106 protein-coding genes, 1 tRNA gene and 1 pseudogene (2 of these 108 only partly in view) are annotated in these 112,464 nt (G+C 67.3%); 63 read left to right on the top strand and 45 right to left on the bottom strand.

The window, feature by feature from the left end; all coding sequences use genetic code 11:
* From cckA to ACP7AU_RS04520, 5 genes are all read right to left on the bottom strand, one after another.
* A protein-coding gene (cckA, locus tag ACP7AU_RS04540; protein ID WP_426036638.1) for a cell cycle histidine kinase CckA crosses the window boundary here: on the bottom strand, positions 1-1,911 show its 5' portion. 153 nt of this gene lie to the left of the window's left edge; the window shows 1,911 of its 2,064 coding nt (coding positions 1-1,911); it begins with the start codon at positions 1,909-1,911; the stop codon falls past the left edge of the window.
* Positions 1,912-1,953: 42 nt separating this feature from the next.
* Positions 1,954-3,024, bottom strand: coding sequence for a flagellar biosynthesis protein FlhB (gene flhB / locus ACP7AU_RS04535; protein ID WP_426036636.1), 1,071 nt, complete (start codon positions 3,022-3,024; stop codon positions 1,954-1,956).
* Positions 3,017-3,790: a flagellar biosynthetic protein FliR gene (gene fliR / locus ACP7AU_RS04530; RefSeq protein WP_426036634.1), complete on the bottom strand. Its 774-nt coding sequence runs from the start codon at positions 3,788-3,790 to the stop codon at positions 3,017-3,019. The genes flhB and fliR overlap by 8 nt, the downstream gene beginning before the upstream one ends.
* Positions 3,791-3,799: 9 nt before the next feature.
* Positions 3,800-4,063, bottom strand: a complete 264-nt coding sequence (gene fliQ, locus ACP7AU_RS04525) for a flagellar biosynthesis protein FliQ (protein WP_425987983.1) — start codon at positions 4,061-4,063, stop codon at positions 3,800-3,802.
* A 247-nt stretch (positions 4,064-4,310) separates the two neighbouring features.
* Positions 4,311-6,119 carry a hypothetical protein gene (locus ACP7AU_RS04520; RefSeq protein WP_426050645.1) on the bottom strand — a complete coding sequence of 603 codons (1,809 nt, stop codon included), beginning with the start codon at positions 6,117-6,119 and terminating at the stop codon, positions 4,311-4,313.
* A 92-nt stretch (positions 6,120-6,211) separates the two neighbouring features.
* Here ACP7AU_RS04520 and ACP7AU_RS04515 point away from each other — a divergent pair, with 92 nt between their 5' ends.
* A complete protein-coding gene (locus tag ACP7AU_RS04515; RefSeq protein WP_426036630.1) occupies positions 6,212-7,363 on the top strand; it encodes an acyltransferase family protein in 1,152 nt (383 codons plus the stop codon).
* A 132-nt stretch (positions 7,364-7,495) separates the two neighbouring features.
* Here ACP7AU_RS04515 and ACP7AU_RS04510 read toward each other — a convergent pair whose 3' ends face one another.
* Positions 7,496-7,876 (bottom strand): VOC family protein, encoded by a 381-nt coding sequence (locus ACP7AU_RS04510; RefSeq protein WP_426050644.1) that lies wholly within the window; start codon positions 7,874-7,876, stop codon positions 7,496-7,498.
* A gap of 106 nt (positions 7,877-7,982) precedes the next feature.
* Here ACP7AU_RS04510 and ACP7AU_RS04505 point away from each other — a divergent pair, with 106 nt between their 5' ends.
* Genes ACP7AU_RS04505 through ACP7AU_RS04495 form a run of 3 tightly spaced genes read left to right on the top strand, consistent with a single transcriptional unit; the run spans position 7,983 to position 10,776 of the window.
* On the top strand, positions 7,983-9,125 hold the full coding sequence (locus ACP7AU_RS04505) for a beta-ketoacyl-ACP synthase III (protein ID WP_426036626.1): 1,143 nt from the start codon (positions 7,983-7,985) through the stop codon (positions 9,123-9,125).
* On the top strand, positions 9,125-9,820 hold the full coding sequence (locus tag ACP7AU_RS04500) for an iron-containing redox enzyme family protein (RefSeq protein WP_426050643.1): 696 nt from the start codon (positions 9,125-9,127) through the stop codon (positions 9,818-9,820). The genes ACP7AU_RS04505 and ACP7AU_RS04500 overlap by 1 nt, the downstream gene beginning before the upstream one ends.
* 2 nt (positions 9,821-9,822) lie before the next feature.
* Positions 9,823-10,776 carry a DUF6999 family protein gene (locus ACP7AU_RS04495; protein WP_426036906.1) on the top strand — a complete coding sequence of 318 codons (954 nt, stop codon included), beginning with the start codon at positions 9,823-9,825 and terminating at the stop codon, positions 10,774-10,776.
* A 145-nt stretch (positions 10,777-10,921) separates the two neighbouring features.
* On the opposite strand, the gene ACP7AU_RS04490 is transcribed toward ACP7AU_RS04495, so the two are convergent.
* Positions 10,922-12,757: an AMP-binding protein gene (locus ACP7AU_RS04490; protein WP_426050642.1), complete on the bottom strand. Its 1,836-nt coding sequence runs from the start codon at positions 12,755-12,757 to the stop codon at positions 10,922-10,924.
* A gap of 128 nt (positions 12,758-12,885) precedes the next feature.
* Here ACP7AU_RS04490 and ACP7AU_RS04485 point away from each other — a divergent pair, with 128 nt between their 5' ends.
* Complete coding sequence (locus ACP7AU_RS04485) at positions 12,886-13,842, top strand: winged helix-turn-helix transcriptional regulator (RefSeq protein ID WP_426050641.1); 957 nt, start codon at positions 12,886-12,888, stop codon at positions 13,840-13,842.
* Positions 13,843-13,848: 6 nt separating this feature from the next.
* Here the strand turns inward: ACP7AU_RS04485 and ACP7AU_RS04480 are convergent, their stop codons facing one another.
* Positions 13,849-16,062 carry a TonB-dependent receptor gene (locus ACP7AU_RS04480; RefSeq protein WP_426050640.1) on the bottom strand — a complete coding sequence of 738 codons (2,214 nt, stop codon included), beginning with the start codon at positions 16,060-16,062 and terminating at the stop codon, positions 13,849-13,851.
* A gap of 116 nt (positions 16,063-16,178) precedes the next feature.
* Between ACP7AU_RS04480 and ACP7AU_RS04475 the strand changes: the two genes are divergently transcribed.
* From ACP7AU_RS04475 to ACP7AU_RS04435, 9 genes are all read left to right on the top strand, one after another.
* Complete coding sequence (locus ACP7AU_RS04475; protein WP_426036616.1) at positions 16,179-17,081, top strand: SDR family NAD(P)-dependent oxidoreductase; 903 nt, start codon at positions 16,179-16,181, stop codon at positions 17,079-17,081.
* Between the two features lie 65 nt (positions 17,082-17,146).
* The gene (locus tag ACP7AU_RS04470; RefSeq protein WP_426050639.1) at positions 17,147-18,613 is read left to right on the top strand and encodes a carotenoid oxygenase family protein; all 1,467 of its coding nucleotides are present in this window, start codon (positions 17,147-17,149) and stop codon (positions 18,611-18,613) included.
* Positions 18,614-18,635: 22 nt separating this feature from the next.
* Positions 18,636-19,784 (top strand): acetyl-CoA C-acyltransferase, encoded by a 1,149-nt coding sequence (locus ACP7AU_RS04465; RefSeq protein WP_426036612.1) that lies wholly within the window; start codon positions 18,636-18,638, stop codon positions 19,782-19,784.
* Positions 19,784-21,472 carry an aldehyde dehydrogenase family protein gene (locus ACP7AU_RS04460; RefSeq protein WP_426050638.1) on the top strand — a complete coding sequence of 563 codons (1,689 nt, stop codon included), beginning with the start codon at positions 19,784-19,786 and terminating at the stop codon, positions 21,470-21,472. Before ACP7AU_RS04465 ends, ACP7AU_RS04460 begins: the two co-directional genes overlap by 1 nt.
* Positions 21,469-22,695 (top strand): thiolase family protein, encoded by a 1,227-nt coding sequence (locus tag ACP7AU_RS04455; RefSeq protein WP_426036608.1) that lies wholly within the window; start codon positions 21,469-21,471, stop codon positions 22,693-22,695. Before ACP7AU_RS04460 ends, ACP7AU_RS04455 begins: the two co-directional genes overlap by 4 nt.
* The gene (locus ACP7AU_RS04450; RefSeq protein WP_426050637.1) at positions 22,692-24,179 is read left to right on the top strand and encodes a class I adenylate-forming enzyme family protein; all 1,488 of its coding nucleotides are present in this window, start codon (positions 22,692-22,694) and stop codon (positions 24,177-24,179) included. The genes ACP7AU_RS04455 and ACP7AU_RS04450 overlap by 4 nt, the downstream gene beginning before the upstream one ends.
* Entirely contained in the window at positions 24,176-25,891 is a 1,716-nt protein-coding gene (locus tag ACP7AU_RS04445) for a class I adenylate-forming enzyme family protein (protein WP_426050636.1), read from the top strand. Before ACP7AU_RS04450 ends, ACP7AU_RS04445 begins: the two co-directional genes overlap by 4 nt.
* The gene (locus ACP7AU_RS04440) at positions 25,888-26,841 is read left to right on the top strand and encodes an NAD(P)H-dependent flavin oxidoreductase (protein ID WP_426036602.1); all 954 of its coding nucleotides are present in this window, start codon (positions 25,888-25,890) and stop codon (positions 26,839-26,841) included. The genes ACP7AU_RS04445 and ACP7AU_RS04440 overlap by 4 nt, the downstream gene beginning before the upstream one ends.
* A complete protein-coding gene (locus tag ACP7AU_RS04435) occupies positions 26,838-27,299 on the top strand; it encodes a PaaI family thioesterase (RefSeq protein WP_426036600.1) in 462 nt (153 codons plus the stop codon). The genes ACP7AU_RS04440 and ACP7AU_RS04435 overlap by 4 nt, the downstream gene beginning before the upstream one ends.
* 144 nt (positions 27,300-27,443) lie before the next feature.
* Here ACP7AU_RS04435 and ACP7AU_RS04430 read toward each other — a convergent pair whose 3' ends face one another.
* Complete coding sequence (locus ACP7AU_RS04430) at positions 27,444-28,661, bottom strand: acetyl-CoA acetyltransferase (protein ID WP_426036598.1); 1,218 nt, start codon at positions 28,659-28,661, stop codon at positions 27,444-27,446.
* Between the two features lie 12 nt (positions 28,662-28,673).
* Positions 28,674-30,203: a carotenoid oxygenase family protein gene (locus tag ACP7AU_RS04425; RefSeq protein WP_426050635.1), complete on the bottom strand. Its 1,530-nt coding sequence runs from the start codon at positions 30,201-30,203 to the stop codon at positions 28,674-28,676.
* Positions 30,204-30,337: 134 nt separating this feature from the next.
* On the opposite strand from ACP7AU_RS04425, the gene ACP7AU_RS04420 reads away from it, so the two are divergent.
* Positions 30,338-31,525: an acyl-CoA dehydrogenase family protein gene (locus ACP7AU_RS04420; protein ID WP_426050634.1), complete on the top strand. Its 1,188-nt coding sequence runs from the start codon at positions 30,338-30,340 to the stop codon at positions 31,523-31,525.
* 134 nt (positions 31,526-31,659) lie between these two features.
* On the opposite strand, the gene ACP7AU_RS04415 is transcribed toward ACP7AU_RS04420, so the two are convergent.
* Positions 31,660-33,987, bottom strand: coding sequence for a TonB-dependent receptor (locus tag ACP7AU_RS04415; protein WP_426050633.1), 2,328 nt, complete (start codon positions 33,985-33,987; stop codon positions 31,660-31,662).
* Between the two features lie 356 nt (positions 33,988-34,343).
* Between ACP7AU_RS04415 and ACP7AU_RS04410 the strand changes: the two genes are divergently transcribed.
* The 5 genes from ACP7AU_RS04410 (at position 34,344) to ACP7AU_RS04390 (ending at position 39,173) form a co-directional block, all read left to right on the top strand.
* A complete protein-coding gene (locus tag ACP7AU_RS04410) occupies positions 34,344-35,702 on the top strand; it encodes a spinster family MFS transporter (protein ID WP_426050632.1) in 1,359 nt (452 codons plus the stop codon).
* A complete protein-coding gene (locus ACP7AU_RS04405; RefSeq protein WP_426050631.1) occupies positions 35,699-37,342 on the top strand; it encodes an AMP-binding protein in 1,644 nt (547 codons plus the stop codon). The genes ACP7AU_RS04410 and ACP7AU_RS04405 overlap by 4 nt, the downstream gene beginning before the upstream one ends.
* A gap of 31 nt (positions 37,343-37,373) precedes the next feature.
* Entirely contained in the window at positions 37,374-38,312 is a 939-nt protein-coding gene (locus ACP7AU_RS04400) for a winged helix-turn-helix transcriptional regulator (RefSeq protein ID WP_426036586.1), read from the top strand.
* Between the two features lie 94 nt (positions 38,313-38,406).
* Complete coding sequence (locus ACP7AU_RS04395; protein ID WP_426036584.1) at positions 38,407-38,808, top strand: nuclear transport factor 2 family protein; 402 nt, start codon at positions 38,407-38,409, stop codon at positions 38,806-38,808.
* The gene (locus ACP7AU_RS04390; protein ID WP_426036582.1) at positions 38,805-39,173 is read left to right on the top strand and encodes a nuclear transport factor 2 family protein; all 369 of its coding nucleotides are present in this window, start codon (positions 38,805-38,807) and stop codon (positions 39,171-39,173) included. Before ACP7AU_RS04395 ends, ACP7AU_RS04390 begins: the two co-directional genes overlap by 4 nt.
* Before the next feature lie 114 nt (positions 39,174-39,287).
* On the opposite strand, the gene ACP7AU_RS04385 is transcribed toward ACP7AU_RS04390, so the two are convergent.
* The 5 genes from ACP7AU_RS04385 to ACP7AU_RS04365 all read right to left on the bottom strand — a co-directional run bounded on the left by ACP7AU_RS04385 (position 39,288) and on the right by ACP7AU_RS04365 (position 44,081).
* Entirely contained in the window at positions 39,288-40,793 is a 1,506-nt protein-coding gene (locus ACP7AU_RS04385; protein WP_426036580.1) for an AMP-binding protein, read from the bottom strand.
* Between the two features lie 11 nt (positions 40,794-40,804).
* Positions 40,805-41,641, bottom strand: coding sequence for a DUF1295 domain-containing protein (locus tag ACP7AU_RS04380; protein ID WP_426036578.1), 837 nt, complete (start codon positions 41,639-41,641; stop codon positions 40,805-40,807).
* A 30-nt stretch (positions 41,642-41,671) separates the two neighbouring features.
* Positions 41,672-42,430 (bottom strand): SDR family oxidoreductase, encoded by a 759-nt coding sequence (locus tag ACP7AU_RS04375; RefSeq protein ID WP_426050630.1) that lies wholly within the window; start codon positions 42,428-42,430, stop codon positions 41,672-41,674.
* An 11-nt stretch (positions 42,431-42,441) separates the two neighbouring features.
* Positions 42,442-42,975, bottom strand: a complete 534-nt coding sequence (locus tag ACP7AU_RS04370; protein WP_426036574.1) for a nuclear transport factor 2 family protein — start codon at positions 42,973-42,975, stop codon at positions 42,442-42,444.
* An 83-nt stretch (positions 42,976-43,058) separates the two neighbouring features.
* On the bottom strand, positions 43,059-44,081 hold the full coding sequence (locus tag ACP7AU_RS04365; protein WP_426050629.1) for a hypothetical protein: 1,023 nt from the start codon (positions 44,079-44,081) through the stop codon (positions 43,059-43,061).
* 138 nt (positions 44,082-44,219) lie between these two features.
* Here ACP7AU_RS04365 and ACP7AU_RS04360 point away from each other — a divergent pair, with 138 nt between their 5' ends.
* The 5 genes from ACP7AU_RS04360 to ACP7AU_RS04340 all read left to right on the top strand — a co-directional run bounded on the left by ACP7AU_RS04360 (position 44,220) and on the right by ACP7AU_RS04340 (position 51,769).
* Entirely contained in the window at positions 44,220-45,182 is a 963-nt protein-coding gene (locus ACP7AU_RS04360) for an SDR family NAD(P)-dependent oxidoreductase (RefSeq protein ID WP_426050628.1), read from the top strand.
* Positions 45,183-45,221: 39 nt separating this feature from the next.
* The gene (locus ACP7AU_RS04355) at positions 45,222-48,902 is read left to right on the top strand and encodes a hydantoinase B/oxoprolinase family protein (protein ID WP_426050627.1); all 3,681 of its coding nucleotides are present in this window, start codon (positions 45,222-45,224) and stop codon (positions 48,900-48,902) included.
* Between the two features lie 158 nt (positions 48,903-49,060).
* A complete protein-coding gene (locus tag ACP7AU_RS04350) occupies positions 49,061-49,786 on the top strand; it encodes a DUF969 domain-containing protein (protein WP_426050626.1) in 726 nt (241 codons plus the stop codon).
* On the top strand, positions 49,783-50,748 hold the full coding sequence (locus ACP7AU_RS04345) for a DUF979 domain-containing protein (RefSeq protein WP_426036564.1): 966 nt from the start codon (positions 49,783-49,785) through the stop codon (positions 50,746-50,748). The genes ACP7AU_RS04350 and ACP7AU_RS04345 overlap by 4 nt, the downstream gene beginning before the upstream one ends.
* 1 nt (position 50,749) lies before the next feature.
* Entirely contained in the window at positions 50,750-51,769 is a 1,020-nt protein-coding gene (locus ACP7AU_RS04340) for a DUF2891 domain-containing protein (protein ID WP_426050625.1), read from the top strand.
* A gap of 84 nt (positions 51,770-51,853) precedes the next feature.
* Here ACP7AU_RS04340 and ACP7AU_RS04335 read toward each other — a convergent pair whose 3' ends face one another.
* Positions 51,854-54,856 carry a TonB-dependent receptor domain-containing protein gene (locus tag ACP7AU_RS04335; RefSeq protein ID WP_426050624.1) on the bottom strand — a complete coding sequence of 1,001 codons (3,003 nt, stop codon included), beginning with the start codon at positions 54,854-54,856 and terminating at the stop codon, positions 51,854-51,856.
* A gap of 249 nt (positions 54,857-55,105) precedes the next feature.
* Here ACP7AU_RS04335 and ACP7AU_RS04330 point away from each other — a divergent pair, with 249 nt between their 5' ends.
* Positions 55,106-55,651 (top strand): hypothetical protein, encoded by a 546-nt coding sequence (locus ACP7AU_RS04330; protein WP_426036558.1) that lies wholly within the window; start codon positions 55,106-55,108, stop codon positions 55,649-55,651.
* 16 nt (positions 55,652-55,667) lie between these two features.
* On the top strand, positions 55,668-57,017 hold the full coding sequence (locus tag ACP7AU_RS04325; protein WP_426050623.1) for a putative 2OG-Fe(II) oxygenase: 1,350 nt from the start codon (positions 55,668-55,670) through the stop codon (positions 57,015-57,017).
* 64 nt (positions 57,018-57,081) lie between these two features.
* Here ACP7AU_RS04325 and ACP7AU_RS04320 read toward each other — a convergent pair whose 3' ends face one another.
* From ACP7AU_RS04320 to ACP7AU_RS04310, 3 genes are read right to left on the bottom strand one after another with little or no spacing between them, the layout of a single operon-like run.
* Positions 57,082-57,381, bottom strand: a complete 300-nt coding sequence (locus ACP7AU_RS04320; protein ID WP_426036904.1) for a flagellar hook-basal body complex protein FliE — start codon at positions 57,379-57,381, stop codon at positions 57,082-57,084.
* A gap of 16 nt (positions 57,382-57,397) precedes the next feature.
* Entirely contained in the window at positions 57,398-57,832 is a 435-nt protein-coding gene (flgC, locus tag ACP7AU_RS04315) for a flagellar basal body rod protein FlgC (RefSeq protein WP_303695124.1), read from the bottom strand.
* A gap of 19 nt (positions 57,833-57,851) precedes the next feature.
* Positions 57,852-58,268 carry a flagellar basal body rod protein FlgB gene (locus ACP7AU_RS04310; protein WP_426050622.1) on the bottom strand — a complete coding sequence of 139 codons (417 nt, stop codon included), beginning with the start codon at positions 58,266-58,268 and terminating at the stop codon, positions 57,852-57,854.
* A gap of 120 nt (positions 58,269-58,388) precedes the next feature.
* Between ACP7AU_RS04310 and ACP7AU_RS04305 the strand changes: the two genes are divergently transcribed.
* From ACP7AU_RS04305 to ACP7AU_RS04295, 3 genes are all read left to right on the top strand, one after another.
* Positions 58,389-58,658 carry a flagellar biosynthetic protein FliO gene (locus ACP7AU_RS04305; protein WP_303695122.1) on the top strand — a complete coding sequence of 90 codons (270 nt, stop codon included), beginning with the start codon at positions 58,389-58,391 and terminating at the stop codon, positions 58,656-58,658.
* A 239-nt stretch (positions 58,659-58,897) separates the two neighbouring features.
* On the top strand, positions 58,898-59,632 hold the full coding sequence (gene fliP / locus ACP7AU_RS04300) for a flagellar type III secretion system pore protein FliP (protein WP_426050666.1): 735 nt from the start codon (positions 58,898-58,900) through the stop codon (positions 59,630-59,632).
* A 117-nt stretch (positions 59,633-59,749) separates the two neighbouring features.
* A complete protein-coding gene (locus tag ACP7AU_RS04295) occupies positions 59,750-60,028 on the top strand; it encodes an HU family DNA-binding protein (protein WP_303695120.1) in 279 nt (92 codons plus the stop codon).
* A gap of 9 nt (positions 60,029-60,037) precedes the next feature.
* Here ACP7AU_RS04295 and ACP7AU_RS04290 read toward each other — a convergent pair whose 3' ends face one another.
* On the bottom strand, positions 60,038-62,953 hold the full coding sequence (locus ACP7AU_RS04290) for a tetratricopeptide repeat protein (RefSeq protein WP_426050621.1): 2,916 nt from the start codon (positions 62,951-62,953) through the stop codon (positions 60,038-60,040).
* A gap of 111 nt (positions 62,954-63,064) precedes the next feature.
* Here ACP7AU_RS04290 and ACP7AU_RS04285 point away from each other — a divergent pair, with 111 nt between their 5' ends.
* Together ACP7AU_RS04285 and ACP7AU_RS04280 are read left to right on the top strand one after the other, a co-directional pair.
* Positions 63,065-63,481, top strand: a complete 417-nt coding sequence (locus ACP7AU_RS04285) for a DUF983 domain-containing protein (RefSeq protein ID WP_426036549.1) — start codon at positions 63,065-63,067, stop codon at positions 63,479-63,481.
* Between the two features lie 193 nt (positions 63,482-63,674).
* The gene (locus tag ACP7AU_RS04280) at positions 63,675-64,880 is read left to right on the top strand and encodes a tyrosine-type recombinase/integrase (protein ID WP_426050620.1); all 1,206 of its coding nucleotides are present in this window, start codon (positions 63,675-63,677) and stop codon (positions 64,878-64,880) included.
* On the opposite strand, the gene ACP7AU_RS04275 is transcribed toward ACP7AU_RS04280, so the two are convergent.
* Positions 64,837-65,028, bottom strand: coding sequence for an excisionase family DNA-binding protein (locus ACP7AU_RS04275; protein ID WP_426050619.1), 192 nt, complete (start codon positions 65,026-65,028; stop codon positions 64,837-64,839). The two genes, ACP7AU_RS04280 and ACP7AU_RS04275, sit on opposite strands and share 44 nt — an antisense overlap.
* A gap of 146 nt (positions 65,029-65,174) precedes the next feature.
* Between ACP7AU_RS04275 and ACP7AU_RS04270 the strand changes: the two genes are divergently transcribed.
* From ACP7AU_RS04270 to ACP7AU_RS04220, 11 genes are all read left to right on the top strand, one after another.
* On the top strand, positions 65,175-65,492 hold the full coding sequence (locus ACP7AU_RS04270) for a hypothetical protein (RefSeq protein WP_426050618.1): 318 nt from the start codon (positions 65,175-65,177) through the stop codon (positions 65,490-65,492).
* Between the two features lie 56 nt (positions 65,493-65,548).
* Complete coding sequence (locus ACP7AU_RS04265; protein ID WP_426050617.1) at positions 65,549-65,923, top strand: hypothetical protein; 375 nt, start codon at positions 65,549-65,551, stop codon at positions 65,921-65,923.
* A gap of 4 nt (positions 65,924-65,927) precedes the next feature.
* Positions 65,928-67,955: a hypothetical protein gene (locus ACP7AU_RS04260; RefSeq protein ID WP_426050616.1), complete on the top strand. Its 2,028-nt coding sequence runs from the start codon at positions 65,928-65,930 to the stop codon at positions 67,953-67,955.
* Positions 67,955-68,638, top strand: coding sequence for a hypothetical protein (locus tag ACP7AU_RS04255; protein ID WP_426050615.1), 684 nt, complete (start codon positions 67,955-67,957; stop codon positions 68,636-68,638). The genes ACP7AU_RS04260 and ACP7AU_RS04255 overlap by 1 nt, the downstream gene beginning before the upstream one ends.
* The gene (locus tag ACP7AU_RS04250) at positions 68,638-68,955 is read left to right on the top strand and encodes a hypothetical protein (protein WP_426050614.1); all 318 of its coding nucleotides are present in this window, start codon (positions 68,638-68,640) and stop codon (positions 68,953-68,955) included. The genes ACP7AU_RS04255 and ACP7AU_RS04250 overlap by 1 nt, the downstream gene beginning before the upstream one ends.
* 423 nt (positions 68,956-69,378) lie before the next feature.
* A complete protein-coding gene (locus ACP7AU_RS04245; protein WP_426050613.1) occupies positions 69,379-69,852 on the top strand; it encodes a hypothetical protein in 474 nt (157 codons plus the stop codon).
* Entirely contained in the window at positions 69,849-70,286 is a 438-nt protein-coding gene (locus ACP7AU_RS04240; RefSeq protein ID WP_426050612.1) for a hypothetical protein, read from the top strand. Before ACP7AU_RS04245 ends, ACP7AU_RS04240 begins: the two co-directional genes overlap by 4 nt.
* 572 nt (positions 70,287-70,858) lie before the next feature.
* Entirely contained in the window at positions 70,859-71,536 is a 678-nt protein-coding gene (locus ACP7AU_RS04235) for an N-acetylmuramidase domain-containing protein (RefSeq protein WP_426050611.1), read from the top strand.
* Positions 71,533-71,901, top strand: coding sequence for a hypothetical protein (locus tag ACP7AU_RS04230; RefSeq protein WP_426050610.1), 369 nt, complete (start codon positions 71,533-71,535; stop codon positions 71,899-71,901). Before ACP7AU_RS04235 ends, ACP7AU_RS04230 begins: the two co-directional genes overlap by 4 nt.
* Entirely contained in the window at positions 71,876-72,088 is a 213-nt protein-coding gene (locus ACP7AU_RS04225; protein ID WP_426050609.1) for a hypothetical protein, read from the top strand. The genes ACP7AU_RS04230 and ACP7AU_RS04225 overlap by 26 nt, the downstream gene beginning before the upstream one ends.
* 114 nt (positions 72,089-72,202) lie before the next feature.
* Positions 72,203-72,460 carry a hypothetical protein gene (locus ACP7AU_RS04220; protein ID WP_426050608.1) on the top strand — a complete coding sequence of 86 codons (258 nt, stop codon included), beginning with the start codon at positions 72,203-72,205 and terminating at the stop codon, positions 72,458-72,460.
* 417 nt (positions 72,461-72,877) lie between these two features.
* Here the strand turns inward: ACP7AU_RS04220 and ACP7AU_RS04215 are convergent, their stop codons facing one another.
* From ACP7AU_RS04215 to ACP7AU_RS04205, 3 genes are all read right to left on the bottom strand, one after another.
* Positions 72,878-73,375, bottom strand: a complete 498-nt coding sequence (locus ACP7AU_RS04215) for a hypothetical protein (protein ID WP_426050607.1) — start codon at positions 73,373-73,375, stop codon at positions 72,878-72,880.
* Between the two features lie 173 nt (positions 73,376-73,548).
* Positions 73,549-73,848, bottom strand: a complete 300-nt coding sequence (locus ACP7AU_RS04210) for a hypothetical protein (protein WP_426050606.1) — start codon at positions 73,846-73,848, stop codon at positions 73,549-73,551.
* Between the two features lie 174 nt (positions 73,849-74,022).
* A tRNA-Arg gene (locus ACP7AU_RS04205) sits at positions 74,023-74,099 on the bottom strand.
* 284 nt (positions 74,100-74,383) lie between these two features.
* On the opposite strand from ACP7AU_RS04205, the gene ACP7AU_RS04200 reads away from it, so the two are divergent.
* From ACP7AU_RS04200 to ACP7AU_RS04185, 4 genes are all read left to right on the top strand, one after another.
* Positions 74,384-75,118 carry an SDR family NAD(P)-dependent oxidoreductase gene (locus ACP7AU_RS04200; protein WP_426050605.1) on the top strand — a complete coding sequence of 245 codons (735 nt, stop codon included), beginning with the start codon at positions 74,384-74,386 and terminating at the stop codon, positions 75,116-75,118.
* On the top strand, positions 75,115-75,714 hold the full coding sequence (locus tag ACP7AU_RS04195; protein WP_426036435.1) for a 2-hydroxychromene-2-carboxylate isomerase: 600 nt from the start codon (positions 75,115-75,117) through the stop codon (positions 75,712-75,714). Before ACP7AU_RS04200 ends, ACP7AU_RS04195 begins: the two co-directional genes overlap by 4 nt.
* A 251-nt stretch (positions 75,715-75,965) precedes the next feature.
* Positions 75,966-78,449 (top strand): helicase-related protein, encoded by a 2,484-nt coding sequence (locus ACP7AU_RS04190; RefSeq protein ID WP_426050604.1) that lies wholly within the window; start codon positions 75,966-75,968, stop codon positions 78,447-78,449.
* A 36-nt stretch (positions 78,450-78,485) separates the two neighbouring features.
* Positions 78,486-78,788, top strand: coding sequence for an RNA-binding S4 domain-containing protein (locus tag ACP7AU_RS04185; protein ID WP_426036431.1), 303 nt, complete (start codon positions 78,486-78,488; stop codon positions 78,786-78,788).
* On the opposite strand, the gene ACP7AU_RS04180 is transcribed toward ACP7AU_RS04185, so the two are convergent.
* Positions 78,778-79,407 (bottom strand): YceI family protein, encoded by a 630-nt coding sequence (locus ACP7AU_RS04180; protein ID WP_426036429.1) that lies wholly within the window; start codon positions 79,405-79,407, stop codon positions 78,778-78,780. The genes ACP7AU_RS04185 and ACP7AU_RS04180 overlap by 11 nt on opposite strands.
* Positions 79,408-79,597: 190 nt before the next feature.
* On the opposite strand from ACP7AU_RS04180, the gene fdxA reads away from it, so the two are divergent.
* Both fdxA and ACP7AU_RS04170 read left to right on the top strand, forming a co-directional pair.
* Positions 79,598-79,939, top strand: a complete 342-nt coding sequence (gene fdxA, locus ACP7AU_RS04175) for a ferredoxin FdxA (RefSeq protein WP_303695112.1) — start codon at positions 79,598-79,600, stop codon at positions 79,937-79,939.
* Between the two features lie 312 nt (positions 79,940-80,251).
* Positions 80,252-80,812, top strand: a complete 561-nt coding sequence (locus ACP7AU_RS04170) for a CarD family transcriptional regulator (protein ID WP_303695111.1) — start codon at positions 80,252-80,254, stop codon at positions 80,810-80,812.
* A 104-nt stretch (positions 80,813-80,916) separates the two neighbouring features.
* Here the strand turns inward: ACP7AU_RS04170 and ACP7AU_RS04165 are convergent, their stop codons facing one another.
* On the bottom strand, positions 80,917-81,384 hold the full coding sequence (locus tag ACP7AU_RS04165) for a DUF3617 domain-containing protein (RefSeq protein ID WP_426050603.1): 468 nt from the start codon (positions 81,382-81,384) through the stop codon (positions 80,917-80,919).
* A gap of 240 nt (positions 81,385-81,624) precedes the next feature.
* Between ACP7AU_RS04165 and rpmB the strand changes: the two genes are divergently transcribed.
* The 3 genes from rpmB to ACP7AU_RS04150 all read left to right on the top strand — a co-directional run bounded on the left by rpmB (position 81,625) and on the right by ACP7AU_RS04150 (position 85,622).
* On the top strand, positions 81,625-81,921 hold the full coding sequence (rpmB, locus tag ACP7AU_RS04160) for a 50S ribosomal protein L28 (protein ID WP_303695109.1): 297 nt from the start codon (positions 81,625-81,627) through the stop codon (positions 81,919-81,921).
* Between the two features lie 222 nt (positions 81,922-82,143).
* A complete protein-coding gene (locus ACP7AU_RS04155; RefSeq protein ID WP_426050602.1) occupies positions 82,144-83,901 on the top strand; it encodes a M1 family metallopeptidase in 1,758 nt (585 codons plus the stop codon).
* An 8-nt stretch (positions 83,902-83,909) separates the two neighbouring features.
* Complete coding sequence (locus ACP7AU_RS04150) at positions 83,910-85,622, top strand: M1 family metallopeptidase (protein WP_426050601.1); 1,713 nt, start codon at positions 83,910-83,912, stop codon at positions 85,620-85,622.
* Here the strand turns inward: ACP7AU_RS04150 and ACP7AU_RS04145 are convergent.
* The 4 genes from ACP7AU_RS04145 to ACP7AU_RS04130 form a co-directional block, all read right to left on the bottom strand.
* A complete protein-coding gene (locus ACP7AU_RS04145; RefSeq protein ID WP_426050600.1) occupies positions 85,583-86,401 on the bottom strand; it encodes a transglutaminase-like domain-containing protein in 819 nt (272 codons plus the stop codon). The genes ACP7AU_RS04150 and ACP7AU_RS04145 overlap by 40 nt on opposite strands.
* Positions 86,402-86,505: 104 nt before the next feature.
* A complete protein-coding gene (locus tag ACP7AU_RS04140) occupies positions 86,506-87,066 on the bottom strand; it encodes an HNH endonuclease (RefSeq protein WP_303695104.1) in 561 nt (186 codons plus the stop codon).
* Between the two features lie 120 nt (positions 87,067-87,186).
* Positions 87,187-87,861, bottom strand: a complete 675-nt coding sequence (locus ACP7AU_RS04135) for a trimeric intracellular cation channel family protein (RefSeq protein ID WP_426036419.1) — start codon at positions 87,859-87,861, stop codon at positions 87,187-87,189.
* Complete coding sequence (locus tag ACP7AU_RS04130; protein WP_426050599.1) at positions 87,858-88,547, bottom strand: DNA-3-methyladenine glycosylase family protein; 690 nt, start codon at positions 88,545-88,547, stop codon at positions 87,858-87,860. Before ACP7AU_RS04130 ends, ACP7AU_RS04135 begins: the two co-directional genes overlap by 4 nt.
* Positions 88,548-88,592: 45 nt before the next feature.
* Between ACP7AU_RS04130 and ACP7AU_RS04125 the strand changes: the two genes are divergently transcribed.
* The 3 genes from ACP7AU_RS04125 to ACP7AU_RS04115 are packed head-to-tail and all read left to right on the top strand — an operon-like array spanning position 88,593 to position 91,508.
* Positions 88,593-89,717, top strand: a complete 1,125-nt coding sequence (locus ACP7AU_RS04125) for a JmjC domain-containing protein (RefSeq protein WP_426050598.1) — start codon at positions 88,593-88,595, stop codon at positions 89,715-89,717.
* On the top strand, positions 89,714-90,559 hold the full coding sequence (gene gluQRS, locus ACP7AU_RS04120; RefSeq protein ID WP_426050597.1) for a tRNA glutamyl-Q(34) synthetase GluQRS: 846 nt from the start codon (positions 89,714-89,716) through the stop codon (positions 90,557-90,559). Before ACP7AU_RS04125 ends, gluQRS begins: the two co-directional genes overlap by 4 nt.
* A gap of 40 nt (positions 90,560-90,599) precedes the next feature.
* Positions 90,600-91,508 carry a DMT family transporter gene (locus ACP7AU_RS04115; RefSeq protein WP_426050596.1) on the top strand — a complete coding sequence of 303 codons (909 nt, stop codon included), beginning with the start codon at positions 90,600-90,602 and terminating at the stop codon, positions 91,506-91,508.
* A 30-nt stretch (positions 91,509-91,538) separates the two neighbouring features.
* On the opposite strand, the gene ACP7AU_RS04110 is transcribed toward ACP7AU_RS04115, so the two are convergent.
* The gene (locus ACP7AU_RS04110; RefSeq protein WP_303695099.1) at positions 91,539-91,742 is read right to left on the bottom strand and encodes a cold-shock protein; all 204 of its coding nucleotides are present in this window, start codon (positions 91,740-91,742) and stop codon (positions 91,539-91,541) included.
* 207 nt (positions 91,743-91,949) lie between these two features.
* Positions 91,950-92,711 carry an extensin family protein gene (locus ACP7AU_RS04105; RefSeq protein ID WP_426036409.1) on the bottom strand — a complete coding sequence of 254 codons (762 nt, stop codon included), beginning with the start codon at positions 92,709-92,711 and terminating at the stop codon, positions 91,950-91,952.
* A gap of 121 nt (positions 92,712-92,832) precedes the next feature.
* Between ACP7AU_RS04105 and ppk2 the strand changes: the two genes are divergently transcribed.
* The 4 genes from ppk2 (at position 92,833) to ACP7AU_RS04085 (ending at position 96,488) form a co-directional block, all read left to right on the top strand.
* A complete protein-coding gene (ppk2, locus tag ACP7AU_RS04100; protein ID WP_426036407.1) occupies positions 92,833-93,579 on the top strand; it encodes a polyphosphate kinase 2 in 747 nt (248 codons plus the stop codon).
* Between the two features lie 131 nt (positions 93,580-93,710).
* Positions 93,711-94,085, top strand: coding sequence for a DUF1428 domain-containing protein (locus ACP7AU_RS04095; RefSeq protein WP_426036405.1), 375 nt, complete (start codon positions 93,711-93,713; stop codon positions 94,083-94,085).
* Between the two features lie 134 nt (positions 94,086-94,219).
* The gene (locus tag ACP7AU_RS04090) at positions 94,220-96,022 is read left to right on the top strand and encodes a methyl-accepting chemotaxis protein (protein WP_426050595.1); all 1,803 of its coding nucleotides are present in this window, start codon (positions 94,220-94,222) and stop codon (positions 96,020-96,022) included.
* A 1-nt stretch (position 96,023) separates the two neighbouring features.
* Positions 96,024-96,488: a chemotaxis protein CheW gene (locus ACP7AU_RS04085; protein WP_426050594.1), complete on the top strand. Its 465-nt coding sequence runs from the start codon at positions 96,024-96,026 to the stop codon at positions 96,486-96,488.
* Positions 96,489-96,558: 70 nt separating this feature from the next.
* Here the strand turns inward: ACP7AU_RS04085 and ACP7AU_RS04080 are convergent.
* Positions 96,559-96,672 (bottom strand): annotated as a pseudogene (locus ACP7AU_RS04080) (sigma factor-like helix-turn-helix DNA-binding protein); the annotation flags it as partial.
* A 5-nt stretch (positions 96,673-96,677) separates the two neighbouring features.
* On the opposite strand from ACP7AU_RS04080, the gene ACP7AU_RS04075 reads away from it, so the two are divergent.
* Positions 96,678-96,824 (top strand): hypothetical protein, encoded by a 147-nt coding sequence (locus tag ACP7AU_RS04075; protein WP_426036399.1) that lies wholly within the window; start codon positions 96,678-96,680, stop codon positions 96,822-96,824.
* 55 nt (positions 96,825-96,879) lie between these two features.
* Here ACP7AU_RS04075 and ACP7AU_RS04070 read toward each other — a convergent pair whose 3' ends face one another.
* From ACP7AU_RS04070 to dnaG, 3 genes are all read right to left on the bottom strand, one after another.
* Positions 96,880-97,692: a hypothetical protein gene (locus ACP7AU_RS04070; RefSeq protein ID WP_426050593.1), complete on the bottom strand. Its 813-nt coding sequence runs from the start codon at positions 97,690-97,692 to the stop codon at positions 96,880-96,882.
* Between the two features lie 213 nt (positions 97,693-97,905).
* Entirely contained in the window at positions 97,906-99,873 is a 1,968-nt protein-coding gene (gene rpoD / locus ACP7AU_RS04065) for an RNA polymerase sigma factor RpoD (protein WP_426036396.1), read from the bottom strand.
* A gap of 93 nt (positions 99,874-99,966) precedes the next feature.
* Complete coding sequence (gene dnaG / locus ACP7AU_RS04060) at positions 99,967-101,838, bottom strand: DNA primase (protein WP_426050592.1); 1,872 nt, start codon at positions 101,836-101,838, stop codon at positions 99,967-99,969.
* Positions 101,839-102,037: 199 nt separating this feature from the next.
* On the opposite strand from dnaG, the gene ACP7AU_RS04055 reads away from it, so the two are divergent.
* Positions 102,038-102,304 (top strand): hypothetical protein, encoded by a 267-nt coding sequence (locus ACP7AU_RS04055; RefSeq protein ID WP_426036392.1) that lies wholly within the window; start codon positions 102,038-102,040, stop codon positions 102,302-102,304.
* A 3-nt stretch (positions 102,305-102,307) separates the two neighbouring features.
* Here ACP7AU_RS04055 and ACP7AU_RS04050 read toward each other — a convergent pair whose 3' ends face one another.
* From ACP7AU_RS04050 to ACP7AU_RS04025, 6 genes are all read right to left on the bottom strand, one after another.
* Positions 102,308-103,441 (bottom strand): patatin-like phospholipase family protein, encoded by a 1,134-nt coding sequence (locus ACP7AU_RS04050; protein WP_426050591.1) that lies wholly within the window; start codon positions 103,439-103,441, stop codon positions 102,308-102,310.
* A gap of 17 nt (positions 103,442-103,458) precedes the next feature.
* Positions 103,459-104,415 (bottom strand): hypothetical protein, encoded by a 957-nt coding sequence (locus tag ACP7AU_RS04045; protein WP_426036388.1) that lies wholly within the window; start codon positions 104,413-104,415, stop codon positions 103,459-103,461.
* A gap of 1 nt (position 104,416) precedes the next feature.
* Positions 104,417-105,574 (bottom strand): glutamine-hydrolyzing carbamoyl-phosphate synthase small subunit, encoded by a 1,158-nt coding sequence (gene carA, locus ACP7AU_RS04040; protein WP_426050590.1) that lies wholly within the window; start codon positions 105,572-105,574, stop codon positions 104,417-104,419.
* An 89-nt stretch (positions 105,575-105,663) separates the two neighbouring features.
* Entirely contained in the window at positions 105,664-106,965 is a 1,302-nt protein-coding gene (locus tag ACP7AU_RS04035; protein WP_426050589.1) for an amino acid permease, read from the bottom strand.
* A gap of 25 nt (positions 106,966-106,990) precedes the next feature.
* Positions 106,991-107,989: an aromatic ring-hydroxylating oxygenase subunit alpha gene (locus ACP7AU_RS04030; RefSeq protein WP_426050588.1), complete on the bottom strand. Its 999-nt coding sequence runs from the start codon at positions 107,987-107,989 to the stop codon at positions 106,991-106,993.
* Positions 107,990-108,044: 55 nt separating this feature from the next.
* Positions 108,045-108,749 carry an SDR family NAD(P)-dependent oxidoreductase gene (locus tag ACP7AU_RS04025; protein WP_426036380.1) on the bottom strand — a complete coding sequence of 235 codons (705 nt, stop codon included), beginning with the start codon at positions 108,747-108,749 and terminating at the stop codon, positions 108,045-108,047.
* A 178-nt stretch (positions 108,750-108,927) separates the two neighbouring features.
* Between ACP7AU_RS04025 and ACP7AU_RS04020 the strand changes: the two genes are divergently transcribed.
* Together ACP7AU_RS04020 and ACP7AU_RS04015 are read left to right on the top strand one after the other, a co-directional pair.
* Positions 108,928-109,818: an acyl-CoA thioester hydrolase/BAAT C-terminal domain-containing protein gene (locus tag ACP7AU_RS04020; RefSeq protein ID WP_426036378.1), complete on the top strand. Its 891-nt coding sequence runs from the start codon at positions 108,928-108,930 to the stop codon at positions 109,816-109,818.
* Positions 109,819-109,872: 54 nt separating this feature from the next.
* A complete protein-coding gene (locus ACP7AU_RS04015; protein ID WP_426036376.1) occupies positions 109,873-110,571 on the top strand; it encodes an HAD family hydrolase in 699 nt (232 codons plus the stop codon).
* Here ACP7AU_RS04015 and ACP7AU_RS04010 read toward each other — a convergent pair.
* Together ACP7AU_RS04010 and ACP7AU_RS04005 are read right to left on the bottom strand one after the other, a co-directional pair.
* Entirely contained in the window at positions 110,562-111,356 is a 795-nt protein-coding gene (locus ACP7AU_RS04010; RefSeq protein WP_426050587.1) for a hypothetical protein, read from the bottom strand. The genes ACP7AU_RS04015 and ACP7AU_RS04010 overlap by 10 nt on opposite strands.
* A gap of 77 nt (positions 111,357-111,433) precedes the next feature.
* Positions 111,434-112,464, bottom strand: the end of a protein-coding gene (locus ACP7AU_RS04005) for a TonB-dependent receptor domain-containing protein (protein WP_426036372.1). 1,975 nt of this gene lie beyond the right edge of the window; the window shows 1,031 of its 3,006 coding nt (coding positions 1,976-3,006); its start codon lies beyond the right edge, outside the window; it ends in the stop codon at positions 111,434-111,436.

Raw genomic sequence — 112,464 nt, 5'->3', positions numbered from 1 at the left:
GTACTGGCGGGCCTTTTTCAGCAGGCTCGGTCCATCAAGGCCCGGCATGATCACGTCCGAGATCATCATATCGATCTGGCCGGCCCACTCCTCGGCGAGCAACAGGGCTTCCTCGCCGTCGGCCGCCTCGATGACCTCGTAGCCGCGCTGGCGCAGCAGGCGGGCGGCGATGCCGCGCACTGCGGCTTCGTCTTCAACGAACAGGATGCGGCCGTTGCCCGACAGGTCGCGGGGGGCGCTCTTGACCTTGGCCACGACCGGGCCGACCTCGATCAGCTCCTGTTCCGAGGCGGCGGGCAGGAAGATGCGGAAGGCCGCCCCCGCCCCCTCCAGATTGGTCACACCGATATGGCCTCCGGCCTGCTGGACGATGCCGTAGACGGTGGCCAGGCCCATGCCGGTCCCCTCATTGACCGCCTTGGTGGTGAAGAAGGGTTCGAAGATCTTGTCCAGCAGTTCGGGCGGGACGCCGGGGCCGGTGTCAGAGACCTCGATCAGGGCGCTCTCGCCGTCGGGTGCCTCAAGCCAGCCGAGAGTCCGCGCATCCGCCTGGGTCAGACGCAGGGTCTTGATGGTGACGACGCCTGCGCCGGGCTCGACCACGCCGCGCATGGCGTCGCGGGCGTTGACGGCAAGGTTCATGACCGCCGTCTCCAGCTGGGACTTGTCGGCCATGACCACCGGCAGGTCGCGCCCATAGTCCGTCTCCAGCCGCACGTCCTCCCGCAGCAGGCGGCGCAGCAGGACCGCAAACTCCCCGACCAGCTCGCCGAGATCGAGCCGCTCGCGACGCACGGTGGACTTGCGCGAGAAGGCCAGCAGCTTGCGCACCAGGTCGGCGGCGCGGATGCCGGTCTGACGGATCTGGTTCAGGCCATCATAGGACGGATCGCCGACCGGGTGGCGTTCAAGCAGCTCGGACAGCTGGAGCTGGATCGCGGTCAGCAGATTGTTGAAGTCGTGGGCCACGCCGCCGGCCAGCTGACCCACGGCCTGCATCTTCTGGGCCTGAGACAGCTGCAGCTCCATCGACTTCTGGGCCGAAACGTCGAACAGCCAGACGCGCCGCTTGTCGCCTTCCGGGGCGACATAGAGGTGCAGCATCCTGTCGGGATGGGCGCGAGCGACCAGCTCGATCGGGCCGGTCGATCCGGCGGCGATGCGGGCGCGGGCCTCGGTCACTCCGGCGGGATCGAACAGATGGCCGAAGGCGGCGTCACGGGCCGAGGCGGGGCCGGTCAGGGTCGCCAGCGCCGGATTGGGCTCCTCCGCGCGGCCGGCGAAGATGTCGTCCCCCGCGATGACAGCCGAGCCGAACGGAGCGCCGGCGGCCATGGCGCGCGCGTCTCCGTTCGAGGCGGCATAGGCGGGCGCGGGGACGGCGGTCGGGGTGTTGCTGAGCGTCGCCTCGGGCGCCTCACGGACCAGGAAACGCCCCTCCCCGGCCTGGCCGATCAGGACCTCGATCTCCCGGTCGCCGATCAGGACGATGGCGCGACCCTGCTCGCCTTTGCGGGCCTGGGCGAAGGCCATATAGAGGGCCTGGGCCGACTTGCCCTTGGGCAGATTGACAGTCGCGCCATTCTGGGAGGCCCAGGCGCCGTTATAGGCCAGCACGGCGCCGGAGGCCCAGACCAGGGCGGCGGGCTCGGCCATGGCGTCCAGCATCTCCACCGCCACGTCGCCGGCGGGCCGGTCGCTGCGGCTGTGGACATCGATCCGGTTGAAGGCGAACAGGCCCATCAGGGCGACCGCGGCCACCGTGACCAGCAGGATCATGTGCGGCGTCGTCAGGGGCCCAGCCTGGAAGGCGGGCCAGGCCAGGGCCGCGATGGCCACGGCGAAACCGACCGCCATCAGGATCACGGTGATGTCGAACTTCGGCGCCGACGGCGCGTTGGAAACGGTCATGGCAAGTCAGCCCCCGCGAATCAGTGGGCTGATCATACAGCGCTATCGCCGCTTCCGCTTCTGCATGACGAAGCCGATGATCCTGGCCGCCGCCTCGAAATGTTCGCGCGGGATGGTCTCGTCGATATCGACGGCGGCGTAGAGGGCGCGGGCCAGGGGCACGTTCTCGACGATCGGGACGTCGTGCTCGCGCGCAACCTCGCGGATGCGCAGGGCCAGGGCGTCGACGCCCTTGGCGACGCAGACGGGGGCGGCGTCGCCGGCCTCATAGCGCAGGGCCACCGAATAGTGGGTCGGGTTGGTGACGATGACCGTGGCTTTCGGGACGTTCTGCATCATCCGCTGGCGGCTGCGCTGCATGCGGATCTGCCTCAGCTTGGCCTTCACGTGGGGGTCGCCCTCGGTGTTCTTGTACTCTTCCTTGACCTCTTCCTTGGTCATGCGCTGACGCTTGGCGAACCGCATCCGCTGCCAGATGAAGTCCGCGCCGGCGCCGAGAACCAGGAAGACCAGGGTCGAGGCCATCAGAGCGATCATGAGGTCGCGTGTGAGCGGCAGGATCGCGGCGGGCGACATCGCCGCCATGTTCTCGAACTCGCGCATGTGCGGCTTCAGGACCATCCAGCAGATGACCGACACGGCGACCAGCTTGGCGAAGGTCTGGGCGAACTGCATCAGGCCATCGGGGCCGAAGATGCGTTTGAGCCCCCCCATCGGGCTGATCTTTTCCCATTTGGGCTTCATCTTCTCGGCCGAGAACAGGAAGCCGGACTGGAAGACGTTGCCGCCCACCCCGCCGATGATGGTGGCCAGCATGACCGCACCGAGGAAGGGCGCCACGGCCCAGACGGCGTTCATGCCGATCTCGACGCCCGCGCCCGCCTCCAGCCCGCCGATCAACAGGTGGGGCGAGGCAATGAAAGGCATGAAGGCCTCGCCGATCGAGGTGGCGAAATAGCCGCCGCCCATGACGATGACGGCGGTGGCGCCGAGGAGGCTGAGGGCCGGGGCGACGTCGGCGGATTTCGCGACGTCGCCCTTTTTTCGCGCTTCCTCGAGTTTCTGGGGTGTCGCCTCTTCTGTCTTCGAGTCGGGATCCTTGTCGTCAGCCACCGACCCCTCCCGAGACGAACAGGTTGGCCAGGTTGCGGTAGCGGTCGATGAAGACCGTTCCCAGCGCGCCGAGCGACAGGGCGAAGATCGACAGGCCCAGAATGATGCTGAGCGGGGCGGCGGCGAAGAAGATCTGGAACGCCGGCATCACCCGCCCGATCAGGCCCGCAGCGAGGTTGAAGATGAGGGCGAAGACGATCACCGGCGCCGACAACTGGACGCCCAGAATGAAGCTGTCGCCCACCGTGCGGATGGCCAGTTCGACGAAGTCGGCGGCGATCAGGGGACGCGCCGGGGCGATCAACTCGTAGGACCCCACCAGCCCGGCGATGAACAGGTGATGGGTGTTGGTGGCGAAGACCAGGACCGTGCCGAACAGCATCAGGAAGGCGGCGATGGTGGTGTTCTGGCCGCCCATGAGCGGGTTGGCGGTCTGGGCGAAGCTGAGCGTGGTTTGCAGCGAGACGATCTCGCCGGCGGTCGACAGGGCGCTGGTGAAGATCCGCAGGATGGAGCCGATCATCAGGCCGGTGATCACCTCGCGGATGACCCAACCGACCGTGGCGCCGAGGCTGTCGGGCAGGGCCGGAAGGGACCCGCCGATGACAGGCCACAGGCAAAGCGAGATGACGAGGGCCAGGGACAGGCGGATGCGCGGCGGGACGTAGGTCTCGCCGATGCCCGGCAGGGTCAGGATGATCGCGCCGATGCGGGCGAAGATCAGCCCGCCGGCCCAGACCTGATCGGCGGTGGCGTAGGGCTCCATTCAGCCCCGCTACATGCCCGAGATGCGCGCCGCGATGGTCCGCATGAAGGCGCCGAGAAGGCCGCCCATCAGCGGCAGGAACAGCAGCAGGGAGATAAAGATGGCGATGATCTTGGGGGCGTAGACCAGGGTCTGTTCCTGGATCTGGGTCAGGGCCTGGAACAGACCGATGCCGACGCCCACGACCAGACCGACGAGGAGCACGGGCGCGCACAGCTGGATCGTCAGCCACAGGGCGTCGCGGCCCACATCCAGAACTTCCGCGCCGCTCATTGTCCAACCCTGGTAACTACTGGGCAGAAAATGCCGGGAGCGTGGTTAACGGGGGGTTAGCGTGACGACGGAACCCCTGTCTTAGACGGGTATATTCCCGCCCGCGCCAGCCGTGGGCGCCGCCGCCGTCCTGTCGAACGACGGCGATCCCGGCGTCGAATGAAGCCCCGCGGTCTGAGACAGCGACGAACATGTCGACGCCCGAGGCCGACGACACCGGCGAGGTCGTCGGGCTCAAGGCCTGGTTCTAGGTCGCCGCCTTCTCGCGCTGCGCTTCGGCGTCCTGCCGTCGCCCCAGCCGGTCCAGCGCCACAGCGTGAGCCAGATGCAGCTCCCGCCATTCGGGAGCGAAGGGTTCCGCCTCGACGTATTTCGCGGCGGCCTCGGCCCAGCGGCCCTGGGCGGCCAAGGCATCGCCCCAGCCCTTGAGCGGATCAGCCCAACGCGGGCCGCGCTGGTGGGCGTCGCGGAAGCGGGTGACGGCGCGGGCCGCGTCGCCGCGCGCCAGCAGGGTCAGGGCGCGGCGCTGATAGGCGAACGGCAATGACGGAGCGAGGCGGATGGCGACGCCATACTGGCGGTCAGCCTCGGCGTGCAGGCCGCGCGCCTCCAGCACATCGGCGCGGAAGGCGGCGCAGGACATGTAGCGGTCGCCGCGCACGAAGGCGGCCTCGGCCTGGGCATACCGTCCGGACAGCCCCTCGGCGAGACCAAGAAAACAGGGCGCCTCATAGAAGGTGAAGGCGACATCCTCATCGGACTGCCAGATCGCATCCAGCGCCTCGGCGGCGGTGAGAGCCCCGGCGCGGTCGCCTGAGCCGAGAGCGCGGTAGGTCTCGATCATGCGCCGGGCCGCGAGGGTCAGGGGAGCGTCGGGAGCCGCGCCGGCGAGATGGCGGAATGCGCCGGCGTAGTCATGACGGCGGCCTTCGGAATCGGCGAGGCTGATTTCCTGACCGCCCAGGGCGCCCTCCCCGCCGGTCCTGTCGATGTCGGCCTCGGCGCGCTCGATGGCGCCGGTCCAGTCCTGGGTCAGCAAAAGGCCATTGGCGCTCAACATCGGCTCGCCGTCGGGGGTGGATCGCGCCGCCATCTGGCGCGCCGCGCGGGCGGCGGCTTCCTCGCCCTCCGCGTCGAACAGGGTGGTGACGAGCATCTCCCAGACATCCGGGTCGCCAGGCTCGATGTTGAGCGAGAGCCGGAGCTTGTCGGCCGCTTCCGCCGGGCGGCCGAGGGTCGCCAGCAGGATGCCCCAGTCATAGGCCAGCGCGGCCCGGGACGTCGGATGGGCCGCATAGGCGACGGGGATGAACCGCTCGGCATCCTCGTAGCGCCGGGTCTCGAGCAGGTAGCTGGCGAACAGCTGGGGCTCGAACCGGCCGTAGATGTATTCCGCCGCCTCGGTGATCAGGCGCGGCATCTCCGCTTCCGGGCCGGTGAAGGTGCGGCCGCGCACGCCGTCGGCGCGGATGGTCAGGGAGACCTCGCCGTCCTGGCTGACAGTCACGGCGCCGCCGATGTGGGTCTCCTTGCCGAACCAGCCGCGCAGCAGCTTGTCGATCTCGCCGAGCGAGACTCCGGTCGAAGGCACGACGACTGCGACGTCGCGGGTCCAGTTCAGGGCCACGGCGCGGTTCTCGGCGGAATTTCGAGCGTCCGTGCCGATGGTCGTGACCACGTCGGCGACGCCGCGGGCGATGACCTGGCCCGTGTGCCCCCTGCGGGTGAGGCCATAGGGGCTGTCGAACGGATCCACGACCACCGCGCGCGAGTTGGCGGCGGTCCAGACCATCATGGCCAGGCCCGCGACGAAGACGACTCCGACCAGGGCGGTCATCACGCGCAGGACGAATCCCATCCGCTCGTTTGAGACCTGGGCCTTGATCAGGCGGCGCTGTTCCTCGACCAGAAGCACGGCAGGGTCGGGCGGTCCCATGGCCTCTTCCGTGGCCTCCATGACGTTCTCGGCCATCTCGATGGCGTCGAGGCTCTCGGTCGCCTTGTCGCGACGCCGGCCCAGCCGGATGCGTCCCTCGCGCGGATCTTCGTCGGTCATCCAGCCCCCTGAAGGCGCCAGACTAGACCGATGTTCGCTGAGGGCAAAGCGGCCCGATCCTTGCGGATTTCGCCTCGGAAGAGAGATTTCCCATGGCATGGACCGCGAATTCGACCCGAAACGAGACACCGCCCATCGCGCGCGGCGGGTGGCTCGACGCCCTGCGTTTCATTGTGGCCTCGATGATCATCCTGCATCACTTCCAGGCGGCGGGCCCGGTTCCGCTGGCGGAAAGCCTGCATCCGGTGTTCGAGCGCGGCGGCTTTCTGCTGACCAACTTCTTCCTGATCGACAGCGGCTATGTGCTGATGCGCGTCTATGGCGGCGCCGTCGGACGCGGCGCGATGTCGCCGGGCGACTTCTTCATCAAGCGGTTCCTGCGCGTCTATCCGGCGCATCTGATGATGGGTCTGGCGCTGGTGGCGCTGGTGTTGCTGAGCGCCGCGTTCGGCATGTCGCCGCGCAATCCGGAATGGTTCGCCTGGGACCAGTTGCCGGCACAGCTGACCCTGACCCAGGCGTTCGGCATTCACGGCGGCCTGGGCTGGAACGCACCGAGCTGGTCGATCTCGGCCCTCGTCGGCTGCTATGTCCTGTTCCCCTATGTCCTGCGGACGCTGAAGAGCGTCGGGCCGTGGGGCGCGCTGGCGGGCGTCATCCTGCTGTATCTCGTCGCCAACGAAGCCTGCCACGCCTTCCTCGGCTATCCCGTCTATCAGATGCCCCTGAAGTTCGGCTTCCTGCGGGCCCTGCCGCTGTTCATTCTCGGCATGGGGCTGGCGGTGTTTTCGGAGAAGGTGTTCGTGGCGCCGCGCATGGCCCGGATCATCGGTGTCGCGGCGGCGGTGGGGCTGGCGATCGTGCAGTTCGACGGCAAGAACGCCTTGATCTCGTTGACCTTCATCTCCCTGATCATCCTGGCGGCAGGCGCGATCCCGGTGCTGCGACCCTCGAAGCTGATCGAGCGGGCCAGCGTCGTCTCCTTCTCGATGTTCATCACCAATGAGGTGGTGCGGATCGCCTGGTTCGGCGTCGCCAATGTCCTGATCGCCAAGTACGCCCTGTCCACTGACGCTCAGTGGGCCATCTGGGGTGCAGGCGTCCTGGCCGCCGTCGGCTTCGCCTTCGCCTTCCACGCCTTGATCGACGACCCGATGCAGACCTGGATCAAGCGCCGGCTAGCGCGCGGTCGGACCTCGCGCCGGCCGGTCGAACAGGGCGCGGTGGTCTCGATCGAGGGGTAGCCGCAATCCTCCCCATCGGGGGAGGCGGCTCGAAGCGCAGCGCAGAGAGGGATGGGGGCATCCGCGAACGCCGGCGTGAGCCATTGGCCCCCTCCACCGATTCGCGGTCCCCCTCCCCCATCGGGGGAGGATTTAGTCGCCCGAGTTCAGGTGCAGAATGTTGCCGTCCGGATCCTTGAACCAGACCATTCGGAAGTCGCCCATTTGGTGGACGCCGTTCTCGTAGGTCGCGCCCTCCATGTCATAATGCTCGAAGGTCACGCCCTTGCCGGCCAGTGCAGCGACGATGCTCTCGATCTCGTCGCCGACGCCCCAGACGACGGCGTTGGCCTTGTTGGTCCCGGCAAACTCAGAGACGTAGACGCAGATCACCGTCCCGCCGGTCTTGTACATGGCGACGTCGTCGCCGGATTTCGGCTCGAGTTTCAGGCCGAGCGTCTCGCCGTAGAAGGCCTTGGCGCGGTCCAGATCCTTCACGCCGACGATGGCGGCGGAGTCCTTGTCCTTCAGCATGTTCGTCTCCCTTGGCGGTTTATAGAACAGCGTCCGGACCCCGACCTGCGTTCCGTCAGGGATCGTCGGCTTGCGGGCGGACGCGCAATCGTGCGCATTGGGAGCCATGTCTCCGGGTCTGCTTCGCGACGTCTACATCACGGGAACCGGCGCGTTCCTGCCCGGCGACCCTGTCGGCGTCGAGGCGATGGAGGACTTCATCGGCCGCATCGGCGGGCGCAGTTCCGCCGTCGGTCGGCGGGCCCTGCGCTGGAACGGGGTCGAGACGCGCCACTATGCCCTGACGCCAGAGGGGCGCCCGCTGCATTCAAACGCCTCGATGACGGCGGAGGCGACGAAGGCGGCGCTGGAGGATGCGGGGTTGTCGATCGGCCAGCTGGGCCACCTCGCCACGGCCACGACCCAGGGCGACTATATCGTGCCCGGTCACGCCAGCGCGGTGCATGCGGAACTGGGGGCGGGCCCCATAGAGATCGCCAGCTATCAGTCGGTCTGCGCGTCCGCCCTGATGGCGGCCAAAGGGGCGTGGCTGCAGATCCGGGCCGGAGAAGCCGAGGTCGCGGCGGCGGCGGCGGGGGAGTTCTCGTCGCGCTGGTTCCGGCCGGAGTTCTATGAGGGCACATCGCTGCTGGACGCCAAGGGCAGGGTGCCGGTCGAGGCGGACTTCCTCAGGTTTACCCTGTCAGACGGCGCGGGCGCGGTGGTGATGGAGCGGAAACCCAGACCGGACGGCCTGTCGCTGAAGGTCGACTGGATCGACCTGACCTCCCTGGCCGGGCGGTTCGATCCCTGCATGTGGGCCGGCTCCACCTTCGCCGACCGCGCGGACATGAAGTCGGCCTGGAGCCATGCGGGGCCGGTCGCGGCCCATGCGTCGGGGTCGATCGCCCTGGTACAGGATTTCGAACTGCTGAAGATCGTCATCCGCGCCTGGATCGGGGTCTGGCTGAAGAAGGTCGATCAGGGGCGGATCGTGCCGGACGAGGTCGACCACCTGCTGTGTCACTATTCGGCCCGGTCGCTGCGGGAGGAGATCGTCTCGGTCCTGAAGAGCACTGCCGCCATGATTCCCGAGGAAAAGTGGTTTTCGAACCTGCCGACCGTGGGCAACATCGGCGCGGCCTCGATCTGGGTCATGCTGGATGCCTTCATGCGGTCGGGACGGGCGAAGCGAGGCGAGAAGGTCCTGCTGATCGTGCCCGAGAGCGGACGAGCCATGGTCGGTTTCATGATGTGCGAGGTGGTGTGATGGCGGACGGAGCGCGCATTGAGCAACGGGGGGACGACCAGGTCGCGGACACCCTTCGGAAGCTGGCGGTGGTCTTCGCCGATTTCGAACAGCGGCTGGAGGCGACGCCCCTGATCCGCAAGCTGACGCGCGGACGGTTCGAACTGACCGACTACCGGCTGTTCCTGATCAACCTGCGCCAGCAGGTGAAGGACGGCGCGCTGTGGATGTCGCGCGCGGCGTCGAACGTCGGCGAGAGCCACCTCGAACTGCGCTCGACCCTCATGCGCCATGCGGTGACCGAACATCGCGACTTCCGCCTGCTGGAGGCCGACTTCGTCTGTTCGGGCGGCGAGGTCGAGGAGATCCGCTCGGCGCCCAAGAACGTCGGCTCCGAGGCCATCTCGGCCTGGATGTTCCATGAGGCGTCGAAGCCCGATCCGTTCGGTCTGCTGGGGGCCATGTTCATCATCGAGGGACTGGGCTCGATCAAGGCCGCGCCCTGGGGCCGGCTGGTCAAGGAAAGGCTCAGCCTGCCCGACGAGGCGGTGCGCTTCCTGCTCTATCACGGCGAGAACGACGCGGAGCATATGCGCGAGTTCGAGGAGATGCTGCGCATGGTCCTGCCCGACGACGCCGTGGCCGAGCGAATCGTCATGACGGCCAAGGTGACCGCTCGCCTCTATGCGCTGCAGATCGAGGAGATCGCAGCGTGAGCCTGTCCGACGGCGGCGATACGGCCGGGTGGAAGACCGATCCGTTCGACGCGCGCCGCTATGACGCCAACGATCCCGACCCGTGGCTGGCGCTCTATCTCGACCACTCCCTGCCGATCGATCCGCAGGCCAAGCGGGCGCTGTTGCTCGGCGCGAGGTCATGGTCCCGGCGCTGGCTGTTCCCGGTCTCGCGGCCGCTGGTCTTCCTCTTCTTCGGCCTCGTGAAGGTGTTGCGGGCGATCTCGCCGAGGTATCCGAACCTGAACGGCCTGTTGCACAAGTCCATCCACTGGGGCCTGCGAACCTTCGGGTCTCCCGAGTGCAACACATTGATCCTGCGGCATTTCCACGTCGGGACGGAGCTGCTGGCCTTCATGAAGGCCAATGCGGGGATCGACCCGGCCATGGTCAAGACCGTGCCGCTGAAGCCGCTGACGCTGAAGGACCTGGAGGACAATGTCTTCCTCCAGCACGACCTGAACATCTTCAACTTCATCATCGAGCTGAACATGGCTCTGCGGGCCGCCGGCAAGGAGATCACGCCACCCGAGCGCGTCGACTTCTCCATGCTGTCGGACATCGAACCGGCGTTCGAGACCTTCCCGACCGGGTTGCTGAATCGGATCGACATCCAGACGGCGGTGGAGTTCTACACCCCCTTGTATGCCCTGATGCTGCCCCGCGCCGACTTCATGCGGGCCAGCCATTCGCTGCAGCTGGACGAAATCGTCGGCATCTATATCGGGCGGATTCTCGGGACCGACTACCACATGCATTTCGTCAAGAACGGCCACCCGCTGGTGACCCTGTCGACGCTGCAGGCGGGGTTCCGGCTGATGATGCACGGTCTGGACTGCGAGGCCATGCACGGCTGGCTGCGAGTGCTGAAGGCGAGACAGGCGGCGGGGCTGCCGCTGGATCCGAGGGACCCGACGGGCGGACCGGAGCTGGGGTAGGCCCTGTCAGTCCGTGCATCCCTGCGAAGGCGGGGACCCAGGGCTTTGGGCGATGACCTTCACCCGGCGCGCGCAAACCTCGATCCCGAGCACCGAGGTGCAGGTGAAACCTGGGTCCCCGCCTTCGCGGGGATGCACGGAAAATCTAGGGCGCTGGCGAGATGCAGACAGCCGCGTTGGCGAACAGCCGCGCCACATCCTCCGCCCGACGGTTCAGCACCATCCGCCGGTTGATCGAGCCCTTGTCGGAGACCTCGTGCGCCTCGGGGTCCGGCGGATCGGCGAGGAACAGCAGACGACCGATACGGCTGGACTGGCCGGGATTGTCGCGGTTGTGGGCGGCAAGCGCCCCGGCGACGGCCGACACGACGGCGGGGTGTCCGGTGTCCGCCCCGCCGGTCAGGCGACGGAGCCCCTCCGGATCAGCCCAGGCAAGGACGGCGACCTCGGCCTCGCCATCACCGCAGATGACGACCTCGCGCACCACGCCGGCGAGCCGGCCGAGCAGGGAATCCCTAAGGCGACCGGCGATGACGAAGGTGCCGTTCATAAGCTTGAACTGTTCCGCACGGCGGCCGGCGAAATACAGGCCGCCCTCCGGCCGGTCACGGTCGTGGAAATCGGCGAGGTCCTCCATGCGCAGGAACCCCTCCTCGTCGAAGGCCGCAGCGGTCTGGTCCGGGTCTGCGAAATAGCCGGGCGTGACGGACGGTGCCTTGACCCGCACCTCATAGACGCCGTCGCAGGGCGCCAGCTTGAACGCCGCACCCGGGACCGGCAGGCCGATGCCGACGCGGGTGTCCTCCCACCAGGTGTAGCTGATCGCCGAACCGGTCTCGGTCGAGCCGTAGCCGGAGACGAAGACGAACCGCCGTCCCGTGGCGCGCACCGCGATCCGTTGCAGCCGGTCATGCAGCGCCTGGGGCAGGCCCGCGCCGCCGAACAACATGGCGCGCAGCTCGGTAAAGAAGCGGCGGGCGAAGTCGCCATCGGCCTCCAACGCATCGGCCAGCATCGCATAGCCGTTCGGCATGGTCCCGTAGTAGCGAAGCGGAAGCTCCTTCAGGTTCCGGATCGTCTCGTCGAACTTGCCGGGCATCGGTCGCCCGTCGTCGATGTAGAGGGCGCCGCCGAGGCAGGTGATATTGGTCATCAGCGACGAGCCGGCGATGTGGCTCCAGGGCAGCCAGTCGAGCGCCTGACGGTCCCAGGCGAAGGCGTCACCCATGGCCTGGAAGCCCGAATGGGTGTTGCCCGTCGCCATGGCCATGGTGTGGATCACCGCCTTGGGCCGTCCGGTCGATCCGGAAGTCAGGAGGTAGCGGGCGGGTTTCGTCGGATCGAGGGCGGCGATGTGAGCGGACAGGTCCGGCGTCGGGAAGCCGACAGCCTCGCTGCAGTCGACGGCGCCCGGAATCCCGGACGCGGCGGTGACAATGATCGCGTCATCGGGTGCGACGGCGGCGATGGCTGCGGCGAAGAGCCCGCCCTGTTCCGCATAGACCAGGCCTGGCCGGATCAGGTCGACGACATGACGCAGCCGCTCGAAGTCGGTCGACAGCAACGAATAGTTGACGCTGACCGAGGTGACCGGGACGCCCGCCACCATTCCGGCGAAGATCAGGACCGCGTGGTTCAGCGAATTTTCCGACAGGACCAGGATCGGCCGGTCGGCGGTCACCCTGCGAACCATGAGCCAGGCGGCGACCGAAGCCACGCGCGCCCAACCTTCGCCGTAGGTCAACCGGGTCCAGTCCCGCTCCGGACCCTCTCGCCTCGCCAGCCACAGCCTGTCCGGCGTCGCATCGGCATGACGCCGGAAGGCAGCGGCCAAATTGGGGTCGTAGGGTTTCAGCGGTGCCCTGCCAGAGACGATGACCACCCCGTCGGGACGACGCTCGATCTCCACCCCCACCTCTCCGAACCGCACCGGGCGACAGGGCGCGGCGGTCAGGTCGATGGCGGAAAGCGTGTCGATCATGGGGCGATCCTAAGCCCGGCAAAGTCACTTGCAAATAAGGATTTATCGACGGGCGACGTGTGGCGCGATCTGATGCTAGGATCGACTCGGCCCAACGCAGATCGGGTTGAAGACAAAGACCAGTCCGCGTGACGCTTCCTTCCACCCGCAACCTGATCATGGGCAATCCCGTGGCCCGCGCCTTCGCCGTTACCGGCGACGCCTGGACCCAGTTGATCCTGCGCGAGGCCTTCTATGGCGCGCGGCGCTTCTCGCACTGGCGCGATCGGCTGGGTATGCCGCGCAGCGTCCTGACCGACCGGCTGAACCGGCTGACGGCGGCGGGCCTGCTGGAACAGCGCGAGGCCAAGGGGTCGGCGACGCGGATGGAATACCGGCTGACCGAGATGGGTCTCGACATGTTCGGGGTCGCCGTCATGCAGGGTCAGTGGGAGCGGAAATGGGCGCGTTCGCCGCTGCAGGAACGCTACGCCATGGCCTTCTTCGACAGGGAGACGGGCGCGCGGGTCACGCCTGCGGTCTTCGACCATGAGGGCGGTCGATCGATCGAACCGCATCACGTCCGCTGGGAGGCACGCGAGGGCCTGGTCCCCATCGCCCCGCCGACCTCGCGGCGGCGTCGTACCCAGCCGATCGAGACCGACCGGGCGATCATCGATCGCTCGACCGACATCATGGGCGATTACTGGAGCTGGGCCGTGCTGGCCGCCGCCTTCTTCCGCCTGCGCCGGTTCGACGAAATCCACGAAGCGCTGGGCGTGGCGACCAACATCCTCGCCGACCGGCTGAAAACCATGGTGTTGCAGGGGGTGCTGGAGAAGCGCCTCTATCAGCAGGCGCCGCCGCGGTTTGAATACCGGCTGACCGAGGCAGGCCGCGACCTCTATCCGATGATCATGGCCATGCACGGCTGGTCGGAGCGATGGCTGTGCCCGGACGGCTCGCCGCTGCGGCTGATCGAAACCGGGACGGGCGATCCGATCTCGGCAGTGGTCTGCGACATCGCGACCGGGCGGAAGATTGACCCGCGCAACATCCGCTGGGAGGTCGAGGCGGCGGCGCCGGTCGAGACCAGCGCCGCCTGAGTCCGATCAGAAGCTGCGGCTGATCGCGATGCCGTAGGAGCGTGGCGGACCGAAGACGCTGAAGCCCACCCCGACGTTCTTGATGATGTGCTGCTGGTATTCCTCGTCGCCCAGGTTTTTGCCGTAGACGGCGATCTTCACCCCGTTCGCGGCCTCCCATGACGCATAGGCGCCGACCAGGCTGTGGGCCGGCGAGCGGACCTCAGGATTGTTCGACGGGTCGAAGAAGAAGTCGTCCGTCCATTGATAGTCGATGCGGGCAGCCAGCTCGCCGCCCCACATGTCCCACTCGCCGTCGGCGTACAGGGTGTACTGGCTCTCGGGCGAACGCGGCAGGGTCAGGCCGTCGTAGCGGAGGATCGAAGCGCCCGAGACAGCGTTCGAGGTGAACTGGGCATCCAGCGAGGTGTAGGAACCGCCGATCGTCAGGTTGTTCGTGACCGCGAAGGCGCTCTCGATCTCATAGCCATTGACCTCGGCCTGGGCGTTGGACGTGACCAGGTTTAGACCCAGCAGTTCATAGACCTGCAGATCGTCGTACTCGAGCTTGAAGGCAGCGGCGTTGAAGCGCAGCCGGCCGTTCATCACAGTCGACTTGAGGCCGAGCTCGTAGTTGTCGAGCAGTTCCGAGCGCAGCGGCGTGCCGGCCTGGACGCCCGTCTGGGCGCCTGACGGGAAGGACCCGGCCTTGTAGCCCCGGTCGTAGGAGGCATAGAGGCGCACGTTGTCGAACAGCTCGACCGCAAGGGCGATCTTCCAGGTCGGCTCCTCGAAGCTGGCCTCAGCGCGGACGTTGTAGGGGGACCCGGTCGGCCCCAGGGGGATGCCGACGGGGGGGTTGAGACCAAGGTCATTGTCCAGGGCGACCTGATGAATCTCGCGCTCGTCATGGGTCCAGCGGGCGCCGAGAGTCAGTTCCCAGATATTGGCGAACGGAATGGTCGCCTGACCGAAGGCGGCGTAGCTCGAGTTCGCGGCCGTCTGGTTGAATGTGGTGTCACCGCCGAACGATGGCGGCGCGATCGGCAGGGCGGCCTGGACGATGAAGCGCTCCGAGCGGTCCACGTCCTCGCTGAAGTAGTAGACACCGGCGACCCAACTGACCGCTGAGTCCGGCTTGGAAACCAGGCGGACCTCCTGGCTGAACTGGCTGGCGTCCTCTGTGGCCCGGTCATCGACCATCAGCGGGAAGTTCGGGAACGGCAGCCCGCCCAGGTTATCGCGCCAGCTGTATTCGTTGTTGCGATAGGAGGTCAGGGAGACGACGTCGAAAGCCTCGGCAGCATACTCGGCCCGCACCGTGGCGCCCCAGTTGTCGCGGTCCTGATAGTTGTCGGGCGAGGAATAGCTCTGGCGAACATCCAGCCCGGTGCGAAGGCCGTTAATGAGGGCGACAAAGGCCGGAGCCGTGCTCGACGTCGTGACCGGAATACGGGCGTGACCGTCCATCCGGTCGCGAGAAACATCGACCGATCCGGTGAGGGTCCAGGGACCGGCCTCGGTCATCAGCGAGACTCGCGCGCCGAACTGGTCGCCGCCCTCCAGCCCTCGCTCTGAGGGTACGTTCTCGGCATAGCCGTCGTTGGAGTTGACGCGGACGGCCAGGCGGGCGGCCGAAGCCTCGCCCATCATGCGGTTGATCACTGCCTCGCCGCCCCATTCGTTGAAGCTGCCATAGCGCAGCAGCGCCATCGTCGTGTCTTCAAGCTGGGGCTTGCGGGTATAGACGTTCAGCGCGCCGCCCGAGGCGTTGCGGCCGTAGAGGGTGCCCTGGGGCCCGCGCAGGATCTCGACCCGCTCGATGTCGAGGAAGGCCAGGGAACTGGCTCCAGCTCGACCGATGGACACCTCGTCAATGGAGACCCCGATGGAGGGGTCGCTGGCGGCCGAGTCGCTCGTGGTGCCGACACCGCGGATGTAGAGCTGGGGCTCGCCGATATTGAACTGGGTCAGGGTCACGCCCGGCGCCTTGGACGCCACATCCTGGATGCCCTGTGCCGCCGTACGCTCCAACGTCTCGGCGTCGAAGGCGGTGATGGCGATCGGCACGTCCTGCAGCGACTGTGCGCGACGCTGGGCGGTGACGATGATGTCGTCCAGCGAGGCGGCCTCGTCCTGCGGTGCGGGCGTTCCAGTGCTTTGGGCGAAGGTCGGCGTAGCCAGGCCGGCGGCCAGAATCAGCACGGCGGCGGACGCGGTCTTCCCGATGATGGTCTTCATGTTGGCGGTCCCGTTCCCATGATTGGCCCCCTGTTGCCGGAAGCTCTACCGAGAGGCTTGCGCCAACAGACCAGATTTGCAAGTCCTTTTACGCAAGTGTTGAGCGAGGAGAGTTCATGGCCGACCGATCGCTGGAGAACCGTGTTGTCATCGTCACGGGCGCAGGGCGCGGCCTGGGTCTGGCCTATGCGCTGGATCTGGCGGCGCGGGGCGCGAGTGTGGTGGTCAACACCCGACCCAGGGCTCAAGGCCAACCGGCCTCAGCGGATGCGGTGGCCGCCCGAATCCGCGCGGAGGGCGGCAAGGCTGTGGCCTGCGCCCTGGCCGTCGAGCAGGACGGAGCCGGAGACCGGCTCCTTGCGGCGGCGCTGGACGGGTTCGGTCGCATCGACGGGCTGATCAACAACGCCGGGGTGCCCGAGGCGATGAGCCTGCACAAACAGAGCGTCGAACAGGTGCGGGGCGTCTTCGACATCAACTTTTTTGGAACCCTGACGGCGACCCTGCCGATCTATCGGCACATGCGCGAACAAGGGGCGGGCCGAATCGTGATGACCACCTCGGCGGCCGGGCTGCACGGGGTGCACGGCATGGCGGCCTATTCGGCGTCGAAGGCAGCAGTGATCGGCCTGATGCGGGTCATCGCCCTGGAGGGCGCGTCCAAAGGCGTCCACGCCAATGCCGTCGCGCCCTACGCCCTGACCGCCATGACCGAGAAATACGTCAATGACGCCACCGCCGCAGCCATGCCCGCCGAACTGGTCGCGCCCGTGGTCAGCTGGCTGGTCAGCGCAGGTTGTCAATTGAACGGCGAGACCCTGGTCGCCGGGGCCGGCAAGGTACGGCCCGCACATCGGATCGAGGGGCCGGGACTGGATTTCGGGCGGGATCCGGACATGCCGCTGGAACGGTTCAACGCGGGCCGCGAGGCGATGATGTCTGTCGAGAGCTGGACGCGTCCCTCTGACGGCAACACCGCTTTCGAGGAGTTCCTGGCCGCCACGCCTCCCGGGGCGTGAGACCTGACTTGCGTTAAGATACCGCCGCGCGTAACTTGCCTTTCTGGATGGATGGAGCTTGAGCCATGGCCGACGACGCCGCCGTAGCCCGCAGGATCTCGACCGGCGAATTGACCGGCCTTAACACCCTGAATCCCTATCTGCAGGGCCTGTACGAGCCCGTCGCGGCCGAGACGACGGCGCTGGAACTGCCGGTCATCGGCGAGATCCCGAAGGATCTGCACGGGTCCTTCGTCCGCAATGGCCCGAATCCACATGAGGCGGCCGAGGGGATGCACCACTGGTTCGACGGCGACGGCATGATCCACGCCGTCTATTTCGAGAACGGCAAGGCGGAGTACCGCAACCGCTATATCGGCACCGACGACTATCGCGCCGAGAAGGCTGGCAAGGCGATCGGCGCCGGCGGTGTCCTGATGCCGTCGTCGAAGTCGCGGCCGGATTCGACGCGGGGCGAGCTTGTCTACAAGGACACGGCCAACACCGACCTGGTCTTCCACAACGGCTCGCTGATGGCCCTGTGGTACATCTCCGGAAAGCCGGTGCGGGTCGATGCGCGCACCCTTGAGACGCTCGGCAACGAGACCTTCGGCGGCGGCCTGTCACGCCACGTCTCGGCCCATGGAAAGGTCGATCCGAGGACCGGTGAGTTCTGCTTCTTCGACTATTCCCTGACAGAGCCTTGGATGACCTGGGGCGTCGTGTCGAAGGACGATGTCCTGACCAACTTCCAGCGCGTCGACCTGCCCGGTCCGCGCCTGCCGCATGACATGGGGCTGACCGAGAACTACGTCATCCTGCACGACCTGCCGGTGGTCTTCACCGAGGGCGGGCTGCGCAACCACATGTGGCAGATCAAGGTCGCCGATCAGCCGGCCCGGTTCGGCGTCGCGCCCAAGAACGGCAGGGGCGACCAGATCAAATGGTTCGAGACCGACACCTGCTACATCTATCACGTCGTCAATGCCTGGGAAGACGGCGACGAGGTCGTCATGACCGCCTGTATGATGCAGCCGAACGGCTTCCCGCCGAACCCGGCCTATGGCCCCTACGCCTCGATGGTCAACGTTCTGGCGCTGAACGCCGTGCCGGTCGAGTGGCGGATGAACATGGTCACGGGCGAGGTGAAGAAACGCCAGCTCGACGACCGCATCGGCGAGTTCCCGGTGATCAACCTCGACCACACCGGCGCCAAGACGCAATGGTCCTACCATGTGTCGATGGCGCCCGAGGAACTGCAGCGGTTCGATGGTCTGCTGAAATACGATCTCGGCACCGGTCAGGCGCAGGAATACAAGTTCGGCGGCGGCATCGGCGGGTCCGAGCCCGTGTTCGCACCCCGCGTCGGATCGACCTCCGAAGACGAAGGCTATGTTGTGGTCTTCGCCACGGCGCCGGACGGAACCTCCGAGGTTCAGGTCCTGAACGCCCAGGACTTCGACAAGGGCCCGATCGCACGGATCCCCCTGCCCGTCCGCGTTCCAGCCGGATTCCACGGAACCTGGGCGCCCGGCGACCAGATCGCGTCCTGATCCGAACCTCGGGGAGTAGCTTGTGACCGCATACATTCTGGACGCCGTGCGCACGCCGCGCGCCAAGGCCCGCCCCGACGGAGGCCTGGCCTCGATGAAGCCGCATGAGCTGATCGGCGGTTTGATCGACGCCCTCGACGCCCGCAACGGCGGCGCGGCGCGGAAGGTCGACGCCCTGATTCTGGGAGCCGTCGGCCAGGTCGGGGCGCAGGGCGCGAACGTCGCCCTGGTGTCCAAGATGTACGCCGGCCTGCCGGACGAGGCCTATGCCTATTCGATCAACAACTACTGCGTCTCGGGTCTGACCGCGATCGGGCAGGCCGCGCAGATGGTCGAGGCGGGCGGGGCGAAAACCGCTCTGGCCGGCGGGGTCGAGATGATGTCGCGCGTGCCTTTCATGGGTGACAAGGCCGACTACTACGAGGACGCCAGCTTCCCGCCGCGCACCCGCTACATCCCCGTCGTCATCGCCGCAGACCGGTTGGCAGAGGACCTCGGCGTCAGCCGCGAGGAGATGGACGCCGCGGCCCTCACCTCGCAGCAAAGGACGGCCGCCGCCGAGGGCACGCCGCTGGTCAAATCCCGAATCCCGCTCAACGGCCTCGACAAGGAGGAACCGGCCCGGGGCTCGACCACCGCCGAGAGCCTGGCCGCCATGCCCGCCGCCTTTGGCGCGCTGGGCGAACAGTATGCCGAGGCTCTAGAAGGCAGGGTCATCGACCACCGACACACCGTCGCCCACGCCCCGCCGATGTGCGACGGCGCCGGCCTCGCCATCGTCACCGGCGAGGCGGCCGGGGCGCGCGCGAAGATCGTCGCCTATGCCGAGGCGGGCGGCGACCCGGCCGCGTCCCTGACCGCCGGGTTCACGGCCATGGACCGGGCGCTGGCCAGGGCGAACCTGAGCCTCGACGACATGGACCGGATCGAGTTCATGGAGGCCTTCGCCGTCACCATCGTCAAGTTCATGCGCGAGCGAAAGGTCGACCCCGACAAGGTCAATGTCGGCGGCGGCCACATGGCCAAGGGCCACCCGATGGGGGCGACCGGCGCCATCCTGCTGTCGTCGCTGCTGGATGCGCTCGACGCCTGCGAAGGACGCTACGGCATCGTCGTGGCGCACGGAGCTCAGGGCGTCGGCTCGGCGATGATTGTCGAGCGACTGGGCTGATGGACGGGTCCGCGACCAGCCTGGACGACCGCCGCAGTGCGCTGATCGCGCGCCATGCCCCGACGCTGGCGTGCGCCATCGACGCGGTCGAGACCCGCAAGAGCTGGAGCCCCTACAGCGACAGTCCGTCCACGAAGATCCACGGCCCCGACAAGCCGGGCGCCGGCAAGGCGGCGTTCGAGGCGCGTCTGGGCACGGCCTTCGACCTGGGCCAGCCCGGCGGCGTCGGCGAGGTCGGCGAGGAGGTCTCGCCCTTTACCCAGAAGCCGCTCGGCATCCGCTATCCGCAGAGCGATCCGGAGGCCCTGGTCGCTTCGGCCGTCAGCGCCATGGGCGACTGGCGCGAGGCCGATTTCGAACTGCGCATCGCCCTGTGCCTGGAGATCGCAGCCCGTCTCTACGACCGAAATTTCGAGATGGCCCACGCGGTCATGCATGTCGCCGGCCAGAGCTATACCCAGGCGTTCAGCGGCTCCGGCCCCAATGCGCTGGACCGGGGCGTCGAGGCGCTCGCCTATGCTGCCAAGGCGATGCGCGATGTGGCCCCGTCGGCGACCTGGCGCCGCACCTTCGCCGGTGAACAGGTCACCCTGGGGAAGACCTATGTGCTGGTCCCGCGCGGCGTGGGGCTGGTGATCTGCTGCGCCTCCTTCCCGACGTGGAACGCCTATCCGGCGATGTTCGCCAGCCTGGCCACCGGCAATCCGGTCATCGTCAAGCCGCACCCCATCGCCATCCTGCCCATGGCCATCGTGGTCGAGACCAGCCGCGCGGTCCTGGCCGAGTTCGGCTTCGACCCCAACCTGGTGACGCTCGCCGCCGATACCCTCACAGAGCCGGTCGCGCAGACGCTGGTCGACGACCCGCGCGTGCAGATCATCGATTTCACCGGCAGCCCCCGCTACGGCGGCTATCTGGAACGCACCGTCGTCGGCAAGCAGCTGTTCACCGAGACGGCCGGGGTCAACACGGTGGTCATCGAGAGTGTCGCCGATCTCAACGCCGTCGCGCGCGCCGTCGCCCGTTCGTCCAGCCTGTTCTCGGCCCAGATGTGCACCAGCCCGCAGGTGATCTACATCGCGCCCGATCTGTTCGAGCCCATGTCCGCCGCCATCGTCGAAGAGATCGACGCCATCGCCTCCGACCCCGCGCAGGCGGCCGGCATCATGGGCGCGATCCAGGGCGAGGTGTCCCTGACGGTCGTGGCCGAGGCGCGCGCCGCCGTCACGGACCTGGCCGGGGTGCGGACGCTCCGCGAACCCGCACCCTACGCCCATCCGCAGTTCCCGGCCGCCCGCACCCTGACCCCGCTGGTCATCGCCGTGGAGGACGGCCAACACGGCGATCTGTATGCGGAGGAACGGTTCGGTCCGGTCCTGTTCCTGGTAAGGAAGGACGCCGGCGAGGCGGTCATGGAGGCGACCTGGCTGGCGAAGACGAAGGGGTCGATCTCGTCCTACCTCTATTCGACCGACGAGGATTTCATCGACAGCGCCACGCCCGCCTACGAGGCCGCCGGAGCGAACCTGTCGATCAACCTGACCGGCGCGATGTGGATCAACTTCGCCGCCGCCTACAGCGACTATCACGTCACGGGGCTGAACCCGGCGGGCAACGCCTGCCTCGCGGACCTCGCCTTCGTCGCTTCGCGTTTCCGCATAGTCCAACGAAGACGGCCCGGGGCGTGAGCGGCGACGTCTTCATCGCCGGGATTTCGATGACCCGCTTCGGCAAGCGGCCGGACGACAGCGTCAAGTCGCTGACCGCCGAGGCCGTGAAGGCGGCCCTTGCCGACGCGGGCGCCGCCGTCAGCGACATCGAGGCGGCCTGGTTCTCCAACACGCGCCAGCCGATGCTGGAGGGCCAGAACACGGTACGGGGCCAGATCGCCCTGCGGCCGCTGGGCCTGACCGGTATTCCGGTCGTGAACGTCGAGAACGCCTGCGCCTCCGGCTCTACGGCGCTCCTCTCGGCAATCCACTGGATCAAGGCCGGCGCGGGCGATATCGCCCTGATCGTCGGGGTCGAGAAGATGGTCTGGCCGGACCGCCCCGAGCGCGTCGCTGCGGCCTTCGCCGGCGGCACGGACATCCACGACCGCGAGGGGGTCGTCGCCTATATCCGGTCGATGGGCGGCGAGGACCCCGGGCCCGATCGCAGCCTGTTCATGGACCTCTATGCCGCCCAGGCCCGCGCCCATATGGCTCGCCACGGCACGACCCAGGAAGACTTCGCCCGTATCGCGTCCAAGAACCACACCGTCGGCGCCCTGAACGAGCGCGCCCAGTACCGCACGCCCATGACGGTCGACCAGGTCCTGGCCGACAAGCCCGTGGTCTTCCCCTTCACCCGCGCCATGTGCGCCCCTGTCAGCGACGGTGCGGCGGCGGCGGTGGTCTGTTCGGCGGCCGGTCTGGCGCGCCTGTGCGGGCCGGGCCGGGCTGTCCGCGTGCGCGCCTGCGTCCTCGTCAGCGCCAGCGACCGGGCGGCAAACGACCTCGAGAATCATATCGGCCGCCGCGCGGCGGCGAAGGCCTACGAACAGGCCGGCATCGGGCCGGTCGCCGTCGATCTCGTTGAGGTCCATGACGCCACCTCCTATGCCGAGGTGCAGCAAATCGAGAACCTGGGTCTGGCCGAACCGGGCACCGTCGGCGCCCGCCTTCGCGCAGGCGACTTCGCCCTGGGCGGCCGGACGCCGGTCAATCCGTCGGGCGGTCTCGTGTCCAAGGGGCATCCGGTCGGGGCGACCGGGATCGCCCAGCTGTTCGAGTTGGCCACCCAGTTGCGCGGCGAGGCCGGGGCGCGGCAGGTCGAGGGGGCGCGCATCGCTGCGGCCGAGAACGGCGGCGGCTTCCTCGGCGTCGAGGAAGCCGCGACCGTCGTGACCATTCTGGAGCGGGCGGCATGATCCACCCGATCCGCGCCCTCTATGACAACCGGGCCGCCAAGGCCGATCGTCCCGCCCTGTTCGATGGCGATGTGACCCTGACCCACAGCGAATTGATCTCACAGGTCGAGGCGGCGGCCGGCGATCTGGCGGCGCGCGGCGTCGGACCGGGCCACCGTGTCGGACTGTGCGCGCGGAACAGCTGGCGCCACGTCGTGGCCTATCTGGCCATCCTCCGGGCCGGCGCGGTGTGGACGCCGCTCAATCCCCGCAACGGCGCCCGTTTGAACAGCGACTTCCAGGCGCGCGCGAATCTCGCCCTGACCCTGATCGACGCCGCATCGAGCGAGTCCGCCGGCGCCTCAGCCAACCCCCTGTCGCTGGAGACCTGGCTGGATGGCCTGGGCGCGGCGACGCCGCCTCCGATCACGGATGATCCCGACGCGCCGTTCGCCCTGAAGTTCACCGGCGGCTCCACCGGCGTGCCCAAGGGCGTTGTCCAGAGCCAGGCCAGCGGCGCGGCGGCGTTGCGCTCGCTGTCCGACTTCTACGGTTTCACTGCCGGCGACATGAACCTGGCCGTCGCGCCCCTGACCCACGGGTCATCGCACTACGTCCTGCCGGTGCTGGCGGCGGGCGGAGCGCACATCCTGCTGGCCGAACCCGACCGCGCGGCGATACTGACCGAGCTCAAGACGAGGGTGACCACCGTCTTCATGCCGCCGACCCTGATCGCCTTGCTGATGGGCGAGGCCGAGTTCCAGCCCGACGACTTCCCCCGCCTGCGCCACCTGACCTATTCCGCCGCGCCCATGTCGCCGGACCGGATCGCCCAGGCTATCGCCCGTTTCGGCCCCGTCGTCTCCACCCTGTACGGCCAGACCGAGGCGCCCATGACTATCGCCGGACTGTCGCCCGCGGAGATGGCCGATCCCGATAAGAGGGCCAGCGTCGGACGGCCATTCGCGGACACGCCCGTCCGCTTGCTGACGGCCAACGGAGATCTGATCGAGCGGGGCGAGGGCGAGATCGTGGTCGGCGGCGACCTGACCCGGACCCACTATCTGGACGCGCCCGAGTTGACGGCGGCTTTGCGCCTTGAGGGCTGGCTGAAGACAGGAGACATCGGCCGGATCGACGACAACGGTCTGCTGAATCTCATCGGCCGGTCCAAGGACCTGATCATTACCGGCGGCTACAATGTCTATCCGGGCGAGGTCGAGGCGGCGCTGAACCTGCATCCGATGGTGCGCGAGGCGTGCGCCTTTTCCGAGCCCGACGACGTCTGGGGCGAGCGTCTGGAGGCGGCGGTCTCTGTAGCCCCCGATGCGGACGCCGCCGCCATCACCGCCTTCGTCCGGGACCGGATGGGCCCGGTGCGCACGCCCAAGCGGCTGCACCTGCTGGACGCCCTGCCCCGCAATCCGGTCGGCAAGGTGGTGCGAGACGACGTCCGCGCCCTGTGCCGCCGAAGCCAATCCAAGACGCTGGAGACCGTCCCATGATCGTGATCCCGAAGGACCGCATCAAGGAGATGAAGTCGAAGGGCTGGTGGGGCGACCAGACCCTGGACGACCTGTTCCAGAAACATGTCGCCGCCCATCCTGACATCGAGGCTCTGGTCGATCCGTTGAACGCAGCCGATGTCGTCGGCGGCCAGCCCGACCGCCTGACCTGGCGCGAAACCGCCCATGCCGTCGATCGGCTGGCGGCCGTCCTGGTCGCGCATGGGATCACCAAGGACAAGGTCGTGGTCATCCAGCTGCCCAATATCGCCGAACTCAGCATCGCCTATCTGGCCTGTCTGCGTCTCGGCGTGATCGCCAGCCCGGCCCCGGTCCAGTACCGCCAGAGCGAGCTGGCCTACATCATCGACCGGACCGATGCCGTCGCCGCGATCACCGCCGACCGGATCGGGAAGCAGCAGCACGGCCAGATGATCGTCGCGCTCAAGGCCCGCTGCCCGACGCTGAAGACCGTTTTCGTCCTGGGCGAGACCTGTCCGGCCGGCGCGCTCGATCTCGAACCCCTGATGGACGGGGTCACCGGCAAACAGCACCGCGCGGCGCAGAAGGCGGCCAGGGACGCCCGCATCACCGCCGATGACATTGTCACCATCTGCTGGACGTCCGGCACCGAGGCCCAGCCGAAGGGCGTGCCCCGCAGCCATAACGAATGGATCATCATGGGCGCCGGCGTCATCGACGCAGCGGACCTGGAGCCGGGGGCGAGGCTTCTGAACCCGTTCCCCATGGTCAATATGGCCGGCATCTCGACGGCCTTCGTCGGCTGGCTTCTGCTGGGCGGCGTGCTGATCCAGCACCAGCCGTTCGACCTGCAGATCCTGCTGCGCCAGATCCGCGAGGAGAGGATCGACTACACCGTCGCCCCGCCCGCCGTGCTGAACCTGCTGCTGCAGAACGAGGCGCTGCTGGAGGGCATCGATTTCAAACGATTGAAGTCCATCGGCTCGGGCTCTGCGCCCCTGTCGGAATGGATGGTGCGGACCTTCCACGAGAAGCACGGCGTGCAGATCGTCAACTATTTCGGCTCCAACGAAGGGGCCTCCTTCCCCAGCGCTCTGAAGGACATTCCGGACCCGGCCGAGCGCGCCACCCTGTTTCCGCGCCTGGGCGACGGGTTCAAATGGAACTGCCTGCTCCATGACCGGATCTTCACCCGGCTGGTCGATCCGGAGACGGAGCGGGAGATCACTCAATCGGGCCAGCCCGGCGAGCTGCGGGTCAAGGGCGCGACCATCTTCTCGGGCTACTGGCGCGCTCCGGAGATCAATGCCCGGGCTTTCGAAAAGGATGGCTGGTTCCGCACCGGCGACCTGTTCGAACTGGCCGGCGACCGGCTGCAGTATCTGAAGTTCGTCGGCCGGCTGAAGGACATCGTCATCCGGGGCGGGATGAACATCTCTTCCGAGGAGATCGAGAACCATCTCGTCGCCCATCCGGCGATCGCCGAGGCCGCCGTGGTCGGTTCGCCCGACGCGAACCTGGGCGAGCGTCTGGCGGCCTTCGTCGTCTATCGGCCAGGCCAGACGGCGACGATGGAAGAGATCAATCGCTTCCTCACCGTCGAGCGTCAGGTCGCCGTCTACAAGCAGATCGAGCGGCTGGAAACGCTGGACGCCCTGCCCCGCAATCCGGTGGGCAAGGTGCTGAAACGCGACCTGCGCGCTGCCTTCAACCAGACCGAGACCGTATGACCCCCCCCTTCGACACGCTTCGCCTCCCCGTCTTCGCCGCGCCCATGTTCCTGGTCTCTGGACCAGAGATGGTCATCGCCGCCTGCAAGGCCGGGATCGGCGGGGCCTTCCCGACCACCAATTGCCGCACGGTCGAGGACCTTGATGGCTGGATGGCCCGGATCACCGGAGCCCTGAAGCCCGGCGACGCGCCCTGGATCGCCAACCTGATCACACATTCGACGAATGCGCGTCTGGCCGAGGATCTGCGCCTGGTGGCTCAGTACAAGCCGCCAGTCGTGATCACCGCCCTGGGGTCGCCGAAGCCGGTGATGGAGACGGTCAAGGCCTACGGCGGGCTGGTGTTCGCCGACGTCATCTCCATGACCTTGGCGAAGAAGGCTGCAGCTGCCGGGGTCGACGGTCTGACCTGTGTGAGCGCGGGCGCGGGCGGACACACCGGGCACCTGTCGCCCTTCGCCTTCATCTCGGCGGTGCGTGAGTTCTTTGACGGCTATATCGCGGTCGGCGGCGGCGTGGGCGACGGGGCCGGGATCGCAGGAGCGGTCGCGGCCGGGGCGGACTTCGTCTACATGGGCACCCGCTTCCTTGCGACGACCGAGAGCATGGCCCAGCCGGCCTACAAACAGATGGTCATCGACTCCGGGCCGGACGATCTGGTGGTGTCGGACTCGGTCACCGGCACTGCCGCCTCTTGGCTTAAGCCATCGCTGGCGGCCGCCGGTCACGACCCTGACAATCTGGGCGGCCCGGCCGAGCGCAACTATGCATCCGGCGGCGACAACAAGCGCTGGCGCGACATCTGGGCCGCCGGCCAGGGCGTCAAGTCGGTCAAGGCCGTGGAGCCGGTCGCCGACGTCGTCAGCCAGCTTGAGCGAGAGTACATCGCCGCAATCGAGCGCTTCGAACGCAAGACATCCAAGCGTCCGGCCCTGCGCGGGGCGGCGTGAGCGAACCTGTCCGGTTCCTGCTGGATCCGACCCTCGACGGACTGGACCTGCTGCGGCGCTGGATGGCGGCGGGCGACGGGGTCGGCGGCTTCCTGAAGCGACTGGGCGCGCATCCGGTAGAGGCGCGCGAAGGCTTCGTGCGGGTGGCGCTCGACATCGACCCGGGTCACGCCAACTTCATCGGCCTGGTCCATGGCGGAGTGACGGCGGCCCTGATCGACATGGCCGGCGGGGCGGCGGTGATGAGCATTCTGAAGCCCGGCCAGACCCTGGTGACGAGCGATCTGACAATGCGGTTCCTGAACGCCGCGCCCAGCGAGACAGCGCGGCTGGAGGCGACGGGGACGGTCATCTATCGGGACGACCGCAAGGCCGTGGTCGCGGCAGAGGTACGTTCTGATAAGGGCTTGGTGGTGGCTCAGGGGACCGTCGGCGTCGCGATCCGGGCGGTGCGCTAACATCCGTGCATCCCCGCGAAGGCGTGGACCCAGGTTTTAGCCAAGAGCACGGTGCGTGGTATCCGGGTCAACGCGCACGCGATGAGTCCCATCGCCCAAAGCACTTGGTCCCGCCTTCGCGGAGATACACGGAAACAGGGCGCCCTAAACCCCCACCACGAAACTGACCGTCGTCGTGGTCGATCCGCCGATGTTGAGGGTCTGGACGGTCTTCGCACCCTCGACCTGATAGTCGCCGGCCGTACCCGTGGTCTGCTTGAAGGCATCCAGCGCCATTCGCACGCCCGTGGCTCCCACCGGATGCCCGCAGCCGATCAGCCCGCCAGAGGCATTGATCGGCAGTTTCCCGCCCATCTCGATGTCGCCGGCCTCGATCGCCTTCCAGCTCTCGCCCGGGGCGGTCAGGCCCAGGTGGTCGATGGCCATATATTCGGTCATGGAGAAACAGTCGTGGGTCTCCACCGCGTCGATGCCCGACAGGTCGAGACCGGCCCGGGCGCGGGCGTCGTCGATGGCGCGCTTCACCTGCGGGAAGACATAGGGCTGGCCCTCGCTGGCCTTGATCTTGCGGCCGTAGTCGATCGGCGCGTTGCGGTGGCCCCAGCCCTTGATGCGGGGGATGCTCTCCAGCGGGATTCCGCGTTTCCGGGCATACTCAGCGGCGCGCTCGGGTGAGGCCAGGATGACCGCAGCGGCGCCGTCGGTGACCTGGCCGCAGTCGGTCTTGCGGACGCGGCCCTCAATGACCGGGTTGGCCTCGTCGTCGTCGGTGAAGCTGGCGTTCGAGAAGCTGTAGTTGCGGGTCTGGGCATTCGGATTGCGCCGGCCGTTCTCGAAATTGATTTGCGAGATGCGACGCAGGTGCGCCTCGTCGATGCCGTAGCGGCGGTCGTATTCCTCGGTCAGGTCCGAGAAGGCGCGTGGCCAGGCGTAGGTCGCGTCCAGATATTCGTGCCCGGCCCAGGCCGCAGCGCCCAGATGCTCGGCGGCCGTCACGCCGGGGACATTGCGCATCATCTCCAGACCCAGGACCATGGCCGTGCCGTAGCGGCCGGACTCGATATCGGCGGCGGCGGCCATGATGGCCAGACTGCCCGAGGCGCAGGCGGCCTCGTGGCGCGAGGCGGGCATGCCCGTGAACCGCTCGTCGGCCATGGCGAAGAAGCCGCCCAGCATCCCCTGCCCGGTGAACAGGTCGCCGACGAAGTTGCCGACGTGGCCCACGTCGATGTCCTCGGGCTCCAGACCGGTCTCGGCCAGGGCGCCGTGGACAGCCTCCGCGAAGCCGTCGCCGATCTCCAGCCCCTCGCGAGCATAGTTGCGCGCGAAGTCCGACTGCCAGCCGCCGAGGATATAGGTCATGTCAGGTTATCCTTACGCTGCCTTGGCCGCCAGCATCTCCTTCGAGGCCCGGATGGTCGCGCCCTGCTCCCAGGTCGCATGGGTGCCGCTGGAGATCCGCCCCGGCAGAATGATGCGCACCACCGGACCGTCGGCCAGTTTGCGCGCATCATAGATGACGCATTCGGACCGGTCCTCAATCATGTCGGTGACATAGGTGATCAGGTAGCCGTCGTCCTCCTCGGTCGCCCCGACACGCGGCGCGAAGCCGGGCTCCGAGCCATACCGTTCCGGCCCGAAGTCGATGGCCCAGCTCTCGAGCGAATCCATGTCGTGCTTGACCAGTCCGGTGAACAGGAACCAGCCGGGCCTGGACACCGCGGAATAGGCGTAGCGGTATTTCACGCCAGCGAACTGGTTGTTGATGATGCCGAACTCCAGCACCCGGTCGTCGAGCCGCTGTTCCGTCGTCTCGCCCGTCGTCAGGTTGAAGCGCCAGCGGTGCAGCTTGGGCTCCAGCATGTTCTGATCCAGGAAGGTCATGATCCGCTCATGCCCGGGCCAGGCGTCCGGACTGGTCTTGGGCACCGGATTGTCCTGGAAATAGCCGTCCAGAACGACAGTGTCGCCGTCCTCCCAGGCGTTCAGGAAGTGCAGGACGTAGGTGGCGTCGCCCTCGAACCAGCGGACGTCGTTCTCGCCGCCGAAGCGCGGAACCAGGCCGAAGCGGGACTTCAAGTCGGCGTGGAAGCGGGCGACGTGGAAGCCCTTTGGCAGCAGATCCTGCTCCCAGAACAGGGGGAAGTCGTTGAGGATCGACCAGTTCGTAGTGAAGGCCATGTCGTGCGGCAGGCGCGGCCCGGGCAGGGGCACGGGTGTGAGGTGCTTCAGCCGATTATCGGCGCCGACAACGCCGTAGTGCATGTAGGGCGCGGCCTTGGAATAGTTGAAGAACAGCAGTTCGCCCGTCTTCGGATCGACCTTGGGGTGGGCCGAGATACCCTCCGGCGGGCACCAGCCGTCCGTACCCATCGGCTCCAGCGTGTAGGGATCGATCCGATAGGCCTCGCCGCACTGGTAGAAGGTCGAGAGGATGGCGCCGGCGTGAATGATGACATCGGTCGAGGACGAGTCCTTCAGCCCCCCGTGAGCGCCCCAGCCGGGCTTCTCGGACAGCGACGGATGCTCGGCCAGACCGGCCCACAGGGCGCGACCCGCCTCCTGCTCCGCCTCGAAGCCCTTGGTGCGGACGAAGCGGTTGCGATAACTGGCCTTGCCGTCCCTGAACGAGATCGCATGCAGCATGCCGTCGCCGTCAAAAGGATGATAGCGGCCGAGAGGCTGATGCACCGGGTTTTCGGTGTTGCGCACATAGACGCCGTCGATATCGGTCGGGATCACCCCAATGACCTGCATGTCGTCGGCAGTGTGCTCATAGTGCTGAGGCGTCCAGGCGCCCTGCATATAGGGATGCTCGCGGTCGGTCAGTGTGACCTTCAACGGCGTCTGTGCGACGCCGTCCTTGAAGGATGTGCGGGCCTCGCCCGTCTGTTCCAGTCCCATCGGTCGCTCCTCAAGCCGCCGGGCCGTCGCCCAGTGGGTTGCGTTAGCATACCATGCTTGCGGCGGATGGCGAGGGGGGATTAGTATGAAAGTGAAAGCGATGCCGGACACGCCGGCAGTTGAGGGAAACGACCATGGCCGATCATACCCCGCCCGCGCTCGATTTTGACGGCCTAAGGCCGCCCAGCCCCTTCATGACGCCGGAGCATGACGCCTGGCGGAGCAAACTGCGCAGCTTCGTGAACGGCTATATCGCGCCGCATCTGGACGAATGGGACGCGGTCTCCGACTTCCCCGACAGCCTCTACAACGACGCCGCCCGGGAAGGGATCAGCGGCATGGGCTTCCGTGACGACCTGGGCGGCACCGGCGAGAACGTCGACCTGTGGCATCGGATCATCTTCGCCGAGGAGTTCTTCCGCATGGGCTCAGGCGTGGTTTTCGCCGACCTCGCCACGCCCTGGATCGCCCTGCCGCCCATCATCAATGGCGGAACGCCCGAAATGCTGGGCCGCGTCGCCCGGCCCGTGCTGGCCGGGGACAAGAAAATTGCCTTCGCTGTTACCGAACCCGGCGGCGGGTCCGACGTGTCGGGCTTCACGACGACCGCTGAGCGCAAGGGCGACGTCTTCGTTGTCAACGGCGGCAAGACCCTGATCTCCGGCGCCATGAAGGCCGACTTTCTGCTGACGGCGGTTCGCACCGGCGGCCCGGGCATGGGCGGCCTGTCGATGCTGCTGATCGAGACGGATCGGCCGGGCGTGACACGCGGCTCCCTGCCCGGCCTGCAATGGTACAACCGAAACAACGGCTGGCTGAACTTCGACAACGTCGAAGTGCCCGTGAGCAATCTGGTCGGCGTCGAGAACCGGGGATTCGCCGGCCTCGCCAGCCAGTTCAACATCGAGCGGTTCTCCGGCATCGCCGCCACCCTCGCCATGACCCGGACCTGCGTCGCCGAGGCCATCGCCTTCGCTCGCGAGCGCCAGACCTTTGGCAAACGGCTGATCGACCACCAGGTCATGCGCCACAAGATCGTGGACATGGTCCAGCGCATCAAGGTCGCCTACGCCATGCTCGATATCCTGGTCTGGCGCTTCGGCCGTGGAGAGGTTCCGGTCGCGGATCTGGCCCTGCTGAAGGTCCAGGCGACGATGACGCTGGAGCACTGCGCGCGTGAGAGCCTGCAGGTTCTCGGCGGCCGCGCCTACACCGGCGGCAACCGGGTCGAACGCATCTATCGCGAGGCCCGCATCTTCGTCATCGGCGGGGGTTCGGAAGAGATCCTGCGCGACCTGGCGGCGAAGCAGATGGGGTTCTGACGTCGCGCTGGTTCTCCCTCCGCCTGCAGGGGAGGGAAACCACCGCTTAGTGATCCGCACCCAAAAAACAGGCCCCGCTGCTCACACAGCGGGGCCCAGGTGTCTCAGGTCAGGAAAACCCGGGAAGAAGCGGCTCAGAAGTTGCGCCGCAGGGTGACCCCGTAGGTGCGGGGGTCGCCTAGGAAGGCCGAGTAGGATCCCGCCTGGAAGGTCGCGGGGATCACGCGGCGATAGTAGTCCTGGTCGAAGACGTTCCGGGCGAAGACGTCCAGCTGCCAGGCCTCGTTCGCGTCCCGCAGGGAGAAGCGGACGTTGGCGGTGGTGAAGCTGTCCTGTACGCGGTTCGGGTCGAACCCGCCGGTGAAGAACTCGGAAGAGTAGCGGGCGTCGGCATAGGCGACCCCGGTCAGGCTGTCGCCGATCGGGAACTCCCAGGTGACCGACGAGACGTTGACCCAGTCCGGCGACTGCTCCAGCTCCCGGCCGGAATACTGACGGTTCAGTACGTTCGTCGGATAGTAGGCGTCCGTATAGCTGAGACCGTTGGTCAGGGTCAGGCCGGGGGTCGGCTCCCAGGTGACTTCCAGCTCGGCGCCCTTGGTGATGACCTCGGCCAGCGAACGGACCACGAAGCTGACGCCCGTGAACTCGATCAGCTGGAAGCCTTCGAACGTCTGGTGGAAGGCGGCGAAGTTGGCGCGCAGCGAGCGATTGAAGAACTCGCCCTTGATGCCGATCTCATAGGCGTCGACCGTCTCCTCGACGAAAGCAAGGTCGGCGGCGTTGGGCGTCGCCGGGGTCGTGAAGGCGGCGCGGTCGAAGTTGTAGCCGCCAGACTTGTAGCCCCGCGAGTAGGACGCATAGGTGTTGAGCGACTGGCTGACCCGATAGGCGATGTTCACCGTTCCGGTCGTGGCCTCTTCGGTGCGCGCGTCCGTGTCGCCCGAGGGGTTCAGGCGCGTGTCCCAGAAGGGAGCGCAGAACCGGGTAATGCCGGCGGCGTCACTGGTGCGGACGGCACTGTCGCAGGCCGGGTTGAAGTTCTCGCCCCGGTAACTGATCTCCTTGTCGTTCTGCGTGTAGCGCAGGCCTGCAGTAATGCTGAGCGCATCCGTGACGCGGAAGACGTTGTGGGTGAACAGGGAGATGTCCTGTCCGCTCTGCTCGCCGATGCCCCGCGCGCCGTCGCCGGGCTTGAATGCCGCCAGGGTCGAGGCCTGGAAGGTCGCCGCGCCGCCGTAGATCAGCGGATAGTCGGCGCCCATCCGGAAGGCGCTGTCGTTCAGCACCGTCTCGTCGGAGTAGAACAGGCCCACCAGCCAGTCGAGACGGCCGTTTTCACCCTGTATACGCAGCTCCTGGGTCAGAACGTCGAATTTCTGGTGCAGGCCGTCGGGCGCAAAGAACCCGAGGTCGGCGCCCGAGTGGTCGAAGTCCTGGGAGCGGAAGGCTTCCCAGCTGCGGAAAGCGCTGACCGAGTTCAGCTTCGCCCAGCCCAGATCCCACTCGGCCGAGGCGGACACGCCCATATCCTCGATGTCCTCCTGGTTCTGGCGGATGTTGTTCTTGGAGGCGCGCCGGTCGAACGGATTGGTCGAGGGGTAGCCGATGCCGCCGCGCGCGGCCGCCAGCTGGTTGACCAGATTGTAGGTCGGGCCGGCGATGGCCAGAAGCGCCACGCAGCAGTTCTCATTGCGGTTGGTGTAGTCGGCCGCGAAGGTCCAGCTCAGGGTCTCGGACGGACGCCACAGCAGCTTGCCGCGCACGAACTGGCGGTCGAGATTGTCCAAGCTCTCGCCCGAGTTGGCATCTGAATGGAAGCCGTCACGCAGCTCGTAGCTGCCCTCGATGCGCAGGGCCAGTTCATCGTCGACCAGCGGGAAGTTCGCGGCGCCCGAGATCCGGCGATCGTTGAAGTTGCCGTAGGACCCGGTGATGTTGCCGCTGATACCGTTGAAATCCGGCTGTTTCGTTGTGACATTGATGATGCCTGACGAGGTGTTCCGCCCGAACAGGGTGCCCTGCGGGCCCCTGAGGATCTCGATGCCCTGAAGGTCGCCCAATTCCGAAAGAGCGACCCCCGTTCGGGCCCTGATGACGCCGTCGATGATGACACCGACGGAGGATTCCAGGCCCGGATTGGTCGAGGTGGTGCCCACGCCCCGGATGCGGATCGAGGAGTCCGCACCGCCGCCGGGCGTCTGGAACTGAACGCTGGGGGCCAGACTGGCCAACTCACGGATGTCGCTGATGCCGGAGTTCTCCAGCTGCTCGCCGCTGACGGCGGTCACGGCGACCGGCGCCTCTATCAGACGCTGCGCCCGCCGTGTGGCGGTGACGATGATCTCATCGACGACCGTCGCCTCCTGACCGGCAGGGGCGGTCTGGGCCAGGGTCGGCGTCGCGGAAAGCGTCGCGGCGATGAGCAATGCGGATACGCTGACTGTGCCTCTGATATTCACGCCCAATCCTCCCATGAGCCCCCGTTAGCCGAGGTGCTTCTGGTGACAATGTGTAACTGGCGAATTGAGACTGTCAAATAGCTTTTGTAATCAGACCGACTTGTGTGCTTCAGTGTGAGCAAGGTGACACGGTCCAGCCGAACTGAGGTTGTGTCCGTCGGGACCGACCGGCGGTTCGGCGGATTTTCGGGCGATACCTTGTGCGACAACAGGGAGTTGCGAGTGTATTATCGCCGTTCATACACCTTCGCGCCACGATCGACCGACAGGATCGGTGACGCGAGGGCGCAACGAACGGGCGGTCATCTCGCAACTGCGAAAGTCACTTTCATCTTGAGATTGAACGGGATCGCGGCATGAGCGTGGGTGATGGTGTGACAGGCGCAGGGCAACCGGCGGCGCCGAGGATATGGCCCCATTCCGGCTGGGCCTGGTTCGCGGTCGCGGCCCTTATGGTGGCCTACACCTCCAGCTTCATTGATCGCCAGATCCTCACCCTGCTGGTTCAGCCTATCCGGGCCGATCTGACCATCACCGATACCCAGTTCAGCCTGCTGGCCGGGATCGCCTTCTCCCTGTTCTACACCGTCATGGGCGTGCCCCTGGCCAGGCTGGCGGATCGGGGCAGCCGACGCTGGATCATCTTCTGGGGCATCGTGGTGTGGAGCGTGATGACCGTGGCCTGCGGTCTGGCCAACAGCTTCTGGGCCTTGTTCGCCGCGCGCATCGGCGTCGGCATCGGCGAGGCCGCCCTCTCGCCCGCCGCCTATTCGATGATCTCCGACTATTTCCCGCCGCGTCAGCGCGCGCGCGCCCTGGCTGTCTATTCGATGGCCCCCTACCTCGGCGCCGGGCTGGCCCTGATGATCGGCGGAGCGGTGATCGACGCCATCGCCCAGGCGGGAGCGATGCAACTGCCCTTCGTCGGCGAACTGGCGCCCTGGCAGCAGACCTTCGTCATCGTCGGGGCGCCGGGCCTGCTGATCGCCGCCTTGTTCATCATCGTTCGAGAACCACCGCGTCACGGCGTGACCAGGTCGGGCGTCCAGGCCGGGGTCCTCAAATACATGTGGTCCCGAAAGTCGACCTTCTATGTCCTGATCATGGCCTTCTCGATTTTCGGCATGGCCGGCATCTCCTATCTGGCCTGGGCGCCGGCGGTACTGATCCGCCAGCACGGCATGACGCCCGCCGAAGTCGGATTCGCCTACGGGGTCGCGCTGCTGGCCGCCGCCACCCCGGGCGTTCTGGTCGGCGGCTGGATGACCGACTGGTTCGCCAGCAAGGGCCGGACCGACGCGCCGGTCCGGGTCGCCATCCTGGCGCTGATCGCCAGCCTTCCCTTTGCCGTCGCCATGCCGCTGATGCCGACGCAGGGCATGGCCATCGCTGCGCTCGCAGGCTTCAGCTTCTTCGCCGGCGTTATGAACAGCCTCCCGGCCACGGCGCTGCAGGCCGTCGCCCCGAACCAGCTGCGAGCGCAAATCACGGCCATCTATTTCCTGATCGGCAACCTGATCTCCCTGGGCCTCGGCCCCACCATCGTGGCTGCGATCAGCGACAATTTCCTGGGCGGCGACGAGAACATTGGCCTGTCGCTGGCCATCGTCAGTGGCGTCACCATCACCCTCGCCTCCTTCCTGCTGGGCCGGGCGCTGAAACCCTTCCGGGACAGCGTCGAGGAGGCCCGTGAGTGGCAGGAGCCGGCCCGATGAGCGGCCTGGCTGAGAATCAGCGCCTCTCCCTCCCCTGGTTCGACCCGGCTCCGCCCTCTGCCGAGGACTGTGTCATTCCCCGGCTGATCGACCGCTGGGCCGCCGAAACGCCGGAGGTGGTCTTCATCCGCTTCGAGAGCGGCGAGACCTGGACCTGGGCCGAGACGCGCCGGCGAGCGTTATCAACCGCCGCCGCCCTGCAGGCGCGCGGCGTCGACGGCGGGGACATCGTCGCGGCCTGGGCCCCGAATGGACCGGCGCTGCTGCGTGCCTGGTTTGGCGCCAACTATGCGGGCGCGGTGCTGGCGCCCATCAACACCAGTTTCCGCGGCAAGCTGCTGGAACACGCCATCGGCAAGACCGGCGCGAAGGTGATGATCGTCCACCCCGATCTCGCGCCCCGTCTGGAGGGCCTGTCGCTGGGTGCAGCCGAACGTCTGATCCTGACCGGGCCTTCCGCGCCCTTGAACCTGCCCGTAAAGATCGAGGTCGCGTCCGCTCTGGACGGCGATCCCGCCGCCTGCACCCCCGTGCCCCAGCATCCCTGGGACCCCCCGGTGATCATCTTCACCTCCGGCACCACCGGTCCGTCGAAAGCGGTGATCACCTCCTATGTTCAGGAGTGGACCACGGCCAAGGTGACCTACGGCTATATGGTCCAGTCCGACCGGATGCTGGTGAACCTGCCGATGTTCCACGTCGGCGGCATCGCGGCGATCACGGCGGCGGTGGCCTGCGGAGGCTCGGTGGCCCTGTTCGAGGCCTTCGACACGCGCCGGTTCTGGGAAACGGTGCGCGAGACAGGCTCGACCGTCTGCTCCGGCCTGATCGGGGCCCTCACCTCCTTCCTGATGAAGGAGCCGCCGAAGGCCGACGACGCCGACAATCCCCTTCGCATGGTGACCCTGTCACCGATCAACGAGGATACGGCCGCGCTCGGAAAGCGGTTCGGTTTCGACTACCTGTCCGGGTTCAACATGACGGAGGTGTCGGGCCCGCTGATCAGCGCAGTCAACGATCCGGTGATGCGCTCCTGCGGTCGGGTGCGCGTCGGCATGGAGTGCCGCATCGTGGACGACCAGGACAACGAGGTTCCACACGGCCAGCCCGGCGAACTGGTGATCCGCTCGGACAATCCCTGGACGCTGTTCAGCGGTTACCTCGGCGATCCGGAGGCGACGGCCCGGGCCTGGCGCAACGGCTGGTTCCACACCGGCGATCTGATGTGGCGCGACGCCGAGGGCTGCTTCTTCTTCGTCGATCGCAAGAAGGATGCGATCCGCCGACGCGGCGAGAACATGTCCTCGCTGGAGATCGAGATCGAGGTCGCCGCCCACCCGGCCGTCCGCGAATGCGCCGCCTACGGCGTCGACCTCCCAGGCGGCGAACAGGAGGTCATGGTGGCCGTGGCGCCTGTCGACGGGGCCCGGATCGACCCGCGCGAATTGATCGAATGGCTGATCCCGCGCATGACCCATTTCATGGTGCCTCGCTACGTCCGGGTCGAAACCGCACTGCCCAAGACCCCGACCAACAAGATCCAGAAGACCGGCCTGCGCGACCAGGGCGTCACCGCCGCGACCTTCGACCGGGAGGCGGCCGGGCTGGTGGTTCGACGTCAGAAATTGTCGGTTGCTTGATAAGACCTGACGGCGGCGCCTAATAGGGAGGATGTCCCGCATCGCGCCGAAAATTCGTCTGGTTCCAAAGAGCTCCGTCAACCGGGCCCTCAATGCTTTGGGCGATCGATGGAGCCTGTTGGTCGTCCAGGAGGCCTTTCTGGGGGCCACACGGTTCGAGGAATTCCATGCCCGTCTGGGCGGCGCCCGCTCGACCCTGTCCAGCCGGCTCGCCGCCCTCGAGCGCCACGGCATCCTGGTCAAGAAGCCCCACCGCGACGAGGGTGTGCGCATGGCCTATCACCTGACGCCGCGCGGCCTCGGCCTGTTCGATTCCATGATGCTGATGTGGGGCTGGGGCGTGCGCTGGGGCGTGACCGGCGGCCGGGCCCCGACCGTCTTCTCCCACACGGAGTGCGGCAAGCCCATGCTGCCCGAACTACGCTGTGGCGGCTGTGGCGAGCCCCTCACCCTGCACACCTGCACCTACACCGAAGGTCCCGGACAGGGGATGGAGCGGTTGCCCGTGCAGCGGATGCATCGTCGCCGCCAGCCGAACGATGAGGCGCCGACTATCGAACTGGTCGATCTGCTCGGCGACCGCTGGACTGCCCTTGTGGTCAGCGTCCAGTATTTCGGCCTGCACCGCTTCGACGAGATCCAGGGCGTTCTCGGCATCGCTTCCAACATCCTGACCGACCGTCTGCGAACACTGGAGATGTCGGGGATCTTCGAGCGACGCCTCTATGAAATGACGCCGCCCCGCTATCAGTACCGGCTCACCAAGAAGGGCCAGGACCTCTATCCCCATGCCCTGGCCATGATGACCTGGGCCGACACCCACCTGAAAGATCGGGCCGGGCCGCCCGTCAAGATCCGGCACGTCTGCGGAGAGCCGCTGAATCCGCAGATCAGTTGCAGCGCATGCAAGGGCCGTCTGACACTCGAGACGGTGGTGATGAAGGCGGGGCGGATCAAGACTTCGGCGTGAGGTCAGTCCGGGTTTGAAAGCGACCTCACAGCGCTTGCATTAGCAGACTTATGGTCCTAGCGTTTCTCCAACGAGAACGCATGGGAGACGACGCGTGGCTGACAACATGAAGGTCGTGGAGGCCATGATGGCCGCCTGGAAGAAGCGCGACGTGGAGGGCTTCATCGCCACCCTCGCCGACGACATCGAATACCACTGGCACCCGACCAAACGTCCGGCCGTCGGCAAGGACAAGATGCGGAAATTCCTCTCCAACTACGAGGCCGGCTTCGACCAGCAGGAGTGGCGCGTCACCCATTCAGCCGAAAACGGCGAAGTCCTGTTCGTCGAGGGCATGGAGGTCCTGGTCGATCGCGCGACCGGCGTGAAGATGGACAACCCCTTCGTCCAGGTCTTCCAGGTCCGCGACGGCCTGATCTACCGGATGCGCGACTACTACGACACGTCGCAGGTCCATGCCCCGGCGAAGCCTGAGACCCAGGCGGCGTCGGCGTGAGCACGCCGATCGAGCGTCTGCGGGCGCTCATGGCCGTGTCGGAGGCGCGCGACAAACCCGCCTTCCTCGACTTCTTCGCCGACGACGTCGAGTACCACTACCACGTCGGCACCCGCCCCCTGATCGGGAAGGACTGGGTCGATAAATTCATCACCAAATACTGGGCCAACCACTCGGCGACGAAGTGGACGCTCGTGAACTGGGCCGAGAACGGAGACATGGTCCTGACCGAGGGGCAGGAGGACTACGTCAACGCCGACGGCGTCAGCGTCTCCCATCCGTACATGGGCATCATCGAGTTCCGGGACGGCCAGATCGTCGCCTGGCGCGACTATTTTCAGATGAAGGACCCGGCCGCCGCCTAGAACCGCCCGGACTAGGTTTGGAGACTAAACCAATAACTTGTAAGTTTTTGATACGAGGTTGCATTCGGAATTGCACCCCGTGGACTCGGTGCTCTCCGAGTGCAATTCGCGCCTCTAGACGGCCTGCATCCGCTCGGCCCGCAAGGCCGAGCGGCGCACCTTGCCCGCATCGTCGCGCAGCCGTTCTGTCGTGACCTCCAGCGAGCGCGGCCGCTTGTAGGGCGCGATCTTCTCGGCAAGGAAGGCGTTCAGCGCCGCCTCGTCGAGCACCCCGTCCGCCGTCTCTACGATCGCATGCACCCGCTGGCCGAAATCCGCGTCTGGCAACCCCACCACCACGCTGCACTGGACGCCCGGGAAGCTGTCGATCGCTGCCTCGACCTCGGCCGGATAGACGTTGGCCCCGCCCGAGACGATCATGTCCACCCGCCGGTCGGCCAGATACAGCCAGCCGTCCTCGTCGACATAGCCCATGTCGCCCAAGGTCTCGAATGTCCCGTTCGCGCGCGGCTCGGCGCCGAGGTATTTGTAGGTCGTCCCCTGCCCCCGCAGCGGCATGAAATAGATCTCGCCGACCTCACCCGGTGCGCAGGGCTGACCGGCCTCGCCGAGCACCTTCATCTCGTAGCCCGGCAGCACCTTGCCGACCGAGCCGGGGTGATCCAGCCATTCGACGCCGCGAATGCCGGTGCCGCCCAGGGCTTCGGTGCCGGTGTAGATTTCCCAGACTGTTTCCGGTCCGACCCAGTCGATCCACTTCTGTTTCAGCCACGGCGGACAGGCGGCGGCGATATGCATGACGGCGTCCACCGACGACATGTCGTACTTCGCCTTCACCTCGTCCGGCAGGGACCAGATGCGGTGCATCATGGTCGGCACCTGGAACAGCCAACTGACCTTGTACCGATCGACCAGCCGCAGCGTCTCTTCCGCGTCGAAGCGCGGCATCAGGATGATGTGCACGCCCCAGCCCATGGCCAGACAGGTCATGCCGAACGGCGCCGCATGATAGAGCGGCCCGGGGTTCAGCAGCACGTCCTCGGGGATCATGCCGAGCAGCAGGATGTCGGGATCCGCCATCGCCGGGGCCATGTCGACGATCACCTTGGGCCGGCCCGTCGAGCCGCCGCTGGCGATGGCCTTGAGGTGTTTCGATGCGATCTCCGGCAAGGGAGAGGCGTCGGCCGAGGCGTCCCAGGTCTCCGCCTCCGACAGCCGCTTCGTCGCGCCTGCCTTGGCCGCATCGTCGATGACGATCAGGCGCGGCTGGAGCAGTTCGACTATCCCCGCCAGCTCTGCCGCCGGCAGCTTGTGCGACAGGGGCGCCGGCGTGGCGCCGAGCGCCCATACCGCGAACGCCAGCTCCAGGAACGCCGGACAGTTGGGCAGGGCGATGGCGACGAAGTCCCCCTCGACCACCCCCGCATTCTGCAACGTCCGCGCCCGCCGGTTGACCCGGTCCGCGAGCTCGCGCCGCGTCAGGGTCACGCCTTCGAAGGTCAGGGCCGGGCGGTCAGGATCACGGTCCGCCTGGATGTTCAACAGCATGCCGACCGCCCGCACCCCTGACAGGTCTGTCATCGCCGTCGACAGGGTGCGGGGGCGGTTCGGACGACGCATCGGGGATTCCATCAGGCGGTGTTCGTCCCGCCAGCCGCCGCCACGCGCTTGGGCGGCCACGGTATCAGGGGACTGGTCCGGGCAATGTAATCCGCATATCCGGGCCGATGATAGGTCAGCCGCTTCTCGTACGAGGGACCTCCCGAATATTTGAGGAACAGCACCAGCAGCAGCAGTGGCCCGACGATGCCGAAAAGGCCCAGCGTCGTCTCGGCGGCGATGCCGAACAGACCGAACCAGGTGCACAGATCGCCGAAATAGTTGGGGTGCCGCGTATAACGCCAAAGGCCGCTGTCGAACACCTTGCCTGCGTTGGCCGGGTCCGCCTTGAACTTCACAAGCTGATAATCGGCCAGGCTCTCGAAGCAGATGCCGAACACCACGAGCGCGGCGCACGCCCAGCCCAGGGTCCCGACCTCCACCGGCGTCGACGACATCTGACCCAGTTGCACAGGCAGGCTGGTCGCCCACAGGATCGGCGCCTGGGTCATGAAGACCAGGCGCCAGGACGCCTTGCCGAAGCTCCAGCCCTTCACGTCCATGGCCCGGTCCAGCATCTTCACATAGCGCCTGTCCGGCCCGTGCGAGCGCCAGCGCCAGAGGATGTAGAGCCCAAGTCGCAGCCCCCAGACGCAGGTCAGGACGGTCATCAACTGCATCCGCTCGGGCGCGCCGTCGGCCATGAAGAAGGTCGTCACCGCCATCAGGGCCAGGCCCAGCGCCCACCAGGCGTCAATGAAGGACACGTCCTTGATGGCGCACCCGACCCGCCACAGGATCACGAAGGACGCCAGCGCGATCAGGAAGTTGATCCCGAGAATGCTCAGGATTTCGGTGATGGGCGGCATGGTCTGGTCTCCCCCTTGTTGATCCGGCGTCTAGCGGCCGGTCGACAGTTCCTTGGCGTGCAGCATCTTGGCCATGCCCCGCTCCGTCCCCTTGGGATCGCGGGCCAGGGCGGCGCGGCTCTCGATCGCGAACCGGTCGGTGTCGATCTCGTCGACGCCCCGGGTGATGCCCTTCATGGCGGCGCGGGCGATATCCTCAGGCGCCTCCTTGGAGCCTTTCACATGCGAGGCCATCCGGGTGTCGACCGAGCCGACGATCAGGGAGGTGACGCTCGTCCCCTGGCCGGCCAGCTCGGCGCGGATACAGGACCCGGCGGCGCGCATGGCGAACTTGGACGGGCTGTAGCCGCCCATGTTGGGCACGGCGACGATGCCTGCCACCGACAGGACGTTCAGGATCGCCCCGCCGCCGTTGGCCTTCAGCACCGGCGCGAAGGCGCGGGACATGGCGACGGGACCGAAATAGTTGACCTCCATCTCCTCGCGCATCGCCGACATGTCGTCGGCGCCGATCAGGCACTTGCCCGTTGAGACGCCGGCATTGTTGACCAACACGGACACATCGGGACAGGCGGCGGCCGCCTCGACGATCTGGTCCGGCTTCAACACGTCGAGACGCACAGCGAAGACCTTGCCCGGGTACTGATCGACGAGATGCTGGGCCGAGGCGGGATCGCGGGCGGCGGCATAGACTTTGGCCGCTCCCTGCTCGATCAGCACATGCACGAAACCTTCGCCGATGCCTCGGTTTGCACCGGTGACGATGGCGACGCAGCCCTGAACTTCCATGCTCACGATCCTCAGGCGGCGGGCGTGTAGAGAATGTCGTCGGGCTTCTTGCCGCCCCGGCGGAGCAGTGACGGGTCTCTGGTGATCGCCCCGCGCGCCCAGGTCTCGGAAAGCTCGTGTTCCTCGTTCCATTCCCAGCACATATTGCGGCGCTTGATGCGCCACTCCGAGCCGCGCTTCTCCATGTGGTCGACGCAGCGGGCCAGGGTCCGGGTGTCGAATTCATTACCCTTAACCGTCAGGCGCGAGGCGGTCAGAATGTAGGTCTCGGCGATGGCCGTGGTCGGTCCCGTCATGTCGATGACCATGTTCATGGCCAGGTGGTTCATCAGCCCGGCCTTGGGCAGTCGCTCCTTGATCACGGCCACCCATTCGGACGCTGGCCCGTCGAAGGTCCCGCCATGATCCTCCCAGCCGTCGGGCCAGTAGGCGCGTTCAACGAGGTCGAGGTCGGCGCGATCACAGCCGCGAAGGAACTTCAGCAGCACCTCCTCGATCGCCTTCTTGTCGAGCAGAGCGTGCACCTCGGGGTCGCGGTCGACCATCCTGATATCCTCCGATGACCGTTATTCAGTCTTGAAACGAAAGTGACATAGCTTGCGTTAGCGGGCAAGTCGGCTTGACCGGTCTAGAGCCTCAGCAGGCCCGGCGGCGCCGCGACGACGCGCGGGAGGGCCTGGGTCACCATGGCCGCCACGGCGAACTGTTCGGGCCGGGTGCGGACGCTGTCGGGGGCCGTGTCGACCAGATCCATGGCGATGCGGACGCCAGGCAGGCCGTCGATCTCGATCTCCCAGTGCGGCTTGCCGGCGAACGGCGCCTGGACCGGATCCATGATCCAGTTCACCTCGTGGGTGATGCGCCGGACGCCGTCGATCAGGCCGTGCACGCGCCAGGTCGTCGCCGAGACCGTGCCCTTGGGAATGACCCCCGCGGCGATGGTCAGGTCCCGCTCAGCCAGGCTGACTTCATGGTCCGGTTCGAACCGGTCGAGCGACAGGCCGAGCCTCTGGGCCAGCCCCTCGACACTCTGGGAGAACATGGCCGTGAAAGTCTCGGCCAGCGGCCCGTTCGTCAGATCGATCGCTCCAGCCGCAGAGCCGAAACCCAGGGCCCCGAAAACATAGTCGGGGTTTGGAACCGGTGTGCAGTCGATGATTTCGCGGGTCGCGATGTTGCGGTGCGACAGGCACAGGGCGACGGCGTTGACCGCCATCCGCTCCGCCACCCAGCCCGGATTGACGCCGGTCCCCGCCAGGGTCACCCCGCCCTTGAGCGCGCTGTCCGCCAGCCCGTTCGCGTAGCCGAGGCCCAGGGCAGCGGGCTCGAAATAGTGGTTGATGCTGACGACGTTCTTGCCGGATTCCAGCAGCCGCTTCACGTCGGCATCATGCCCGACATAGGGTGCAGACAGCATCGGGGCGTGGATCACCACGTCAGCGTCGACCGCCAGGATCTCGTCGATCGAACGGGTCGCGATCACCCCCGTCTCGGGCCGCCGCGCAATGTCGCCGGCGTCGCGTCCGGCCTTGGCCTCGCCGTAGACGAACAGGCCGACCAGCTGGAACCGGTCGTCGTCCAGCACGGCCCGCAGACAGGCCTTGCCCATCGAGCCGGTCGCCCACTGGATCACCCGGATGGGTCTGGTCATCGCGCCTCCCGACGCAGTCGACGCGTCTTCTGCATCAACGGTGAAGCGATAAGTCCGTAAACGCAAGCTGCTTGCCAAGCGCCTCCGAACGATTAGTGTGCTTACGCAAGCGACAGCGGGTCGCGCGGAGAGACGTCCATGGCCGAGCCCCCCTTCTGGCAGGCGCTGATGAAGTCGGTGAATTTCTACGCCCGCTTCGCGCCGTCCTTCACCCGCGTCGGCTATGTCGCGCGCGGCCTGCCGTTCAAGCCGGTGAAGGCGAACTACGCCGGCCAGAACTGGCTGGTGACCGGCGCGACGGGCGGCCTCGGCAAGGCCACGGCGCTGCGCGCCACCGCCAAGGGCGCGACCGTCTACGCCGTCGGCCGCAATGTACAGGCGCTGGGCGACCTGGTGCGTGAGGCCAAAGGCCCCGGCAAGATCGTGCCCGTCACCTGCGACCTGTCATCGATGGCCGCCGTCGCCGGCCTGTCGAAACGGCCAGAGATCGCCGCGGTGAAGTTCGACGTTGTCGTCAACAACGTCGGCCTCCTGATCCGCCACTATCAGCCGACACACGAGGGGCTGGAGACCTCCTACGCCACCAACCTGCTGGGCCACTGGATTCTGACCGAGGACCTGCACAGGGCCGGCGAACTCAAGCCCGGCGCGGCGATTATCAACGTCGTCTCCGGCGGCCTCTATAACCTCGGCCTCAACAAGAAGATGCTCAACATTCCCGAGGAGCATTTTAACGGTTTCGCCGCCTATGCCGCCCACAAGCGCGCACAACTGGCCCTTGCCGAGCACTGGCGCGCCGCCTGGGCCGCCGAGGGGATCAGGACCTACGCCGTCCACCCCGGCTGGGCCGACACCGCCGGCGTGAAGACCAGCCTGCCGAAGTTCCGCAAGATCCTCGCCCCGATCCTGAGGAACGACCACGAGGGCGCCGACACCATCGACTGGCTGGCCGCGACCCGTCCGCCCGAGGTCGTCGACGAGATCTGGTTCGACCGCAAACCTCGCACGGCTCACGCCTATCCGCATACCCGGAACCCGCGCACGACCATCCCCGACATCGTCGCCTTCCTCAAGGCCGACCGGCAGCGTCTGGCGGTCTGAAGCCTTGCCGCCGCCGTCCCGATCCGCGATGGATCAGGGATGGCGAGCGACACGACATCGACCGAGGGCTGGCGGTTCTGGATCGACCGGGGCGGCACCTTCACCGACATCGTCGCCCGTGCGCCCGACGGCGCCCTGACCACGGCCAAGCTCCTTTCGGACAGCCCCGATCAATACGAGGACGCCGCCGTCGAGGGCATGCGCCGCATCCTCGGCGCCGGTCCCGGCCCCCTGCCGGCGGGCGTCGTCTCCGACATCCGCATGGGCACGACGGTGGCGACCAACGCCCTGCTCGAACGCAAGGGCGAGCCTACGGTCCTGGCCATCACGCGCGGCTTCGGTGATGCGCTGCGTATCGGCTGGCAGGCCCGGCCCGACATCTTCGCCCGCCATGTCGTCCTGCCCGAGCCGCTGCACGACCAGGTCATCGAGATCGAGGAACGCGTCCGGGCCGACGGGGCCATCGACCGCCCGCTGGACGAGGCTTCGGCTCACCAGGCCCTGACCGCCGCCTTTGCCGACGGCTACCGCGCCCTGGCCATCGTCCTCGTCCACGGCTGGCGCTTCACCGGTCACGAGACCCGCCTCGCGGGGATCGCCCGCGAGATCGGCTTCAGCCAGATCTCGGTCAGCCATGAGGTCGGCGCACTGATCAAGCTGATCGGGCGCGGCGATACGACGGTGGCCGACGCCTATCTGTCGCCGGTGCTCGACGCCTATGTCGCCCGCGTCGGTCGCGCGCTCGGCCCCGACGTCCCCCTGATGTTCATGCAGTCGTCCGGCGGCCTCGCCAGCCCCTCCGCCTTCCGGGGCAAGGACGCCATCCTGTCCGGCCCGGCCGGCGGGGTGGTCGGCATGGCGGCGACGGCCGGGGCCGCCGGCTTCGATCGCGTCATCGGCTTCGACATGGGCGGCACCTCGACCGACGTGTCCCACTATGCCGGTTCGTTCGAGCGGACCTCCGACGCCGTGGTCGCGGGCGTGCGGCTGAGGGCGCCCATGCTGTCGATCCACACCGTGGCGGCCGGCGGGGGCTCCATCTGCCGCTTCGACGGATCGCGCCTGCGCGTCGGCCCCGAGTCCGCCGGTGCCGTGCCCGGCCCCGCCGCCTACCGTCGCGGCGGCCCCCTGACTGTGACCGACTGCAACGTCCTGCTGGGCAAGCTCCGCTCCGGGTTCTTCCCCGCCGTCTTCGGCCCGAGCGGCGACCAGCCGCTGGACCACGCCGCCGTGGCCAGGAAGTTCGACGCCCTCGCCGCCGAGGTCGCCGAAGCCACCGGCCGCCCGACCGACCCTCTGGATCTTGCCGAAGGCTTCGTCGCCATGGCCGTCCAGAACATGGCGGAGGCGATCAAGTCGATCTCCATCCAGCGGGGCCATGACCTGACCGGCTATATCCTGAACTGTTTCGGCGGCGCCGGGGGGCAACACGCCTGCCTCGTCGCCGACGCCCTGGGCATGACGACGGTGATGCTGCATCCGTTTGCAGGCGTCCTGTCCGCCTACGGAATGGGCCTCGCCTCGGTGCGGACCATCCGCCAGACGACTGTCGCCGCACCGCTCATCTCCCTGTCCGACCCCGTCTTCACCGAGCGCATCGCCGCCCTCGACACCGAGGCCCGCTCCGACCTCCTGGCCCAGGGTCTGCCCGCCGCCTCCATCACCACCGAGGCCCGCGCCGAGATCAAGTTCGCTGGCAGCGACACCCCCCTGACCGTCGCCTTCGGCCCCGCCGCCGACATGGCCGCCGCGTTCGGGACCCTGCACCGCCAGCGCTTCGGCTTCTTCGCCGAGGACAAGGCGCTGATCGTGGACATGCTGGAGGTGGAGGCAATCAGTTCTCCCTCCCCTTTATGGGGAGGGACAGGCGGCGAAGCCGCCAGGGTGGGGTCCGAGTCGAGAGTTCGCACGGGCGGACAAACCCCACCCGGCCTCGCTGCGCTCAGCCACCCTCCCCACAAGGGGGAGGGAGAAGTCAGAGTCCGCCTCGCCGGCGCCGAGCACGACACCCCCGTCCACCACCGCGACCATCTGGCCACCGACACCCAGATCCCCGGCCCCGCCGTGATCCTCGAATCCACCGGCACCACGATCGTCGAACCCGGCTGGTCCGCCCGCGTCGACGCCTCGGCCAACCTGATCCTTGAGCGCACCACCCCGCTCGCCAACCGCGCCCACGTCGGAACCCACGCCGACCCTATCCTGCTGGAGGTGTTCAACAGTCGCTTCATGGCCTGCGCCGAACAGATGGGAGAGGCCCTGCGCGCCACCGCCTGGTCGGTGAACATCAAGGAGCGGCTCGACTTTTCCTGCGCCATCTTCGACAGCGCGGGCGCCCTGATCGCCAACGCCCCGCACATTCCCGTCCACCTCGGCTCGATGGGCAAGAGCATCCGCGTCGTCATCGCCTCGCGCGGTGCGGCCCTGAAGCCGGGCGACGTTGTCATGCTGAACGCCCCCTATAATGGCGGCACCCATCTGCCCGACATCACCGTCATCATGCCGGTCTTCCTCGACGCAGAGGCGGCGCCCGCCTTCTTCGTCGCCGCGCGCGGCCACCACGCCGACGTCGGCGGCATCACGCCCGGCTCCATGCCCGCCTCCTCCACCACGGTCGAACAGGAGGGCGTCCTGATCGACGACTTCCTGCTGGTCGAGGGCGGCCGCCTCCGCGACGCCGAAACCCGCGCCCTGTTCGCCTCGGGTCCCTGGCCGTCGCGCAACGTCGATCAGAACATGGCCGACCTGAAGGCTCAGGTCGCCTCCTGCCAGCGCGGGGCCGATGAGCTCAACCGCATGGTCGTCGAGTTCGGCCGCCCGGTGGTCGAGGCCTATATGGCCCACGTCCAGTCCAACGCCGAGGAAGCCGTCCGCCGCGCCATTGCCGCCCTGAAGCCGGGCTCATTCGCCTACGAGATGGACGACGGCGCCGTCATCTGCGTCCGCATCGACGTGGACGCAGAGGCCCGTACGGCGACCGTCGACTTCACCGGAACCAGCGACCAGCGCCCCACCAACTTCAACGCCCCCCTGTCGATCACCCGGGCGGCGACCCTCTATGTCTTCCGGACCCTGGTGGACGACGCCATCCCGCTGAACGAGGGCTGTATGAAGCCCATCACATTGATCGTGCCGGAGCGGTCGATGCTGAACCCCCGCTATCCGGCGGCGGTCGTCGCCGGCAACGTCGAGACCAGCCAGGCGGTGGTCGATACCCTGTACGGCGCGCTCGGCATCCTTGCCGCCAGTCAGGGCACGATGAACAACTTCACCTTCGGCGATGCGACCCGCCAGTATTACGAGACGATCGCCGGCGGCGCGGGCGCCGGCCCGAACGCTCCGGGCGCCAGCGCTGTCCAGAGCCACATGACCAACAGCCGCCTGACCGATCCCGAGGTGCTGGAAACCCGCTTCCCGGTGTTGCTGGAAGAGTTCTCGATTCGCCGAGGCTCCGGCGGCGCGGGCGCGGCGAGGGGCGGCGACGGCGCGACCCGCCGCGTTCGCTTCCTCGAACCGATGACCGCCGCCATCCTGTCCGGCCACCGCCGCATCGCGCCGTTCGGGGCGGCGGGCGGCGAACCCGGCTCGGTCGGGGCGAACCGCATCGAGCGGGCGGACGGGTCAGTGGAAATCCTGGGCTCGACCGCCGAAACCTCCATGCAGCCCGGCGACGTCTTCGTCATCCAGACCCCCGGCGGCGGCGGGTTCGGCAAGCGCTGAACCCACCTCCGTGCACCCCGGCGAAGGCCGGGGTCCAGATCCCGGACCCGGTCGACGGGATGAGCCTTCGGGTCTCTCGTCCAGGAGAGCGTCTGCCATCTGGACCCCGGCCTTCGCCGGGGTGCACGGTGTGAATTGAATCGAGGGGAAAATCGTCGATGCTCGTGCTGCTCGGAATACCGGTCGTGGTCGCGGGCTTCGTAGCCAGGATCAACCCGCTGTTGGTCATCCTGGCCGCGGCCATCGTCACCGGCGTCTGCGCCGCCATTGCGCCCGGCGTCAGCGCGAGCGCCCTGGTCCAGGCCGGCGTCGCGACCCTGACCGCCTTCGGCGACGCCTTCAACGACAACCGCTATTTCCACGTCGTCTGGCTGATCCTGCCGGTCATCGGCCTGCTCGAACGGGCGGGCCTGCAGGAGCGCGCCCGCATGTCGATCGCCAAGGTCCGCGCCGCCTCGGCCGGTCGCCTCCTGATCGCCTATCTCATCCTCCGCCAGGCGACCTCGGCGCTGGGCCTGACCTCGCTCGGCGGCCACCCCCAGATGGTTCGTCCCCTTGTCGCCCCCATGGCCGAAGGCGCCGCCGAGGTCGAGGCCGGCGGGACCCTGCCCGACCCGGTCCGCTACCGCATCCGGGGCATGTCGGCCGCGACCGACAACATCGGCCTGTTCTTCGGCGAGGACATCTTCATCGCCATCGGCTCCATCATCCTGATGGTCGGCTTCCTCGAACAGGCCGGCATCATCGTCGAGCCGCTGCAGCTGTCGGTCTGGGCCATCCCCACCGCCATCGCCGCCTTCCTCATCCACGGCGCCCGCCTGCTGGTCTTCGACCGGTCGATCCGCAAGGCGATCTCCGACGCCCGCACGGAGACGGGCCAATGATCACCCTGGATCAGGTCTATATCCTCGTCGGACTGATGTTCCTGGCCTTCGCCATCCTGACGCTGCGCGACCCCGCCCACCCGACGCGGATCCGCAGCGCCCTGTTCTGGGGCCTGCTGGCCGGGTCCATGCTGTTCGGGTCGTATCTCGGCGGCCTGGGCAACGGCCTGCTGGTCGTCGCCCTCGTTGCGCTCGGCGGCCTGTCGAAGCTCGGCGTCGGCAAGCCCGAAACCACCACGACGGAGGAACGCCGCGAGGGCGCCGCCCGGCGCGGCGACGGACTGTTCCTGCCCGCCCTGATCGTCCCGGTCGTCGCCGTCGGCGGGACCCTCGCCGCCAAACATACCGGCTGGGGCGAGGCCCTGTTCTCCTCGACCCAGACGACCCTGATTGCCCTCGCGCTCGGCTGTCTGATCGCCCTCGGCGCCGCCATGGCCTGGCTGCGGCCGCCGGCCGCCGCGCCGCTCCATGAAGGGCGCCGCTTGATCGATTCCATCGGCTGGGCCGTGCTCCTGCCCCAGATGCTGGCCGCCTTGGGCGCCATCTTCCTGGCCTCCAACGTCGGCGGCGTGGTCGGAGAGGTGGTGACCCAGGCCGTGCCGATGAGTTCGCCCCTGATCGCCGTCCTCGCCTACTGCCTCGGCATGGCCCTGTTCACCGTCATCATGGGCAATGCCTTCGCCGCCTTCCCGGTCATGACCGCCGCCATCGGCCTGCCGTTCGTGGTCGGACAGTTCGGCGGCGACCCGGCCATCGTCTGCGCCATCGGCATGCTGGCCGGCTTCTGCGGCACCCTGCTGACGCCCATGGCCGCCAACTTCAACGTCGTGCCGGCGAACCTGCTGGAGCTGCCCGACCGCAACGCCGCCTTCAACGGCGTCATCCGCGCCCAGGCCCCGACCGCCCTGATCCTTCTCGGGGTCAACATCGCCCTGATGTATTTCCTAGCCTTCCGGTTCTGACATGTCCAAAGCTCTCGACGCCGCCACGGCAGGCCGCTTCGCCCGCGCCGCCCTCGGCCATGTGACGAAGGCGTATCCAAACAAGCTGGATCACGTCCTGAACGGGCCGGAGGACGCGCTTGGCCCGCGCGCCCTGCATCCGGTCTTCTTCGGCAGTTTCGACTGGCACTCCTGCGTCCACGGCTGGTGGACCCTGTTCACCCTGCGCCGCCTGCATCCGGACATGACCGAGGCCGTCGCCATCGCCGATCTGGCAGACGAGCTGTTCACGCCCCCCAACGTCGCGGCGGAGGTCGCCTATCTCGACCGGCCCAACGCCCGAGGCTTCGAGCGCCCCTACGGCTGGGGCTGGCTGCTGATGCTGCAGGCCGAGCTGCGTCGCCACCCTGACCCGCGCGGCCGCGCCTGGGCCGAGATCCTGCGACCACTGGCCGAGGCCTTCGCCGACCGGTTCAAGGCCTTTCTGCCGATCTCGACCTATCCCGTGCGGACCGGAACCCACTACAACACCGCCTTCGCCCTGCGGCTCGCGCTCGACTACGCGGAGAGCGCTGCCGACGCGGAGTTGGCCGACCTTTGCCATGCCGCTGCCCTGCGCTGGTATTCCGGCGATCGCGGCTGCCAGGCCTGGGAGCCGTCGCAGGACGAGTTCCTGTCGCCGACGCTGATGGTCTCGGAACTGATGCGGCGCGTGATGCAGGATCAGGACTTCGGATCCTGGTTCGATCTCTATCTTCCGCGCCTCGAACAGCGCGAGCCCGCGACCCTGTTCGCCCCCGCCACGGTCAGCGACCGGTCGGACGGCAAGATCGCCCATCTGGATGGCTTGAACCTCAGCCGGGCCTGGTGCTGGCGCGGCGTCGCATCGTCGCTGGCGTCGGATGACCCGCGTCGCCCCGTCGCCCTGAAGGCGGCAGAGGTCCACCTCAACGCCGCCCTGCCGCATGTCACCGGCGACTATATGGGCGAGCACTGGCTCGCCAGTTTCGCTCTCCTGGCCCTGCTCGCCGAACCGGATTGAGACAGGCGTCTCCAGCACTACAGGCAAAAGAAAGGGGCGGCCGATACCATCGGCCGCCCCCAACTTTTTAGCTTCGACGCGCCTTTAGAAGCGGGCGGTCACGCCGACGTAGTAGCGGCGGCCGAGCACGTCATAGGCGGACGGATCGGTGTTGGCCGCGACGGCTGGCGCATAAACGGGCGCCATTTCGTCGGTCAGGTTGTTGATGCCGGCGCGGATCGCGACGGTGTCGTTCACGGCCCAGGAGCCGTTCAGGTCGAAGTAGTCGATCGCGTCGATGACCTGGGCGCGGTTGTTGAAGTTCGCGGCCGAGCCCTGGTAGCGCCAGCGAACGCCGAGGCCGAAGGAGCCCATGTTCCAGTTGACGGAGGTCAGCGACTTCCACTCAGGCAGGGTCAGGCCGAAGGAGTTCGACAGGGTGCCCGTGCGGTCCGTGAAAGTGCCGCCCGGCAGGTCCTGACGCTTGTACTCTTCCAGCTTGGTGCCCGTGACGTTGACGGCCAGCGAGCCCCAGTCCGGCAGACCGAGGTCAACCAGAGCAGCGCGCCAGTCGACCTGGAAGTCGATGCCCGAGGTCACGAGCGCGCCCAGGTTGGCGTTGGTTTCGAACGTGTTCGAAACCTGGCCCGAGGCGCGGTCGCGGCTGAACAGCTGGCAGTAGACGTTGTTCGGATCGTAGGTCGTGTTGGACGCGCCATCGAAGTTGAAGCAGCGACGCAGCTGCTCGGTGACCGACACGGTGCCGACCACATTGGCGATCTCGATGTTGTAGTAGTCGACCGAACCCGAGAAGCCCGACAGCCAGGGGTTCTGGAACGGCGACTTCAGCACGACGCCGACGGTGTAGGAGTCGGCGGTTTCCTCGAACAGGCTCGGGTTGCCGCCCGACAGACCCGAAACCTGCTGGTTCGGGAAGGTGTATGTGTCGATGACCTGGCTCGGAACGCCCTGCGTGAGGCAGAGGGCGCGGACTGCGGCGTTGGTCGAGGCCGCCAGGTTGGAACCCGAGGTCGAGCGATAGGCGGTGCGGATGTCGCAGGGATCCGCTGACAAGGCCGGAGCGCCGCCCGAGGTCGGCGAACCGATCGACGGGAAGTTCAGGTTCTGCGGGCTGAACAGTTCGCCGATCGACGGAGCGCGAACGGCGCGCTGGATGCCGCCGCGAACGGTCAGACCGTCGAAGACGACCCAGTTGGCGTCCGCCTTGTAGGATTCGACCACGCCGACCGAGTCATAGCTGGAGACACGGTAGCCGAGGTTCGTTTCCAGGCGCTGGATGAACGGCAGATCGCGCAGCAGCGGGATCAGGATTTCGCCGTAGCCTTCGAACACCTGGTCCGAACCGGACAGGGAGTTCTGGGCGTTGAAGCCAGCGATGTCGTTCTGGGTCGTCAGGACCGTGGTCGTGCCGTTGAACGACGGCAGCAGCGCCGTGGCCGACAGCGAGGCGTCGGCGACGAAGTCGTAGTTCTGCTCACGGTAGGTGCCGCCCAAGGCGACGCGAACTTCACCGGCCGGCAGGTCGAAGACGCCGCCTTGCAGGTTCACTTCAAAGACGCGCTGGTCGTTGACGGTGGTGTTCTTCGATTTCCGACCGATGTAGGCTTGGCAAGCGGCGCTCAGGGTCGATTGACCGAACGGGTTGAAGCCGCCGGCGCAGAGGGACGCGCCGCCGTCAGCGGCATCGAGCAGACGCTGAACCGCCGAACGCGAGACGTTGCCGCTCTGGGTCGTGGTGTCGTCAACGCGGCCGTAGGACAGATAGGCGTCGTAGGTCCAGTCACGCGTGCCTTCCAGATCGCCGCGGACGCCCGTGGTGAACTGATAGACGCTGACGGCTTCGTTGCCGACGCGCGAGCCCAGGGCGCTGAAGCGCTTGTCGAGGCGGAAGGTGCCGGCCGGGTTCGGACGGCTGTTCAGGACGGTACGCAGCTCCGACGAGATGAACGGGTTCGTCGAGGGGATACGGAAGCCCGTGGCCGTACCGGCAGCCGGCGTGGCGGCCAGCAGGTTCGAGGTCTCGTACTGCGAGAACAGGAACTCGGTATAGACCTCAACCGACGGGTTGATCTCATAGGAGGCTGCCGCGAAGGCGTTGTAGCGGTTCTGCGGCAGGACGCCGTAGTTCAGGGGGCCCGTATTGTAGGCGAAGTCTGTCTGCTGCAGCGGGCCTGCGGTGCGGAAGCCTTCGAAGTCGATGCCGCCCGGCGAAACGTAGTCGCGGGCGCCCTGATAGGTGAACAGCGTGCCGTTGTTGTTGAAGCCGAAGGTGTTGGAGTTCACGCCGCCGGTGATGAAGCCGCTGACCACGGCCGTCGTCGGCAGGTTCTGGGCGTCAAAGATGGTCGAACCTAGGGGCGAAGCGCCCGAGAAGCCCGAGATCGCCGAGAACGGGCGAGCTGCGTTGAAGATCGGCGAACGGTGCGAATAGTCGAACGACAGGACGGCGTGGCCGCGGTCGTCGCCGAACTTGCCGCCGATGGTCAGGTTGACCGAGTTGGTGTCGGCGTCGTTACGGTCGGTTTCGCCGTATTGGAAGTCCATCCGGACCCCCTCGAAATCGTCGTCGAGCAGGAAGTTCAGCACGCCGGCCACGGCGTCGGAGCCGTAGGTGGACGAGGCGCCGCCCGTGATCGTTTCGATCGAGCTGATCAGCGAGGTCGGCAGGACGTTCAGATCGACGACCGAAGAGGCGTTGGAGGCCACGATGCGGCGACCGTTCATCAGCACCAGGGTGCGGCCGGTGCCCAGGCCGCGCAGCTGCACGTTGGCCTGACCGCCGTTGGACGGGTTGTTGGACGTGGCGTTTGCGGCGGGCGTGAACTGCGGCAGGTCGTTGATCAGGGTGTCGATGTTGACCGAACCCGTGGCCTGGAAGTCCTCGGCGGTGACCGTGACGATCGGCGAGTTGGCGATATAGTCCTGACGGGCGATGCGCGAACCGGTCACGACGATGTCGTCGACCTGGTCATCATCGGCCTGTGCGGTCTGCGCCATGGCGGGCGCTGCCATCAGGGTCGCGGCGATCATCGCGCCGGCGAACATCGAGGTGCCGAGAAGTCGGCGGCGGTAGGTAGTATCGGTCAAAGGGGCTTCTCCATGAGCAGTCTGTTTTTAGGCCGGACCTTTGGCCCGCCCGTCCCGAAACTCGCGTGGACGCAAATCTGGAACTTGCGCGGAGCGTTACCGCACACTGGGGCTCGGTCAATGAGGATGGCCGAAACGCGACGCTTTAGTAAAGGATTGTCACATTCAGACCACGCACCGGCCCCATTGCCGCTACGGGGAAAATATCGCGTAAGAAGCAGCGGGATCACTCTTCTCGGGAATATGAACATGCGCAAGAAAGCTCGACCTCTGACAGTGTCGGGGCTCATCCTGGCCGCGGCGGCTTTCGCCGCCCCTATGACCGGCCATGCGCAGGACGCGGCGACCGCCAGACCCGCGCTGCTCGAGGGTTTGCTGGCCTGTCGGGCGATCACGGCAACCGACGCGCGGCTGGCCTGTTTCGACGCCGCGACGGCCGCATTCGACACCGCCGAACAGCGGGGCGAGGTCACGGTGATCGACCGGATCCAGGCGCGCGAGACCCGCGCCCGCCTGTTCGGTCTCGACCTCGCCACCGCCAATCTGTTCGGGCGCCTGCGACAGGATGACCCGGTCGACGCGATCGAGACGACTTTAGCCAGCGGACGCCAGGATGGACGGGGCCAGTGGACCTTCGTCCTCGCCGACGGTGCGATCTGGCGTCAGATCGACATGGAGCGCGTCACCGCCCGTGTCGGGCCGGGGGCCGTGGTGCGCATCCGTCAGGGCGCGGTGGGCAGCTATCTGCTGAGCGTCGGCGGTGCGCGGTCGGTTCGCGTCCGTCGCGAACGCTGACCCTGCCGTAAAAGCCGTGAACGGCCATGGCCCCGAATCGACGGCGCGTCTCCAGACCCTGGAGCAGGCTGTCGCAGCCCGTCCCGCGAGCGCCGTGGCCGAGCACAATCTGGCCGCCGCCCTTGGGGACATGGGTGACGCCGAGGGGGCTCTGGCGGCTGTCCGGCGCGCCTTCGCCAAGGGCGGGGACGCGCCGGAGACCTGGCTGGTGTTCGCCCGCGCCCTGATGTCGTCGAGCCGGCTCGCAGAGGCCGAAGAGGCCCTGCGCCAGACCCTGATACGTCGACCGGACTATGCCGACGCCCTGCGGGACCAGGCCCAGCTCATCTGGATGCGGAGCGGTGACGCCCGTGCGGCTCTGGCCGCGATCGACGCCCGGCTCCAGTCGGCGCCGACCGCGCCGCTGGCCGGCCTGCGCGCAGGGATCGTGCGAGACATCGTGGGCGACGAGGCGGCCTACCGCGGGCTGGAACGGTGGCTGACCGGGCCCCACCCTGCGTCTCTCGACGCGACAGCCTCGGCCGCCGCCTCGGGATTCGATCCGGCCCTGGCCCTGAAGCATGCCGAGGCTGCGGCCGGCGCCGCGCCGGGCGATGCCGACGCCCGGGTGGCGCGGCTGGCGGCCCTGATGGCCTGCGGTCGATCCGGCGAGGCCCTGCCGGGACTGGATGCGCACCTTGCGACCACGCCGGGCGATCAGTACGCCCTCGCCCTGCGCTACGTCGCCTGGAGGGTGGTCGGCGACCCGCGCGCGCTTTCCGCCGACGACTATCGCCGGCTGACCGCCGCGTTCGATCTGGCCGGGCCCGTCGGCCAGGATCGCGAGGCGTGGCTGGCCGAAGCGACCGCCGGCCTGCGCGCCCTTCATCCTTTCCGGGCCCAACCCCTGGGCCAGTCCGTCCGCTCCGGCGTGCAGGCTGCGCTGGACCCGCGTTTCGCCGGCGATCCGGCCATCGACGCGATCTTCAGCGCCCTGACAGACCCCATCCAAAGCTACATCGGCGCGATGGCCGGCCGGGACGACCCGATGAGCCGCCGTGCGGGTGGAGGCTTCGAGATCATCGGCGCCTGGTCCGTGCGGCTCACCGCCGGAGGGCGCCACAGCGACCACATCCATCCGAACGGCTGGGTCTCCTCGGCCCTGTATGTCCAGACCCCGGAGTTGTCGCCGGACCAGCCCAGAGCCGGCTGGTTGCGGTTTGGAGCCTGTCGGCTGGGCATCGGGCTGGAACTGGCTCCGGAACACTGGATCGAGCCGAAACCTGGCCGCGTCGCCCTGTTCCCATCCTGGATGTGGCACGGCACCGAGCCGTTCACGGGCGGCGGCGAGCGCCTGACCGTCGCATTCGACGTGCAGCCCAGGTGAGGCTGCCGCGCCGACCTGCGCTCAAGCAGCGAGGCTCCGCGAGCCGAGCTCTAGCGCCCTACCCTTAAATCGGCATCCGCATGATTTCCTGATAGGCGGAGATCACCTGGTCACGCACCGCGATCACGGTCTGCAGCGAAGCCTCGGCGCTGGAAATCGACGTGACCACGTCGATCATCGAGCCCTGCCCCTGAACGGCCTGGGTCATGTTGGTCTCGGCCACGCGCGTCTGTTGCGTCATGTCGCCCATGACATTGGACAGCATCTGCGAAAACTCGGGGCCGCCCGCGACCGCGGCGCCTGCCGTCGCTCCGCCGGCTCCCTGGGCCTGGGCATAGGCCCGGGCGGCCATCAAAGGGTTCATCGACATCGATCAGGCCCTATCGCTTGAGGATATCGAGGGTGCGGCTTTCCATCGACCGCGCCGTCTCGATGACGTTCAGATTGGCTTCGTAGGCCCGCTGCGCCTCGCGCATGTCCATGGCCTCGATCAGGGTGTCGACGTTGGGTCGCAGGACATAGCCTTCGCCGTCGGCCGCCGGATGGGTCGGGTCGTATTCACGGCGGAAGTCGCTCTGGTCCGGCCGAACCTCGGCCAGCGACACCCCGGTGGCGCCGTCGATGCCCCGCGCCTCGAAGACCGGGATCTGGCGGCGATAGGGATTGCCTCCGGCCGTCGGAGCCGTCGATTCCGCGTTGGCGATGTTCTCGGCGATGATCCGCATGCGCGACTGCTGCGCGGTCAGGGCAGAGGCGGCGACCGCCATGGCGCTGTTGCGCGGCGTGCCGTTGCGGCCGTTGATCGGATCACTCATCGGGTGCTTCCCTTACGGCTCATCGACCCGGAACCTTGGCCGCCAGGCCGATCATGGCCATCGCCTTGGTGTAGAGTCCGATCGCGGCGTCATAGGCCATGCGGCTCTCGGCCATCTTCAGCATCTGCTCCTCGACCACCACCGCATTGCCGTCGAGCGTGGTTTCGGAATCCGGCGAGGCCTCCGACGTGAAGCGGGCCACCGGCGCGCCGTTCGGTCCGCCGACAGGCATGTGGCCGGCCGAGGTCTGGACCATGCGCAGTCCTCCCCCGTCCCGCATGGCGGCGGCGAAGTCCGTCGGGGCTCTCAGGTCGCGGCCGACGTAGCCGGGCGTATCCGAGTTGGCGACATTCTGGGCGATCAGACGCTGGCGTTCGTCCAGCCAGGTCATGCGGCCCTTGATCTGGCTCAGAAGGGAGATGTCGGCGACGCCCATCGGGATCGTTTCCTTGATCGATGGGCAGAAAATGCCGCCTGTATGGTTAACGAGGGCTTATCTAAACGCGACGTTAACCACGTTGGTTAAAGTTCCCCGAGTTCTCCGGGGCCCTTCAGAATGAACTTCCTCGATCTCGCTCGCGCCATTTTCGGCCTCGCCTTCACCCTGGGCCTGATCGGCCTGGCCGCCTGGGCCGCGCGTCGCTATGCGCCCCAGTTGATGGCCAGGCTCAACGCCGAGCGCGGCGAGCGCCGGCTGAAGGTCGTCGAGACCCTGGTCCTCGACCCCGCCCGCCGCCTCGTCCTCGTCAGTATCGATGACGAGGAACGCCTCCTCCTGCTGGGCGAAGGCCGCGAGTTGATCGAGCCGCGAGGCATCGAGAAATGAGCGGACCGCACGATCTTCTCCCTCCCCGTTCGGGGAGGGTGGCTGAGCGAAGCGAAGGCCGGTGGGGGCGCCAAGGCAGGGCAAACTCCGCCCGCAGTCCTTCCGCCTTGCCCCCCCCACCCGGTCGCTCCGCGACCTCCCTCCCCCGCAGGGGGAGGGAGAAGTGGTTCGTCGTCCCCAACCGCGCGGAGTTCCTCAACGCGCTCAAGCTGTCCACGATCACCACCCTGCTCTGCCTCATGTGGCCGCTGGCCGCCTTCGCCCAGGATGCGGCGGCCGCCGGCGGCGCGGGCGCAGCGATCAATGTCGATCTCGGCACCGGCGCAGGCCTGACCGAGCGCGTCGTCCAGCTGGTCGGTCTGATGACGGTCCTGTCGCTGGCGCCGTCGATCGTAATCATGACCACCAGCTTCGTGCGCATCATCGTTGTGCTGTCGCTGCTGCGCACCGCGCTCGGCATGCAGCAGTCGCCGCCGAACGCCGTCCTCGTGTCCCTGGCCCTGTTCCTGAGCGCCATCGTCATGGCTCCCACGTGGCAGGACGCCTATGATTCGGGCATCCGACCCCTGATGGATCAGCAGATGGAACTGCCCCAGGCCTTCGATCTGGCGTCGGAACCTGTGAAGACTTTCATGCTCGCCCAGGTGGACCAGGGAGACCTCGCCCTGTTCACCCGGCTGAGCCGTCTGGAGGTCCCCACGACGGCCGCCGAACTGCCCCTGCGGGTCATCGTTCCCAGCTTCATGATCTCGGAGTTGAAGAAGGCTTTCGAAATCGGATTTCTCCTTTTTATTCCGTTTCTTGTGATCGATCTTGTGGTCGCCAGCGTGCTCATGTCCATGGGTATGATGATGCTGCCGCCGGTGGTGATTTCACTGCCGTTCAAGCTGATCTTTTTCGTGCTGGTTGACGGCTGGAAACTGGTCGCCGGGAGCCTGGTCGAGAGCTTCCGACAGGCGTCTGGAACGGGCTAGGTTCCCACCCTCAAAGGCTTTGCGCGCCATTGGCGCTTGCCAAGTCGCCCAAAAGACGTGTTGATCCATCCGTCGTCGCCCGGAATCACGGGCGAGCTTTTCGGGAAACGACCCATAATGACCACTCAAGCTGAACTCATCGCCGCCGTCGCCAAGGATGCCGGTGTCAGCCAGGCCGACGCCGGCCGCGTGCTGGAAGCCATCGTCAAGAACATCCATTCGTCGCTGACCGGCGGCGGCGATGTCCGCATCTCCAACCTGGGTGTTTTCGACACCGCCGCTCGCGCCGCTCGCGAAGGCCGCAACCCGGCCACGGGCGCGACCATCAAGATCGCCGCTTCAAAGGCCGTGCGCTTCCGCGTGTCGAAGCCGCTCAAGGATGCGGTCAACTCGTAAGACAGGGCTCTAGCCGGCCGCGGGCGCCGCGGCGGCTGGAGCAGTGGGACGGGCGGGCGTCGCGGCAGCGCGATTCCCGCCCGTTTTTTCTCTGAGCTGGGTCTTCATCTGGTTGACCCAGCCGGTGAAGGTGTCGGCGCCGGCAGTCAGTCCGGCGAAGTCCTGGGCGTTTGCCGCCCCTTCCATTCCATCCAGCCCGTCCAGGGCGATGCGCAGCGCCGCCGCCGACCGCGCACGGCCCTTGAACGGGGCATAGTTCCGCGACAGTCGCGACAGCGCGCCCGCATCCCTCGCCAGCGAGTAGCCGACACCGGCCCGGATCACCTGGCTTTCCTCGGCCGGCGTCAGAGCCGTGGCCGTGTCCTTGTAGCGATCGCCCAGCCGGGACTCGTACAGCGCCGCCGCACCGGCCCAGTTTTCCTGCTTCCAGAAGATGTCGGCCCGGACCTGCTGCGCCTCGGCGCTGCGGTCGTCGGCCAGGGTTTCCAGTGCGTGGTCGTATCGGCCGAGATCCATCAGCGCCCGCGCCTCCAGCGCCCGACGCTCGGCGTTCAGGGCGGTCGGCAACAGGGTCGTGCGCGAGGCCCAGATGGCCTGCAGAGCCGGCTCGGGCTGGCGGTCCATCAACAGGACCGTGGCCAGGGTCGTCGCGACCTGGGCCTTGGCGACACCCTCCAGCCGGTTGTCGACCTGGTATTTCAGCAGTTCGGCGGCCTGGTCCAGCAGGTCGACGTCGACCAGACGCCGGGCCAGACGACGCACCATCTCGTCCCCGTCGGCGCCCACCGGCGTCAGGTCGCGGAAGTCGTAGAACAGGGCCAGCGCCTGCACCGGCTGCAGCCCATCGGCGGCGCCGTCCAGGAACAGGGCGCGGAAGGCGTTCGACAGGTCAGTCTGCAGTTCGACGGCCCCCGGCAGGTCGCCCAGCCGCTTGCCCGCGCCGCGCAGCGCATCCAGCGCCTCGCGATAGCGCCCCTGCGAAAGATAGAGGCCGCCCAGGGTGCGGATGACCGACAGTTCGGTCGCGTCTCCGCGCCAGCGCCACTTCAGCTGCTCCAGTTGGGCGGCCGCAGCCGTCGGCGTCAGCGTGCCTTTGGCGAGCTCGATACGGATCACCCCGAGCTTGGCCGGGGTGGCGATGCCGTCCAGCGGCGCCCGGCCGATGGCCTTGTAGACCGCCAGAGCCCGGTCGGTGGCCCCCTCCAGTTCGAACAGCCTCGCCTGCACCAGGCGGGCGACCAGTTGGTCGGCGGCCGGTGCCTCCTGCGAGAAGCTGTAGGCCAGCAGCGACTTCGAAGCGTCCAGATCGCCGGTCTCCAGCGCCGCCATGGCGTGGGCCGCGCCGAAGCGGGCGCGCCAGATCGGCGGGAAGTCGTCGATGGCGGCGGCCCCGCCGGCGAAGGCACGGCGCGCTTCGCCCCAGTCGCCCCGCTCGGCCGCCAGCCAGCCCTGCCAGACCTTCGTCGAGGGATCACCGGCCAGAGCGCCGGACGAGAAGTCCAGCGTCGCCTCTTCCAGCCGCCCGATGGAGGCCCGCGCCGCGCCGCGCAGGCCGCGCAGTTCCGGCTCGCCTTGCAGGGACGGTGTTTTCGCAAACATGGCGTTGACGACGCCGATGGCCTCGAAACCGAGTCCCGATCCAACCAGGAACCGCGTCAGGGCCAACCGCGCCTCGATCGGCGCGCGCGGGTTGTCGGAGGCGGCGATCGCCTCCAGCGCCGCAGCGTCCTGGAGCTTGCGGTAACGGGTGGAGAAGCCCTCCTCGCCCGCATCGCCCCATTCGCTCAGGATCAGGGCGGGAAACTTGGCCTTCCCCGGCGCCTCGGCATGGGCGGGCTCGGCCGCCTCAAGCGCCATCGAAGGCGGCGACAGGAGCAGGCCGCCCGGCCGCGACAGGGTGACCAGGTCGCCCTCGGCCTTGATCGACAGGTCGTCGGTCGGCGTCTCGATCGCCATCCCCTGGGCCGTCGGCAACAGGGTCAGGTCGATCGTGCGGCGCGTGTCGGCGAACCCCTTGCCGGGAGCCAGGGCCGTAACGGCGGCGAACCGGTCGCCGACCATCGGATCGGTCAGCCAGACCGTCCGGGTCGCCCCGGCCATGCTGGCCACAAGCGCCGTGTCGCCGGTGTCGTCGCGATCGATCACGACGCTGGCCGGGGGCGCGGTCGGTCCGCCGATCGTGACGGTCCAGGTCGCACCTTCTCCCTTGGCGGAGACCGACAGGGCTTCCGGCGCCGAGATGCGGATGGCGGTATAGTCTGGCCCCACGGCCCAGCGCGCATCCCCGGCGACCCCCAGGTCGCTTGCCTTCGACATGTCCATGCGGGCGGCGGTGTCGAACACCACCCAGACCGCGTCGCCGCGCCTGAACACGGCCGCGCCCACCGGCGCCCCCCAGGCGAACGACAGGTTGACCTGTTCGGCGGCCTTGGTCGCGATGACAGGCACCGCGCCGCCCGCGGGCACGGCCGCTCCGGCAGGCGCGGCCGGCGCGGCGCCGGCGGGATAGAGGTTCAGCCAGACCGCACCATCCGCGCTTCCGGTGCGGGCGTCCGACCCTTCCGCCAGAGTGATGACCAGTTCGGTGGCGTCCAGGGCCGCGCGGGTCTCGACCTTCGCCACGCCCGGAGGCGGATCGACCTTCAGCCGACTGACGTCGGGGGCGGCGGTCGAACCGATCCGCACGACGACGGTCTGGCCGTCACGACGCACGCGCGAGCGCGACCCGACGATGCCCGCGAACTCGATCCGGGTGAAACCGTCATTGGCGCCGACCCGGATGGTGATCGGATCCAGGGCGGCTGCGGCCTCCTGGGCAAAGGCCGGAACGACGGCTCCCGCGATCGGGGCGAGCGCAATCGTCCCTGCGACGCCGAGCGCCGCCGTGGTTCGTCCTATCGCGGTGCTGGAGCGCGGGCCTGCCATTCGCGCGCACACTCGCGCGATCGCCCTTTAGAGGCGGTTAATGGGATGTGACTGAAGGCCCCCTTGCCACGCCCGGGCGAAGCGCCGACGTGAGAGGCGTCAGGAGCCACCATGATCCCCGCCGAAGCCCCCGCCTATCCCCGTCTCTCGACCCTCTCGACCGGTCTGCGCTGCCGTTGCCCGCGTTGCGGTGAGGGTCCGCTACTGCAGGGATATCTGACCATTCGGCCCGCCTGCCCCGTCTGCGACCTGGACTACAGTTTTGCCGAACCCGCGGACGGCCCGGCCTTCTTCGCCATGTCCGCCATCGGCATCCTCGGCATGATGGCCTTCATGGCGTTCGAGTTCACGGTCCACCCGCCGATCTGGGTGCATTTCGCCTTCACCTTCCCCCTGATCGCGGCCGCCTGCCTGCTGGTGCTGCGGCCGTTTAAGGGCTGGATGGTGTCCGAGCAATACGTCCACAAGGCCGCTCCGCCCGAGTGGGAGAGCGTCGGCAGCCATGGCGAAGGCTCGAAGTGGCGATAGCTCGCTGAAGGGATGGCGACCCCGGAGGGAATGATATGCGCCCCCCATGTCGTCTCGCCTGAGACCAGTTTTCCCCTAGAATCGCCCCGCCAGCGCTTGCCGAACAGCTGGCCGACCGCCTAACCGTCTCGATCCACCCCATGCGTCGTGAACCAATCTCACGTCGCGCTGTGGGGTGAAACGTGGGGCGGGGATGGCCAGGGCCTACAAGAAACTGACCCAGCGGTTCATCGAGACCGTGACGGCGCCGGGGCGATATGCGGACGGCGGCGGCCTCTATTTGGTCGTGGATAAGGGAGTCGACGACAAGGTCGGGGCGAAACGCTGGGCCCTCTTGGTCACGGTGCGCGGACGACGCCGTGAACTTGGCCTCGGCGCTTTCCGGCTGATGACCCTCCCGGAAGCCCGAGAGAAAGCGCTGGAGAGCCGAAAGGCCCTCGATCGGGGCGACGACCCCAAGAAGCCGAAAGAATCGCCTCCGACGTTCTCTGCGGCCGCCACCGCCATGATCGCCGAAATGGCCCCTGGCTGGCGAGGCAGGGACACCGAAGCCCACTGGAAGCGAAGTCTTCTGACTTACGCCAAGGACATCGCAGGCGTGCCGATCGATCTGGTCGACACCGACGACGTGGTCAGGATGGTGAAGGTCCATTGGACGAAGCGGCCCGAGACCGGCCGAAAGCTTCGCCAGCGCATTGAGGCCCTTCTCGACTACGCCGCCGTCAAGCGATGGCGCGACCCCGAGATGAAGAACCCGGCCCGGTTCAAGGGCCACCTGGCCAAGCTTCTGCCCCGCCAGACCAAGCGGCCCGTCCATCACAGGGCGATCCCCTACGACGCAGCGCCGACGTTCATGGATGATCTGGGCAAGCGGGGCTCGATGTCAGCCCGGGCGCTCGAGTGGACGATCTTCACCGCTGCCCGAGAGGGGATGACGCGACACACCGTCTGGGGCGACGTGAAGGGCGATCTCTGGGTCATCCCGGCCAATCGGATGAAGCAGGACGAACATGGGGAGTTCAGGTGCCCACTGACGCCGCAGGCCCTGGCTGTGCTCGATACGGTGCGGATGAAGGGTCAGAAGGCCTCCGACTTGATCTTCCCCGGCGCCAAGGCCGGAAGGCCGATGTCTGACCAGACAATGGACGCCCTGCTGGACCGGATGGGAATCGATGCCACGCCGCATGGCTTCCGCTCGACGTTCCGCGATTGGGCGGGCGACATGACGGAGCATCCCCGCGAGGTCGCTGAAGCCGCCCTGGCCCATGTGGTCGGCGACGACGTCGAGCGCGCCTATCGCGGGGGTGACGCCCTGAAGAAGCGCCGGCTCCTGATGCAGGACTGGTCGGACTACCTCAGGCCGCGTCCAGAAGCCGAAGAAGTTCCTCCCGAGGAATGAGCGTCCGCCCTCCGAGCTTCACCGACCGGACCCTCTTGTCGTGGATCCAGCGCCAGACCGTCGATTTGCCGACGCACATGACGGTTGCGGCTTCCTCGACCCCGAAGGCCAGGCGATCGGCAAGGCCGTTGTCGTTCGCGGCGGTCATTCCCAAACCCCTCTTCCCCTGATGCGGGCGTAGGTCTCTTCCAGCCGATACTGGTCGCCGAAGTCTGGATCCGACCGGGCCAGGCCCTCGCGGACAAGGATCGCTCCAAGGTCTCGGCCGTCGATGGTGCAGCGCTGCAACTGACGATGTTCGACCTGGACATGTCGGGCGACGCCACCGCCGACGGCGAAGGCAACCGGACCTACGAGATCGAGTGGCGGCTGGTCTCGGCGAACACGAGCTACGGCGACGGCGAGACCATCACGAGCGGGGAGTTCTCTCAGACGCTCGCGCCCGGCGCCCCGATTGCCTTCTTCACGACGGGTCAGGTCGCCTTCGACTTCTATGCCGCGACCAAGGGCGGCGACCGCCTGATGATCCTGCAGATGCGGTTCAAATCCGGCTCGGCGACGACCGTGGCCTCCGTCCGCAACGTCCGCCTGCGCGGGTGGACCCTCGCCTGACCCTCACCACCCAAGGCGCACGCCGTGCGCCGCTTTCTCAACCCAAGGAGCCGACCATGACCAAGACCCCGACCGCAGCCGAACGCCGCACCGCCCGCCTCGCGGCGATCGCCGCCGGCAAGACCGACACGTCGGAACAAGCCCGCAAGCGGGCCGACGCCGCCGCATTAAATGCCGACCCGGCGATCGCCGACGCGGGCATGAACCAGCTGGTTTTGATCGACGCCCTGGCCGAGATGGATGGGCTGGCCCAGAGCGCGGCGCGCATGAAGGCGCACGCCGACGACCTGATCCCGTCGTCGCCCGAAACCGAACTGTGGATCAGCCAGGTCGCCACCCTGATGCAGGTGCAGGCGAACCTGATCGCCATCGCCGGCCAACTGATGACCCAGACCAGCGCCGCCATCGCTGCCGTCGAGCCGGCGGCCTGATCCGATGGCCCTGACGGACGCGGAATGGTCGGCGGCGGCGGCGGATATCTTCGCGCGCCAGATCGCCGGCACGATCACGCAATCACAGGCCGCGACCGAACTGGCCGCCGCGACCGCCGACTGGCCCACGCGGACCCTGTCGAACGCGGACCTGTCGGCTCGGATCGTCGACCTGATCTCGTCGATCAACAATCCGCTGTCCGAGGTGAAGCTGAGCGCCGGCGTTCCGGGGGCCGGGTTCGGCCAGGTGGGCGAACTGGCGCTGGATTACGTCAACGGCGCGATCTATGGGCCCAAGGCGGCGACCGGCACCATCTGGCCTCTGCAACGGTCTCTGGTCGGGCCGCAGGGGAGCACCGGCCCTACAGGCTCCACCGGCCCGACCGGCGCGACAGGGCCGACGGGTCCGACCGGAGCCAAGGGCGATACCGGGGACACGGGGGCGACCGGTGCCACCGGCACCCAAGGTCCGACCGGCCTGACCGGCTCGCAAGGGCCGCAGGGCGTCAAAGGCGATACCGGTGACGCTGGCCCGACTGGTCCGACCGGCCCGCAGGGACTGACGGGGGCGACTGGGCTTACCGGCCCCACGGGACCGCCCGGGCCTCAGGGGATCAAGGGCGACACGGGCGATACCGGTCTGCAAGGTCCGGCCGGTCCGACAGGCGCAACCGGTACAACGGGTGCGACGGGGGCAACCGGCCCACAGGGTGCAACCGGCCCACAGGGGCCGGCCGGCGCGGGCTCTGGCGACGTGCTGGGGCCGGCAACCCATGCCGCGGGTCGAGTGCCGCTCTGGGGCGGGGCGGACAGCAAGACCCTGACCGAAGGCCTGCCGATCGGCGCGGCGGCTTCGACGGACCTCCTCGACCGGGCGGCCGGTGACGGGCGCTATCGTAAGGCTGCCGACGCCCTGGCGATCTCGGACACGACGGGACTTCAGACCGCGCTGGACGCCAAGGCTCCGCTGGCGAACCCGACGTTCACCGGCACGGTCGGCGGCGTCACGAAGTCGATGGTTGGCCTGGGCAACGTCGACAACACCTCGGATGCGAGCAAGCCGGTGTCGACGGCGCAGCAGACCGCGCTGGACCTGAAACAGAGCCTGTCGGCGAGGAACGCGGCCAACGGTTACGCAGGTCTGGACGGCGCGGGCATCCTGCCGGCGTCCCTGCTGCCCGCCATCGCAGTGACCGATGTCTTCACCGTGGCCAGCCAAGCGGCGATGCTGGCGCTGACCGCCGAGAAGGGCGACGTCGCAATCCGGTCGGACCTGAACAAGTCCTTCATCCTCGCCACGAACAGTTCGACCACCCTGGCGGACTGGAAGGAACTGCTGACACCGACCGACGTGGTTCTGGCTGTCGCCGGGCTGACCGGGAGTATCACTGGGGCTGCCCTGAAGGCGGCCCTGACTATCGCGGTCGCCGACATCACGGACGCCACGGCCAACGGACGATCCCTGATCTCGGCGGCGAACTACGCGGCGATGCGGGGTTTGCTTGGCCTGGTCGTCGGGACGGATGTCCAGGCCTATGACGCCGACCTCGCTGCCATCGCGGCGCTGACCACGACGACCTACGGCCGGTCGCTGCTGACGCTGGCGGATGCAGCGGCATTGGCGACAGCGGCCGGAACGCCCATCAAGGCGGCCGGATCAGATCTTCGGACACTCACGGACGACGCCAAGTTCCTGACCGCAAAGTCTGTCGCCGATGCTGCCGCCTTAGTCGCGCTCACGGACGCCGCGACCGTCGCCGTCGATCTGGCGACCGGGATCAACTTCGTCGTGACCTTGGCCGGCAATCGGACGCTGGGCGCTCCGACAAATGCCAAGCCGGGGACGACGGGGACGATCCTGATTAAACAGGACGCAACCGGATCGCGGACGCTGGCCTATAATGCGGCGTGGATGCCCTTCGGCTCGACGCCTAGCCTGACGACCACGGCCAGCGCCGTCGATCTGCTGACCTATATCGTGGAAACCTCGGGCAAGGTGCGGTTCACGCTGGCCAAGGGCGGGGCGGCCTGATGCTGCACATGGCCTGCCCGATGCTGTTGGGGGGCGGTGGGGCTGTCGCTCTCCCCGGTCAGCAACTGTTCACCAGCGACGGCTCGTTCGTTGTTCCGGCGGGCGTCACCAGCATTTGCGCGGTGGCAATCGGCGCGGGCGGCAACACTGAGATCGACCCATTCGGCGATGGCTTTGATTACGTCGGCGGCGGCGGAGGCCTTGGCTACAACAACGCCATTGCGGTTACGCCCGGCGAAACGCTGGCTGTTGCTATCGGGTATTCCGCCGGTCCGGCCACAACACTTAAAAGAGGCCCGACGATCCTCGCTGGTGCTAATCCAGGAGGGCCTGGCGCTAATGGTGGACCAAGCTCTGGCTCCATCGGATTTACAGGCGGCGCGGGAACATACGTTTCTACCGGTGTAAGCGTCGCGAACGGTGCCGGGGCGGGGGGCTACACGAGCGCAGGCGGCAACGCCGGAGGCGGCACGGGCAAGGGGGGTGGCGGCTCGTCTGTTCTTGGCGGAACAACGGGCGGTGCAACCGGAGCGGCCACCAATCGAGACGGCCTGGCGTATGGAGGCGGCGGCGCGGTCCAAGCGGGCGGCAACGGGTTTCAGGGTTTCGGTGCACCAGGTGCTGTCCGCATCATTTGGGGCGCAGGCCGCGCCTTCCCGAACACAAACACCGGAAACGTCTGATGCCCTACATCCTGAACGACCAGCCCGTGACCAGCGACTTCGAGGTAGCTGAGGTCCGCTATCCCGCCAACGTCCTGACGCTCTGGCCCCGCGAGGAACTGAAGGCGATTGGTCTGGTCTGGGTCGACCCGGAACCCGCGCCGGTGGACTGGATCAGCCCGGCCCGTCAGGCGCTGGACGCGTCGGACGTGACGATCCTGCGCTGCGTCGAATGCGGCATCGCGGTCCCCGAGGCCTGGGCGGACTATCGCCAAGCCCTGCGAGACGTCGTGCGCCTTGGCGAGGGGCCGCTGCCGACCAGGCCCGCCTGGCCCTAGAACAGAAGGGTCAGCGAAAGGCCGGCGAGGCCGGTCAGAACCACGCGGTTGTGCCGGTGCAGGAAGGCCAGGGTTTCGCCAAGCATTTCATTGGTCCTCATCTGGTCCGCCACCCCTGACACTTAACGCCTGAGACGCGGCCTGTTCGCCGGTCGGATCGTCGCAGGCGGCGCGCCGGTCCGCCGCCGCGTCGCACTCTTTCAGCGTACTCGGCCAGCAGGCCCTGCGTCAGCGGATCGAACACAGCCGCCCATGCGTCGGGCTCTGGCGGCTTCGGCTCTCAGCAGCGGTGGTGGCGACGGGAGCATCTATGGCCCCGGCGCACGGCGACAGGTCGGCGGATGATCCAGCTCGGCCGCAAGTGATCATTCGCCGTCAGGTCGGACGGCCGAACCCCATCCCCTTCGGCGCGGAGTATCGCCCATGGAACGCGTCGCGAAGTGGCTGGAGCCTTGCTCCGCCGCCGGGATCGGGGCCGCCCTGAACCTGACGGTCAGCGCGGTGGCCTATGCCGGGGTCATAGACGCCCGGTCGGTCGATCCCCAGTGGGTCGCCCTGTCGGGCGCAGCCGGCGGTCTGGTGTCCGCCTTGGTCCACATCGGCGTTGTGTCCCTCGCGGCCGAACCGGCGGGACGTCGCGAGATCACCCGCGCCCTGATCGAAGGCGGGTTCGCCATCCTGGTCGGCGCTCTGGTGGCGGGTTTTTGGGGACCCAGCGCGGCCCGCTTCTGGCCCGCCGCATCGCCGTCCGATCTGCGCGCCATCGGCTTCGGCGTCGGCATGGCGGCATGGCGGTTCGCGCCCGGCCTTTTCGGCGCCCTCAAGCTGTTGTCCAACCCGGCCATTCTGAGAGACCTTGCCCTGCGGTGGCTGACCTCCATGGGAGCCAAGCCATGACGCCGGTCGACACCCTGGGCTTTGTCGGGGCTGCCATCACCGGAGCGACGGTCTTCGCGCGGACCGAGCTGCTGCGGCCCAGCGTAAAAAGCGCCTATGCCAGCAACCTCCTCGTGCGCCTGCTGATGGACGCCACCTCACTGGCCTGCGTCTTCGTGGCGTTCGAGATCTGGGGTGGGGCGCATCTGCCGGACGCCGTGGCCTGGTTCCTCGCCCTGTGCGCGGTGACCTCGACGGCGATGCTGATCAGTATGAACGTCCATGACGGTCGGCTGGTCGTCGCCGAGGTTCGCCAAGCAGACGCGGCCGTGGTCGCCGATGCAGTCTATGAGGCCATGCCCGCCGCCATCGACGCGGCCAACGCCCGACTGCTGGACAAGCTGGACCCGACCGTTCCCGGCTACCGGTTCCCGGACAATCCGTCCGGCGACTGACGCGAACCCGGTTCGCCTAGGCGAAGGCCGCCGTCAGCGTGACAAGCCCGCTGCCGATGATCACGAAAAGCCAGAGAGCTTCGATGCGCGAGAGAGCCATGCGTCCATAAGATCCGCGTGATCTGAAGGTTGCGTTAAGTCGCGTTTACCCTAGCGCCCGATCCAGTCCCAAACAGTCAGCCCGATCATCGCCGCGACAGCGATGATCATGAGCGTGATCCAAACCCATTCCTCGTGGTCGCGGCGTCGCATTGCGCTTCCTCCGCTGGTCTTCCCGGCGAAACGACCCGGCAGGCTTGGAAGAGGGTTGGCGCCAGCCGGGTCGTCCGCTCCGAGGCATGAACCTCGTTGCCCGGTCACTATAACACAGACGAACATTGTGCGCCAAACCCTCACAACCAGAGATCATCAGAAGCCTGATCCGGCTGCCCGCTCAGCGTTGATCAATGGCGGCCCGACCTCGCGTGGGGAACGCGGAAATAGCCGGGCCGCACACCGGGCAGCAGACGGCCCGGCCTCGACACTCTGCCAATGCGCACGCTGTGCGCCAACCCCGAATATCGGAGACTTCCATGGACGTGCGCGACCTTCAGCGCCGACTGCATGCGCTCGGCTGCTATGCAGGGGCGATCGATGGCTCATTCGGCCCGGCCAGTAAGGCGGGACTGAAAGCCGCTCTGACGGGCCCCCGGGACCGGCTGGCTCCCGAACAGATTGCGGCCGTGGCGGCGAGCCTGGACCTGACCCCGGCCCACGTCGGAGCGGTCTATGACGTCGAAAGCCGGGGCAACGGCATGGCGTCGGATGGTCTGCCCATCATCCTGTTCGAGCGCCACTGGTTCGCCCGCCTGACCAGCGGCAAGCACAACGGTTTTCCCGCGATCTCCAACTCCAAACCCGGCGGCTATCCGAAGACGCAGGCGGAGCGCTGGGACCAAATGCTGAAGGCCGTAGCTCTGGACCCCGACGCAGCCTTGCAGTCCGCCAGCTGGGGGCTGTTCCAGATCATGGGCTTCAACCACGCAGCGGTTGGACAATCGACGCCCTGGGCTTTCGCCCGTGAGATGGCGGCCGGCGAGGGCGCGCACCTTCAGGCCTTTGCCGCCTTCATCAAGTCCAAGGGGCTGGTTGACGAACTCCGGGACAAGCGGTGGGCGGCATTCGCTCGCGCCTACAATGGGCCGAACTACGCCATCAATGCCTACGACACCAAGCTGGCGGCCGCTTACGCCGCACGGGGCGGAAGATGACCCCGCGCGCTGTGTACCTGGCCCTGGCCGTGGTCGGCGCGTTGGCCCTGCTGACCCTCGGCTACTGCCAGATCACCGGCCCGTCGCGCGGAGCCGCCCGGCAGGCTCGCGACGACGCCACCATGGCCCAGACCCGCACCGAGTCCGCGGTCGAGGCCATCTCCGAAATCGGCAAGCTCCAAGAGCGCGGCCGTGTCACCGAAACCCAAGTCCTGGAGGCTGAGAATGCAATCCGCCAAGCTGCTCCTGCTGACCGCGACCGCGTCGCTCGCCATCGTCTCTGCGTCCTGCAGCACCGTCCCGATTGCGACCGGCTGCTCGGAACTGGCCCGACCGATCTTGAACCGGGAAACGCCGCACGCTGAGATCGGCGACAGCGGCGACGTTGCTCTGGACTGGCAGCTTTATGGCGCCGCCGAGACCGGCCAACTGACAAAGGCGAACGACGACAAGGAGACCGGGTTCGCGATCATCAATGCCTGCGAGGTCAGGGACGCGACGATCACGGCGAGGCTGAACCGACCGTGGTGGCGAACGCTCTCGCCGGGCTAGCTGGCCCTGTAGAATACCCAGATCCAGCGTCGAGCCCCGGCTCCGCACCTATCCGCAATGCGGCTCGCGACCCGGCGCGAAATCCCGGGCCATCCCAAACACTGGAGTAAGACCATGACCACCATGCGTGCCAAGCTTCGCGTCGGTAGCGTTTCGCCGACCGTTCAAACCGATGGGGTCACGACCCATGAGCGCCTCGTGTTCCACGGCGTCGCTGCCAACAGCTACCCGAACGACGGATCGGACGAGGACAACACCTACGCGAAGTTCTCGCCTTCGGCCCTGTTCGATCTGACGCTGGCCAACCCGGATCTGATCGGCAAGTTCGCGCCGGGCGACACCTTCTACGTCGACTTCACGCCCATCGACTAATCTCCGGACCCGCGTCCGCATCATTGGCCCGGCTCCTTCATCGGGGTCGGGCTTCTTGCATGTCCGGAACCCGTCATCGTCTAGTCCGTTGATTACTCGGAGCCGGCAACTGCGCCCCTCCATCTTCCTCATGGCTGCAACCTTGGCCCTCGGCTCACGCCGGGGGCTTTTTGCGTTTCAGCCGTCCAGCTGGAGGAACGGGTGTTCGTCTATTCCAACGATGCGACCTGGCTGAGAGACTTCTATGGGCGGATGCCGGCCGGGTAGTGGCCGGTCCGCCACTGATCGCTTCCGAACACAGGAACAACGTTGTGCGAGCGTGAGTTAATGCGGCAGTGTTCGGTGCGCCGACGCTGTTCAAGAGTGCCAACGAATGAACTAGCCCGCTCCGGTTCGCCGGGGCGGGCTTTCGTCTTTTCAGTCCTCGGCCCCCCAGGCATCGCTGGCCATGATCTCGCGCGACGCCAGGATCGCGGCGTCGGTATCTGCGACGACGGGTCTTGCAGGTGTTTCACCGTCACAGGCGTAGGCGGCGTCAAGCGCCCAGGCCCCTTGCGTTGGCGTGGGCTCGGACGTCACAGGCGCGTTGAAGGCGATGACGCCGTCGACGATCGCGATCGCATGGGTAAAGCGACCTGTCCGCGCGGCGCAGTCGAGCGATATCCGAGCCCAGTAAACGTCGGCCGGAAATGGGGCGAAGGTCTGGATCGGCTCGGCGAGAACGTAGAAGCCCCAAGCCTGAACCAGATCGCCGCTACGCTCCAGCGAGTTGAGATCAAGGAAGGCCACCTCCGTCCGGGCTGTGTGAGTGTAGGCCAGCTGAAGGGGGGCGGTCGGTGTCGCGAGCTCGGGGACCTGACTGAGGGAATTGGTCCCCAGGATGGCGGCAACAGACAGGGCGGCGAAGCTGAGCATAGCGGTTTCCGGTCGGGTTCGGCCCCGCGAGGCGGGAACCTGACACGCGGATCGGCGGTTGTGAAGTCGGAGCCGGCCGATGCGAGGCGTGGTCCGGCAATATGCGCGTCTCCGAATGCAGGTGTTACAAACTGCGGATGTGGCACTCGTAGTCTCCTGCGGCGGGGATCATTTCAGCCGTCCTGCTGCGCCCTGATCCGGGCCGACCTCGCCACGTCGTGCCGGTTTGTCGAGATCATGGGCGTGGTGGGCGTCGTGGATTCCGGAGAGAACATGAACGGCAGCATGCCGCCGCAATAGCGGCACGGCGTCCTGCGATCCCATAGCCAGTAGTCGGCGCCGTGCGCGGCCTTCATCGCCGCCAGATCGACGGGATCGCGCCGCTGGCAACGTTCGCAGTAGCGTTTCACGATCACGCCGTTGTCGATGCAATCCCCGACCGTTCCGGCCCAGGTCGGTATGAGGCAGCCCATGTCGTTCTCCAGAGAGACCGACCCCGGGCGAGCTAGTAAGCCCGCGGGAACGAAACCGGAACACCGGACGTCAGCCGAACCTGTGGAAAGTCACGGTGTAGGGCTTATTGTGGGGTGGAGTGAAATACCGAAAACGGCTCAGTCAGGCCAAAAAGGGCTTTGCGGCGATATGGTTGGCGACCCCGGAGGGACTCGAACCCCCGACCTCTGCTTTAGGAAAGCCTTGCTCTATCCGGCTGAGCTACGGGGCCACGCGCGCTGTCCCTAGCGGGTTGCGCCCCGCTCCGTAAACCCGTGGGGCAACAGTCGCCGCGTCCTCGCGAAATCAGTTTGTGGTTAATCGGTCCTAAGATACAATATCTTGGGGTGAACAAACCCCGAATCTGGCCGTGTCGCTGATTCGGTCCTGATTCGTTTCGCGCCTGTTCCGCCCCAGTGTCGTCTGCCGTTAAGCGCCACCATGCCCGGACCGCCTCATGGCGCGTTGACGACTTAGTTTCGATATGAAACGGTCTTCTCCTCTCGGGAGATCGTCATGTCGTCCACCCCGTCCTGTCTGATCGTCGGCGCCGGAGATGGAGTCGGAGCGGCCATCGCGCGCGCCTTTGCCAGGGAAGGCCTCGCGGTCTGCGTCACCCGTCGCCCGCGGCATCTGGAACAGCTGGAGGCGCTCGCCGACTCGATCCGCGCCGGGGGCGGTCAGGCCCACGCCTTCGGCGTCGACGCCCGGAACGAGGCCGAAATGATCGCCCTGGTCGACCGGATCGAGGCCGACATCGGCCCGCTCCAGGTCGTCGTCTTCAACATCGGCGCCAACGTCCGCTTCCCGGTCGTCGAGACCACCGCCCAGGTCTATTCCAAGGTCTGGGAGATGGCCGCCCTCGCCGGGTTCTTCGCGGGGCGGGAGGCGGCCCGCGTCATGGGCCCGCGCGGCAAGGGATCGATCCTGTTCACCGGCGCCACGGCCTCGACCCGGGGCGGCGCAGGCTTCTCCGCCTTCGCGGGGGCCAAGGCGGCTCTGCGCCAATTGGCCCAGAGCCTGGCTCGCGAGATGGGACCCGAGGGTCTCCACATCGCCCACGTCGTCGTCGATGGCATGATCGACGGGACCTTCGCCCGCTCCGTCGCCCCCGACATCCAGACCCTGCTGGACGAGGACGCGATCCTGAAGCCCGACGAGATCGCAAAAAACTACGTCTGGCTGCACAACCAGCAACGCAGCGCCTGGACCTTCGAACTCGACCTGCGCCCATGGAAGGAAAACTGGTGACCAGAACCATCGACTTCATCTTCGACTTCGCCAGCCTCAACGCCTATCTCGCCGAGCGCGCCCTGCCGGATCTGGTCGGGCGCACGGGTGCGACGATCAATGTCATCCCCTGTCTTCTGGGCGGCATCTTCAAGGCCACAGGCAACCAGGCGCCGTTCAGCGCCTATGCCGGGATCAAGGGCAAGCTCGACTATGAGATGCTGGAGATTCGCCGCTTCGTGAAGGCGCACGGGCTGGAGGATTTCCAGATGAACCCGCATTTCCCGGTCAACAGTTTGCTGGCCATGCGCGGCCTTTGCGCCTGCGCGCCCGGCGACGAGTTCGACCGCTATCTCGACGCGGTCCTCGCCGGCTTCTGGGAGCGCGGCCTGCTCATGTCCGACCCGGAGGTCCTGTCCTCGGTCCTGGTAGAAGCCGGTCTCGACGCCGGACGCCTGATCGCCCTGGCCCAGACCGATGCGGTGAAGGCGAAACTGGCGGACAACACGGCCGCCGCGGTCGAACGCGGCGCCTTCGGAGCCCCCACCTTCTTCGTCGGCGACGAGATGTTCTTCGGCAAGGAACGGCTGGGCCAGATCGAGGCGATGCTTTCCTAGCCCTCTCCCCTTGCGGGAGAGGGAGGCGGCGCACGAGAGCGCAGCGATCGTCCTTGCGCCCGCGGGTGAGGGGTCACGCAGGGCCTCACCGATTGGGGCCCGTCAGAACGCACTTCGAAGCCGGGTGTCACCCCTCACCCGATCGCTCCAGAACCCCGGCTATCGCCGCCGTGCGCGAGCTCCCTCTCCTGCAAGGGGAGAGGGAAGAACGTCTTGAGAAAGACCCACCGAATCGCCACCTCATCAAGACCATGAGCGACCGCCCCACCGGCCTCGCCCCATCCCGCGTCGTCGCGGTGCTGGGGCCGACCAATACCGGCAAGACCCATCTGGCGGTCGAACGGATGCTGGGTCATGCGTCGGGCATGATCGGCCTGCCGCTGCGGCTGCTGGCGCGCGAGATCTATGAACGGATCGTCAAACAGCGCGGCGCCAATGCCGTCGCCCTGATCACCGGCGAAGAGAAGATCATCCCGGCCCGGCCCCATTTCTGGGTCTGCACGGTCGAGGCCATGCCGCTGGAGCGCGAGGTCGAGTTCCTGGCCATCGACGAGATCCAGCTGGCCGCCGACCCGGAGCGCGGCCACGTCTTCACCCAGCGCCTGCTTCATGCGCGGGGCCGGTTCGAGACCATGTTCCTGGGCGCCTCCACCATGGCGCCCCTGATGCGCAGGCTGATCCCCGATCTGGAGATCGTCACCCGCGAGCGGCTGTCCAACCTGACCTATGCGGGGTCCAAGAAGCTGACCCGCCTGCCCCGGCGCAGCGCGATCGTCGCCTTCAGCACCGAGCAGGTCTACGCCATCGCCGAACTGATCCGGCGCCAGCGCGGCGGCGCGGCCGTGGTCATGGGCTCGCTCAGCCCCCGCACCCGCAACGCCCAGGTCGGCCTGTTCCAGTCGGGCGAGGTCGACTTCCTGGTCGCCACCGACGCCATCGGCATGGGGCTGAACATGGACGTCGACCATGTCGCCTTCGCCGGGATGCGCAAATTCGACGGCCGCCGCACCCGCTGGCTGCATGCCCACGAGATCGCCCAGATCGCGGGCCGCGCCGGCCGCCACATCCGCGACGGCACCTTCGGCGTCACCGGCGAGGCCGAGGAGCTGGACGAGGATCTGGTCGAACAGGTCGCCGAGCACCGCTTCGACCCCATCCAGGCGATCGAGTGGCGCAACGCCCGCCTCGACTTCGACACCCTGCCCGATCTCCTGCGCTCGCTGGTCCAGCCGCCGAATGTCTCCGGCCTGAAGCTGACCGGTCAGGCTCTGGACGAGACTCTTCTGCGTCGCGCCCTGCAGGACGATGAGGTCAAGCGGATCAGCCGTTCGCGCGGGACCATCATGCGGCTCTGGGAAGCCTGCCAGCTGCCCGACTTCCAGAAGACGACGCTGGACGAACACGCCCGCCTGTCGCGCGACGTCTTCCATGCCCTGACCGGCAAGCGCGGCCGATTGACCGACGACTGGTTCGCGCCTCGCTTAGCCGAGGTCGACCGCGACGACGGCCAGATCGACCAGCTGTCGGCCCGGCTCGCAGGCGTCCGCACCCTGTCCTACATCGCAAACCGGCCGGACTGGCTGGACGGGATGAAGGGCTGGCGCGAGCGCACGAGGGCGCTGGAGGACCGGCTGTCGGATGTCCTGCACGAAAGGCTGACCGCCCGTTTCGTGGACCGCAAGACGACGGCCCTCATGCGGTCGCTGCACGACCACGCCCAGACCATGGCCGAGGTCGCCGACGACGGCGTGGTCACCGTCGACGGAGAGGCGGTCGGCCATCTGGACGGCGTGCGGTTCGCCATTGCCTCGGGCGGCTCGGCCCTGGCCGACCGCACCCTGAAGACCGCCGCCCTGCGCGCCGTCGGCCCCGAGATCGCCCGTCGTCTCGGCGCGCTGGCCGGCGATGGCGACGACGCCTTCTCGGTCACGCCGGAAGGCGATGTCCTGTGGTCGGGCGCGCTCGCCGCGAAGATCATCAACACAGAGCCGTTCAGTCCCCGCGTGCGCCTGATGGGCGACCTCGGTCCCCAGGCCGCCCGCGACCGGGCCCAGCGCCGCATCGAGGCCTGGCTGGCATCCGAAGCCGGACGGGCGCTGCGAGACCTGCGGCGCCTCAAACAGGCCGTCGAATCCGGCGCCCTGAAAGGCCTCCCGCGCGGCATAGCCTTCCGCCTGCTGGAGGCCGGGGGCGTCATCGACCGGCGCGACGTCGAACGGGATCTCGCCGCCCTCAGCCAGGTCGAGCGCCGCACGATCAAGGCCTTCGCCATTCGCGTCGGGACCCATTCCGTCTGGCTGCCCGGCACCCTGAAGCCGCGAGCTAGGATCCTGTCCCAGGCCTTTGCCGCCGCCGAACCGTTCCGCGCCAGGCCCGAGGGCCTGACCCTCTTGCCCGGCGCCGCCCCGTCGCCCCGCGCCCTCTCCGCCTTCGGCGTCCGCGCGGCCGGCCGCTGGGCTGTCCCGGTCGACGATCTCGAACGCGCCTCGGACCTCCGCCGCGAGACCAGGGGGAACCTGTCCGACGAGGCCCTGAAATCGCTCGGCTGGACGATCGGCGACGCCAAGGCCATCTGGACCGCTCTCAAGACCGTCCGCGCCCGGATGCCAGACCGCGAGGGCCAGACCCCCGTCGTGATCAAGGACTCGCCCTTCGCCAAACTGGCCGAGTTGACCGCGCCCGCTCAGCCCGCCCGCCGCAAGCGGCCGAGGCGAAAGAAGGCCGCGGCCTCGTGATTTCAGACTTCCAGGCATCCCCGCGAAGGCGTGGATATGAGTGACAGCGACGACAGCGTCCGCGTCGATCTCTGGCTGTGGCGCGCCCGGTTCGCCAGGACTCGCGGTCTGGCCGCCGATCTGGTCGAGCGGGGCGCCGTGCGGCTGACCCATCACGGCAAACAGGTCCGGCTCGACAAACCGAGCCGCCTCGTCCACCCGGGCGACGAATTGACCTTCGCCCTCGACGGCCGGGTCACGGCCGTCCGGATCGAGGCCCTGGGCGAACGGCGCGGACCTCCGGCGGAAGCCCGCGCCCTCTACGTCCCTCTCGGAGAGGAAACCTCGTCTACTGCTTGACGAACTCGCCTTCGATGTGGAGTTCGACCTCGTCGCCCAGGGCGGGCAGATAGGTAGTGATGCCGAATTGGGAGCGCTTGATCGTGGCCTCGCCGTCGAAGCCGACCTTGTAGACGCCGCCCATGGCCGGGCCGGCCTGGTTAAACTTGACCTCCAGCGTCACCGGACGCGTCACGCCGTGCAGGGTCAGGTTGCCCGTGACGTCGGCTTCGGTCGCATCATCGGAATCCACCACGACCGAGGTGGCGACGAAGGTCGCGGTCGGAAACTCGGCCGTGTTGAAGAAATCCGGTGTCTGCAGGTGGGCCTTCAGCGCGTCGTCAGCCGGGTCGACGTCGGCCAGTGGAACGCTCGCTGTCAGGGTCGAGGCCGACGGATTGGCCGGGTCGATGGTCAGGTCGGCGACGACGTTGGTGAACTGGCCCCGGTAGGTCGAGAAGCCGAGGTGATTGATCGACCAGGTGATCTTCCCGTGGCTCGGATCCAGCTTGTAGGTCCCGGCCTGGACCTCGGCGGGTACGCGCGTCGCGGCGGTCTGGGCGGTGACGACCCCGCCGACAAGGCTGAGCACCAGAGCTCCGGCGACGGCGGTGCGGGCGAGCAGGCGGCGGTTCAACATGAGGACGGGCCCAGGAGGATCAGCGGTGGCGACGGCTTATCTGCAATCTATACTGATACAAATAAGGCCTCTTGGCGCAGAAGCAAGCGATAGAGCCGCCAAACCGTCGCTCCGGTTGACAGCGGACCCTCGCGGGGTCATCTGCCGGGCCTCTCCCGCCCAACCCGAAGAACGTCAGCCCCGCCCGCCCATGACCTACATCGTCACCGACGCCTGCGTGAAATGTAAGTTCATGGACTGCATCGAGGTCTGCCCCGTCGACTGCTTCTATGAAGGCGAGAATTTCCTCGTCATCGCGCCCGACGAATGCATCGACTGTGGCGTCTGTGAACCGGAGTGCCCGGTCGACGCCATCGTGCCCGACACCGAGGACGAACCCGACGGCAAGTGGCTTCAGGTCAACGCCGAATACGCCAAGGTCTGGCCCAATATCACGGTCAAGGGCACGCCCCCCGCGGACAAGGAACAGTTCGAACGCGAGACCGGCAAGTTCGAGAAATATTTCTCGCCCAAGCCCGGCAAGGGTTCCTGAACGCTCCCGACCGCCGATAAAGCTCCGGGTCAGGAATAGCGCCGGTTTCGCAAGGGACGCTTGCGACGTTTTGAAATTGCCTCGTTTTGTGATATGTTCCTTCACATTGGGTCGGGCGGTCTGCGTTTCATGCGCGCCGCCCGCGTTTGCGACAGAACCTCGTCCATGAAGACGGGGTCGGCCAGAGGTTGGGTGATCCGTTTCCACGACTGACGACTGCATCATTCCGATCGGCGACCCCCGTCGCCGGTCCGGGAGCAATTGTCCGTCGTGCCTTCGATGCCCTGTCCCTGCGTCCGGGAAAGGAATGACATGACCACCAAGAGCGTTCTGGAATTCAAGGTTGGCGATGCAGTCGTCTATCCGGCGCACGGCGTCGGCAAGGTCGCGGCGGTCGAGGTCCAGGAAATCGCCGGCATGTCGCTGGAGGTCTATGTCGTGACCTTCGACCACGAGAAGATGACCCTGCGCGTCCCGACCAAGAAGGCTAAGACCGCCGGCCTGCGCTCGCTGGCCACCGACGACGTGGTCACAAAGGCCCTGACGACGCTGAAGGGCCGCGCGCGCATCAAGCGCACTATGTGGAGCCGCCGCGCCCAGGAATACGAAGCCAAGATCAACTCCGGCGACCTGGTCTCCATCGCCGAAGTGGTCCGCGACCTGCACCGCGCCGACAGCCAGCCGGAACAGTCGTACTCGGAGCGCCAGCTCTATGAGTCCGCCCTGGACCGGATGGCTCGCGAAGTCGCCGCCGCCAACCGCATCGACAAGGACGCCGCCGTCCAGCTGCTGTCCAAGTCGCTGAGCGCCAAGAAGGCCGTCATCGCTGCTGCTGAAGCCGCGGAAGCCGAGGAAGAGGCTGAAGCCGCATAATCCCTCGGGGAATTTGCTGAATGTGAGAAAGGCCCGGTGGAAACACCGGGCCTTTCTTCTTTCGTCTCCCTTCCCCGAGAGGGAGGGAAAGGCCGCGTCTCTGCTCAGAAATACTCAGCGTCCGCCGGGCAGACCGCCGCCACGCGGCGCGCCGTGATCGAGGCCGGCAGATAGGGCGTGCCGCGCGCGAGCTGGGCGCCGCCGGTGAAGCGGAAATTCTCCTGCTGGTACGAACCGCCGAGGCGGACGTTTACCCGCCGTCCGCGCGGGTCGGTACAGGTCCCCTCGAACCGCGCCGTGCCGCCGCCGACGACGCGGGTCGGATAGACGCACTGCCAGCGGCGCGTCGACAGGCCGCCGAAAAAGCGGTTGATCTCCGACGGCCGCACGCATTTGGTTTCGGTGCTGCGGATACCCACGGCGCTGGTCGTATACTCCCAGTAGCCCGGCAGGACCTCGCTGACGTCCCCCTGGGCCTGCGACGGAGACGAAGGCGCGGCCAGCAGGACGGCCCCTGCGATCGCAGGGGCGGCAACGGCGACAGTGCGCCTCAGAAGGGAAGGCAGGGTCATCGTGGATCTCATCCTCGGGACAGTCCCGCATAACCTAAGCTTTGAAACGCGGCGATTGAACGACGCATGAACGTCCCGGCGCGAAGACTCGGCCCGGGAGTCCAATCTGGCCCTCGAAGCCTTGACGGCGCGGGATCGGTTCCTCTATACGGCCCCCTCTCGCGCGGGGGTCCTCCCTCGCGCGCATTTGTTTCATGCGCCCTCTCTCCTTTGGAGCGGCGCCACCTCAAGGATAAGACGATGTCGCGTCGTTGCGAACTTACCGGTGTCGGGCCGATGGTCGGCCACTCGGTCAGCCACTCGAACATCAAGACCAAGCGCCGCTTCCTGCCGTCGCTCAAGAAGGTCAAGCTGGCGTCGGAGGCCCTGGGCCAGTCGTACAGCCTGCGCATCTCGAACGCCGCGCTGCGCACGCTCGACTTCAAGGGCGGCCTCGACCCCTTCATCGTCAAGGCCAAGGACGAACAGCTGTCGATCACGGCACAGCGCATCAAGCGTCAGATCAAGGCCAAGCTGGCTGAACAAGCCGCCGCCTGAGTCCTGACGGACCACGAATTCTGAACGAGGCCGGTGGAAACACCGGCCTTTTTCTTTGCCGCATATCTCCCCGTGCACCCCGGCAAAGGCCGGGGTCCAGATCGCGGACGCCGTCGGCCGGGATCAAAGACCATCCGCAACCCGGAGATCGCTTTTTCCATCTGGACCCCGGCCTTCGCCGGGGTGCACGGTGAACAGGAATTCTGACGGGGATAGACGCTGATGGCCGGATCGAGTCTGCGTACGGCGAGCATGGCCGTCCTGGCCTGCATGCTGTCGGTTCCCGCGACGGCCCAGGACGCCCCCGCCCGCCAGCCGACCGCCTTCACGCTCGAAACCGACAATCCCCGCACGCCGGAGCAGGAGGCCGTCCGCTTCGACAAGGCCGATCTGTCGATCAAGATCCTGCCCGAGGACAAGGCGATCGACGGCGTGGCCGTGCTGGACTTCACCGTGCTTCAGCCGATCCGGCGTCTGGCGGTCGAGCTGGACACCCTCTTCACCATCTCCGAGATCCGGCTGGACGGCGAGATCGTGCCCGCCGATCGCTGGTCCAACCCCGAAGGCCGTCTGACCGTAGAGGTTCCGGCGGGTCTGGCCGAGGGCGCCACCCCCACCCTGACCATCGCCTATGCCGGCCAGCCCCGTGTCGCGCCACGTGCGCCCTGGAACGGCGGCTGGGTCTGGGCCACGGCCCCGACGGGCGAGCCCTGGATCGGGTCAGCCGTCCAGCTCAACGGCTGTGACCTGGTCTGGCCCTGTATCGACAACTCCAACGCCGAGCCCGGCCAGCTGGACATGCACATCACCACGCCGGGCAATGTCTCGGCGCCGGGACCCGGCGTGTTCAAGGGCGTGACCGGGAACGCCGACGGCACGAAGACCTGGAGCTGGAGCATCGCCCATCAGAACATCTATGCCGGGATGATCAACGTCGGCCCCTATGAGGAGGTCACCGCCCCGTACCAGAGCCGGTTCGGCAACACGATCCCGATGCACTACTGGCACCTGCGGTCCGACGATCCGGCGAAGGTCGCGAGACTGTTCGCCGAGTTCGCGCCCATGCTGGATTTCTTCGAATCGACCATCGGCCCCTACCCGTTCGGCGACTCCAAGATGGGGGTGGTCGAGACGCCCTATCTCGGCATGGAACACCAGACGATCAACGCCTACGGCAATGCCTACAAGATCGAGACGCGCGGCTACGACACCCTGCTGCAGCACGAGTTCAGCCACGAGTGGTTCGCCAACCAGCTGACCAACCGTAACGCCGACGACATGTGGCTGCACGAAGGGCTGGGCAGCTATATGCAGCCGCTCTACGCCCGATATCTGCATGGCGAGCGGTTCATGCAGTCCGAGCTGCAGCGCCAGCGCGAGGGTCTGGTCAACGCCTTCCCGGTCGTCTCGCAGACCAACCGCACGGTCAACCAGGTCTATGGCGGCTCTGAGGGCCCCGGCGGCGACATCTATTCCAAGGGTTCGCTGATCGCCCACATCCTGCGGATGACGATCGGCGACGACGACTTCTACGATGTCATCCGCCGTCTGGTGTACGGCCGCCCCGATCCGCGACCCGGCAACTTCGCGCCCCGGACCAGTTCGACGCGCGAGATGAACGCCATCGTCAACCAGGTGACGGGTCAGGACTACGACTGGTTCTTCGACGCCTATCTGTATCAGGCGGCCCTGCCGGTCCTGTCGCAGGTCCGGGAGGGCGACCGGCTGACCCTGTCCTGGACCACCGGGAGCGGCTCGGGCTTCCCGATGCCGGTGGAGATCGAGGTCGACGGCGTGACCCAGACCGTGCCGATGCGGGATGGCCGCGCGACGATCGCCGTACCCTCGGGCGCGACCTTGCTGGTCGATCCACAGAACAAGCTGCTGCGCCAGCTCGACGTGGTCGACGACTGGCAGGCCTGGAACCGCGCCGAACGCGAGCGGGCCGCGGCCGAACGGCTTGCGCGGTCGGCCAGCTGAGACCCCTGATGCGAAACGCCCTCGCCGCCCTCGCCGCCGCTTCTCTGCTGGCGGGTCCTGCCCTCGCCCAGGACCCGGCGCCGCGCGAGTCCACCGCCTTCACCCTGATGACCGATCAGCCGCGCACGCCGGAACAGGCGGCCATGCGCATCGACCTCGTCGATCTGGCGATCAAGGTCCTCCCCGACGACAGGGCCATCGACGCGACGGCGACCCTGACCTTGACCGCCACGGCGCCCGTCGCCCGGCTGGTGGTCGAACTGGACACCGTGTTCGACGTCTCCGCCGTGTCGGTGGACGGACGGGCGGTGAGCGACTGGTCCAATCCCGAGGGGCGGATGACCATCCCCCTGCCTCGGCCGCTGGCTGCGGGTCAGACGACGACCCTGCGCATCGCCTATTCCGGCCATCCCCGCGTGGCGCCGCGCGCGCCCTGGTCCGGCGGCTTCGTCTGGGCGAGCGCGCCCGGCGGTGAGCCGTGGATCGCTACGGCCGTCCAGGGCGAAGGCTGCGACCTGTTCTGGCCCTGTATCGACAGCCCCGTGGCCGAGCCCGGGCGGGTCGACCTGCACATCACCGTCCCGACCGGCCTGTCCGCGCCCTCCAACGGCCGCTTCCTCGGCACGGAAGATCACGGCGACGGCTGGACCACCTGGAACTGGTCGGCACGCACGCCCAACACCTACGCCATAGCCCTGAACGTCGGCCCCTATACGGAGCTGAAGACCGGCTACCGCAGCCGGTTCGGCAACAGTTTCCCGATGTCCTTCTGGCATCTGAGCTCCGATGATCCAGGGCGCGCCGCCGCCCTGTTCGCCGAATTCCCCACCCAGATGGACTTCTACGAAGCCACCGTCGGCCCCTTCCCCTTCTCCGACGAGAAAATGGGCGTCGTGGAGACCCCGCACCTGGGCATGGAGCACCAGACCATCAACGCCTACGGCAACCAGTATCGGCTGGACGGCAAGGGCTACGACTGGCTGCTGCAGCACGAGCTGGCCCACGAATGGTTCGGCAACCAGATGACCAATGCCAACGCCGACGACATGTGGCTGCACGAAGGGCTGGGGAGCTATATGCAGCCCCTCTACGGCGCCTGGCTGCACGGCGACCGCTACATGCAGACCGAACTGGCCGAGCAGCAGCAGGGCCTGATCAACCGCTTCCCCGTCGTCTCGGGCGAACTCAGGAGCGAGGGCGAGGTCTATGACGGCGCGGTCGGGCCGGGCAACGACATCTATTCCAAGGGTTCGCTGATCGCCCATTCGCTGCGGATGCTGATCGGCGACGAGGCCTTCTTCCGCGCCGTCACCACCCTGGTCTATGGCCGCCCCGATCCGCGCCCGGGCAATTTCGAGCCGATCTACCGCTCGACGCCGGACTTCCTGCGGATCGTCAATGACATCACCGGCAGGGACTACGGCTGGTTCTTCCGCGGCTATCTCTATCAGGCCGCCTTGCCGGTCCTGAACGAGACGCGCGAGGACGGGACCCTCAACCTGTCATGGACGACCGGCGACGGCGCGGCCTTTCCGATGCCGGTCGAGGTGTCCGTGGACGGCCGGGTCGAAACGTTGGCCATGACCGACGGCCGGGGCTCGATCCCCGTCCCCGCCGCGGCTCACATCGTGATCGATCCGCAGAACAAGGTCCTGCGCCGGCTCGACTTCATCGACGTCTATCAGGCGCGCAGAAGGTCCGATCGCGCCTCGACGGAATAGGCGTCCGCAGCCTCGGCGGTGATCGACTGGCTGACCATCTCGCAGGTTCCCTGGGTCGACAGGAAGGCGATGTCGGCGGCGTCGCGCCCGCAGGCGATCCGCACCAGTCCCTCGATCGGCGCCAGCCCGGTCGGATCGACCAGCCACCAGCCGTTCGACAGCCAGATCTCGAAGATGGCGTGGAAGTCCGGCGGGTTCAGCTGATGCGCATAGGCGCTGACCGCGCGCGCAGGAATGCCCGACGCCCGGCACAGGGTGATGCCCATATGGGTGAAGTCGCGGCACACGCCCGCCCGATCGATGAAGGTCCGCGCGGCCGTCGTCTCGGAGTCCGACACGCCGCGCTCATAATCGATGTTCTCGGTGATCCAGTTCAGGATCGCGAGCACCCGCTCGCCGCCCGATGTCTCTCCGAACTGACGCTCCACGAACCGGCCGAACTGGTCCGAGGGGCAATAGCGGCTGGGCCACAGATAGGTCAGCACCTCGGCCGGCAGGTCGTTCCAGTCGTGCTGGGTCACGCCCGGCGGCAGGCCCAGCAGCGAGCCGTTGTCGACCACCGCCTCGTAGGACACAGCCACGTCGCCGCTGAGGCGCGCACGCAGGGTGCGGGCGCCGAACTCCTCGTCCTCGTCCTGATGGAAGGCCTGGGGCGGCGTAATCGTCAGCCGCTCCTCCAGGATGTCCTGACCCGGCCAGTGCGCGACCTGAATCTTGTAGATCGCGTCGGTCGGGGGATCGAAGCGATAGACGAGCTCGGCGCGGACGCGAATTTTCATGGACGACCTGATGTGAGCGGCGAACCGTTAACGTCGCGCATCGGCGGCCGTTCCGGGTCATGCAGTGCTCTAGCAGGTCATGCGGCGCAGGATAGTGGCGCCGTCTACGGCTCCAGCTCGATGTCCCAGTACAGATAGTCGAGCCAGCTCTGGTGCAGGTAGTGGGGCGGGAACCGTCGGCCCGCGTCCTGGAGCTGGAATGCGTTCGGCCGGTTGGGCGCGCGTCGGATCGGCATGTGCGCCTGCTGCGGCGTCCGTCCGCCCTTCCTTAGATTGCAGGGCGAACAGGCGGCGACGATGTTCTCCCACGTCGTGCGTCCGCCCCGGCTGCGCGGAATGACGTGGTCGAAGGTCAGTTCGGCGGTGTCGCCGCAGTACTGGCAGGTGAAGCCGTCGCGCAGGAAGACGTTGAAGCGGGTGAAGGCCGGGCTGCGATTCTGGTCGACATAGCTCTTCAGCGCGATGACGCTGGGGATCTGCATCTCCATCGACGGACTGCGCACGACCCTGTCATAGGTCGAAACGACGTCCACGCGCTCTTGATAGACCGCCTTCACCGCCTCCTCCCACGGCCAGAGCGACAGCGGATAGTAGGACAGCGGACGGAAATCGGCGTTCAGCACCAGGGCTGGAAAGCCGGAAGGCGGCTTGTGAAGGACCTGCATCAGACCCTCCCGCTCACGCCGGATATCGAGGAAATCGGACTGAAAACGTCTCTCCTTCTCTCTAGTGAAGCCAGCCTATTCCCGATTCGCACGCACCGCCATGACGACGATGCAGCGGTTTCATGACGCGCCCTTTCTGAGGAGGCCGCCAGGGAAGGCTGGAAGGCTCCAGCCCCAGACCAGGGCGCCGGCCCGGAGCGCGAACCCGATCGGCGCTGCGATCGCCGCAGCGGGCCAGTGATCGATGCCGAACTGTCGCGCCACGACATAGATGGTCGCCGCAACAAGGGCCGCCGAGATGATGATCTCTCGCCGCAGAAGGATTGACGGCTGCCCCGCCAGGATGTCGCGCACAATGCCGCCGAAGCAGGCTGTCAGCGCCCCCATGACGATGCAGATCAGGGGCGGCGCCCCGTACGCCTCGGCCTTGGCGGCGCCGAGCACCCCATAGGCGCCGAGCCCGAGCGCATCGAGCCACAGCAGGGCCCTGAATCGCCAGGCCCCCGCCCCGACCAGCCAGACCGCCAGGGCCGCGCAGAGGCAGACGGCGATATAGCGCCAGTCCTGCACCCAGAAGACCGGGGCATCGATGAGCAGGTCCCGCAGGGTCCCGCCCCCCACGCCGGTGATGGCGGCAAAAAAGGCGAAGGTGACAAGGTCGTGCTTCTCGCGCGCTGCGGCCAGCGCTCCCGTCGCGGCGAACACGGCCACGCCCGCGAAATCGAGCGCGCCCAGCACCGTCTCGGGGTCGGCGAGCACAGGGCTCAGAAGGGTGGGGTCTACGAGCGCGTTCACGGCTGTCTGCGTTCCCTGGCTCTCGGCTTGGCGGCCGCCGGGTTGAGGGGATGATCTAGCACGATCTCGCCCGTCTTCACCCCGACGTACCAGGCCCAGAGCAGATGAACCGCCACGCCCCGGTTCGGCCGCCACATCTCGGCCCGGGCATAGGCGGCCTTCGTATCGGGCCGATGCTCAAGCAGGTCGGCCCATTTGATCGCCTCCTGCAGCGCGATGTCGCCGCCCGGGAAGACATCCAGCCGTCCGTCACAGATCAGCAGATAGGCCTCAGCGGTCCACGGCCCGACGCCCTTCAGCGAGACGAGGGCCGCGATCGCCGCGTCGTCATCGAGCGTCGACAGATGCTCCAGATCGACCGTCCCATCCAGCTGGGCCCGCGCGATGCCCTGACCATAGGTCGCCTTCTGACGGGACAGGCCCATGCCGCGCAGGCTGTCGAGGTCGTGGGCCAGCAGGGTCTCCGGCGTGATCTCCCCCAACCCCGCCTGCAGCCGCGCCCAGACAGACGCCGCAGAAGCCAGCGAGACCTGCTGATCCACGATCATTCTGAACAGGCCGGGAAACCCCCGGTCCCCGACCCGCCACTCGAACGGCGGCGTCTGGGCATGGGCCCGGGCCAGAGCTGGGTCGATACAGACCAGGTCCTCGCGGGCGACGACCAATTGTTCGGGTGTCAGAGGCATTCCGGTCCAGTCGACAAACGGCGGGCCGGACCCTAGCGTCCGACCATGCTCAGTCTGGACGATCTCCTGGCCCCGATCACCCCCGAGGTGTTCCACGCGGACTATGACGACCGGAAACCGCTGCATATCCCGGCCGCGCCCGGCGCTGCCAAACAGACTCTGCTCGACTGGGACCGCTTCAACGCCCTGCTCGACCAAACCTCGATCTGGAGCTCCCAGAGCCTGAAGGTCCTCTACAATGGCCAGCGCGTCCCGCCGCCCCGGTACTGTCATGACGCCGCGACGGGTTCCGGGACCGCCAACCGCCCCTCCCCCGCCAAGGTCAAGGTCCTGCTGGGCCAGGGCGCCAGCCTCGTGCTCGACGAGGTTCAGGATCTGGTCCCGTCGATCCGCGCCCTGACCCCGGCGCTGGGCCGCGCCTTCGCCGGCCAGGTCAGCGCCAACCTCTACTGCTCCTTTGGCGGGGTGAAGGCGTTCGGGACCCACTTCGACCTGCACCACGTTTTCGCGGTCCAGTGCGAGGGCGAGAAGGTCTGGACCCTGTATTCCAACCGCGCAGACGCACCGACCACCTTCCCGATCGACAACGAGGAAACCCGCGCCTGGCTGGCGGCCCAGCGCGGCCCGGTCATGACCCAGGTGCACATGCGGCCCGGCGACGTCCTTTATCTTCCACGCGGCTGGTATCACGACGCCCTCGCGACTGATGGCGCGTCCCTGCACGTCACCTATTCGATCACTCCGGCGGACGGGCGCACCGTCTTCGACATCCTGAAGCGGCTGACACAGGACGAGGCCACCTTCCGCCACTTCCTGCGTCCTGCGGGATCCGAAATCCTGAAGGCCCAACTCGCCGACCTGGGCCGACGCCTGTCCGCCCTGGCCGTCAGCGACGTCTTCGCCGACGAGATCGCCATGGCCCAGGAACGGCTGATTCCGCGCGAACCCGGCTACGCCCTGCCTCATCGTCCGACACTGACCCTCTATGGTCGCGGCCAGGGCCCGGCGCCCGCCGTCGCCGGCCCCGCCGCCGGGGCGCTGGACTGGGCCCTGTCGCAGCCGCGTCTGGCCCTTGAGGACATGATCGCCCAGTTCGACTTCGTGCCCGAGGCGGACCTCCGCGCCATGATCGACGCGGCCGTCAGGACGGGCGCCCTGGTCCGCCTTTGACCTTCGTGACCCGCTTCGCGCCGTCGCCGACCGGCCTGCTCCATCGCGGCCACGCCTTCTCCGCCCTGACCGCCTGGACGGCGGCAAGGCGCGCGAAGGGTCGCTTCGTGCTGCGGATCGAGGACACCGACTTCACCCGCTGCCGCCCGGAGTATGAGGCCGCGATTGTCGACGACCTCGCCTGGCTGGGTCTCGATTGGGAGCCCCCCGTCCGTCGCCAGTCCGAACACCGCGCCGACTACGACGCCGCACTGGACCGCCTGCGGGACATGGGCGTCCTCTACCGCTGCTTCCGCACCCGAAAGGAACTCATGGCCCTGGCCGGGATGGCGCCTCATGCCGACGACCCGACCGACGCCCAGGCCTTCGCAGGCGGCCCACTGTCCCCCGACGAGGAAGCCGAAAAGCTTGCCTCCGGCCAACCCTTCGCCTGGCGTCTGTCGCTCGCAGCGGCGCGCGAAAGTCTCGGCGATTTCCAGCCACTGACCTGGGTCGAGGAGACGGAGAGCCCGGCCGTCAGGACCGCGCGGCCCGAGGGCCTCGGCGACATGGTGCTGGGGCGGAAGGACATCGGCGCGGGCTATGTCATCGCCTCGGTCGTCGACGATGCCTTGCAGGGCGTGACCCACGTCATCCGCGGCGAGGACCTGATCGAGACCACCTCGGTTCAGCGCCTGCTCCAGGCCCTGCTGGACCTGCCCACGCCGGTCTATCGACACCACCGGCTGCTGCTCGGCCCCGACGGCAAACGCTATGCCAAGCGCGACGGGGCGGTGACGCTGAAGGCGTTGCGTGAGGCGGGGATGACGGCGAAGGCGTTGCGGGCCGACCTCGGCTTCTGACCCCTCTCCCTATGGGCGAGGGTAAGAGGTATGCGACACCATGCCTCCCTCCCCGTCCCGCCTGATCCCCCTGCTGGTCGTGCTGGCCTCCGCCAGCATCCTCGGCCTCGCTCCGATCCTGGTCCGCCTGACCGAGACCGGTCCGGCGGCCGCCGGCTTCTGGCGGCTCCTGTTCGCCCTGCCCCTGCTGCTCATCCTCGTCGGTCGTCCCGGCGCAGAAGGCGTCGGGCGGCCGTCGAAATGGATGCTGCTGGCCGGCCTGTTCTTCGCCTTGGACCTCAGCTTCTGGCACTACGGCATCGTCATGACCTCGGTCGCCAATGCGACGGTGCTGTGCAACCTGACGCCGGTCGTGGTCACCCTGGTGGGCTGGTTCCTGTTCAAGGAACGGCCGGCGCGGCTGTTCATCCTGGCCCTGGCCCTGGCCATGGGCGGAGCCTTCGCCATGGCCGCCGGGGCGGCGCCGGGTCAGGGGACCAACCCGGTGCTGGGCGACATCTTCTCCCTGTCCGTGGCCCTCTGGTATTCCGCCTATTTCCTGGCGGTAAAGCAGGCGCGCACCACGGCGGGCGCCCTGCGGGTCACCCTCTGGGTGACCCTGGCGGGGATCCCCGTCATGGCGGGGACGGCGCTGCTGCTGGGCGAGGACATGATCCCCGCCACCGCCGCCGGCTGGGCCGCCTGCGCCGGCATGGGCGTCATGCATGTGGCGGGACAGGGCGGCGTCGCCTGGGCCCTGGGCAAGCTACCGGCCTCCATCACCGCCGTGACCATCCTGATCCAGCCGATCGTGGCCGCCGCCCTCGGCTGGATGATCTTCGGCGAGACCCTCGCCCCGGTGCAGGCCCTGGGCGGCGCCCTCGTCCTGGCGGCGATCGTCCTGGCCCAGTGGTCGACCCGGGCGAAAACGAAAACGGGCGCGGCTCCCGAAGGAACCGCGCCCGCCTAGATCACGTCAGCGATCCCGATCCGGTTTGGATCAGAGAAGCTTCAGGTCCACGGCCGAGGTCTTGCCGCGCTGGGATTCCAGCTCGTACTGAACCTTGGCGTTCTCATCGAGGCCCGTCAGGCCAGCCTTCTGCACGGCGGTGATGTGAACGAACACATCGGCGCCGCCGCTTTCGGGCTGGATGAAGCCGAAGCCCTTCGTGGGGTTGAACCACTTGACCGTACCGGTCGCCATTGTTGCGTCTCCATAAACGCGCTTTTCCAGGCGGACGCCCTGTCGAGGGGGTCCGACAATCCATCTGGACAGCTCGTTCAGGCGAAGGAGCGAAACGCAGGTTTGGACCCCACGCGAAATCCGGATTGCGCGGATGTTTTCTCTCAGCCGCAAAGCCCGGTCAACCGGAAACGATTCGTGCGTCAGGCGGGCCTGTGCGGAAGGATTTTACGCGCACAGCCCTCGGGGCGCCCCATCAAGGTGAAGATGATCCTTGTGCGCATCATTATAGTCGGGGCTGAGCACCGTCGAAAACACCCGGCAGGCGCCTTCGCGGATGCGTCTCAATAGACCGGAACCTCCTGTTCCGTTTGGACCTTGTCCGTCCCAGTCGTTGAGAACCGACACCGTCCGACCGTCCGCAAGGGTCACCGAGGCGACGTCGAGCGCATTGGCCCTGGCGTGCTCGCTGGGCCGGTCCGAGACCTCGGTCGAGCCGTAGATCCGGCGGCAGGAATAGGTCCCGTAGTTGTTCACCGCGACGGCGCGGGAACCGTAGATCGCCTCCGCCGCCGGCTGCAGCACCTGCCGGTCCCAGATGACGTAGCGAACAGCCAGCGGGCATTGCATGGTCAGGCCGCCCGGCTTCAGCGGCGTCACCGCGCCGCCGGTGATGGTGATCGCGCCGCGCACCTGGCAGAAGCCGCCGTCGTCCCTGTCCTCGGCCCGCCGCACCTCGACCCCTGCGTCGCGCAGGGTCTGGATACAGGCCTCGGTCGCGCCCCGCACCTCCTCGGGCGACGCCGCAAACGGAACCTCGAAGTCCGCGACCTTGGCCTCCGTCGCCTGGCCGAGCGGATGGTTGAGATCCAGCGGCTTCCACGGCAGATCCTGCGGCGGGGCGAAGGCGTTCATCAGCGCGAAGGCCGCGCAGACGCCCAGCGCCAGCTCCCACATCAGGTTCCAGAAATCGGCGAAATCGCGCTTCATGCCCGATGACAATGGACGGACGGGCGAAAGGTAACAATCACGCGCGCGCGTTTCCCATGTCCCCATCTCGACGCGCGGGCGCAAACCGCTCAAACCTGCGGCCGAACACGGAGCGATCACGATGGCCAAGGCCAAGGACTACGACAAGACGCTGGAGGCCCTGCAGGTGGAGCTCGTCGACACCCAGCACTGGGCCATCGAACAGGGGCTGAAGGTGCTGGTCGTGTTCGAGGGCCGCGACACCGCCGGCAAGGACGGCGCCATAAAGCGGATCACCGAATACGCCTCGCCCCGCCAGACCCGCATCGTCGCCCTGCCCAAGCCGACCGAGCGAGAATCCACACAATGGTATTTCCAGCGCTATGTCTCCCATCTGCCGGCGGCAGGCGAAATGGTCCTGCTGAACCGGTCCTGGTACAATCGCGGCGGCGTCGAGCCGGTCATGGGCTTCTGCACCCCGGAGCAGCATGAGGCCTTCCTCGACGACGCGCCGCGTTTCGAGCGGCTGTTGACCGGATCGGGCGTCATCCTGATCAAGCTGTGGCTCGACATCTCGAAGGACGAACAGGCCAAACGCCTCGCCGAGCGGATGGAAGACCCGCTGAAAAAGTTCAAGGTCTCGTCCCTCGACGCGGAGGCCCAGATCCGCTGGGACGCCTATACCGCCGCCCGCGACCGCATGCTGGCCGAGACCCACCATCGCGACGCGCCCTGGACCATCGTCGCCACCGACGACAAGAAGACGGCCCGGCTGAACATCATCCGCCACATCCTGCATCGGCTGGGGCGGCCGGGCGCAAGGATCGGCCATGTCGACAAGGGCGTGATCCTCGACGCCAGCCGCGCGAAGGGCAGGCTGAACGCCTAGATGTGACGCCTTCATACAAGACGCCTGCCTGTGTCATCATCCACATCCGGGGCTCAGGCAGCGAGCGTCGGCCTTCCCGCGCAGGCGGGACGGCCGACGCCGGCGGCAGCCCCCTCAGAAGGAGAAGAACGATGTCCTACATCACCGGCTTCCTGACCCCCGTGAAGGCCGCGGACAGGGACCGCTACATCCGGTCCGCCGAGTTCAGCGCCCCCCTGTTCAAGGAGTTCGGCGCCCTCGAACACGTCGAGACCTGGGGTGTCGACGTCCCGGCCGGCAAGGTCACCGGCTTCGACCTGGCCGTGAAGCTGGAAGAGGGCGAGGTCGTCGTCTTCTCGTGGCTGAAGTGGCCCGACAAGGCGACCGCCGACGCCGCCTGGGCCAGAATGATGGAAGATCCCCGCTTCGCCGACATGGACATGCCCTTCGACGGCAAGCGCATGATGTGGGGCGGCTTCGAGGTCGTGTTCGAGGCCCTGTCGGGGAACATGCGGAATACTACGTAACCCCGGGTTCAGTCGGCCTTCATCGGCGGGTGTAATCTCTTTCCAGCGCGCAGCCGCGTTGACCAGTCTGGTCAGACGGTCGGCAGCGATGACGCATTGCCATCCAGGCAATGCTTCTGGAGGGGAAGGCTAACATGTTCGGTATTTCGAGCTCTTCTGACGCGGTCTTGAGGGCACTCGACAAGTCACTCGCCATTATCGAATTCGACCCGACGGGACAGATTCTCACGGCGAACCCGCATTTCTGCGACGCCATGGGCTACAGCCTTTCGGAGATCAAGGGACAGCATCACAGCCTGTTCGTGGATCCGGTCGATGTCCGGGCCCCCGAGTACAAGACCTTCTGGGCCAAGCTGGGCCGAGGAGACTTCGATGCCAGCGAATACCGGCGCCTGGGCAAGGGCGGCCGGGAGGTCTGGATCCAGGCTTCCTATAATCCGGTCAAGGATTCCCGCGGCAAGGTGGTCAAGGTCGTCAAGGTCGCGACCGACATCACCCAGGAGAAGCTGAAGAACGCCGAGTTCGAAGGCAAGCTGAACGCCATCTCGCGGGTTCAGGCCATGATCGAGTTCACGCCCACCGGCGAGATCATCACTGCGAATGAGAACTTCCTGGCCACGCTGGGCTATCGCCTCGATGAGATCCGCGGAAAACAGCACAGCCTGTTCGTCGAGCCCGCCTACGCGCGCTCGAGCGAGTATCAGGACTTCTGGCGCAAGCTTAATGGCGGCGAATTCGTCGCCGCCGAGTTCAAGCGGATTGGCAAGGCCGGCAACGAGGTCTGGATCCAGGCCTCCTACAATCCGATCTTCGACATGAACAACAAGGTGATGAAGGTGGTGAAGTTCGCCACCGACGTCACGGAGCGGGTTCGCGCGGTCAATGAAATCGGCGAGGGCCTGTCACAGTTGGCCGACAACAACCTCCAGTGCCGCCTGCCCAACGCCTTTGCACCAGAGTTCGAGACCGTTCGCAACGACTTCAACCGCTCGCTCGAGAGTCTGGAATCCGCCATGCAGGGCGTCACCCAGAGCGCCAGCGTCATCCAGTCGGGAACGGCCGAGATCTCGGCGGCGTCCGACGATCTGTCGCGGCGAACCGAACAGCAGGCGGCGAGTCTGGAGGAGACGGCTGCCGCGCTCGACCAGATCACCGCCACGGTCACACGCAGCGCCGAGGGGGCAAAGCAGGCCAGCGAAGCCGCGTCCGGCGCCAAAGCCGACGTAGTCACCTCCGGGCGGGTGATGGACGAGGCCGTCTCCGCCATGGGGGAGATCGAGCAGAGCTCTGGTCAGATCACCCAGATCATCGGCGTGATCGACGAGATCGCCTTCCAGACCAATCTGCTGGCCCTGAACGCCGGGGTCGAGGCCGCGCGCGCGGGTGATGCCGGCCGTGGCTTCGCCGTCGTCGCCCAGGAAGTCCGTGCCCTGGCCCAGCGGTCCGCCGAGGCGGCCAAGGAGATCAAGGAGATCAAGGCGTTGATCGCGTCGAGCTCCGACCAGGTCAAACGCGGCGTTAAACTGGTGGGCGACACCGGACAGGCGCTCAACGGCATCTCCGCCAAGGTGACGTCGATGCACACCCTGGTCTCCGAGATGGCCAAGGCCTCGCAGGAACAGTCGACGGCGCTCCTTCAGGTCAACAGCGCGATTAACCAGATGGACCAGGTGACGCAGCAGAACGCCGCCATGGTGGAAGAAGCGACCGCAGCCGCGACCAGCCTGTCGGGCGAAGCGGATCAAATGGCCACCCTGATGCGGCAGTTCCGGCTGGGAACGGGCTCGGTCGTCGTCGTCGCCGACCGCGGGCGGCCAACGGCCGGGGCTTCATCGGCGCGACCCATCAATCCGGTCGGACGGGCCCAGGCCAAGCTGGCGACAGCCATGAAGGGGGGCGGCGCCCAGCCGGTCGCCGACGAGTGGGAGGAATTCTAGGATGGACGATCACGTCCGCACCCCCGAATCCCGGCTGGAATTGATCTCGTTCGAGATCGCGGAACGGGAATTCTGCATCGATATCCGCAGCGTCCGGGAGATCCGGGGCTGGACCCCCGCGACCCCTGTTCCGCAGGCTCCCGACTATATCAGCGGCATGATCAATCTGCGGGGCGCCGTGATCCCCGTGGTCGATCTGCGCAGTCGCCTCGGGCTGGGGCGCACGGAGCCCTCATCCCGGCACGTCATTGTTGTCATCCACGATGAAACCCGTATCGCCGGCCTTCTGGTCGACGGGGTGCAGGAAACCTTCCAGGTCGACCCCGGCCTCATGCAGCCGCCGCCCAACGTGGATGCGCCGGAGGCCGAACGGTTTGTCGATGCCATCCTACCCCTGGACGGCCGCATGCTGAGCCGGCTCGTCGTCGGCTCCCTGCTTCCGCAGACGATGAAGGTGGCGGCCTGATCTGAACCCGGCCCCACCTCCAGGGAGGTGGCCGGACGCCCCTCCTCCCTGCGGGAGGAGGGGCGCGGGATCAGCTGTCCAGGAAGGTCCACAGCTTCCGTGACCGGCTCGGGTGCTTCAGCTTCCTCAGCGCCTTCGTCTCGATCTGGCGGATGCGTTCGCGGGTCACGCTGAACTTCCGGCCGCCCCATGGACGCCGCCGCCGTCTCGCGTGCCTTCAAGCGCAGCGGCAAGACGATCAAGCAGCGCGTCGTCCAGGCCCTCAACACCCTGGTCCGCTACGCAGAGATCACCCCCCTGCCCAACGGGCCCTTCGCCGCCAGGCGCGCGGCGTGATCGAATAACCCTCTCCCGCCGGGAGCGGGGTCCCCTCTACGATGTGAAGCCGGGCTCACCCCAGACGCACCCTCGGCCCCCGCGCCGCGGGCGCGTCATCCTCGGCCCGCACGGCCGGCTCTACCGGGCGCTCCCTGTTCCAGGGCCAGTCTTCCATGTCGGCCTCGGGCGAGTGGCGCAGGTGCTGGCGGACCATGGCGCCGTCCGGTTCGGGGATGTCCCCGGACAGCGGCTTCAGATTGCCGACCGCGTCCCAGTAATGGCCGGCCCAGCCGCCGTTCACCCCGGCGGCGAAGTCCGCCAGGGCGATCTCGGGCCCCAGGTGTATGGCCCGCCAGTGATAGGCCGCGTGGCCGAAACTGGAGGTGATGCCATGGCCGGTGTCGCCCAGCATGGCCTCGGCGTTCTCGACCGCCATCTCGAGCGACAGCGTCTCAAGCGCCCTGAAATCGAAGGCGTCGGGTTCAGGCTCCCCATCGTAAGGCGCCGCCGTGGCCTCCAGCGTCTGCGCCAGACCCTGAACGGCCTTGAGCAGGCTCAGCGCCTCCGCGCCCCGCCCGGCGGCGATCAGGGCGGCAGCGTGGCGGATGCCCGCCGCGCTCGCCTCGTCCGGGTCGATCTCGGCCAGACGGTTGCCCGGCGCGGATGCGATCGGGTCCGCGCGCCCGGCCAGCCGGACCTCTTCGGCCGCCGCGTCCTCGTCCGCCTCCGCCAGGGCCGCCTTGCGGGTCCAGCCCTCCGCATGCGCCCGGTATCTGAGGTTGCCGTAGCCGACGTCGAACCGACGCGCGACCGAGGCCGCCGTCTCACCGGCCAGATAGGCTTCCCTGACCCTGGCCCACACCGCAGGGGACCGCTGCCTGATCACGCGTCGCTCTGTCATCCGCGCACCATGGACCGCCGCTACGCCAGAATCGGTCGGAACGGACTGGCGAGGTTGGTCGAACTGGCGTTCGCGATTGGTCAGTTTGGTCACGCGCGCCGGCGGAACGCTTTACCTGCGCAATACTTGTCCCTCTCCCACCGGGAGAGGGAAGAAAAAGGGCCGCCTCCTTACGGAAGCGGCCCTGATCCTTAAGCCTCAGCTGTCGAGGAAGCTCCGCAGCTTCCGTGACCGGCTCGGGTGCTTCAGCTTGCGCAGCGCCTTGGCCTCGATCTGGCGGATGCGTTCGCGGGTGACCGAGAATTGCTGGCCGACTTCTTCCAGCGTGTGGTCGGTGTTCATGCCGATGCCGAAACGCATGCGCAGGACCCGCTCCTCGCGCGGCGTCAGCGACGCCAGCACGCGGGTGGTGGTCTCGCGCAGGTTCGACTGGATGGCCGCGTCGATCGGCAGGATGGCGTTCTTGTCCTCGATGAAGTCGCCCAGGTGCGAGTCTTCCTCGTCGCCGATCGGGGTCTCGAGGCTGATCGGCTCCTTGGCGATCTTCAGGACCTTGCGGACCTTCTCCAGCGGCATGGCCAGTTTTTCGGCCAGCTCTTCCGGGGTCGGCTCGCGACCGATCTCGTGCAGCATCTGGCGGCTGGTGCGGACGATCTTGTTGATCGTCTCGATCATGTGGACCGGGATGCGGATGGTCCGCGCCTGGTCGGCGATCGAGCGCGTGATGGCCTGACGGATCCACCAGGTCGCATAGGTGCTGAACTTGTAGCCGCGGCGGTACTCGAACTTGTCGACCGCCTTCATCAGGCCGATGTTGCCTTCCTGAATGAGATCAAGGAATTGCAGGCCGCGGTTGGTGTATTTCTTGGCGATGGAGATGACCAGACGCAGGTTGGCCTCGACCATTTCCTTCTTGGCCTGACGGGCCTCGCGCTCGCCCTTCTGCACCGTCTGGACGATGCGGCGATAGTCGTCGATCGGCAGGCCGGCCTCGGTCGCCACGGCGGCGACATCGCCCCGGATGGTGGCGATCTGGGTCGACTGGTCGTCGCTGAACTTGGTCCAGCGAACGCCCATCGCCTTGACCGTTTCCGACCAGTTGGGGTCGAGTTCGCGGGTGAAATAGGCCTTGAGGAACTCGGGGCGCGAGATGCCGTAGCTGTCGGCCAGGCGGAGCAGCCGGCCTTCCAGACCGATCAGCCGCTTGTTGATCGCATAGAGCTGCTCGACCAGGGCCTCGATCCGGTTGTTGTTCAGCTTCAGCGTCTTCAGCCGGCCCGAGATCGCCGCCGACAATGTGTCATAGGCCTTGCGGTCCTTGACGCTGAGGTCCTCGCCCTTCAGCCGGGTGTCGACCAGCTTCTCCTGCAGTTTGCGGAAGGCGTCGAAGTCCGAGGCGATGGCGTCCAGGGTCTCCATGACGCCGTCGCGCAACTCCGCCTCCAGCGCCGAGATCGACATCCCGCCGCCGTCGTCGAAGTCTTCGTCCTCCTCGTCCTGCTCGGCCTTCTCGGCCTCGGCAGCGGCGTCCGAGCCCGGTTCCAGCTCGGGCTTGGGCGGGACCGGCTGGCCAGGGATCGGGGGCTGGGGCTGGTTGTGCGGCAGGGACGCGGGGTTGAGCACGCCATAGGTGGCGTCCAGGTCGATGACCTCACGCAGCAGGATGCGGTTGTTGGCCAGTTCGTCGCGCCAGACCATGATGGCCTCGAACGTCAGGGCGCTCTCGCACAGGCCCGAGATCATGGCGTCGCGCCCGGCCTCGATCCGCTTGGCGATGGCGATCTCGCCCTCGCGGCTCAGCAGCTCGACCGAGCCCATCTCGCGCAGATACATCCGTACGGGATCGTCGGTGCGGTCATAGGTCGGCTTGGCATCGCCTTCGGTGACCGAAGTCTCGGCGCGCTCGGCGACTTCGCCGCCCGTCGTCTCGGCGGCGTCTTCCTCCGCCTCGACAACATTGACGCCCATCTCGGATAGCATCGCGAGCGTATCTTCAATCGCGTCCGGCGTGACTTCTTCCGACGGCAGAACCTTGTTCAGCTCCTCCATCGTCACATAGCCACGCGCCTTGGCCTGCTTGATGAACTTCTTGACGCCAGCATCTGTGAGATCGAGCAAAGGCCCGTCGGTGGATGTGGACTCAGGCGGTTCCTGCGTATCAGTCATTCAGTTCAATTCTCCGCACCGTCAGGACCCCGCCGGCCCGTCGGCAAAAATGCAACATTCGTTCCGAAATAGAACGCATGCGGGCCGAGTTCGTTACGAACCAGCCTCATCGTCCCAGATCATTCCGGTCTTGATGGCTCGTCGCAATACATCACGTTCCGCCTTCAGACGACTGAAGGCGGATGCGTCGAAAGCGTGATCCGCCCCCGACTTCGCTGACGCCAGCGCCGCGTCCAGTCCCGCAACGCGGGTCAGGGCGTCGAAGCCTTGCGACCACCGGACCCTTGCTTCGGCGAGGGGCGCATTTGCGGCCAGGAAAGGCGCGCCGGACTTTGCCGCCGCCTTCTCGACCTCGCGCACTAAAGCATCGTGTCCGGAGGTCGCGAGATGGCGACGCAAGGCCGCGCTGTCAAGCGTTTGGCCCCCGAAACGCAACCTGACCAGCTCCTGCGCCAGCCCGTCCAGAGCCGGATCGCCGAAGCCATGCGAGGCGATTGCCTCCAGATGGTCGTCCATCCGCTCCGGATCCTCGATGGCGCCATGGGCCAAGGCCGCTGCGATCGGCTCGATCGATCGGGTCAGGGCGTGCATCGCCGAGGCGCCCTCCGCCGTCTGGCCGAGCTTCGGCGGCGCACCCTGCTTCCAGCGTCCACCCGGTTGCTGGGCGCGTGGCTGGGGCGCCGACCGGCCGGGGAACAGGGCATCGAAGCGGTCGAACAGCTCGCGGCGATACTGTTCGGCCAGATCCTTGTCCTGAATCGCCGCCGCCGCCGTGCGCAGCCGCCCTTTCAGCCCGGCCCGGCGCTCGGGCGTATCCAGCGGTTCAGCCTCGGCCTCGCGGCGAAACAAGACCTCGGCGAAGGTCCGCGTCTCGGTCATGGCCTGACGCAGGGCCGGCGCGCCCTTGTCTCTCAGGATGTCATCCGGATCCTGCCCGCCCTCCAGCAGGGCGAAACGGAACGATCGACCCGGCTTCAGCAGCGGCAGAGCGCGTTCGATGGCGCGATACGCGGCCCTCTGCCCCGCCCCGTCTCCGTCGAAACACAGCACCGGCTCCGACGACACCCGCCACAGCAGAGCCATCTGATCCTCGGTCAGGGCCGTGCCCATCGGCGCCACGGCCGGCAGGCCCGCGCGCTGGCAGGCGATGACGTCCATATAGCCCTCGACCACGATCACGGCCTGGGTCGATTTCGACTCCGCGCCGAGGATGCGCCGCGCCTCGGGCAGGCCGTACAGCGTCGCTCCCTTGTGGAAGAGCGGGCTCTCCGGCCCGTTCAGATATTTGGCCCGGTCGTCAGGGTTCATCGCCCGGCCGCCGAAGCTGACCAGACGTCCGCGCGCGTCGAGGATCGGGAACATCAGCCGGTCGCGGAACCGGTCATAGGGATTACCGCCGCCCTCCGGCGAGATCAGCATCCCCATCTCGACCAGATCGCCCGGCCTGGCCCCGCGCTGGACCAGCGCCGCCTTAAGCCCCTCGCGGTCGTTCGGCGCATAGCCGAGGCCGAACCGCTCCCACTGATCCTCCGGCAAGCCGCGCTTCTCGAGATAGTCGCGCGCCGCCTTGCCGGTCGACCGACGCAGGTTCGCCGCGAACCATTTCTGGGCCAGGTCCATCCAGTCCGACAGGCCCTGCTTCCTGGCCTGGCGCTCGGCGGCCTGCGGGTCCTCGGCCGGCATCTGCATCCCGGCCTCGGCAGCCAGCCGCTCGACCGCTTCGGGGAAGCTCAGCCGTTCGGTCTCCTGCAGGAAGGAGATCACGTCGCCATGCTTGCCCGACGAGAAGTCGTGGAAGAATCCCTTGTCGTCGTTGACGAAGAACGACGGCGACTTCTCCTTGGAGAAGGGCGACAGCCCCACCCACTCGCGTCCCTGACGCTTGAGCTTCACCGACCGGCCGATCACGTCGGACGGGCGAAGGCGGGCCTTCAGTTCCTCAAGGAAGCGGTCATCGAAACGCACCGCTCCGTATACCGCGCTCTGCGCCGCAGCGGAGCCATTAACCAGTCGTTAACCAAGAAGGCTAAACCGAGACGATAGCCTGCTGTTTTTTCAGGACATTTTTTGGTCCGAATGCGGAACTATCCACAGAAGGCAGGGTTAATCCACTGTTCCCTCCGGCGCAGAAGCACCGACCTACTCTTCAAGCCAGAGCCGCCCCATGTTCATCGCCATCACCCAACCGGCAGTCGAGCCCACCGGACCCGATCCCGTCGCCGTTCCCTATGCCCCTAAGGTTCACGACCTGAAACCGCGTGCACTCCACGCCCTCCTGCTGGCCAATGCCGCCCAGCGACGCCTGAGGGGTCTGGAGCGGAAGCGGGCCGATCGGCCGGAAGACGCCGCCTACTGGCTGCACGCCGCCCCGGTTGCGGTGAAGAAGGCTTGCGCGCTCCGCGAAGAACGCAGCTTCGCGCCGCTTCCCTAGGGTCTATCTCCAGGCAGCGCCCGAGATCGCGCCCTGCCGCCCGAGCTCATAGACCGCGCTCATGGACTCGAGGCTGAAGTCCAGCGCCGAGGCCTCGGAGTCGTCCGGCAGGGCGGCGTAGCGGAAGAACAGGTCGTTCCGGTCCGCGAAAGCGTGGTTGCCCGCCAGGGTCGTCACCAGCGAAGCGCGCAGCAGGACGTCGATGCTGCGGCCCAGCACGCCCTGTGGTGTGTCCTTCGTGATCCCGAAGCTGGGATTGGTTCGCCCGTTCACCACCACATAGAAGCGCGCGCCGCGCAGGGTGTCGGACGGCTCCTCGAACGACCACAGGGTCTCCGGCACGGCCAGGAAGGGCGCTGCCACTCCGCCGTCCACATGCATCTCCTCAAAACGAAGACCGGCGTTGTCTGACTGGATCAGAACGGGCGGAAAGGCGCCGGGAAAGCTGGCTGAGGCCACCAGCACGCTGCGAAAAAGCTCCAGCTCCTGGGGCGTGCCTTGCGTCGCAATGGCGCCCAGGTCCCAGCTGACGCCGCGTTGAGAGTCGAGGTCCGTGGTCGCAACCAGCAAGACCCGCCCCTTGGCGTATTCCGCCGCGACTGCGCGCAGGACATCCTCGGTCACGAACCGCTCGACCAGGGATCGAAGAGGCGCCGATTTGTAGATGCCGGACCCGATCAGAGCGCCCAGTCCCCGGGATTGCAGCAGACCCGCCGCCGCTCCGCCGGTATGGGCTTCGGCCAGCTCGTCATCGTAGTCAGGGCCCAGGAAGACGAAGGGCGCGGCCAGCGCCCCGGTCGAGACTCCGGTCACAACCTCAAAGTCCGGCCGCTCGCCGGTTTCGCTCCAGCCCTTCATCAGGCCTGCGGTGAATGCGCCGTTAGATCCGCCGCCCGACAGCGCGATGAAGTCCAGCCGCCCGTCCGCTCCGACCGGCACACCCTCGCGGAACGCCTGCTGGAAGATCGCGGCGCGGTCTTCGGCGTCGAGGTAGACGCGGATCGGATGATTCGGGGCCGAGATCAGCCCCATCGGCCGCGCGCCTGCGCGGTCCTGGAGGTCAAACGACGACCGGGCCCCGCTGGCGCAAGCGCCGAGCATGAAGATGACAGCGAGGAGGATCAGGCGAGCTGGCATGAACTCAACCTACCACGTCAGCGCAGTTCGGGCAGGCGACGCATCAGGGAATCCCGCAGGCGACGGCCTCGCTCGGCCACGCCCTTGGGGCGGACCCGCTCGCGCACCTCCAGCCCCCCGCCCCAGCGGCCGCGGGTTGCCTCGGCGAGATGGGGGTGGCGGTCGTGCTGATGGACGATGGCGCTGACCGAACCATCGGGGTTGACCACCTCGCCGTTCGCAAACGTCAGGGTCTCGCCGGGCGTCAGGCCGATGGTGGCGACCCGGCCGAAATTCTCGCGGACCTCGGCCTCCACCAGCCCCATATGCACCGCGATATTGCAGGCGGCCTGGTCCGTGCCGAACGCCCCGCCGATCTCCGAGCGCGGGATGGCCGCCAGCATCAGCACCATACGGCAGAACCGGGCGACCTCCCGGCGCGGCCCCATGACCGTGCCGACACAGATCGCGGGAGCCGACGCCAGATCCTGGGCCATCCGGTCTCCGGCCAAGGCTCGCAGATATTTCATGTTGAAGGCGTGATCGCCCAGCACGTCACCCTCGACGAAGACCTCAAGCCCCGTCGGCGCCGGCGCAAATGGCGGTCGCTGGAACAGGACGTCGCGCACGTCGGTCAGCAGGACATTCCGCACCTCGGGCCTATCCGCCAGATAGCGATCGAAAGCCGCGAACCGGGCGATGACCGCGTGGGGCTCCCAGCCCTCGACCATGTCCGCCGGCAGGGCATGGACCCCGTGCTCTTCCAGCATGGCGATCACATCGGGCCGGTCGTCGACGACCAGGGCGACCTCGCCATCAAACACCGCGCGCAGCGAGCGCAGAAACGGGGCGATGTCATGGGAATCGTAGCCGGTCGCGTAGCCCAACACGAGATCAACCGGCGCCGCCGAGACGGTTCGGGATCCTCCCCCATCCTTGCCCCGCGCGACGGCGAGCCAGCCCAAATAGGCTGAGGTCGCCGCGTGAATGGCCATTCTAGGCCTTCATCAGGTCGTTGAACCGGTCGAACAGATACAGGCTGTCCGTCGGTCCCGGAGAGGCTTCCGGGTGGTGCTGGACGCTGAATACGGGACGGTCCTTCAGCTGGATGCCGCAATTGGTGCCGTCGAACAGGCTGACGTGGGTCTCCTCGACGACGTCTGGCAGGCTGTCACGGTCGACGGTGAAGCCATGGTTCATCGACACGATCTCGACCTTGCCTGTCGTCAGATCCTTCACCGGATGATTCGCGCCGTGGTGGCCCTGGTCCATCTTCACGGTCCTGGCGCCGAGCGCGAGGGCCAGCATCTGGTGACCGAGGCAAATGCCGAAGACGGGCTTGCCGCTCTCGACCAGCTTCCTGATCTCGGGCACGGCGTACTCGCCGGTCGCCGCTGGATCGCCCGGGCCGTTCGACAGGACGACGCCGTCCGGCGAGCGGGCCAGAATCTCCTCGGCCGTCGTCGTGGCGGGGACCACGGTGATTTTCGCGCCGGTCGAGGCCAGCGCCCGCAGAATGTTTCGCTTCACACCATAATCGACGACGACGACGGTCTTGCGCCCCTCGGTCTTCGGGTGCCCCTCCGGCCATTCCCACAGGCCCTCGTCCCATTCGAACGCCTGAAGGGTCGAGGCGGGCCTGGCGAGGTCGAGGCCGACGAGGCCGGTCCAGGCTTTTGCCTGCGCCACGAGGGCGTCCAGATCGAATTTCCCGTCCGGATCGTGGGCGATCACCGCGTGGGGCGCACCGTGGTCGCGGATGCGCTGGGTCAGGGCGCGGGTGTCGATACCCGCAAGGCCCACGACGCCGCGCCGCTTCATCCAGACGTCGAAGCTCGAGTCCGAGCGCCAGTTGGCCGGATCGGTCGGCAGGTCGCGGAAGATCGCGCCTCGTGCCGAGGTGTTCGAACCGCCGCCCATCTGTTCGATGTCCTCCAGGTTCGTGCCGGTGTTGCCGACGTGCGGGAAGGTGAAGGCCAGGATCTGGCTCATGTAGGACGGGTCGGTCAGGATCTCCTGATACCCGGTCATCGCCGTGTTGAAGACCACCTCGCCGAGCGCCGAGCCGGTCGCGCCGACCCCCACGCCCTGGAAGATCGTGCCGTCTGCGAGAGCGAGGACGCCAGTGGCGCCGGGGAGAAGCTTGTCAGTCATGCGCGCCTCATAGCACCGAATCCCGGCGCTCAAACGGCGGCGTGACTACCGGGGCGAATGTCGGCGGTCAACGCCGTCGGTGGCGGTCGTCATGGCTTTGTTAGCGCGAGGTGCCGCCTCCGCAGCCTGAGACCGACCCAGACGACAGTCGTCACCGCGAAAAAGGCCACCGCGATCCCCAGAAAGACCCAGCCAGACATCACAACGGCCCAGCCGCAGAATGCCAGGCCGCCCAGCGCCGCGATCCGCTCCGGCCAGCGGTCGGTGAACCGCATCAGGGCCACGCAGCAGAACCCGTAGACGACCAGGAACAGCACGGTCGTCGCGCCGATCAGCAGACCGAACTGCCCGGCGAGCCGGGGCTGGGCGCTGGCCAGGACGATGACGGTCATCAGCACGCCGTGGATCAGGGGATTGGCGGGCGGCGTCACCGCCCCGTGGCCAAAGACCCGAGGCAGGAAGCCCTGGCGGGCGCCGGCGCGGGCGGTCTCTCCGGTCAGCATCATCCAGCCGCCCAGCGTTCCCAGTGTCTTGGCCACGGCGCAGACCGCGACGAAGCCTGCCGCCCCGCTTCCGATCACCCGCACGGCCACATCGGCGAACGGGCTGCTGGACTGCGCCAGTTCCGCCGCCGGGATGACGCCGAACACCGCAGCACTGACCGCGATATAGATGATGGCCGCCAGCGTGACGCCAACGAAAGTGGCGCGACCGACGTTCCGTTCGGGGTCCTTCAGCCTCTGGGCCACCACTCCAGCGCTTTCGAAGCCCAGGAAGGCCCAGAAGATCAGCGCCATGGAGGCCGGTACGCTCGACGTCAGACCGACGCCGGCCGGCGACCATGACGCCGCGAAGACCGCCGGGTCGAAGGCGATCGCGCCAGCGAACACTGCAATCACCAGGGGAACCGGACGGACAGCCAGGGTCAGCCCGCCGAAACGCGCTACGGCCCGGGGCCCGGCCATGTAGAGAAGGGTGGTCAGCCATACGAGGGCGACATTGCACACGGCGCCGGGCCAACGCTCCGCCAGCATCGGGACGAAGAACGCCATGTATCCGGTGGCGGCCACCGCGATGGCGACATTGCCGACCCAGTTGCCGACCCAGTAGGCCACGGAAGCCTGATAGCCGAAGAAACGGCCGAGCCCCTGCCCCGCGTAGCCGGACGGGCTGTCGGCCGCGGGAAGCGTTCGGCCGAGGCCCGCGAAAACGGCGGCCAGCAGCAAGGCGCCCAATGCGGCGACGACCCAGCCCACCAGACTGGAGCTGCCGATCGACGCCAGCGAGGCCGGCAGGAGATACACACCCGAGCCGATCATGTTGCCGGTGACGAGGAGGGCGGCGAGACCCCAGCCGAGTTTGCGGTCGCCCGCCGGTCGCGCGTCGGTCATGCGGTTCCCCCTTGCCTGCCATCACTCAAGCATGGACGGCGCCGATCCGCATCTGGAACCAAGCCACGGCGGTCTCGTGGCGAGAACTCAGCACACCCGTCTCATAGGCGCCCGCCGTCAGGTTCCTCTGCACGGCCTCGCAGATGGCCGCGTCCTCGGCGGTCAGCCGGTCCGATGCTACCAGCGCCTCGCCCAGCGCCCCCTCCCCGCCGTCGTTGAGGAACAGATAGTCCAGCCGCGTGCGACCCGGCCCGACCGGCGTCATCCGCTCGATCATCGCTCCGTTGCGATAGACGTTGATCCCTAGGTTGGGCCACAGCCAGCCCCAGACCCCTGCCTGGGGTCCGTCGTTCACCCCGACCGCCTCCTGGATCACCAGATCGCCCTCGACCCGGACGCGGTATTCCGCCGGGCCCAGTTCGTCGGCGAGGACGGGATGGACCGAACCGATGTGGTAGCCCTCCAGATAGTTCTCGGCATAGACCTTCCAGTCGCAGTCCAGGACATGGGTGCGGCGCGCGGCCGGGCGGGCGATGTCGAAACCCCGTTCTGCCAGCAACGTCTCGAGCGGCGCGACGGTCTGACCGAGGGGCGCAGCGTCGGGGTCCAGCGTCACGAACACCAGCCCGCGCCAGGTCTCCAGCCTCAGGCCCAACAGGCCGAATTCGCGGGGATCGAACCCCTCGGCGGCGCCGAACCCCGTCGCCGCCCTCAGCCGACCCTCAAGCGAGTAGCGCCAGCCGTGGTAGCCGCACACCAGTTCGCGCCCGCAATTCCCTGCGACCCCACTGACCGGCGGCCCGGCCCGGTGGCGGCAGACATTGTGGAAGGCCCGCAGCGCGCCGTCTGCTCCTCGCACCATCAACAACTGATGCCCTGCGACGTCGGTGGCGACCCAGTCGCCGGCATCCGACGCCTCGGCCTCATGAGCGAGGAACAACCACGTGTGCCCGAACAGGCCTTTGCGCTCGCGCAGCCACGCGTCGGGACATCCGTAAAGCCGGGCCGGAAGAGTGACCTGCATGACCCAACAAGGCCGCGGAGGCCCGGCCTCGTCAAGCGGCTCGACTTTCCGCAGGCTAGGCCGGGATTCGTGCACCGTCCCACGCGAAGACGCCGCCGCTGTCCGCAGGAGTCAGGCCGTCAAGGACACCCAACAGATTTCCTGCAGAGACAGCGGGCGTGAACAATGCTTCCGGCGACACCCCTTTTTGGAACGGTTCGCTCAGCCCTGTACTCACCGTCCCCGGATGCAGCCCCGCCACAATCGCATGGGGATGAGAGCGCGCCATCTCGATCGCGAGGTTGCGAACGATCATGTTCAGCGCCGCCTTGGACGCGCGATAGCTGTGCCAGCCGCCCAGACGGTTGTCGCCGATCGATCCGACTCGTGCGGACAGGGCCGCGAACACAGCGCGCCGGTCGCGGGGGAGCAACGGCAGGAAATGCTTGGCGACGAGCGCCGGGCCGACGGTGTTGACGCGGTAGTCTCGCAGCAGGTGCTCCGCCGTCATCGCCCTGAAGGATCGTTCGGGCGCCTCGCCGTGGTGCAGGATGCCGGTGGCTACGAAAATCAAAGCCGGAGCCGGTCCGTCCGCGATTCGCCCGGCGGCGGCGGCGATGCTGGCCTCATCTTCCAGATCCAGTCCCGTCACCGAGCGGGACAGGCGGTGAATCGTGGCGAAACGTCCCGACGCCGCCAACCCATCGGCCACGGCTGCCCCGATGCCCCCCGATGCACCGACGACAACAGCGGAAGCGACGTCTGGACCGAGAGCCTGCATGCGTCCGATCAACGCCCTCCAGGGGAGAAGAACAAGCTGGCATCGCGTCGCGCCCTTGCGCTCCCATATACTTTGTTATACAAAGTTCTTTAACTACGGAGGTCCAATGATGTCGCGCTCGACCCCATCCGCCTTGCTCGCCGCGCTGTTACTCACATGTGGCAGCGCAGCCTCCGCCGTGGCCCAAACCCCGGCCACTGCCGCTGTCGCCACTGTTCCGCCGACCCAGGAGGTGCGCAGCGCAGATCTGGTCGCCGACTATTTCGCCGCCGATCCGGCCACAGCCTCGCGCGGCGCCGTCATCGTGCTGGGCGGCTCAGAAGGCGGGCTGGGCGGCTCGCGCAACCTCGCCCGACGCCTTGCAGCCGACGGGTTCAACGCCATCGCAGTCTCCTACTTCGGCGAGACCGGCCAGTCGCCGCGCCTCAACGAGATCCCCATCGAGCCCGTGGGCGCCGCTCTGGTCTGGCTTCAGTCGAGGCCTGAGGTCGCCGGCCCCGTCGCCGTCATGGGCGTGTCCAAGGGCGCCGAGCTGGCCCTGTTGACCGCCAGCCGCGACCCGCGGATCAAGGCGGTCGCGGTCGGCGTGCCGTCGAGTCTTGTCTGGCAGGGGATTGATCAGACGGGCAGCCCCACAGGATCGTCCTGGACTGCAGGCGGCCAGCCACTGGTCTATACGCCCTATGACTTCAGCCAGGGTTTCATCAGCATCTTCGCCCTGTACGCGGGCGCCATGGACTCTGCCCCGGCCGAGGCGGAAATCCCGGTTGAGCGGATCGCCGGGCCGATCCTGATGATCTCGGGCCAGGCCGATACGCTGTGGCCGTCTGCTGACATGGCCGCCCGGATCGAGCGTCGCCTGCAGGCGCACGACTTCGCCTTCCCGGTCGTCAGCATCGAATATGAGGACGCTGGCCACGCTGTATTCGGCCCGCCGATCCGCGATCCGAACGCACCAGCGCTGCAGGGCGTGCTGAGTGTCGGCGGCACGATCCCGGCCCTGGTGTCCGCCCGCGCCGACGGCTGGCCCCGCGTCCTGGCCTTCCTGCGCGAGGCCCTGTCGCACTGAGGTAAGGCGCATCGGAGGCTTGCGTCCCCCGATGCCTTGGGCGAGACGGCGGGTATGACGATCACCACGGTCGGCCTCGATGCCGACGACACCCTCTGGCACAATGAGACCATCTTCCGCCTGACCCAGGCGCGGTTCCTCGATCTGCTGGGCGACCACGACAACGCGCTCATCGAGGCGCGCCTGGCCGAGGTAGAGGGCCGGAACCTGAGGCTCTACGGCTACGGCATCAAGGGCTTCACCCTCTCCATGATCGAGACGGCAATGGAGCTGTGCGAGGGCGAGCCTCCGCCGGGCGTCCTGCGCGAAATCCTCGCCGCCGGCCGCGAGATGATCGCCCATCCGGTCGAGACCCTGCCGGGCGTCGACGAGGCCCTGCAGCGGCTGTCCGAACAGTATCGCCTCGTGCTGGTCACCAAGGGCGACCTGCTGGACCAGGAGCGCAAGCTGGCGGCGTCCGGCCTCGGCGATCTGTTCGCGGCCGTGGAGATCGTCTCGGAGAAGGATAGGGGCACCTATTACCGCGTCTTTGCCCGCCACGGCACGGGCGCCCACGAGGCGGTCATGGCCGGCAATTCGGTCAAGTCGGACGTCATCCCGGCCATCGAGGCCGGGGCCTTCGCCGTCCACATCCCCTATCACGTCACCTGGGCGCACGAGATCGCCGAGCCGCCGGTCGACCACCCGCGCTTCGGCCTGCTCGACCGTATCGACGACCTGCCCGCATGGATCGCCGAGCGGGCTCAGGCGTAGCCGAGCAATTTCCGCAAGCCGGGCGCGTGGAACTCGACCAGCGCTTTCTGCGCGTCCGGCAGAACATCAGGGAATACCAGGCCGTCGGGCAATTTCAGGTTTTCGCGGGCAGTCCGGCTCTTCTTCCGGTCGGCGCCGGTGACCACGCGTTCACGCCAGTCGTCGGGGCGGACGATGCCCGCTGCTTCCAGCAACTCGGCAATCAGTCGCTCGCTCCCGGGCGCCTCTATGTCGCGGACGGCCGCGGCGAGATCCTCATAGCGAACGAGATGAACCCCCGCCCCCAACCAGGCGGCGGCATTGTGGGTGTAGATGTCGATCAGGGCGGGCGACTTCTGGTGCACGCCAAAGATCATCATGTTCATCAGGGCCTCGGCCGAGAAGAGGCCGGGGGTCTTGAGGTGCTGGATGTTCTCCTGCTCGAACTCGTCCGAGACGAAGAAGCGGGCGCGGGCGAGCACCCAGTCCCAGGGATCCCGCACCAGCAGGATGTGCCGGGCGAACCGGATATTGGCCAGCGACTGATCGCTGAACAAAAGATGCGCCGCCGCCAGTTTGGGCGCGTTCGGATCGAAGGCGTCCAGGTGCTGGTGCATATTCGGGATCTGCACGAAATCCCGGTCGTGATGCTGCTCGATCGGGACGAACATCCGCAAGACATTGCGCAGCAAGTGCGTCCCGCCCTTGGGGATGCTGTTGACGAGCAGAGGCTGTTTCAGCGGCGTCTGGACGAAACGCGCGACCTCGGCGTCCAGCGTGTCCTGCATGCCCTTGATGATGGCCATGGGGTTCCTTGAGGGCGAAACGGAAAAGGGCGGCGGATCTCTCCGCCGCCCTTCGTCCTAGCGTGGATCGTTCCGGATCAGAACGACTTGGACAGACGCATGAAGGCGCGCCGGCCGTAGTAGGCCTCGGTGTATTGAGACTGCAGGACCGAGTTGCCGGTGGTGCCCACCGAGACCGACGAGGCGGCCGGCGGCAGTTCGTCGAACAGGTTGGCTAGGCCGCCCGAGATTTCCCAGCCGTCGCCCTCGTAGCTCAGGGACACGCTGTGGAAGCCGGTGAACTCGGCATAGGCCTTGGTCTCGGTCGTGCGGCCGTCGATCACCTGGTTCAGATTGCCGCCGTTGCGGATGATGTCCGGGCGGGCGTCCTGGTTGCCGATCCAGTCCCAGCCCCAGAAGGCCGTCCAGGGGCCGCGTTCCAGGGTCAGGTTGACGTTGCCGACCAGTTCCGGATTGCCGATGTCGCCCAGGAAGTCCGTGCCGAAGTTGGCGAAGGTCGACTGATTGGTTTCGAAGGTCCAGGTGGTCTGTGTATCAATGGTCACGGTGCCGAAGTCGAAGTCACGGAACCATCGCGCCGTGAAGTCAATGCCGCGGTTGTTCTGTTCCGCGATGTTCAGATAGCTGTCGCGAACCCGATCGATCGACTTGGTGGTGCCGTTGCGATCGAACTGGTTGCAGATCGGATCGTTGGGAAAGCTTTCCGACAGATAGCAGGCCTGCAGGATCCCGGCGGCGCCGAGCACATCGACCTGGTCCTTGATGGCGATGTCGAAATAGTCGACGGCCAGGCTCAGGTCGCTGCCGGCCGGCGTCAGGATGACGCCGATGACAGTAGCCTTCGAGGTCTCGGGCACCAGCACGCCCAGGCCGCCGCCGGTGACGACCGTGGCGCTCACCACGCCGCCGGTGAAGGTCGGCAGAACCCCGCCGCCCGGTCCGGACGTGCTGGTGCAGTTCCGATAGATCGGGCTGGTCGTCTGGATGCTGCCGTCGGCGACGCGTTGACCGAGGTTCAGGCAGGGATCGATGTTGCGCTGACCGATGAAGCTGGTCTGGTCGGCCAGATACAGTTCAAACAGGGCCGGTGCGCGGAACGAGGTCCCGT

Source organism: Brevundimonas sp. SL161, from assembly GCF_049896985.1.
GTDB lineage: Bacteria > Pseudomonadota > Alphaproteobacteria > Caulobacterales > Caulobacteraceae > Brevundimonas.
The sequence above is the reverse complement of the archived record's forward strand: the minus strand, read 5'-3'. Positions and strand labels throughout refer to the sequence as shown.

Bases quoted from the DNA above. Each gene is read 5' to 3' on its own strand.
- fliR (WP_426036634.1), bottom strand. From the start codon at position 3,790: ATGGAGCCCTACGCCACCGCCGATCAGGTCTGGGCCGGCGGGCTGATC.
- fliQ (WP_425987983.1), bottom strand. From the start codon at position 4,063: ATGAGCGGCGCGGAAGTTCTGGATGTGGGCCGCGACGCCCTGTGGCTG.
- ACP7AU_RS04520 (WP_426050645.1), bottom strand. From the start codon at position 6,119: ATGACCGACGAAGATCCGCGCGAGGGACGCATCCGGCTGGGCCGGCGT.
- ACP7AU_RS04515 (WP_426036630.1), top strand. From the start codon at position 6,212: ATGGCATGGACCGCGAATTCGACCCGAAACGAGACACCGCCCATCGCG.
- ACP7AU_RS04510 (WP_426050644.1), bottom strand. From the start codon at position 7,876: ATGCTGAAGGACAAGGACTCCGCCGCCATCGTCGGCGTGAAGGATCTG.
- ACP7AU_RS04505 (WP_426036626.1), top strand. From the start codon at position 7,983: ATGTCTCCGGGTCTGCTTCGCGACGTCTACATCACGGGAACCGGCGCG.
- ACP7AU_RS04500 (WP_426050643.1), top strand. From the start codon at position 9,125: ATGGCGGACGGAGCGCGCATTGAGCAACGGGGGGACGACCAGGTCGCG.
- ACP7AU_RS04490 (WP_426050642.1), bottom strand. From the start codon at position 12,757: ATGATCGACACGCTTTCCGCCATCGACCTGACCGCCGCGCCCTGTCGC.
- ACP7AU_RS04480 (WP_426050640.1), bottom strand. From the start codon at position 16,062: ATGAAGACCATCATCGGGAAGACCGCGTCCGCCGCCGTGCTGATTCTG.
- ACP7AU_RS04475 (WP_426036616.1), top strand. From the start codon at position 16,179: ATGGCCGACCGATCGCTGGAGAACCGTGTTGTCATCGTCACGGGCGCA.
- ACP7AU_RS04470 (WP_426050639.1), top strand. From the start codon at position 17,147: ATGGCCGACGACGCCGCCGTAGCCCGCAGGATCTCGACCGGCGAATTG.
- ACP7AU_RS04460 (WP_426050638.1), top strand. From the start codon at position 19,784: ATGGACGGGTCCGCGACCAGCCTGGACGACCGCCGCAGTGCGCTGATC.
- ACP7AU_RS04450 (WP_426050637.1), top strand. From the start codon at position 22,692: ATGATCCACCCGATCCGCGCCCTCTATGACAACCGGGCCGCCAAGGCC.
- ACP7AU_RS04445 (WP_426050636.1), top strand. From the start codon at position 24,176: ATGATCGTGATCCCGAAGGACCGCATCAAGGAGATGAAGTCGAAGGGC.
- ACP7AU_RS04440 (WP_426036602.1), top strand. From the start codon at position 25,888: ATGACCCCCCCCTTCGACACGCTTCGCCTCCCCGTCTTCGCCGCGCCC.
- ACP7AU_RS04430 (WP_426036598.1), bottom strand. From the start codon at position 28,661: ATGACCTATATCCTCGGCGGCTGGCAGTCGGACTTCGCGCGCAACTAT.
- ACP7AU_RS04425 (WP_426050635.1), bottom strand. From the start codon at position 30,203: ATGGGACTGGAACAGACGGGCGAGGCCCGCACATCCTTCAAGGACGGC.
- ACP7AU_RS04420 (WP_426050634.1), top strand. From the start codon at position 30,338: ATGGCCGATCATACCCCGCCCGCGCTCGATTTTGACGGCCTAAGGCCG.
- ACP7AU_RS04410 (WP_426050632.1), top strand. From the start codon at position 34,344: ATGAGCGTGGGTGATGGTGTGACAGGCGCAGGGCAACCGGCGGCGCCG.
- ACP7AU_RS04405 (WP_426050631.1), top strand. From the start codon at position 35,699: ATGAGCGGCCTGGCTGAGAATCAGCGCCTCTCCCTCCCCTGGTTCGAC.
- ACP7AU_RS04400 (WP_426036586.1), top strand. From the start codon at position 37,374: ATGTCCCGCATCGCGCCGAAAATTCGTCTGGTTCCAAAGAGCTCCGTC.
- ACP7AU_RS04385 (WP_426036580.1), bottom strand. From the start codon at position 40,793: ATGCGTCGTCCGAACCGCCCCCGCACCCTGTCGACGGCGATGACAGAC.
- ACP7AU_RS04380 (WP_426036578.1), bottom strand. From the start codon at position 41,641: ATGCCGCCCATCACCGAAATCCTGAGCATTCTCGGGATCAACTTCCTG.
- ACP7AU_RS04375 (WP_426050630.1), bottom strand. From the start codon at position 42,430: ATGGAAGTTCAGGGCTGCGTCGCCATCGTCACCGGTGCAAACCGAGGC.
- ACP7AU_RS04370 (WP_426036574.1), bottom strand. From the start codon at position 42,975: ATGGTCGACCGCGACCCCGAGGTGCACGCTCTGCTCGACAAGAAGGCG.
- ACP7AU_RS04365 (WP_426050629.1), bottom strand. From the start codon at position 44,081: ATGACCAGACCCATCCGGGTGATCCAGTGGGCGACCGGCTCGATGGGC.
- ACP7AU_RS04360 (WP_426050628.1), top strand. From the start codon at position 44,220: ATGGCCGAGCCCCCCTTCTGGCAGGCGCTGATGAAGTCGGTGAATTTC.
- ACP7AU_RS04355 (WP_426050627.1), top strand. From the start codon at position 45,222: ATGGCGAGCGACACGACATCGACCGAGGGCTGGCGGTTCTGGATCGAC.
- ACP7AU_RS04350 (WP_426050626.1), top strand. From the start codon at position 49,061: ATGCTCGTGCTGCTCGGAATACCGGTCGTGGTCGCGGGCTTCGTAGCC.
- ACP7AU_RS04345 (WP_426036564.1), top strand. From the start codon at position 49,783: ATGATCACCCTGGATCAGGTCTATATCCTCGTCGGACTGATGTTCCTG.
- ACP7AU_RS04340 (WP_426050625.1), top strand. From the start codon at position 50,750: ATGTCCAAAGCTCTCGACGCCGCCACGGCAGGCCGCTTCGCCCGCGCC.
- ACP7AU_RS04330 (WP_426036558.1), top strand. From the start codon at position 55,106: ATGCGCAAGAAAGCTCGACCTCTGACAGTGTCGGGGCTCATCCTGGCC.
- ACP7AU_RS04320 (WP_426036904.1), bottom strand. From the start codon at position 57,381: ATGAACCCTTTGATGGCCGCCCGGGCCTATGCCCAGGCCCAGGGAGCC.
- flgC (WP_303695124.1), bottom strand. From the start codon at position 57,832: ATGAGTGATCCGATCAACGGCCGCAACGGCACGCCGCGCAACAGCGCC.
- ACP7AU_RS04310 (WP_426050622.1), bottom strand. From the start codon at position 58,268: ATGGGCGTCGCCGACATCTCCCTTCTGAGCCAGATCAAGGGCCGCATG.
- ACP7AU_RS04305 (WP_303695122.1), top strand. From the start codon at position 58,389: ATGAACTTCCTCGATCTCGCTCGCGCCATTTTCGGCCTCGCCTTCACC.
- fliP (WP_426050666.1), top strand. From the start codon at position 58,898: ATGTGGCCGCTGGCCGCCTTCGCCCAGGATGCGGCGGCCGCCGGCGGC.
- ACP7AU_RS04295 (WP_303695120.1), top strand. From the start codon at position 59,750: ATGACCACTCAAGCTGAACTCATCGCCGCCGTCGCCAAGGATGCCGGT.
- ACP7AU_RS04290 (WP_426050621.1), bottom strand. From the start codon at position 62,953: ATGGCAGGCCCGCGCTCCAGCACCGCGATAGGACGAACCACGGCGGCG.
- ACP7AU_RS04285 (WP_426036549.1), top strand. From the start codon at position 63,065: ATGATCCCCGCCGAAGCCCCCGCCTATCCCCGTCTCTCGACCCTCTCG.
- ACP7AU_RS04280 (WP_426050620.1), top strand. From the start codon at position 63,675: ATGGCCAGGGCCTACAAGAAACTGACCCAGCGGTTCATCGAGACCGTG.
- ACP7AU_RS04275 (WP_426050619.1), bottom strand. From the start codon at position 65,028: ATGACCGCCGCGAACGACAACGGCCTTGCCGATCGCCTGGCCTTCGGG.
- ACP7AU_RS04270 (WP_426050618.1), top strand. From the start codon at position 65,175: ATGTTCGACCTGGACATGTCGGGCGACGCCACCGCCGACGGCGAAGGC.
- ACP7AU_RS04265 (WP_426050617.1), top strand. From the start codon at position 65,549: ATGACCAAGACCCCGACCGCAGCCGAACGCCGCACCGCCCGCCTCGCG.
- ACP7AU_RS04260 (WP_426050616.1), top strand. From the start codon at position 65,928: ATGGCCCTGACGGACGCGGAATGGTCGGCGGCGGCGGCGGATATCTTC.
- ACP7AU_RS04255 (WP_426050615.1), top strand. From the start codon at position 67,955: ATGCTGCACATGGCCTGCCCGATGCTGTTGGGGGGCGGTGGGGCTGTC.
- ACP7AU_RS04250 (WP_426050614.1), top strand. From the start codon at position 68,638: ATGCCCTACATCCTGAACGACCAGCCCGTGACCAGCGACTTCGAGGTA.
- ACP7AU_RS04245 (WP_426050613.1), top strand. From the start codon at position 69,379: ATGGAACGCGTCGCGAAGTGGCTGGAGCCTTGCTCCGCCGCCGGGATC.
- ACP7AU_RS04240 (WP_426050612.1), top strand. From the start codon at position 69,849: ATGACGCCGGTCGACACCCTGGGCTTTGTCGGGGCTGCCATCACCGGA.
- ACP7AU_RS04235 (WP_426050611.1), top strand. From the start codon at position 70,859: ATGGACGTGCGCGACCTTCAGCGCCGACTGCATGCGCTCGGCTGCTAT.
- ACP7AU_RS04230 (WP_426050610.1), top strand. From the start codon at position 71,533: ATGACCCCGCGCGCTGTGTACCTGGCCCTGGCCGTGGTCGGCGCGTTG.
- ACP7AU_RS04220 (WP_426050608.1), top strand. From the start codon at position 72,203: ATGACCACCATGCGTGCCAAGCTTCGCGTCGGTAGCGTTTCGCCGACC.
- ACP7AU_RS04215 (WP_426050607.1), bottom strand. From the start codon at position 73,375: ATGCTCAGCTTCGCCGCCCTGTCTGTTGCCGCCATCCTGGGGACCAAT.
- ACP7AU_RS04210 (WP_426050606.1), bottom strand. From the start codon at position 73,848: ATGGGCTGCCTCATACCGACCTGGGCCGGAACGGTCGGGGATTGCATC.
- ACP7AU_RS04200 (WP_426050605.1), top strand. From the start codon at position 74,384: ATGTCGTCCACCCCGTCCTGTCTGATCGTCGGCGCCGGAGATGGAGTC.
- ACP7AU_RS04190 (WP_426050604.1), top strand. From the start codon at position 75,966: ATGAGCGACCGCCCCACCGGCCTCGCCCCATCCCGCGTCGTCGCGGTG.
- ACP7AU_RS04185 (WP_426036431.1), top strand. From the start codon at position 78,486: ATGAGTGACAGCGACGACAGCGTCCGCGTCGATCTCTGGCTGTGGCGC.
- ACP7AU_RS04180 (WP_426036429.1), bottom strand. From the start codon at position 79,407: ATGTTGAACCGCCGCCTGCTCGCCCGCACCGCCGTCGCCGGAGCTCTG.
- fdxA (WP_303695112.1), top strand. From the start codon at position 79,598: ATGACCTACATCGTCACCGACGCCTGCGTGAAATGTAAGTTCATGGAC.
- ACP7AU_RS04170 (WP_303695111.1), top strand. From the start codon at position 80,252: ATGACCACCAAGAGCGTTCTGGAATTCAAGGTTGGCGATGCAGTCGTC.
- ACP7AU_RS04165 (WP_426050603.1), bottom strand. From the start codon at position 81,384: ATGACCCTGCCTTCCCTTCTGAGGCGCACTGTCGCCGTTGCCGCCCCT.
- rpmB (WP_303695109.1), top strand. From the start codon at position 81,625: ATGTCGCGTCGTTGCGAACTTACCGGTGTCGGGCCGATGGTCGGCCAC.
- ACP7AU_RS04155 (WP_426050602.1), top strand. From the start codon at position 82,144: ATGGCCGGATCGAGTCTGCGTACGGCGAGCATGGCCGTCCTGGCCTGC.
- ACP7AU_RS04150 (WP_426050601.1), top strand. From the start codon at position 83,910: ATGCGAAACGCCCTCGCCGCCCTCGCCGCCGCTTCTCTGCTGGCGGGT.
- ACP7AU_RS04145 (WP_426050600.1), bottom strand. From the start codon at position 86,401: ATGAAAATTCGCGTCCGCGCCGAGCTCGTCTATCGCTTCGATCCCCCG.
- ACP7AU_RS04140 (WP_303695104.1), bottom strand. From the start codon at position 87,066: ATGCAGGTCCTTCACAAGCCGCCTTCCGGCTTTCCAGCCCTGGTGCTG.
- ACP7AU_RS04130 (WP_426050599.1), bottom strand. From the start codon at position 88,547: ATGCCTCTGACACCCGAACAATTGGTCGTCGCCCGCGAGGACCTGGTC.
- ACP7AU_RS04125 (WP_426050598.1), top strand. From the start codon at position 88,593: ATGCTCAGTCTGGACGATCTCCTGGCCCCGATCACCCCCGAGGTGTTC.
- ACP7AU_RS04115 (WP_426050596.1), top strand. From the start codon at position 90,600: ATGCCTCCCTCCCCGTCCCGCCTGATCCCCCTGCTGGTCGTGCTGGCC.
- ACP7AU_RS04110 (WP_303695099.1), bottom strand. From the start codon at position 91,742: ATGGCGACCGGTACGGTCAAGTGGTTCAACCCCACGAAGGGCTTCGGC.
- ACP7AU_RS04105 (WP_426036409.1), bottom strand. From the start codon at position 92,711: ATGAAGCGCGATTTCGCCGATTTCTGGAACCTGATGTGGGAGCTGGCG.
- ppk2 (WP_426036407.1), top strand. From the start codon at position 92,833: ATGGCCAAGGCCAAGGACTACGACAAGACGCTGGAGGCCCTGCAGGTG.
- ACP7AU_RS04095 (WP_426036405.1), top strand. From the start codon at position 93,711: ATGTCCTACATCACCGGCTTCCTGACCCCCGTGAAGGCCGCGGACAGG.
- ACP7AU_RS04090 (WP_426050595.1), top strand. From the start codon at position 94,220: ATGTTCGGTATTTCGAGCTCTTCTGACGCGGTCTTGAGGGCACTCGAC.
- ACP7AU_RS04085 (WP_426050594.1), top strand. From the start codon at position 96,024: ATGGACGATCACGTCCGCACCCCCGAATCCCGGCTGGAATTGATCTCG.
- ACP7AU_RS04075 (WP_426036399.1), top strand. From the start codon at position 96,678: ATGGACGCCGCCGCCGTCTCGCGTGCCTTCAAGCGCAGCGGCAAGACG.
- rpoD (WP_426036396.1), bottom strand. From the start codon at position 99,873: ATGACTGATACGCAGGAACCGCCTGAGTCCACATCCACCGACGGGCCT.
- ACP7AU_RS04055 (WP_426036392.1), top strand. From the start codon at position 102,038: ATGTTCATCGCCATCACCCAACCGGCAGTCGAGCCCACCGGACCCGAT.
- ACP7AU_RS04050 (WP_426050591.1), bottom strand. From the start codon at position 103,441: ATGCCAGCTCGCCTGATCCTCCTCGCTGTCATCTTCATGCTCGGCGCT.
- ACP7AU_RS04045 (WP_426036388.1), bottom strand. From the start codon at position 104,415: ATGGCCATTCACGCGGCGACCTCAGCCTATTTGGGCTGGCTCGCCGTC.
- carA (WP_426050590.1), bottom strand. From the start codon at position 105,574: ATGACTGACAAGCTTCTCCCCGGCGCCACTGGCGTCCTCGCTCTCGCA.
- ACP7AU_RS04035 (WP_426050589.1), bottom strand. From the start codon at position 106,965: ATGACCGACGCGCGACCGGCGGGCGACCGCAAACTCGGCTGGGGTCTC.
- ACP7AU_RS04030 (WP_426050588.1), bottom strand. From the start codon at position 107,989: ATGCAGGTCACTCTTCCGGCCCGGCTTTACGGATGTCCCGACGCGTGG.
- ACP7AU_RS04025 (WP_426036380.1), bottom strand. From the start codon at position 108,749: ATGCAGGCTCTCGGTCCAGACGTCGCTTCCGCTGTTGTCGTCGGTGCA.
- ACP7AU_RS04015 (WP_426036376.1), top strand. From the start codon at position 109,873: ATGACGATCACCACGGTCGGCCTCGATGCCGACGACACCCTCTGGCAC.
- ACP7AU_RS04010 (WP_426050587.1), bottom strand. From the start codon at position 111,356: ATGGCCATCATCAAGGGCATGCAGGACACGCTGGACGCCGAGGTCGCG.